102 protein-coding genes and 1 tRNA gene (2 of these 103 cut by a window edge) are annotated in these 115,343 nt (G+C 51.7%); 55 read left to right on the top strand and 48 right to left on the bottom strand.

Annotated features, from left to right (window positions below; all coding sequences use genetic code 11):
• The 10 genes from nirB to FRIGORI9N_RS14815 all read left to right on the top strand — a co-directional run.
• On the top strand, positions 1-77 hold the final stretch of the coding sequence (gene nirB / locus FRIGORI9N_RS14770; RefSeq protein ID WP_159572717.1) for a nitrite reductase large subunit NirB. Its footprint begins 2,380 nt before the window's first position; only the last 77 of its 2,457 coding nucleotides appear in the window; its start codon lies off the left edge, out of view; the stop codon is at positions 75-77.
• Positions 77-448, top strand: coding sequence for a nitrite reductase small subunit NirD (gene nirD, locus FRIGORI9N_RS14775; protein ID WP_159572719.1), 372 nt, complete (start codon positions 77-79; stop codon positions 446-448). Before nirB ends, nirD begins: the two co-directional genes overlap by 1 nt.
• A 14-nt stretch (positions 449-462) precedes the next feature.
• Positions 463-3,300: a nitrate reductase gene (locus tag FRIGORI9N_RS14780; RefSeq protein WP_201301512.1), complete on the top strand. Its 2,838-nt coding sequence runs from the start codon at positions 463-465 to the stop codon at positions 3,298-3,300.
• A 27-nt stretch (positions 3,301-3,327) separates the two neighbouring features.
• Positions 3,328-4,314 carry a DNA-binding protein YbiB gene (gene ybiB / locus FRIGORI9N_RS14785; RefSeq protein WP_159572721.1) on the top strand — a complete coding sequence of 329 codons (987 nt, stop codon included), beginning with the start codon at positions 3,328-3,330 and terminating at the stop codon, positions 4,312-4,314.
• The gene (locus FRIGORI9N_RS14790) at positions 4,301-5,530 is read left to right on the top strand and encodes an NAD(P)/FAD-dependent oxidoreductase (protein WP_159572944.1); all 1,230 of its coding nucleotides are present in this window, start codon (positions 4,301-4,303) and stop codon (positions 5,528-5,530) included. The genes ybiB and FRIGORI9N_RS14790 overlap by 14 nt, the downstream gene beginning before the upstream one ends.
• Before the next feature lie 165 nt (positions 5,531-5,695).
• Positions 5,696-5,908, top strand: coding sequence for a 30S ribosomal protein S21 (rpsU, locus tag FRIGORI9N_RS14795; RefSeq protein WP_105027193.1), 213 nt, complete (start codon positions 5,696-5,698; stop codon positions 5,906-5,908).
• Positions 5,909-5,918: 10 nt separating this feature from the next.
• Positions 5,919-6,365 carry a GatB/YqeY domain-containing protein gene (locus FRIGORI9N_RS14800; protein WP_159572723.1) on the top strand — a complete coding sequence of 149 codons (447 nt, stop codon included), beginning with the start codon at positions 5,919-5,921 and terminating at the stop codon, positions 6,363-6,365.
• Between the two features lie 133 nt (positions 6,366-6,498).
• Positions 6,499-8,367 carry a DNA primase gene (gene dnaG, locus FRIGORI9N_RS14805; RefSeq protein ID WP_159572725.1) on the top strand — a complete coding sequence of 623 codons (1,869 nt, stop codon included), beginning with the start codon at positions 6,499-6,501 and terminating at the stop codon, positions 8,365-8,367.
• 274 nt (positions 8,368-8,641) lie between these two features.
• A complete protein-coding gene (rpoD, locus tag FRIGORI9N_RS14810; RefSeq protein ID WP_236550919.1) occupies positions 8,642-11,071 on the top strand; it encodes an RNA polymerase sigma factor RpoD in 2,430 nt (809 codons plus the stop codon).
• 20 nt (positions 11,072-11,091) lie between these two features.
• Positions 11,092-11,167: transfer RNA gene (locus FRIGORI9N_RS14815), tRNA-Ile, on the top strand.
• A gap of 124 nt (positions 11,168-11,291) precedes the next feature.
• On the opposite strand, the gene corA is transcribed toward FRIGORI9N_RS14815, so the two are convergent.
• Positions 11,292-12,254 (bottom strand): magnesium/cobalt transporter CorA, encoded by a 963-nt coding sequence (corA, locus tag FRIGORI9N_RS14820; protein ID WP_159572729.1) that lies wholly within the window; start codon positions 12,252-12,254, stop codon positions 11,292-11,294.
• 80 nt (positions 12,255-12,334) lie between these two features.
• A complete protein-coding gene (locus FRIGORI9N_RS14825) occupies positions 12,335-12,739 on the bottom strand; it encodes a BLUF domain-containing protein (protein WP_159572731.1) in 405 nt (134 codons plus the stop codon).
• A 346-nt stretch (positions 12,740-13,085) separates the two neighbouring features.
• Here FRIGORI9N_RS14825 and FRIGORI9N_RS14830 point away from each other — a divergent pair, with 346 nt between their 5' ends.
• The 7 genes from FRIGORI9N_RS14830 (at position 13,086) to FRIGORI9N_RS14860 (ending at position 24,501) form a co-directional block, all read left to right on the top strand.
• Positions 13,086-14,051: a YafY family protein gene (locus tag FRIGORI9N_RS14830; RefSeq protein WP_159572733.1), complete on the top strand. Its 966-nt coding sequence runs from the start codon at positions 13,086-13,088 to the stop codon at positions 14,049-14,051.
• Positions 14,052-14,078: 27 nt separating this feature from the next.
• Positions 14,079-15,725, top strand: coding sequence for a nuclease-related domain-containing DEAD/DEAH box helicase (locus tag FRIGORI9N_RS14835; protein WP_159572735.1), 1,647 nt, complete (start codon positions 14,079-14,081; stop codon positions 15,723-15,725).
• A 26-nt stretch (positions 15,726-15,751) separates the two neighbouring features.
• Positions 15,752-16,258, top strand: a complete 507-nt coding sequence (locus tag FRIGORI9N_RS14840) for a hypothetical protein (RefSeq protein WP_159572736.1) — start codon at positions 15,752-15,754, stop codon at positions 16,256-16,258.
• 458 nt (positions 16,259-16,716) lie between these two features.
• Entirely contained in the window at positions 16,717-19,257 is a 2,541-nt protein-coding gene (locus tag FRIGORI9N_RS14845) for a DNA phosphorothioation-associated putative methyltransferase (RefSeq protein ID WP_159572737.1), read from the top strand.
• A 42-nt stretch (positions 19,258-19,299) separates the two neighbouring features.
• Positions 19,300-20,313, top strand: a complete 1,014-nt coding sequence (locus FRIGORI9N_RS14850) for a DUF4007 family protein (protein WP_159572738.1) — start codon at positions 19,300-19,302, stop codon at positions 20,311-20,313.
• 8 nt (positions 20,314-20,321) lie between these two features.
• On the top strand, positions 20,322-23,669 hold the full coding sequence (locus tag FRIGORI9N_RS14855; protein WP_159572739.1) for a hypothetical protein: 3,348 nt from the start codon (positions 20,322-20,324) through the stop codon (positions 23,667-23,669).
• Positions 23,659-24,501, top strand: coding sequence for a phosphoadenosine phosphosulfate reductase family protein (locus FRIGORI9N_RS14860; protein WP_159572740.1), 843 nt, complete (start codon positions 23,659-23,661; stop codon positions 24,499-24,501). The genes FRIGORI9N_RS14855 and FRIGORI9N_RS14860 overlap by 11 nt, the downstream gene beginning before the upstream one ends.
• 97 nt (positions 24,502-24,598) lie before the next feature.
• Here the strand turns inward: FRIGORI9N_RS14860 and FRIGORI9N_RS14865 are convergent, their stop codons facing one another.
• The 5 genes from FRIGORI9N_RS14865 to FRIGORI9N_RS14885 all read right to left on the bottom strand — a co-directional run bounded on the left by FRIGORI9N_RS14865 (position 24,599) and on the right by FRIGORI9N_RS14885 (position 33,127).
• The gene (locus tag FRIGORI9N_RS14865) at positions 24,599-25,630 is read right to left on the bottom strand and encodes a hypothetical protein (protein ID WP_159572742.1); all 1,032 of its coding nucleotides are present in this window, start codon (positions 25,628-25,630) and stop codon (positions 24,599-24,601) included.
• A 53-nt stretch (positions 25,631-25,683) separates the two neighbouring features.
• The gene (locus tag FRIGORI9N_RS14870; protein WP_159572744.1) at positions 25,684-27,492 is read right to left on the bottom strand and encodes an ATP-binding protein; all 1,809 of its coding nucleotides are present in this window, start codon (positions 27,490-27,492) and stop codon (positions 25,684-25,686) included.
• A 2-nt stretch (positions 27,493-27,494) separates the two neighbouring features.
• Positions 27,495-29,147 carry a DEAD/DEAH box helicase gene (locus FRIGORI9N_RS14875; RefSeq protein ID WP_159572746.1) on the bottom strand — a complete coding sequence of 551 codons (1,653 nt, stop codon included), beginning with the start codon at positions 29,145-29,147 and terminating at the stop codon, positions 27,495-27,497.
• 155 nt (positions 29,148-29,302) lie between these two features.
• Positions 29,303-29,665, bottom strand: a complete 363-nt coding sequence (locus FRIGORI9N_RS14880) for a hypothetical protein (protein WP_159572748.1) — start codon at positions 29,663-29,665, stop codon at positions 29,303-29,305.
• Positions 29,666-29,692: 27 nt separating this feature from the next.
• On the bottom strand, positions 29,693-33,127 hold the full coding sequence (locus FRIGORI9N_RS14885; protein ID WP_159572750.1) for a TM0106 family RecB-like putative nuclease: 3,435 nt from the start codon (positions 33,125-33,127) through the stop codon (positions 29,693-29,695).
• A gap of 426 nt (positions 33,128-33,553) precedes the next feature.
• Between FRIGORI9N_RS14885 and FRIGORI9N_RS14890 the strand changes: the two genes are divergently transcribed.
• From FRIGORI9N_RS14890 to FRIGORI9N_RS14910, 5 genes are read left to right on the top strand one after another with little or no spacing between them, the layout of a single operon-like run.
• Positions 33,554-34,063: a spore coat U domain-containing protein gene (locus FRIGORI9N_RS14890; protein ID WP_159572751.1), complete on the top strand. Its 510-nt coding sequence runs from the start codon at positions 33,554-33,556 to the stop codon at positions 34,061-34,063.
• A gap of 10 nt (positions 34,064-34,073) precedes the next feature.
• Positions 34,074-34,499: a hypothetical protein gene (locus tag FRIGORI9N_RS14895; protein ID WP_159572752.1), complete on the top strand. Its 426-nt coding sequence runs from the start codon at positions 34,074-34,076 to the stop codon at positions 34,497-34,499.
• A 12-nt stretch (positions 34,500-34,511) separates the two neighbouring features.
• Positions 34,512-36,482 (top strand): hypothetical protein, encoded by a 1,971-nt coding sequence (locus FRIGORI9N_RS14900; protein ID WP_159572753.1) that lies wholly within the window; start codon positions 34,512-34,514, stop codon positions 36,480-36,482.
• Entirely contained in the window at positions 36,479-36,997 is a 519-nt protein-coding gene (locus tag FRIGORI9N_RS14905) for a spore coat protein U domain-containing protein (RefSeq protein ID WP_159572755.1), read from the top strand. Before FRIGORI9N_RS14900 ends, FRIGORI9N_RS14905 begins: the two co-directional genes overlap by 4 nt.
• Positions 36,998-37,045: 48 nt before the next feature.
• Positions 37,046-37,369, top strand: a complete 324-nt coding sequence (locus FRIGORI9N_RS14910; protein ID WP_159572757.1) for a flagellar biosynthesis anti-sigma factor FlgM — start codon at positions 37,046-37,048, stop codon at positions 37,367-37,369.
• Positions 37,370-37,388: 19 nt separating this feature from the next.
• Here FRIGORI9N_RS14910 and FRIGORI9N_RS14915 read toward each other — a convergent pair whose 3' ends face one another.
• Positions 37,389-38,453, bottom strand: coding sequence for a Fic family protein (locus tag FRIGORI9N_RS14915; protein WP_159572759.1), 1,065 nt, complete (start codon positions 38,451-38,453; stop codon positions 37,389-37,391).
• Positions 38,454-38,854: 401 nt separating this feature from the next.
• Here FRIGORI9N_RS14915 and FRIGORI9N_RS14920 point away from each other — a divergent pair, with 401 nt between their 5' ends.
• From FRIGORI9N_RS14920 to FRIGORI9N_RS14940, 5 genes are all read left to right on the top strand, one after another.
• Positions 38,855-39,967 (top strand): ferredoxin reductase, encoded by a 1,113-nt coding sequence (locus FRIGORI9N_RS14920; RefSeq protein WP_159572761.1) that lies wholly within the window; start codon positions 38,855-38,857, stop codon positions 39,965-39,967.
• Positions 39,968-39,997: 30 nt separating this feature from the next.
• The gene (locus tag FRIGORI9N_RS14925) at positions 39,998-41,089 is read left to right on the top strand and encodes an acyl-CoA desaturase (protein WP_159572763.1); all 1,092 of its coding nucleotides are present in this window, start codon (positions 39,998-40,000) and stop codon (positions 41,087-41,089) included.
• 108 nt (positions 41,090-41,197) lie between these two features.
• Positions 41,198-41,713 carry a porin family protein gene (locus tag FRIGORI9N_RS14930; protein ID WP_159572765.1) on the top strand — a complete coding sequence of 172 codons (516 nt, stop codon included), beginning with the start codon at positions 41,198-41,200 and terminating at the stop codon, positions 41,711-41,713.
• A gap of 183 nt (positions 41,714-41,896) precedes the next feature.
• Positions 41,897-42,856 (top strand): ABC transporter substrate-binding protein, encoded by a 960-nt coding sequence (locus FRIGORI9N_RS14935; RefSeq protein ID WP_159572767.1) that lies wholly within the window; start codon positions 41,897-41,899, stop codon positions 42,854-42,856.
• A gap of 12 nt (positions 42,857-42,868) precedes the next feature.
• Positions 42,869-45,142 (top strand): ATP-binding protein, encoded by a 2,274-nt coding sequence (locus FRIGORI9N_RS14940; protein ID WP_159572769.1) that lies wholly within the window; start codon positions 42,869-42,871, stop codon positions 45,140-45,142.
• A gap of 9 nt (positions 45,143-45,151) precedes the next feature.
• On the opposite strand, the gene FRIGORI9N_RS14945 is transcribed toward FRIGORI9N_RS14940, so the two are convergent.
• Positions 45,152-45,970, bottom strand: coding sequence for a bifunctional 2-polyprenyl-6-hydroxyphenol methylase/3-demethylubiquinol 3-O-methyltransferase UbiG (locus tag FRIGORI9N_RS14945; protein ID WP_159572771.1), 819 nt, complete (start codon positions 45,968-45,970; stop codon positions 45,152-45,154).
• Positions 45,971-46,089: 119 nt separating this feature from the next.
• Between FRIGORI9N_RS14945 and FRIGORI9N_RS14950 the strand changes: the two genes are divergently transcribed.
• Positions 46,090-46,452 carry a phage holin family protein gene (locus FRIGORI9N_RS14950; RefSeq protein ID WP_201301518.1) on the top strand — a complete coding sequence of 121 codons (363 nt, stop codon included), beginning with the start codon at positions 46,090-46,092 and terminating at the stop codon, positions 46,450-46,452.
• 3 nt (positions 46,453-46,455) lie between these two features.
• Here FRIGORI9N_RS14950 and FRIGORI9N_RS14955 read toward each other — a convergent pair whose 3' ends face one another.
• The 4 genes from FRIGORI9N_RS14955 to FRIGORI9N_RS14970 all read right to left on the bottom strand — a co-directional run bounded on the left by FRIGORI9N_RS14955 (position 46,456) and on the right by FRIGORI9N_RS14970 (position 51,818).
• The gene (locus FRIGORI9N_RS14955) at positions 46,456-48,411 is read right to left on the bottom strand and encodes a methyl-accepting chemotaxis protein (RefSeq protein ID WP_159572775.1); all 1,956 of its coding nucleotides are present in this window, start codon (positions 48,409-48,411) and stop codon (positions 46,456-46,458) included.
• A 94-nt stretch (positions 48,412-48,505) separates the two neighbouring features.
• Positions 48,506-49,243: a sulfite exporter TauE/SafE family protein gene (locus FRIGORI9N_RS14960; protein ID WP_159572777.1), complete on the bottom strand. Its 738-nt coding sequence runs from the start codon at positions 49,241-49,243 to the stop codon at positions 48,506-48,508.
• Complete coding sequence (locus FRIGORI9N_RS14965; RefSeq protein ID WP_159572779.1) at positions 49,240-49,626, bottom strand: hypothetical protein; 387 nt, start codon at positions 49,624-49,626, stop codon at positions 49,240-49,242. The genes FRIGORI9N_RS14960 and FRIGORI9N_RS14965 overlap by 4 nt, the downstream gene beginning before the upstream one ends.
• Entirely contained in the window at positions 49,623-51,818 is a 2,196-nt protein-coding gene (locus FRIGORI9N_RS14970) for a membrane dipeptidase (protein ID WP_159572781.1), read from the bottom strand. Before FRIGORI9N_RS14970 ends, FRIGORI9N_RS14965 begins: the two co-directional genes overlap by 4 nt.
• 182 nt (positions 51,819-52,000) lie before the next feature.
• Between FRIGORI9N_RS14970 and FRIGORI9N_RS14975 the strand changes: the two genes are divergently transcribed.
• Positions 52,001-53,047: an HD-GYP domain-containing protein gene (locus tag FRIGORI9N_RS14975; RefSeq protein WP_159572783.1), complete on the top strand. Its 1,047-nt coding sequence runs from the start codon at positions 52,001-52,003 to the stop codon at positions 53,045-53,047.
• 519 nt (positions 53,048-53,566) lie between these two features.
• Here the strand turns inward: FRIGORI9N_RS14975 and FRIGORI9N_RS14980 are convergent.
• From FRIGORI9N_RS14980 to FRIGORI9N_RS14990, 3 genes are read right to left on the bottom strand one after another with little or no spacing between them, the layout of a single operon-like run.
• Positions 53,567-54,553: a quinone oxidoreductase gene (locus tag FRIGORI9N_RS14980; RefSeq protein WP_159572785.1), complete on the bottom strand. Its 987-nt coding sequence runs from the start codon at positions 54,551-54,553 to the stop codon at positions 53,567-53,569.
• Positions 54,550-55,470: a DMT family transporter gene (locus FRIGORI9N_RS14985; RefSeq protein WP_159572787.1), complete on the bottom strand. Its 921-nt coding sequence runs from the start codon at positions 55,468-55,470 to the stop codon at positions 54,550-54,552. Before FRIGORI9N_RS14985 ends, FRIGORI9N_RS14980 begins: the two co-directional genes overlap by 4 nt.
• A gap of 36 nt (positions 55,471-55,506) precedes the next feature.
• Complete coding sequence (locus tag FRIGORI9N_RS14990; RefSeq protein WP_159572789.1) at positions 55,507-56,370, bottom strand: NAD(P)-dependent oxidoreductase; 864 nt, start codon at positions 56,368-56,370, stop codon at positions 55,507-55,509.
• A 131-nt stretch (positions 56,371-56,501) separates the two neighbouring features.
• On the opposite strand from FRIGORI9N_RS14990, the gene FRIGORI9N_RS14995 reads away from it, so the two are divergent.
• Positions 56,502-56,957 carry a YaiI/YqxD family protein gene (locus FRIGORI9N_RS14995; protein ID WP_159572791.1) on the top strand — a complete coding sequence of 152 codons (456 nt, stop codon included), beginning with the start codon at positions 56,502-56,504 and terminating at the stop codon, positions 56,955-56,957.
• Here FRIGORI9N_RS14995 and FRIGORI9N_RS15000 read toward each other — a convergent pair.
• Genes FRIGORI9N_RS15000 through doeB2 form a run of 5 tightly spaced genes read right to left on the bottom strand, consistent with a single transcriptional unit; the run spans position 56,954 to position 62,384 of the window.
• On the bottom strand, positions 56,954-57,271 hold the full coding sequence (locus FRIGORI9N_RS15000; protein WP_159572793.1) for an EthD family reductase: 318 nt from the start codon (positions 57,269-57,271) through the stop codon (positions 56,954-56,956). The genes FRIGORI9N_RS14995 and FRIGORI9N_RS15000 overlap by 4 nt on opposite strands.
• 24 nt (positions 57,272-57,295) lie before the next feature.
• Positions 57,296-58,669: an NAD-dependent succinate-semialdehyde dehydrogenase gene (locus FRIGORI9N_RS15005; protein WP_159572795.1), complete on the bottom strand. Its 1,374-nt coding sequence runs from the start codon at positions 58,667-58,669 to the stop codon at positions 57,296-57,298.
• Positions 58,666-59,922 carry an ectoine hydrolase gene (gene doeA, locus FRIGORI9N_RS15010; protein ID WP_159572797.1) on the bottom strand — a complete coding sequence of 419 codons (1,257 nt, stop codon included), beginning with the start codon at positions 59,920-59,922 and terminating at the stop codon, positions 58,666-58,668. Before doeA ends, FRIGORI9N_RS15005 begins: the two co-directional genes overlap by 4 nt.
• Entirely contained in the window at positions 59,919-61,196 is a 1,278-nt protein-coding gene (locus FRIGORI9N_RS15015) for an aspartate aminotransferase family protein (protein ID WP_236550920.1), read from the bottom strand. Before FRIGORI9N_RS15015 ends, doeA begins: the two co-directional genes overlap by 4 nt.
• Positions 61,197-62,384, bottom strand: coding sequence for a N(2)-acetyl-L-2,4-diaminobutanoate deacetylase DoeB2 (gene doeB2 / locus FRIGORI9N_RS15020; RefSeq protein WP_159572799.1), 1,188 nt, complete (start codon positions 62,382-62,384; stop codon positions 61,197-61,199).
• A gap of 158 nt (positions 62,385-62,542) precedes the next feature.
• Here doeB2 and FRIGORI9N_RS15025 point away from each other — a divergent pair, with 158 nt between their 5' ends.
• From FRIGORI9N_RS15025 to FRIGORI9N_RS15055, 7 genes are all read left to right on the top strand, one after another.
• Positions 62,543-63,256: a glycerophosphodiester phosphodiesterase family protein gene (locus tag FRIGORI9N_RS15025; RefSeq protein WP_159572801.1), complete on the top strand. Its 714-nt coding sequence runs from the start codon at positions 62,543-62,545 to the stop codon at positions 63,254-63,256.
• Between the two features lie 54 nt (positions 63,257-63,310).
• Positions 63,311-65,947, top strand: a complete 2,637-nt coding sequence (gene alaS, locus FRIGORI9N_RS15030; RefSeq protein WP_159572803.1) for an alanine--tRNA ligase — start codon at positions 63,311-63,313, stop codon at positions 65,945-65,947.
• A gap of 22 nt (positions 65,948-65,969) precedes the next feature.
• Positions 65,970-66,482 (top strand): NUDIX domain-containing protein, encoded by a 513-nt coding sequence (locus FRIGORI9N_RS15035; RefSeq protein ID WP_236550921.1) that lies wholly within the window; start codon positions 65,970-65,972, stop codon positions 66,480-66,482.
• 27 nt (positions 66,483-66,509) lie between these two features.
• On the top strand, positions 66,510-66,737 hold the full coding sequence (locus FRIGORI9N_RS15040) for a sulfurtransferase TusA family protein (RefSeq protein ID WP_138518800.1): 228 nt from the start codon (positions 66,510-66,512) through the stop codon (positions 66,735-66,737).
• Positions 66,738-66,752: 15 nt separating this feature from the next.
• Entirely contained in the window at positions 66,753-67,406 is a 654-nt protein-coding gene (locus FRIGORI9N_RS15045) for a PIN domain-containing protein (protein ID WP_159572805.1), read from the top strand.
• A gap of 72 nt (positions 67,407-67,478) precedes the next feature.
• Positions 67,479-67,952 (top strand): BLUF domain-containing protein, encoded by a 474-nt coding sequence (locus FRIGORI9N_RS15050; protein ID WP_159572807.1) that lies wholly within the window; start codon positions 67,479-67,481, stop codon positions 67,950-67,952.
• 104 nt (positions 67,953-68,056) lie between these two features.
• Complete coding sequence (locus tag FRIGORI9N_RS15055) at positions 68,057-68,941, top strand: MBL fold metallo-hydrolase (protein WP_236550931.1); 885 nt, start codon at positions 68,057-68,059, stop codon at positions 68,939-68,941.
• Positions 68,942-69,021: 80 nt separating this feature from the next.
• Here the strand turns inward: FRIGORI9N_RS15055 and FRIGORI9N_RS15060 are convergent, their stop codons facing one another.
• Positions 69,022-71,871 (bottom strand): valine--tRNA ligase, encoded by a 2,850-nt coding sequence (locus tag FRIGORI9N_RS15060; RefSeq protein WP_159572811.1) that lies wholly within the window; start codon positions 71,869-71,871, stop codon positions 69,022-69,024.
• A gap of 261 nt (positions 71,872-72,132) precedes the next feature.
• Between FRIGORI9N_RS15060 and FRIGORI9N_RS15065 the strand changes: the two genes are divergently transcribed.
• Positions 72,133-73,758 (top strand): methyl-accepting chemotaxis protein, encoded by a 1,626-nt coding sequence (locus FRIGORI9N_RS15065; protein ID WP_159572813.1) that lies wholly within the window; start codon positions 72,133-72,135, stop codon positions 73,756-73,758.
• On the opposite strand, the gene FRIGORI9N_RS15070 is transcribed toward FRIGORI9N_RS15065, so the two are convergent.
• From FRIGORI9N_RS15070 to FRIGORI9N_RS15080, 3 genes are read right to left on the bottom strand one after another with little or no spacing between them, the layout of a single operon-like run.
• A complete protein-coding gene (locus tag FRIGORI9N_RS15070; RefSeq protein WP_159572815.1) occupies positions 73,759-73,989 on the bottom strand; it encodes a hypothetical protein in 231 nt (76 codons plus the stop codon).
• Between the two features lie 10 nt (positions 73,990-73,999).
• On the bottom strand, positions 74,000-74,422 hold the full coding sequence (locus FRIGORI9N_RS15075) for a DNA polymerase III subunit chi (protein WP_138518793.1): 423 nt from the start codon (positions 74,420-74,422) through the stop codon (positions 74,000-74,002).
• 10 nt (positions 74,423-74,432) lie between these two features.
• The gene (locus tag FRIGORI9N_RS15080; protein WP_159572817.1) at positions 74,433-76,034 is read right to left on the bottom strand and encodes a leucyl aminopeptidase; all 1,602 of its coding nucleotides are present in this window, start codon (positions 76,032-76,034) and stop codon (positions 74,433-74,435) included.
• A 110-nt stretch (positions 76,035-76,144) separates the two neighbouring features.
• Between FRIGORI9N_RS15080 and lptF the strand changes: the two genes are divergently transcribed.
• From lptF to FRIGORI9N_RS15100, 4 genes are read left to right on the top strand one after another with little or no spacing between them, the layout of a single operon-like run.
• A complete protein-coding gene (gene lptF, locus FRIGORI9N_RS15085) occupies positions 76,145-77,284 on the top strand; it encodes an LPS export ABC transporter permease LptF (RefSeq protein WP_159572819.1) in 1,140 nt (379 codons plus the stop codon).
• Positions 77,281-78,486 (top strand): LPS export ABC transporter permease LptG, encoded by a 1,206-nt coding sequence (lptG, locus tag FRIGORI9N_RS15090; RefSeq protein ID WP_159572821.1) that lies wholly within the window; start codon positions 77,281-77,283, stop codon positions 78,484-78,486. The genes lptF and lptG overlap by 4 nt, the downstream gene beginning before the upstream one ends.
• The gene (locus tag FRIGORI9N_RS15095) at positions 78,483-78,860 is read left to right on the top strand and encodes a sirohydrochlorin chelatase (protein WP_159572823.1); all 378 of its coding nucleotides are present in this window, start codon (positions 78,483-78,485) and stop codon (positions 78,858-78,860) included. The genes lptG and FRIGORI9N_RS15095 overlap by 4 nt, the downstream gene beginning before the upstream one ends.
• A gap of 26 nt (positions 78,861-78,886) precedes the next feature.
• The gene (locus FRIGORI9N_RS15100; protein WP_159572825.1) at positions 78,887-79,147 is read left to right on the top strand and encodes a hypothetical protein; all 261 of its coding nucleotides are present in this window, start codon (positions 78,887-78,889) and stop codon (positions 79,145-79,147) included.
• A gap of 10 nt (positions 79,148-79,157) precedes the next feature.
• Here FRIGORI9N_RS15100 and cobA read toward each other — a convergent pair whose 3' ends face one another.
• The 7 genes from cobA to FRIGORI9N_RS15135 are packed head-to-tail and all read right to left on the bottom strand — an operon-like array spanning position 79,158 to position 86,127.
• Entirely contained in the window at positions 79,158-79,940 is a 783-nt protein-coding gene (cobA, locus tag FRIGORI9N_RS15105; RefSeq protein ID WP_159572827.1) for a uroporphyrinogen-III C-methyltransferase, read from the bottom strand.
• A 56-nt stretch (positions 79,941-79,996) separates the two neighbouring features.
• Positions 79,997-81,346: a sulfate adenylyltransferase subunit 1 gene (locus FRIGORI9N_RS15110; RefSeq protein ID WP_159572829.1), complete on the bottom strand. Its 1,350-nt coding sequence runs from the start codon at positions 81,344-81,346 to the stop codon at positions 79,997-79,999.
• Between the two features lie 15 nt (positions 81,347-81,361).
• Entirely contained in the window at positions 81,362-82,273 is a 912-nt protein-coding gene (cysD, locus tag FRIGORI9N_RS15115) for a sulfate adenylyltransferase subunit CysD (RefSeq protein ID WP_159572831.1), read from the bottom strand.
• A gap of 26 nt (positions 82,274-82,299) precedes the next feature.
• Positions 82,300-83,106 carry a phosphoadenylyl-sulfate reductase gene (locus FRIGORI9N_RS15120; RefSeq protein ID WP_201301513.1) on the bottom strand — a complete coding sequence of 269 codons (807 nt, stop codon included), beginning with the start codon at positions 83,104-83,106 and terminating at the stop codon, positions 82,300-82,302.
• 2 nt (positions 83,107-83,108) lie between these two features.
• Positions 83,109-83,648 carry a DUF934 domain-containing protein gene (locus FRIGORI9N_RS15125; RefSeq protein ID WP_159572833.1) on the bottom strand — a complete coding sequence of 180 codons (540 nt, stop codon included), beginning with the start codon at positions 83,646-83,648 and terminating at the stop codon, positions 83,109-83,111.
• 1 nt (position 83,649) lies between these two features.
• A complete protein-coding gene (locus FRIGORI9N_RS15130) occupies positions 83,650-85,329 on the bottom strand; it encodes a nitrite/sulfite reductase (RefSeq protein ID WP_159572835.1) in 1,680 nt (559 codons plus the stop codon).
• Positions 85,330-86,127, bottom strand: a complete 798-nt coding sequence (locus tag FRIGORI9N_RS15135; protein ID WP_159572837.1) for a sulfite exporter TauE/SafE family protein — start codon at positions 86,125-86,127, stop codon at positions 85,330-85,332.
• A 112-nt stretch (positions 86,128-86,239) separates the two neighbouring features.
• On the opposite strand from FRIGORI9N_RS15135, the gene FRIGORI9N_RS15140 reads away from it, so the two are divergent.
• On the top strand, positions 86,240-87,193 hold the full coding sequence (locus FRIGORI9N_RS15140; RefSeq protein ID WP_159572839.1) for a CysB family HTH-type transcriptional regulator: 954 nt from the start codon (positions 86,240-86,242) through the stop codon (positions 87,191-87,193).
• A 63-nt stretch (positions 87,194-87,256) separates the two neighbouring features.
• Here FRIGORI9N_RS15140 and FRIGORI9N_RS15145 read toward each other — a convergent pair whose 3' ends face one another.
• The 4 genes from FRIGORI9N_RS15145 to FRIGORI9N_RS15160 form a co-directional block, all read right to left on the bottom strand.
• Positions 87,257-88,156 carry an NAD(P)-dependent oxidoreductase gene (locus FRIGORI9N_RS15145; RefSeq protein WP_159572841.1) on the bottom strand — a complete coding sequence of 300 codons (900 nt, stop codon included), beginning with the start codon at positions 88,154-88,156 and terminating at the stop codon, positions 87,257-87,259.
• Between the two features lie 19 nt (positions 88,157-88,175).
• Entirely contained in the window at positions 88,176-88,472 is a 297-nt protein-coding gene (locus tag FRIGORI9N_RS15150) for a hypothetical protein (RefSeq protein WP_159572843.1), read from the bottom strand.
• A 95-nt stretch (positions 88,473-88,567) separates the two neighbouring features.
• Positions 88,568-89,437, bottom strand: coding sequence for an alpha/beta hydrolase (locus FRIGORI9N_RS15155; RefSeq protein WP_138518778.1), 870 nt, complete (start codon positions 89,435-89,437; stop codon positions 88,568-88,570).
• Between the two features lie 149 nt (positions 89,438-89,586).
• Positions 89,587-90,759 (bottom strand): multidrug effflux MFS transporter, encoded by a 1,173-nt coding sequence (locus FRIGORI9N_RS15160; protein ID WP_159572845.1) that lies wholly within the window; start codon positions 90,757-90,759, stop codon positions 89,587-89,589.
• A 162-nt stretch (positions 90,760-90,921) separates the two neighbouring features.
• Between FRIGORI9N_RS15160 and FRIGORI9N_RS15165 the strand changes: the two genes are divergently transcribed.
• The 3 genes from FRIGORI9N_RS15165 to FRIGORI9N_RS15175 are packed head-to-tail and all read left to right on the top strand — an operon-like array spanning position 90,922 to position 93,690.
• Positions 90,922-92,310: a cytochrome ubiquinol oxidase subunit I gene (locus tag FRIGORI9N_RS15165; protein WP_159572846.1), complete on the top strand. Its 1,389-nt coding sequence runs from the start codon at positions 90,922-90,924 to the stop codon at positions 92,308-92,310.
• Positions 92,311-92,327: 17 nt separating this feature from the next.
• Positions 92,328-93,326 (top strand): cytochrome d ubiquinol oxidase subunit II, encoded by a 999-nt coding sequence (locus FRIGORI9N_RS15170; protein ID WP_159572847.1) that lies wholly within the window; start codon positions 92,328-92,330, stop codon positions 93,324-93,326.
• Between the two features lie 25 nt (positions 93,327-93,351).
• Positions 93,352-93,690, top strand: coding sequence for a TIGR01244 family sulfur transferase (locus FRIGORI9N_RS15175; protein WP_159572849.1), 339 nt, complete (start codon positions 93,352-93,354; stop codon positions 93,688-93,690).
• 1 nt (position 93,691) lies between these two features.
• On the opposite strand, the gene FRIGORI9N_RS15180 is transcribed toward FRIGORI9N_RS15175, so the two are convergent.
• Positions 93,692-94,210, bottom strand: a complete 519-nt coding sequence (locus FRIGORI9N_RS15180) for an SRPBCC family protein (RefSeq protein ID WP_159572851.1) — start codon at positions 94,208-94,210, stop codon at positions 93,692-93,694.
• 12 nt (positions 94,211-94,222) lie between these two features.
• Between FRIGORI9N_RS15180 and FRIGORI9N_RS15185 the strand changes: the two genes are divergently transcribed.
• Positions 94,223-94,588, top strand: coding sequence for a RidA family protein (locus FRIGORI9N_RS15185; protein ID WP_236550922.1), 366 nt, complete (start codon positions 94,223-94,225; stop codon positions 94,586-94,588).
• On the opposite strand, the gene FRIGORI9N_RS15190 is transcribed toward FRIGORI9N_RS15185, so the two are convergent.
• Together FRIGORI9N_RS15190 and FRIGORI9N_RS15195 are read right to left on the bottom strand one after the other, a co-directional pair.
• Entirely contained in the window at positions 94,577-96,844 is a 2,268-nt protein-coding gene (locus tag FRIGORI9N_RS15190) for a response regulator (protein ID WP_159572855.1), read from the bottom strand. The genes FRIGORI9N_RS15185 and FRIGORI9N_RS15190 overlap by 12 nt on opposite strands.
• Positions 96,841-97,698, bottom strand: a complete 858-nt coding sequence (locus FRIGORI9N_RS15195) for a phosphate/phosphite/phosphonate ABC transporter substrate-binding protein (protein ID WP_159572857.1) — start codon at positions 97,696-97,698, stop codon at positions 96,841-96,843. The genes FRIGORI9N_RS15190 and FRIGORI9N_RS15195 overlap by 4 nt, the downstream gene beginning before the upstream one ends.
• A gap of 104 nt (positions 97,699-97,802) precedes the next feature.
• On the opposite strand from FRIGORI9N_RS15195, the gene murI reads away from it, so the two are divergent.
• Positions 97,803-98,639, top strand: coding sequence for a glutamate racemase (gene murI, locus FRIGORI9N_RS15200; RefSeq protein WP_159572859.1), 837 nt, complete (start codon positions 97,803-97,805; stop codon positions 98,637-98,639).
• Here the strand turns inward: murI and rsmA are convergent.
• The 4 genes from rsmA to FRIGORI9N_RS15220 are packed head-to-tail and all read right to left on the bottom strand — an operon-like array spanning position 98,636 to position 104,144.
• Positions 98,636-99,415: a 16S rRNA (adenine(1518)-N(6)/adenine(1519)-N(6))-dimethyltransferase RsmA gene (gene rsmA / locus FRIGORI9N_RS15205; protein WP_159572861.1), complete on the bottom strand. Its 780-nt coding sequence runs from the start codon at positions 99,413-99,415 to the stop codon at positions 98,636-98,638. The two genes, murI and rsmA, sit on opposite strands and share 4 nt — an antisense overlap.
• Complete coding sequence (gene pdxA / locus FRIGORI9N_RS15210; RefSeq protein WP_159572863.1) at positions 99,412-100,434, bottom strand: 4-hydroxythreonine-4-phosphate dehydrogenase PdxA; 1,023 nt, start codon at positions 100,432-100,434, stop codon at positions 99,412-99,414. The genes rsmA and pdxA overlap by 4 nt, the downstream gene beginning before the upstream one ends.
• Positions 100,435-100,444: 10 nt before the next feature.
• Entirely contained in the window at positions 100,445-101,815 is a 1,371-nt protein-coding gene (locus tag FRIGORI9N_RS15215; protein ID WP_159572864.1) for a peptidylprolyl isomerase, read from the bottom strand.
• A gap of 31 nt (positions 101,816-101,846) precedes the next feature.
• Complete coding sequence (locus tag FRIGORI9N_RS15220) at positions 101,847-104,144, bottom strand: LPS-assembly protein LptD (RefSeq protein WP_159572865.1); 2,298 nt, start codon at positions 104,142-104,144, stop codon at positions 101,847-101,849.
• Positions 104,145-104,242: 98 nt separating this feature from the next.
• Here FRIGORI9N_RS15220 and FRIGORI9N_RS15225 point away from each other — a divergent pair, with 98 nt between their 5' ends.
• From FRIGORI9N_RS15225 to FRIGORI9N_RS15250, 6 genes are read left to right on the top strand one after another with little or no spacing between them, the layout of a single operon-like run.
• Positions 104,243-105,274, top strand: a complete 1,032-nt coding sequence (locus FRIGORI9N_RS15225) for an aminoglycoside phosphotransferase family protein (RefSeq protein WP_159572866.1) — start codon at positions 104,243-104,245, stop codon at positions 105,272-105,274.
• The gene (murU, locus tag FRIGORI9N_RS15230; RefSeq protein WP_159572867.1) at positions 105,275-105,970 is read left to right on the top strand and encodes an N-acetylmuramate alpha-1-phosphate uridylyltransferase MurU; all 696 of its coding nucleotides are present in this window, start codon (positions 105,275-105,277) and stop codon (positions 105,968-105,970) included.
• Between the two features lies 1 nt (position 105,971).
• The gene (locus tag FRIGORI9N_RS15235; RefSeq protein ID WP_159572868.1) at positions 105,972-107,360 is read left to right on the top strand and encodes an aminopeptidase P N-terminal domain-containing protein; all 1,389 of its coding nucleotides are present in this window, start codon (positions 105,972-105,974) and stop codon (positions 107,358-107,360) included.
• Between the two features lie 18 nt (positions 107,361-107,378).
• The gene (locus tag FRIGORI9N_RS15240; protein WP_159572870.1) at positions 107,379-108,569 is read left to right on the top strand and encodes an FAD-dependent monooxygenase; all 1,191 of its coding nucleotides are present in this window, start codon (positions 107,379-107,381) and stop codon (positions 108,567-108,569) included.
• A gap of 17 nt (positions 108,570-108,586) precedes the next feature.
• Positions 108,587-109,198, top strand: coding sequence for a CoA pyrophosphatase (locus FRIGORI9N_RS15245; RefSeq protein ID WP_159572872.1), 612 nt, complete (start codon positions 108,587-108,589; stop codon positions 109,196-109,198).
• A 4-nt stretch (positions 109,199-109,202) separates the two neighbouring features.
• Positions 109,203-110,198, top strand: a complete 996-nt coding sequence (locus FRIGORI9N_RS15250; RefSeq protein ID WP_159572874.1) for a hypothetical protein — start codon at positions 109,203-109,205, stop codon at positions 110,196-110,198.
• Positions 110,199-110,202: 4 nt separating this feature from the next.
• Here the strand turns inward: FRIGORI9N_RS15250 and rsgA are convergent, their stop codons facing one another.
• The 3 genes from rsgA to FRIGORI9N_RS15265 are packed head-to-tail and all read right to left on the bottom strand — an operon-like array spanning position 110,203 to position 112,821.
• The gene (gene rsgA / locus FRIGORI9N_RS15255) at positions 110,203-111,195 is read right to left on the bottom strand and encodes a ribosome small subunit-dependent GTPase A (RefSeq protein WP_159572876.1); all 993 of its coding nucleotides are present in this window, start codon (positions 111,193-111,195) and stop codon (positions 110,203-110,205) included.
• On the bottom strand, positions 111,188-111,568 hold the full coding sequence (locus FRIGORI9N_RS15260) for a 4a-hydroxytetrahydrobiopterin dehydratase (protein WP_159572878.1): 381 nt from the start codon (positions 111,566-111,568) through the stop codon (positions 111,188-111,190). The genes rsgA and FRIGORI9N_RS15260 overlap by 8 nt, the downstream gene beginning before the upstream one ends.
• Positions 111,565-112,821 (bottom strand): M48 family metallopeptidase, encoded by a 1,257-nt coding sequence (locus tag FRIGORI9N_RS15265; protein ID WP_159572880.1) that lies wholly within the window; start codon positions 112,819-112,821, stop codon positions 111,565-111,567. Before FRIGORI9N_RS15265 ends, FRIGORI9N_RS15260 begins: the two co-directional genes overlap by 4 nt.
• Before the next feature lie 90 nt (positions 112,822-112,911).
• On the opposite strand from FRIGORI9N_RS15265, the gene orn reads away from it, so the two are divergent.
• Complete coding sequence (orn, locus tag FRIGORI9N_RS15270) at positions 112,912-113,544, top strand: oligoribonuclease (RefSeq protein WP_159572882.1); 633 nt, start codon at positions 112,912-112,914, stop codon at positions 113,542-113,544.
• Here orn and FRIGORI9N_RS15275 read toward each other — a convergent pair.
• Positions 113,486-114,904, bottom strand: a complete 1,419-nt coding sequence (locus FRIGORI9N_RS15275) for an MATE family efflux transporter (protein WP_159572884.1) — start codon at positions 114,902-114,904, stop codon at positions 113,486-113,488. The genes orn and FRIGORI9N_RS15275 overlap by 59 nt on opposite strands.
• 9 nt (positions 114,905-114,913) lie before the next feature.
• Positions 114,914-115,343 carry the end of a hypothetical protein gene (locus tag FRIGORI9N_RS15280; RefSeq protein ID WP_159572886.1) on the bottom strand. Its footprint extends 1,361 nt past the window's final position, so only the last 430 of its 1,791 coding nucleotides appear in the window; its start codon lies beyond the right edge, outside the window — the gene reads right to left on this strand; the stop codon is at positions 114,914-114,916.

Here is a 115,343-nt window from a genome sequence, read left to right on the forward strand (position 1 = left end):
ACCCATGGCACAAGCCCAGGGAAGCACAGGTTGATTTGCGTCAGTTCATTCCAATCCAACTGGCGGAGGTGGTCTAATGTCGGCTTCAGAACTGATCGAACGAAAGGAAACTCAAATGGAATGGATCGACATTTGCGCGGTGGAAGACATCCCCGTGTTGGGATCACGCATTGTGCGCCGCCCCACCGGGCAAGACATTGCAGTATTCCGCAACAGCGAAGAACAGGTGTTTGCACTGCTGGATGAATGCCCGCACAAAAAAGGCCCGCTTAGCCAGGGCATCGTGCATGGCACTACTGTTACTTGCCCCTTGCACAACTGGCAAATTGGTTTGGCCGATGGCTGCGCGCGTGAACCCGATGAAGGTTGCACTGCCAAGTTCACAGTACAGGTGGTGGATGGCCGCGTGCACTTGAAAGCCAGTGAAGTGAAGAACCACGGTATTTAAAAGCGATCTCACACATGACCGAACTGCTTGCACCCATCCAGAACACCAAGACAACATGCCCGTACTGCGGCGTGGGTTGTGGTGTCGTGGTGCGCACACAGGCCGGAAAAATCATCGATGTGAAAGGCGATGAAACGCACCCGGCCAATTTGGGCAAGTTGTGCAGCAAAGGCAGCAAGCTGGCTGAAACCGCCACCGTGAACGTGTATGGCCAAGTGCGCGCAAGCCAACCCCTGTTGCGCATTCAGCGTGATCAGCAAGTGGCCCCGGCAAGCTGGGACACTGCACTTGATTTCACCGCGCGTGAATTTGCACGGTTGATTTCAACATACGGGCCGAACAGTGTCGGCTTTTACATCAGCGGGCAATTGCTGACTGAAGACTATTACGTGTTCAACAAACTCGCGAAAGGTTTGATTGGCACCAACAACGTCGACACCAATTCTCGCCTGTGCATGAGCAGCGCGGTGAGCGGTTACAAACGCACCTTGGGTGCAGACGCACCACCTTGCAATTACGATGATTTGGCTTTGGCCGATTGCGTGTTCATTGCCGGCTCCAACATGGCCTATGCACACCCGGTGGCCTATCGCAGGCTTGAAGCCGCGCGCGCTGCCAAGCCTGGCCACAAACTGATTGTTGTGGACCCCCGCGCAACCGACACCGCGCTGATGGCTGATTTGCATTTGAAAATTCAGCCCGGCACCGACGTGATGCTGTTCAACGCCATGCTGCACGTCATGATGCAAAACGGTTGGCTGGACATGGCCTACATCAACAAATACACAGAAGGCTTCGACGCAGTGGCCAAGGGCTTGGTCGATTACACGCCCAAGCTTGCAGCCAGTGTGTGTGGAGTTCCGGAAGGCGACATTGTTACAGCCGCCACCTGGTTCGCCCAAAGCAACAGGACACTCTCCCTGTATTGCCAAGGGTTGAACCAGGCCACCACCGGAACCGACAAAAATACAGCGTTGATTGCCCTGCATTTGGCGACAGGCCAAATTGGCAAAGAAGGTTCAGGCCCGTTTTCGCTCACGGGCCAACCCAATGCCATGGGTGGTCGCGAGGTGGGTGGCTTGTCTACATTGCTGCCAGCGCACCGCGAATTGGATAACCCCGCGCATGTGGCAGAAGTGGCCGCCTTTTGGGGGGTAAAGCAAATTAGTGCAACGCCGGGTGCCAGCGCGGTTGAAATGTTCGATCAGCTGGAGCAGGGCAAAATCAAAGCAGTGTGGGTGGCCTGCACCAACCCGGCGCATTCACTGCCCAATTCGCAAAAAGTGGCCCGCGCCTTGCAAAACGCCGAACTGGTGGTGGTGCAAGATGCCTACTTAACACCCGCCACCGTGCAATACGCCGATGTGTTGTTGCCAGCCACCACCTGGGGTGAAAAGGAAGGCACGGTCACCAACAGCGAACGGCGAATCAGCCGCGTGCGGCCCGCCATGCCTGCTTATGCAGATTCGAAAAACGACTGGCAAATTGTGGTGGAATTTGCAAAGCGCCTTGAAGTTGAATTGCAAAAACTGGGTGTTGAAAGCCCGCGCCTTGCTAACACTTCCAATGCGTTCATGCCTTACAGCAGCACTGAAGAAATTTTCAACGAGCATCGCGAAACCACGCGGGGTCGCGACCTGGACATTACCGGTTTAAGTTATGCGGTGTTGGAAGCCAACGGCCCGCAGCAATGGCCCATGCCGGAAGGGCAGCCCCAAGGCAAAGCCCGCCTGTACGAAGATGGGCTTTACCCCACAGCCACAGGCAAGGCGAAGTTTGTGTTTGCAAATTACGAGCCCGTGGCCGAGGAAGCTGATGCGCGTTTCCCATGGCGCTTGAACACAGGGCGTTTGCGCGACCAGTGGCACGGTGCCAGCCGCACCGGTACCCTGGCCGAATTTTTCTCGCATGAAGCCGAGCCCGTGATTGCCATGCACCCAGCCGATTTCAAGCGACTGAACTTGAAGCCCGATAGTTGGGTGTCGGTTAAATCGCGCCGCGCCACCATCACCTTGCGTGCGAAAGCGGATGAATCGGTTGCCCGCAACCAGGCCGCCTTGCCCATGCACTGGGGCCCTGAATTTTTTGGCGGTAAAGCGGGTGTGGGTGGAGTCAACGCACTCACCATTGAAGCATTCGACCCGTATTCCAAGCAACCTGAACTGAAGCATTCTGCTGTGAACATTCAACAGGTGCACTTGCCCTGGCAGGTGGTTGTGTTTGTTCACAGCGAGCACTGGCTGAGCATTTGGCAACAAGCCCGTGCCTTGTACGCTGAATTTGATGCAGCCTTGTGCGTGCCCGTGGGCCGTGAGCAAACTGGTGTGTTGTTCCGCGCAGCCAGTGCGCAAGCACCTGCGAAAGAAATTATCGATCGCCTTCAAGCCTTGTTTGAATGTGAGGGTGGCGATGTCATGGTGTACTCCGACCCGAAAACCGATGCGCGCCGCCGCATTGGTGTGAACGTACACGCCACGGGCGAAGGGCAAACCGCCACACTCAGCAAAGTATTTTTGGCTGGCAATATTGAATCCGAAGGCTGGTTGCGCAACTACTTCGACCAACAACTCGATGTCATGCCTTTGCGCAGTTTTCTTCTGGCCCCGGCCAGCCAACCGCCAGGTGTGCAAACCGAGGCCGTGCGCATGGTGTGCAACTGCGTGGGGGTGTCCCAGCAAGCGATTGAGGCGGGTATTGCCATTGCCTGCGCCAAGAACCCGAATGCAGGCGAGAATGAATTGCTGTCGGGTTTACAAGGCAGCCTTAAATGCGGCACGCAATGTGGTTCGTGTGTGCCTGAAATTCGTAAACTCATTCGCACACAAGCCAGCCTTGCTACAATGGCGCCTTAGTCTTTACTTAGGCACAGCTTCAGCGTCATGCCCAATCCAGTTCACACTGCCCAATTTTCTTGCGCGCCATTCATCAAAGAAATTGGTCGCGGCAAAGACGGTGCTCGCGGCCTGTCTCGCGAACAGGCCATGGCGCTGTATTCAGCCATTCTGCGTGGCGAGGTGTCAGATTTCGAATTGGGTGCCGTGCTCATTGCCCTGCGCGTGAAGGGCGAAAGCCACGACGAACTCATTGGGTTTCTCGACGCCATTGCAAGCCACTGGCCCGCCGATGAAGACCTGCCACATGTGCAAACACTGAATGCCTTGAACGAGCAGTCTTCTTGCAGCGGCAAACCCGTGGTGGTGATCCCCAGTTACAACGGTGCGCGGCGCAAACCCAACTTCACGCCCTTGCTGGCCGGTTTGCTCGCGCAGCGTGGTTACCCGGTGCTGGTGCATGGTCTAGAGAAAGACTTCACCGGCCGCGTAAGCAGTGCAGAAGTATTTTCGCACCTGAATTGGCAGGCCGTGGACATGCCCAACCCTGCGCCTGTGTACATGCCCATGGCGCAAATTTATCCAAGAATTGAAGCCCTGTTGCAAACCCGCAAATTACTCGGTGTTCGCAGTTGTACCCACACCCTGGTCAAATTAATGGTGCCCAGTGCGTTTGGCAACGCCATGCTGGTAACCAGCTACACCCACCCCGAGTTCTGGAACCTGCAACGCGAAGTGCTGTGCGCCACCGGCCACACGGCATTGGTGTTGCGTGGCCACGAAGGCGAGCCAGTGGCTGCGCCGTATCGCAGCCCGCGTATGGATGGCGTGACCGCCGGAAAAACCTGGCGCATTGCCGAACCCGAGAACCTGTTCACCGAGCAACCTGATCCCCACCCGGATATTGATGCAGAATCCACTGCACGGCTTATCGAGATGTGGTTGAACAATCCTCAGGAAATGCCGCATGGCTTTGCTCGCCAGCTTGATGCAATCGACGCGGTACACCAAGCAGCAAATCATGCAGCAGTTTGATGTCATTGTGATTGGTGCCGGCGCGGCTGGCCTGATGTGTGCCGCACAAGCCGGGCAGGGTGGCCTGAATGTGGCTTTGCTGGATCACAGTGAAAAACTGGCCGAAAAAATTCGAATCAGTGGCGGTGGGCGTTGTAACTTCACCAATGTGAATGTGTCAGAGGACAACTTCATTTCTGAAAACCCCCGTTTTGCGCGCTCAGCCCTTGGCCGCTATACCCCGACCGACTTCATTGCCTTGGTAAAGCGTTACAACATTGCATTTCACGAAAAGCACAAAGGCCAGTTGTTTTGCGATCGCAAAAGCGACGACATCATCGACATGCTGGCTGCCGAATGCAATGCAGGCAAAGTGAAGTGGTTTCGCCCCCACAGCGTGAACGGGGTTGAGCACGATGGCAGTCTCTTCAAACTAAGTACCAGTGTAGGCCAGTTGCAAGCGCGCAATGTGGTGGTCGCCACAGGTGGTTTGCCCGTGCCAAAAATTGGCGCAACCGACTTTGGTTTGAAACTGGCCAAACAGTTTGGCCATGCACTGGTCGATCAGCGGCCCGCACTGGTGCCGCTTACTTTTGACTCTGGCATGTGGGAGCCGTTCGTTGAACTGGCTGGCGTGGCGCTGCCCGTGTTGAGTCGCGGCAGCGACGCCAACGCCCCCTGGTTTGATGAAGACCTGCTGTTTACCCACCGGGGTTTAAGCGGACCGGCTGTGTTGCAGGCCTCCACGTACTGGAACCCGGGCAAACCAATTACCCTGAATTTGTCGGGCAAGGAAACGGATGCAGCCGCACTGCAAACCGGTTTGCTACAGGCCACGCTTGGCGCAAAAGCCAATGCCGACAATTGGTTTGCTGCTCAGGTTGCTCACTGGCCCAAGCGTTTGGTGCAGGCCTGGTTGAACAAACCGGAATTGCAGGCCATTGCCGGGCGCAAGGTGGCTGAGTTGGGCAAAAAACAATTGGGCCCTTTGGCGCAGTTAATTGCCGCCTGGCAATTGGTGCCCAATGGCACTGAAGGTTACAAAAAAGCTGAAGTGATGCGTGGCGGGGTCAGCACTGCCGATTTACAGCCCAAAACACTGGAATCGCGCAAAATTTCGGGCCTGTACTTCATTGGCGAGGTGGTTGATGTAACAGGCTGGTTGGGTGGTTATAACTTTCAGTGGGCCTGGGCCAGCGGCTACACTGCAGCCCATGCAATATTGAGCCAAAAATAGTTGAAAATCCTTGAGAAAATCTTCTTTCACATGGTACTATCTCGGTCTTTGCCAGATTCTTGGCGGTAACTCTTTGCTTCAGCACATTGGGTTTTGCAAAAAATATACGCAAAATCAATGGGTTGGAAACTAAAAAACAACTTACGAATACCCGATTGGAGCCTTATGCCAAACGTTCGCGTTAAAGAAAACGAGCCATTTGAAGTTGCCCTGCGTCGCTTCAAGCGCACCATTGAAAAAACAGGTCTGTTGACTGAACTGCGCTCACGCGAGTTCTATGAAAAGCCAACTGCAGAACGCAAGCGCCTGAAGGCTGCTGCCGTAAAGCGCCATTACAAGCGCCTGCGCAGCCAAATGTTGCCCAAGAAAATGTATTGATTCGTTTGGTATGTCACTGAAAGCGCAAATTCTTGAAGACATCAAGCTGGCCATGAAGGCCCGTGAGCAAGCAAAGCTCACCACGCTTCGAATGCTCTCAGCGGCAATCAAACAAAAAGAGGTCGACGAACGCGTCGAACTCGACGATGCGGCGGTTCTCGCCATCATCGAAAAGCAAATCAAGCAGCGAAACGAAGCCGCCATCCAGTTTGAACAGGGTGGTCGGCCAGAGTCGGCTGAGGCTGAAAAGGCCGAGGCTGCTGTTTTGGCGTTTTACCTTCCCGCACAACTCTCAGAATCCGAAGTTGTGGCAGAAATACAAGCCATTGTTCAAGCGCTAGGCGCTACTGGCCCACAAGACATGGGCAAGGTCATGGGCGCTGTAAAAGGCAAGCTGGCTGGCAAAGCCGACATGAGCAAGGTGTCGGGTTTGGTGAAGGCAGCGCTGTCCAAATAAAATAAGCATTAAAACAATCAAGCGTGCATGCGCGCTTTGGCTGTTCGCTTTTGTTTCCTCCCCTTTGGGTTTGTTATTCTAGAAGTCGAACCTTCGGTTCTGATTATTCTGCGCGTGAATTCACCCAAACTGCATGATTCCTCAAAGCTTTATTGATGATTTGCTGTACCGCCTGGACATCACGGACGTGGTGGGGCGCTATGTGCAATTAAAAGCGGCGGGCGCCAACTTGCAGGGCTTGTGCCCGTTCCACAACGAGAAATCCCCTTCCTTTACAGTAAGCCCGTCCAAGCAGTTTTATCACTGTTTTGGTTGTGGTGCGCATGGCAATGCCGTGGGTTTTGTGATGGAGCATTTGGGCTTGACCTTTCCCGAAGCCGTTGAAAGCCTGGCAGGCAATTTGGGTATCGACGTGCCTCATGAAAAGGGCATGGATGTGCCCGCCGAGGTGCGTTCCGAACGGGAAGAGTTGGTGGAGTTGCTGACGCGCGCCGCCAATTATTACAAGGCACAGCTAAAAAAAGCGCCTGTGGCCATTGATTATCTGAAAAACCGCGGCTTGACCGGGCAGGTGGCCGCCCGTTACGGCATGGGCTATGCGCCCGATGGGTATCAAAACCTGGAAGCGGTGGTAGACAACTACACCAGCAACACCCAACTGGATTTGGCTGGCTTGAGCAAAATCAGTGACAGCAACCGGCGCTACGATGCATTTCGCGGCCGCATCATGTTTCCCATTCGCAATGCCAAAGGCCAGGTGATCGGCTTTGGTGGGCGGGTGTTGGGTGACGAAAAGCCAAAATACCTGAACAGCCCGGAAACGCCTGTGTTTTCCAAGGGGCATGAAGTGTATGGCCTGTTCGAAGCACGCCAGGCCATTCACAAAATGGGATACGCCCTGGTGACCGAGGGCTACATGGACGTGGTGGCCCTGGCGCAATGGGGGTTCGAAAATGCAGTGGCCACGCTGGGTACCGCAGTAACGCCCGACCACGTGCTGAAGTTGTTCAAGCAGACGGATCGGCTTGTGTTTGCATTTGATGGTGACGGGGCTGGGCAAAAAGCAGCCTGGCGTGCCCTGCAAGCTTGCTTGCCACATGTCAGTGAAAACAAGCGGGCAGATTTTATTTTTCTGCCTGCTGAGCACGATCCAGATTCCTTCATTCGAACCGAAGGGCCTGATGGCTTTGAGGCCATGGTGGCGCAAGCCGCGCCTTTGTCTGAATTTTTGACGCGTTACCTGGAGCGCAACTACCCCTTGCAGCAAATTGAGGGTAGCGCCGCAGCCATTTCTTTTCTAAAGCCGCTGATTGTGCAAATGCAGCCAACCGTTTACCGGTCTTCCCTGTTGCGTGCTTTGGCCAATTTGCTGGGTGCCACGCCCATGGAGCTTAGTCGCCACCTGGGTTTGAAAAGCCGCGAAGGCGGGGGTGATTATTTTTCACCGAAAAACAAAGGGCAGTTTCAAGGTGGCCAGCAAAGCGGGCAGCAGGGCAAGTTTTCGGGCAAAAAATTTGGCAAGTTCAAAGATGAACCGCTACAAAACAACTGGGGCCCCCGGCCCACTGCGAAATCGCCATTGTTAAGCCTGGCTGCGCGGGTTATTCGAGCGCCAGAACATGTTGAGTTGTGCAATTCCCTGTTGGAGTTGTACGAACGTGAGCAAAACCCGGCTGCCGAGGTACACAGTTTCGTTCATTTACTTGAAAAAATAAGAAGTGACCCCAACTTGTTGGAAGCGAGACTTCAGCACGCATTTAATGATGAAGTTCATCAAAATTGGGTTAACTCGGTGCTAAAAGAAGCACGTAGTTTGGATGATTCCCTCGATTTTGAAACCGAGTTGCGTTCTGGCGTGTATCAATGTAGCGAGCTTTGGTTTAAAGCCGAACTGGAGCGGTTGACCGCCGAGATGCCGACACAAGGGGAACAACTCCGTTGGTATCACGAGTGCATGCAACGCTTCCAAGAATTAAAACAAAAGCGAGTTAATCAGTTATAATTAAGGGTTACGGTGCAAATTTTGCATCTTTTTGTAGTGCGTTTTTGCGCACTGGGTGGCTGTTATTGAGTTGTTCAGGGAATGAATGTTCAAAATACTCAACATTTTTTCAAAAACACAGGAACAGAAAGCCAAATCCGGCCACAAAACCAAGTCTGCGAAGTCACAAAGCGTGAGTTCACAGCAAACCGATACACACACACAGATTCCTGGTGGCCAAAAGCCGGAGAAGGAATCCTCCACTAAGGCATCCAAACGCAAGGGAGCGTCGTCAATGGCAGGGAAGAAGGTTTCTCCTCAAAAGGCAACTGTAAAAGAAGCGAAAGTAAACACCGTGGTTAAGAAGACAGAATCCAAGAAAACAGCACCTGTTGCTGAAAAGCCTGTGAGCAAGAAAGCCGCTGCGCCTGCACCCGCACCTGTTGTGGCCGAAGAAAAGCCGAAACGCGGCCGCAAACCCAAAGTGGTTGAAGCGGTAGTCGAGCCTGTTGCAAAAGCGGCCAAGCCCGCCAAAGCAGCCGAGCCAGTCGCCGTCGAGGAAGCACAGCCCAAGAAGCGGGGTCGCAAGCCCAAGGTGGTCGAGCAGGCTGCGCCTGTGGCCGCCGAAGCACCCAAGGGGCGTGGTCGCCCGCCCAAAGCGGGCAAGCCCAAGGCAGAAGAAGAGGACGATGACGACATCGATTCCGGTTCCGATGCCTCGCTTGACTCCGACGACGTGCCCGAAGACGACGATTCAGATGCCAAGAAGGCCGATCTGGTGATCATGCCCAAGCGTGGTCGCGGCTCCAAAGCCAAAGACAAAGCGCTGATCAACTCGGCTTACCTGAGTTCGGCCAATGCCACTGTTGAAGAATTGGAGTTGCGCCGCAATCAGCTGAAAACCCTGATCAAGATGGGTAAAGAGCGCGGCTACCTGACCTTTGCAGAAATTAACGACCACTTGCCAGACGATGTAACTGATGGCGAAGTGATTGAAGCCATGGTCAGCACCTTCCACGACATGGGCATTACTGTTTACGAACAGGCCCCTGACGCTGAAGCCTTGTTGATGAACGACAACGCACCTGTGGGCACTTCTGCTGAAGACGCGGAAGAAGAAGCCGAGGCGGCGTTGAGCAACGTGGACTCTGAATTTGGCCGTACCACCGACCCGGTTCGCATGTACATGCGTGAAATGGGTACGGTTGAACTGCTGACCCGCGAAGGCGAAATTGAAATTGCCAAGCGAATTGAAGCAGGTTTGAAAGACATGGTTCAGGCCATTTCGGCTTGCCCTGCCATTGTTGAAGACGTGGTCGGTTTGGGTCAGCGCATTGCTGAAGGCGTGTCGACCGTGGATGAAGTGGTTGATGGAATCATTGATGATTCAATTACCGAAGAAATGGTCGAAGCCGCTGCGCCTGAAGAAACCAACGATGACGACGACAATGAAGACGAAGAAGAGGGCAACGACGGTGGCACCACCTCCGGTATGTCAGCTCGTCAGCTCGAGGAGTTGAAGCGCAATTCATTGGTTGTGTTTGGTGAAATTCAAAAGCAGTTCGCCAAATTGAACAAGGTTCGCGCCGACGGTGGTTACAACACGCCAGCTTATAAAAAGGCCAAGGAAGCGATTGCCGAGCAGTTCATGAAGATTCGCTTCACGGCCAAGCAAGTTGAACGCTTGTGCAGCATTTTGCGTGAGCAAGTCGATGGCGTGCGGAAAATTGAACGTGAAATTTATGACATCGCAGTGAACCGCGTGGGCGTACCCCGCGAGCAGTTCCTCGGCAAGTTCCGTGGTCATGAAGTTGAGGCAGCTTGGGTTGACACCTTCAGTGCATCGAATGCAGCTTGGGCAGAAACCTGGGCGCGAAATGTACCCGCGATCAACGAACTGCAACAAAAGCTGGTTGGAATTCAAGACACAGTGTCGCTGCCCTTGAACGATCTGCGTGCAATCAACAAGCAAATGGTGTCTGGTGAAAACCGCGCCCGTTTGGCCAAGCGCGAAATGATCGAAGCCAACTTGCGTTTGGTAATTTCCATTGCCAAGAAGTACACCAACCGTGGTTTGCAGTTCCTGGATTTGATTCAGGAAGGCAACGTGGGCTTGATGAAAGCGGTGGACAAGTTTGAATACCGCCGTGGCTACAAGTTTTCAACGTACGCCACTTGGTGGATTCGCCAAGCCATTACCCGTTCTATTGCAGACCAGGCACGTACCATTCGTATTCCGGTGCACATGATCGAAACCATCAACAAGATGAATCGTATCAGCCGCCAAATTTTGCAAGAAACCGGCATTGAGCCCGATCCAGCCACGCTGGCCGAGCGCATGGAAATGCCTGAGGAAAAAATTCGCAAGATTTTGAAAATCGCGAAAGAGCCTATTTCGATGGAAACACCGATTGGCGACGACGACGATTCTCACTTGGGCGATTTTATCGAGGACAACCACACCTTGGCCCCGCAAGATGCAGCGCAATACAGCAGCCTGCGTTTTGTGACCAAAGATGTGCTTGATTCCCTCACCCCACGCGAAGCCAAAGTGTTGCGCATGCGTTTTGGTATTGAAATGAGCACCGACCACACGCTGGAAGAAGTGGGCAAGCAGTTTGACGTAACCCGTGAGCGGATTCGTCAAATTGAAGCCAAGGCACTTCGCAAGCTGCGTCACCCCAGCCGTTCAGACAAGCTGAAAAGCTTCCTGGAAGGCGAATAAAAGCTTTTGAAGGGTAAAGTGGGGCTATAGCTCAGCGGTTAGAGCAGAGGACTCATAATCCTTTGGTCCCCGGTTCAAATCCGGGTGGCCCTACCAGTAAAAAAAAGGACTTAGAGGCGGAATGCTTCTAGGTCCTTTTTGTTTTAAGCAAGGTTAATTAAAGACATTCGCAATATTCAGGTATTTGTCGCCACGGCACTGTGTTCTGAAAGCACGCGAACTATTTCATCCAGCCTTTCCGTTTGAAGTAGTAGAACGGAATCAGCACGCTGGTGGCCATCAGGGCCAGCGAGAAGGGATAGCCCCATTTTTGCGCCAGTTCTGGCATGTATTCAAAGTTCATGCCGTAGATGCTGGCGATCAGCGTGGGCGGCAGCATGGCCACTGAGGCCACTGAAAAGATTTTGATGATCTTGTTTTGTTTGATGTTGATGAAGCCCATGACGGCATCCATCAAAAAGTTGATCTTGTCAAAAATGAACGAGGTGTGACCGTCCAGTGATTCGATGTCTCGTTGAATAATTTTGACTTGCGCAACAAGTTCTTTTGGTAACTGTTGCTCGCGAAACAGGTAGGACAACACCAGACGGGTGTCCATCAAATTGCGTCGCACGGTTCCGTTAATTTCTTCCTCTTTGGCGATCAGTTGAATGTATTCCTCGGCTTCTTCATTGCTGCCTTTTTTCTCGGCCAGAACCCGGTCATTGATCAATTTGAGTGATTGATACACGTCCTCCAGCACGTCTGCAGACTGTTCAACGTCGAGCGCGAAGAGTTCAGTCACGATTTGCAACGCGGAAGTCCACGACCGGCGGTCTGCCTTGGATCTCATTCGCATCAAACGAATAATTGGCAGATCTTCTTCATGAATGCTGAACAGGAACTGCTCAGCGATCACAAAGCGAACAGGCTCAGTGGTAATGCGACCGGCAATTTCCACCAGAAAGTCGGCACGAACATTCAGGTAATCAGAGCGGTCAAGAAAAATGCGGGCACTGGTTTCAATGTCAGCGTCGTCTTCGGCCAGTTCAAGCCCAATCTTGAACAGCGCAGCAATCGCCTCGCGCTCCTCATCGGTCGGGCTGACCGCATCAATCCAGATCAAGCCATTGCCCAAGGCGAGTTCTCGCAAAGAGGTTTGCTTGATCAAGCGTCCTTTTTGAGTCGAAAAGATATGCAGCATAAGGGGCGTCCATTAGAGGTTTTGTTTCAGGTGTTTTTAATATTGCCCGACCTCTGGGTTCGAACACTTGGGGTGATACTTTAGGTTTTCACCAACATTGCGTTGAATTCGCGCATGACTTGGTAAAAGGCGTCTGCTGTGACTGACTCCAAACGGTGTGCTCGTAACTTAGCCACGTGCTCAAAGGTAAGCGGTTCAGCCTCGATGACACCCATTGTCCAATTGTCAAACAAGCGCTCTTTCACTGGCGAGATATGAATGATTCGACTGTCAGTGTGTCGCTTGTCATCCAGAATTTTCATGTAGGTTCGAAGTACCTGCTGTTCTGGCCCTTCCAGCACCTGCATGAACATGCCGCCTCCGTGAACAAGCACTCCGGTAATTCCTGCTGTGCTGTTATTTTTTCTGGAAATTAATAGGATTTCATCCAAGGTTTCTTTGGTGAAATCTGGTTTGGCTTGGCTGCAATAAAGAAGACGGATCATGTTGGCTCATCCAAGTAGGGGCATTGAATTCAAAAATTTTATAGTCTTAACCATATTAGTGGTTTAAGTGAATTTTTACCTATAAAGGAAAAGATACAACCGATGTAGTGTTTGTTATTTATTAATGCTTTAATTTTCAGCCGTACGGTTGCCGTCAAGGTAGTGACGAATAAAAAATATTAACTGCAAATCTATTTGCTCGTTAGTGCAGGTACAAGTAGCAGCAAATACAACTGGATCACGGTTTGAGCCAGATAGTTAGTATTTTTAGTATTTGTCAGCTGTTATTCAGCTTAGCGCACCACAATCGTTGTTGAGCAAGAATATCAAGAATAGCCGAGAGCACATGGACCGTACCGAGCGACTTTATAAAATCGACCGCATGCTGAATGAACGCAAGGTGGTTGCTGTTGATGTGTTCCTTAACGAATTGGGAATTTCGCCAGCGACATTCAAGCGTGATCTTGAGTACCTGCGAGACCGTTTGAATGCACCAGTGGTGTGGGACAGGGATGCTGGTGGCTATCGTTTTGCACAGCAAGGTGTGGGCGATGCCTATGAACTTCCAGGCTTGTGGTTCAGCGCAGCTGAAATTCATGCCTTGCTATCAATGCAACAGTTGCTTTCCTCGCTTGGCCCAGGATTATTAACGCCCCATGTAGAACCCTTACTTTCGCGACTAAAAAGCTTGTTGGAACGCGAGGGTTTGTCTGCGGATTCAGTTCAAAGGCGAATTCGAATACAGAAGGTTGCCGCCCGAGCCTACGAGCCAAAACATTTCACGCCGATTGCTACAGCCGTGGTGCAGCGCCGCCGAATAATCATTGATCACCACAACAGAAATCGCGGGGATGTGGTTCGCCGTGAGGTGTCGCCGCAGTGCCTTACGCACTATCGAGAAAATTGGTATTTGGACGCATGGTGTCACCTACGTAATGAGTTACGAAGTTTTGGCTTGGATGCGATTCAGCGCGTCGAGATTAGCGAGTTGGTAACGCACGATATGAATGAAGCTGAAATGCAGGAAATTTTAGATTCTGGTTACGGTGCATTCACCGGTAAAGACATTGAATACGCCGAGTTGGAATTTACCGCACCGCGGGCGCAGTGGGTTAGCAAAGAAACATGGCACCCAAAGCAAGAGTCCACGTTTCTTACAAATGGCGTTTACCGCCTTAAAGTGCCGTTCAGCAACCCGACTGAGCTGGTGATGGATATATTGCGCCATGTTCCATTCGTAAAAGTCGTGTCGCCGCCTTCGGTTCGCGATCGAGTGCGTAAGGCACTTGAAGAAGGGCTAGAGAATTTGTGATGCGCTTATTTGACTGGGTAACCCATCATGGCTGAACTTATTCCCCCTGCAGATTTAGTTGGCCCGGTACCCGCTAAAAAGCGCAATGAATTCAAAACTGCGCAGCTGTTGGCTGAGTACCTTCCTCCTCACTTCAAAGTATTTCACTCGGTGCACTGGGCTACTCAGAATTGCGACAAAACGTTTCTGGGTGAAATCGATTTCATTGTGTTGAGCCCAACTGGCCGCCTTTTGTTAATTGAACAAAAGAATGGTGGCCTGCTTGAAGGCAAGGATGGTGTTAGTAAGTTGTATGGCGCTCAGCAAAAAAGCGTGAATATGCAAATGAACCGAAACTTGGAAAATTTGCAAACCGCTTTTGAAAACCGAAGTGGCCAAAAACTTGATATTGATTTGTTGATGTATTGCCCTGATTACACAATCAAAGACAAATCAATTGTTGGAATCCCAGCAGACCGAGTTGTTGACCAACCACAAGCGGATGTGCTGCCAGAGATTGTGCAGCATGTGCTCACTGAAAGAGCTACCGCCAGACACACATGTGCTGATGCAGTTCTAATTTCCGCCTTTTTAACCAATCAACTGAACGTACGCTATGACATCGGCTTTTTGGGTGGCTTAGCCAAATCAGCTTACATAGAACAGGCTGCTGGCTTGTCGGAATGGGTAGGCCAGATGAGCGGATCGCCGTTTCATTTGTTAATTAATGCCACCGCTGGATCGGGCAAAACACAGTTGGCACTCGACGAGCTGGCTGCCGCAGAGTCTGTTGGTCAAGCCGCGTTGTATGTGTGCTTTAACCGTAACTTGGTGGAAGACATGAAAAAGGCGACAGGGCGGCCAGATACCTGTACAACTTTTCACGAATTGGCACGTGTGCTGTACGAGTCAAATGGTTTCGATTACAAGCCAGGTGCCCCAGGCTTCGAGCAGAGTGCAGAATACTTTGCGGATCATGTTGAGCAGTTTGCACACAGCGTAGACGTTTTGCTGATTGATGAGGCCCAAGACTTTGAGGCTCAGTGGCTGAACACCTTGTTTAAGCTTTGTAAGCCCGGTGGGCGCTTGATTGTTTTGATGGATGAAAACCAAAAACTATATTCAAGAGTGAGCGCAGACTTTGGTGGTTGGATAAAAATTGATCACCAGGTGACTTATCGTTGTCCCCGAATTGTGACTGACCATATCAATGAATTTGGCTTGGCTGCCCAGCCAATTGTTAGCAGAAGTGTGGTGGAGGGGCTGCCGTCAATTCTTGAGGTTTACGAGGCAGGCAATGACGATTCCTTGCTGAAAGCCACTGAAAAAGTACTTTCGCAGTTGTTGGCCGAGGGGCATGTGAAGGACGAAATTGCATTGCTAACAGTGAAAGGCGCGGAATCAAGTGATTTGCTTAAACATGATTTGATAGGGAAGCATTGTCTTAAAAAGATTGTTGGTCGAACAGTGTCCGGGGATTTTGAATATTCGGATGGCGAGGTGTTAGCCGACACAGTATTTCGATTCAAGGGGCGGTCTGCCAATTGCGTGGTGCTCACCGAGCTTGATTTTCAGGAGCTGGATGAAAACCGAAAGCGACGACTTTTTGTGGGGATGAGTAGAGCCAGGCTGCGGTTGGCTTTGGTGATGACACAAGAGGCGGCCGGGCTGTTGTTGGGTGAAAGTAATAATTAAATGAGCAGGCTCATGCTGTGAGCTTCATGGTGTTCAAACTGAGTTCATGTTTGGGGATATTCCTAGACAGCCGCCAACAGAATTGGCTGCATAACCCTCTTTATTTGAGACCCACCATGAAGATATATGTCCCGGCGTTGCTTGTTGTGTTATTTGCCACTGGTTGTGCATCGATCACCAAAGGTACTAGCCAAACCTTGGTTTTTAACTTGGACCCCCAAGAAACACGATGCACTTTGAGTCGTGATGGTGATGGTGAAATTGGATCGATCAATGCCCGAAATAACACCGTGACGGTGGGTAAGGACAAAGACGATATTTTGGTGAAGTGCCAGGCTGAAGGGCATGCCCAAAAGATTACGCGCTTGGTGAGCTCGGCGGATACTGCGGGTGTTGTGGGTGGGGTGTTTATCGATTTGGGTATTACAGACATGGTGACTGGGGCCATGTGGCAGTATCCAAATACGACGACAATTACTTTGGAGAAAGAAGCTGGTTCAGGGGTAAAGGCGGAGACGGCGGCGGTTAAGTAGGTTCGTTGTTCTTTAACCTGGTTTGATTGATAAAGCCTCTCTAGTTGAGAGGCTTTTTGGTTTTAGGTTGAAATTATTTGATTGACGTCTTTTCAGATGGTATTTTTTAGTTCGGCGAGTTTCGCGTGTGAACCTAAGTTTAAAGTAGGGTGTTCTTTCATGATTGTTCATGGTCGGCTTGATAGCGTTCCAGGCAAGATCATTCTGAGTCTTGATGTTAACGGAGATTTCAAGTACGTCCGAGCGACTTTTAGATCTATTTGTGAGGCGGAAAGAATCGTTCAAAGGATCATTTCTAAAGGCTTCTTCGCCAGTGATATAAGGTACTTTGATGGGGTGGCTGATGGACTTCCAATTGGAGTTCGCCCATTTGAATTTTCATTGGAAGACCTAAGGCGCAACCGACGAGTTGATTGCTCGTTTAACTACAGCGGATCAACTAAACCTGGGAATAATAATTGAAGCTGGTCGCCGGTAATATATATGTGCATAAGGATCAACTAGATGGTCTCGATCCCATGGTTAAGGAAGCTGTCAGGGAAGCCTTACAATTGACCCCGATCACTGATTGGTCTGATTTTGATCTTGTAAGGTATACAGATAAGCTGGACGAATTTAGTTTTCTTAGTTACTCGAGTTTTCTGGAAGATGCTTTTCCTAGGTTGCTCAAGTCTCACAAAGTTCAGTTGAGTAAACGGTCGGTTAGTTTTCGGGATTATAGAGACTCTTCAAATCCTCCCATTCTTCATAGAAAAGAACTCTTTTCTGTTTTTGACAGTGAACTCTTGGAAAAGTGGTCAGCACTGACACTTGCCTTGGAGGAAGTTGGCGCCTTCGATGAGCCATTGAAAATTGGTTTTCAGAACCAATGGGTAAAAACACTTCACGCTAAAGGTTTTTATGTAGATGGTCATCACTTGTTGCCGTTAGCAAATCAAGATTCGTTGGTAGATCGGATTACTTTGATAGAGTCCAATGGATCTATGGTACAGCGTCATCTGACGGCGCTTACTCGATATGCCTTGTCTGCTCCAGTTCAGCAGTTGATCCGATGTGGTCTACTGATGAAGGAATCTTCGTTTTTTGATTATGGTTGCGGTCGTGGTGATGATTTGAGAGCTTTGTTAGATAACGGTTATCAAGCTGGTGGCTGGGATCCTCACTTCGCCAATGAGCAGGTTATTTATGAAGCTGATGTGGTCAATCTCGGATTTGTTCTCAATGTAATCGAAGATCCGCTCGAGAGATCTCTAGCTTTAAAAAAAGCACTGAAGTTGGCTCAAAAAGTGTTGTCTGTTGGCGTGATGGTTGCTAACGAAAACAATGTATCCGGTACGCCATACGCTGATGGGGTTCTAACGTCGCGCCAAACTTTTCAAAAGTATTTCTCACAGCAAGAATTTATAGATTATTTGTTCGCTCAAACAGGCTTAATGCCTTTTCCCGTAGCGCCCGGTATTTGTTTGTTATTTAAGGATGAAGATGTAGAGCAGCGATTCCTTCTAGGCAGGCAAACTTCTCGTTCTGTGGTGGCAGAGGGTTTTCATTATCGACGTGAGCAGAGGATTAGGGAGAGGGTCCCAAGACCTAGGGCAGTCAAACAGTCAATATTTGAGGCGAACAGGGAGCTACTCGATGAGTTATGGGAGCAGACTTTGATTCTTGGTAGAGAGCCCATGCCTGAAGAGTTACTTAATCTGTCGCAGTTGATCGATGTCTTTGGTTCATTAAAAAGAGCCTTCAAACTGAACTGGAATAATCAAAACGCTACGGAATTTGAACTTGCTTCAAAGCAACGACTAGAGGATCTAACTGTTTATTTTGCGATGGAGAAGTTCAGGCAGCAAAGGCCATACAAAGATCAGCCCACTCGTTTGAAAACAGATGTTAAATATTTTTTCGGAAGCTTGAGATCAGCCCAGGATGCGGGTTTCTCTCTGCTGAAGTCTGTACCAGATTTGAAATCGTTGTGGGAGGATGCGAAGCGTGGTGCAGAGTGTGGAGTTGGTTTTTTCGATGAGTCGACAGATCAATATTTTATCCCTGCAGATAAACTAAGTTTTCAGCAGCCAATTGTTAGAGCATGTGTTGGCTGTGCGGCTGCTCTTTATGGTGATGCCGCATCATCAAGTTTGATTAAGGTACATATTAGATCGTCGAAAGTCACTTTTCTAACTTACGACGATTTTTACGGCAAGCCAATTCCCCTTTTGGTGCAAAGAGTAAAGATCAATCTAAAAACGTTGCGTATGGATGTATTCACATACGATGGGCCATTTACACCCATTCCCTTGCTAGAAAAATCTAGATTTCTAAGTGAGGGAGACCAGGGTTTTCTCGAGCAGTTCAATTTTGATATACGTCTGCGTGAAGAAGGCTTTTTCGAGCATGAGTTTGATGTGCTTAGTTTTGAAACGATTCAGAAGTTTTTACACGACGCCTGTTTGCAGATATCTGGGTTTGACTTGTTGCTTGTCGATAAGGCACCAGATGTGGGTGCCCCATGTGGTCGCTATTTGATGTTTCGAGATTTTTTTCTATGTGGCGAAACGCAAGCCAAATTTCAGATCTTCAATTTACCTAAACAAGTGGAAACCTATCGTGCGTATTACCTTTTGGCAAAGAATGTGTTGGATCCTTTGATCGATTATTTTGGGCCTATCAAGTTGACATATGGATTTTGTGGGTCAAAGTTACGACCATTAATTAAGAAGCGAGTGTCACATGATCGCGATCAGCACGCGTCGTTTGAAAAGAAGCGTAATGGTGAATTTGTGTGTTCTCGAGGTGGGGCGGCTTGTGATTTTATAGTTGAGCATGAGGATATGTATGAGGTCGCGGAGTGGGTGGCAGGTAATACTCCTGTGGATAGACTTTATTTCCATGGGAGCGATCGCCCGATTCACATCAGCTATAAATTAGTGCCTGATGGTGAGTTCTATCAAGTGGAGGAATCTGATAGCGGGAAGCAATTAACAAAGAAGCTTATTTTTTCATAATCACCTTAGTTTCGGTATCAACACAACTGCTAGATGTGTAAAATGAGATTCAACTTTCGGCTGGCGAAAGTCTCCAGAACACATTTGAAAGATATGGAAATCAAAGAGCTTCCCCGCGTTTTCTCCGGTCATGAGACCTTTCCGTTGCGACAGTCTTGGTTAAGCAAGCTTAATAAGATCGCAGATAACTCAATGATTAATAAGAAATTATTTTCTGAGGATAATCTTGTCGCGACGTTTGGTGTGGGAAAAAATATGGTGGCATCCATGCGCCACTGGGGCCTTGCGTGTGGAATGTTTGTCGAAAAAGATGAGTACTTGTGTTTGACTCCTCACTATGAGCGTCTTTTCAGAAGTGATCTCGTTGATCGTGGACAAGGTCAAAGGACCTATCTGGCTTTAGATCCATTTTTTGAGCGCTACGATTCGGTGTGGTTTGTACACTGGCGGCTTGCGGCTTTTCCTTTGCGGTCGACCACTTGGTTCTGGTTGTTCAACAGAATTTCATCGCCTACCTTTACCAAAGAAGATCTTTTACAGTCGCTGACCACTTTTCTTGAGGCTACTGAGGGGAAAGCATCGGACACAACTTTACTTAGAGATGTAGAGACCTGCCTCCGTAGCTATATTCCCAAACTTGATGCCAAGGGAGGAGTTGAGGATGCAAGTGATTCCTTGTTGGTCGAGCTGGGATTGTTAAGAGAAGACAAGCGTGGATTTTATTCATTCAAAAGGGGGCCAAAGCCAACTTTATCCCCTGCATTTTTCGCGTTTTGTCTTGCTGAATATTGGGAGAAAAAACACCAGGGTAGCAATCAGCTTTCTTTTGAGTTGATTTCCTATGCTGACTCCAGTCCTGGAAAAGTATTCAAGTTAGATGATGAAAGTTTAATGGATTTCATCGATCAAATTGAGAAGATCACAAAGGGCCTTTTCAGTTGGTCAAGCACCGCGGGTGTTAGGCAATTGGTTCGCGACGAGAAGCTCTACCAGTTGCTCAAAGCGAAGGGTGATGAAGATTATTTGCTCGACATGTTTTGTCGAGGCTATGAGTGAGACGAGATATGGGTCAGTTGGCTTTGGAGCGTATGGGTGTGAGTAGCCTTTTCGATGAAGTAAGAATTAATCCCCAATACCAAAGGTCGGTTAACCTTAAGCATGACTTTGGAGTTGCTGATAGTTTCGGCGGCTTTATTTGTCACCAGTCAGCTCAGGTTGTTGTGGAAACCCTAGCCAAACAAATTTCTAGTACCAGCCAACGGGCATTCACGATTACTGGTCCTTACGGGGGCGGTAAATCTACTCTGCTGAATCTTTTGGCGTCCTCTGTTTGCCGTAAGGCTGATGTTCGAGACCTTGCCCGTCGCAAGCTTGATAAGAAATCACTCAAGCTCATTGACCAGGCTTTGCCGTGTGGTTTGAATGGATGGTCTGTTCTTACTTTGGTGGGTAGCCGATCCGATCTTGTGCCAGCTTTGCTTGAGGCTGTTTCTGACGGTCAGGCGCGAGGCTTTTGCTTGCCGCTTAGGCGTGGTCGTACTAAAGATGTTACCGGAATTGAAAAATTTCTCGATTGGCTAAGTCATGAAGCCAGTAGCAATTCATCTGATGGCGTAATGATCGTTATCGATGAAATGGGCAAGTTTTTGGAAGGTGCTGCGCAAGGCGAGGGTGATCTACTCGCATTCCAGACCTTGGCCGAGGCCGTGTCTCGCATGAGCGGTCGTGTTGTGTTGGTAGGTGCATTGCACCAGGCTATATCTGCTTACAGTACTGAGAATCTTGATGAGTGGAGAAAGGTTCAAGGGCGCTTTGCAGACATTCCCTTGGTTACAAAAACTGACGAAGTCGTAGAGATGATTGGTCAGGCAATAAGCCATCAATCTCCAGGTAAGTTTATTGAGCAAGCATGCTTGAAAATTGCGAATCTTTTGCGACTTGAAAAACCAGCGTTGCGTTCGGATTATCCTGATGTTCTGGTTGCGTGTAGTCCGTTTCATCCTATTACAGCCTCGCTGTTGGGGCCGGTTTCGCGTCGTCAATATGGTCAAAATGAAAGAAGTATATTTTCTTTTTTGAGCACACCAGACACCCATTCATTTTCAGACTTCTTACTTAAGCAGCCTCCAGGTTCAGACATCACTTATACACCGGCTAACTTTTGGGATTATTTGAGGGCCAATCTGGATCCAGCTATTTCGGCATCTTCAGACAGTCATCGTTGGGCGACGGCCGTTGATTGTGTTGAACGCGCTGAAGCAAGGGTGAATGAGTTTAGTCTGTCTCTTGTGAAGAACGTTGCGGTTATTGATCTTTTCAAAAAGGTGTCGTCAATCCCACCTACGTTAGATGTGATTGCTACGCTTTATGCAGGTGAACAACAAGCTTCGGTTGTAAAAGGCTTGAATGATCTCTGCGAAAAACGAATTCTTACTTTCCGGCGACATCAAGAGGCTTATGCGGTCTTCGAAGGTAGCGATTTCGATATTGATCTCGCTTTAAAAGAGAGTCGCCGAAAGTTTCAACGACCCGATTTGGACTTGGTGGCAAAGTTTTTTAATACAAGTCCAGTAGTTGCTAAGCGCCATTACTTGGAAAAAGGAACGCTGCGTTGGTTGTCTACACACTTGGTGTTCTTGGATGATCTACAAGATCGTCCAAGAAAATTGAAACCCGAAAGTGGGTTTGGTGAACTTGTGGTCGTGCTTCCATCGAACACTACGGCAAGTACCTCAGCGAATCGTGATCACGTGGAAAAAGCGATCCAGAAAATTGCACACCCGGTGCTTGCATTTACTCCTCAGAATTCAGGCCAGATTAATTCTCTGGCGATGGAGTTGATGGCACTACAGGATGTGCAAACTAGTGCTCAAGAACTGCACGGGGATTCCGTAGCACGTAGAGAGGTTTCCTCTCGAATTTCTGATGTAGCTCAAAAACTTGAATCAGCTTTGCTGCTTGCATTTAATAAAGCAGTGTGGGTCAGTAATAGGGATATGAATCTTGGACGCCTCGCGGAAATGGCGTCAAGCTTAGCAGATCGGGAGTTTCCTTCCACCCCAGTTGTTTTTAATGAATTGGTCAATCGTGATTCTTTGTCTACCAATGCGGTTAAGGCCAGGAAGCTTTTACTCTACGCAATGGAGAAAGCTGCAGCCAGTGAGAACCTGGGGTTCGAGGGCTTTCCTGCTGAGAGAGGGTTGTATGAGTCAATTCTTAAAGGAAAGATACATGTGCAATCCGATGATAAGTGGATTTTCCAGATGCCCAAAGACGACGATTCAGAAGATCCTATGCGTTTGAATCAGCTTTGGCTGGTTCTTAAGGCTGGGCTTGGAACGGGTCAAGAAATTGTCCCTGTCGAAGCAGTTTATGATCGGTGGGCGTTGCCTCCGTATGGAATACGATTGGGGCTTATGCCTATTTTGTTGCATGCCATGCTTATGGCAAATCGGAAAGAAATTGCACTCTATCGCGATGGTGTATTTTGTACGGATTTTAAAGAGGCCTACATCGACGAGTTCCTAGCTAAGCCCAAGCGTTTCGGATTGAGAACGGTTGATGCCGGTGCAGATAAAGCCCTGAAAGAAAAGTTTGCAACACTGACGGAAACGTTAACAGACTGCAGCGAATTGATGATCGCAAGGGAACTGGTGCGCAGAGTTCTAGCACTACCCAAATTGATTTTGCAAACAGATCGTTTGACTACAACGACTCGTTTAATAAGAGATGCGATAAAGAACGCAAACGACCCTCATGAATTAATTAATCAGGAGTTGCCAGAAATCATTGGGGCTAAATCGAATAAAGATTTCAGTGAGACTTTGAATGCTACGTTAGTTGAGCTCGAGGCAGCATTTGGAAATATGCTGTCAAAGCTTGAAGCTTCGATTTTGACTGATCTTGAGGTCAAGGCGAGAAATTTTGAAAGACTCAAGCTTCGTGCTTCAAAGTTACAGGGTCGGACAGGCGACTTCAAGCTTGATTCATTTGTCATGCGCCTGGCCAATTGGGACGGTGATCGCCAAACAGTGGAAGGAATTCTTAGTCTTGCCATCGGGAAACCCTCACACATGTGGAGAGATCTGGATATTGAAAGGGGGCTTTTAGTCATCAAAGAATGGGTAGTCGAGTTCAAAAAGCTTGAGCTTCTTGTATTTTCCGATGGGGGTTCCACGCGACAATTATTCCAGGTTGTCATTGGTTCGGGAGTTAAAGGCACTCCATACGTTGGTGAGATTTCTGTGTTGAACGAAGAAGCTCAGGGTTTGGATGAATTGGCAGACCAAGTGCACGCTGACTTGCTGAAGCGGTTAATCGGCAAAGGAATGAGCGAGGATCGTTTGATTCCGCTTCTCTCTTATCTTGGCAAGAGAGTACTTGAGCAAAAGGAGTCCACAAATGAAGATTAAACATGTACTAGGATTGTCTGGCGGAAAAGACAGCGCTGCTTTAGCAATTTATATGCGAGAGAAGTATCCAGAAATCGACATCGAATACTTCTTTACCGATACGGGCAAAGAGTTACCAGAGGTTTATGACTTTCTTGCCAAACTAGAAGGCTTTTTAGGGAAACAGATTAAGTATTTGTATCAAGATGAGGGCCGTGACTTTGATCACTACCTTGATCTTTACAACTACTTCTTGCCGTCTCCCCAGCAACGCTGGTGCACCATTATGATGAAGCTTAAACCCTTCGAGCGATGGGCAAAATCCTTCGTCAAAGAGGGTTACAAGGTTATTCAGTATGTCGCGATTCGATCCGATGAAGAGTTTCGAACAGGCTACACCCCGAAAGGTACGGATATTGAAACAAAGCTACCGTTCAGGGAAGATGGTGTTGATAAACAGGGCGTGATTGATATTTTGGAAAACTCATCCGTTGGGTATCCAAAATATTACGAATGGCGTTCTCGAAGTGGTTGCACATTTTGTTTCTTTCAACAAAAGATTGAGTGGGTCAATTTGAAAGAACGTCACCCCGATGCTTATGAAGAAGCTAAGTTTTACGAGCGCCAGGCAATCGCAGGGAAGGCTCCGTTTACATGGACCCAGGGAGAGACACTTGATGAGCTTGAGCATCCTGATCGAGTAGCTCAAATTAAGGCGGATTTTGAAAAAAGAAAGGCAAGATCGGAGTCTTCCAGGCAAGAAAATCCGTTGAGGAAGGGTTTGTTGGTTGATTTGGACGAGCTGTACCTAGATGAAGAAGGTAATGGAGCGTGTCTAATTTGTCATAAATAGTTCTTGGGTATAGATTATTAATAATCTATTTTTTCAGTTTATTATTGGTTTAATTCTTGTTGGGGTCGAAGGTTTGACTGCTTTGGTTGAAAATTTGTTATTTAAAAACAGCTATCTCAGTGTGATTTGGTCTTAATATCTTTAATGTACACTCATCTGATGGTTCACAATGTTTGATCCAAGAGAATAGATTGTTGACAAGAAAGCTATAAAAATCACGTTCCATTTTGTTATTCGGCTGCATCAGGGCTTTCAGCTTTTCTTTTACCAACCCAAACCGTGCCCCTTCTCGAGGATATGTTTTAGAGTTAAGAATTAAGTTTTTTAGCCAAATTATTTGGGTTGATCGTTCTAGGGCATAGGCTATGTAATCTAGATTAGAGTTTATATCGAAATCCGTTGGGCATCCTAATAGTTCCATATCATGGCTATATAAATTATCCATTTTGGTTTTTCGAAAATTAGGTTGGCTCCATAAGCATTGGCTAAAAGCTGTCAGAGAGCGATTCTCATATTCTATAGTTTCAGTTTTAGAGGATATGGTTTCATCGATTGATTTTATATTCCATAAATCATTGAAAATTAACTGAGGATCTTCTTTTAATAAATTAATCTCATTAATTCTATCTTTCATGAGATTAAGTAGTTTGAGATCTATTGGTGTGGAAATATTTAGTATATTTTCAATTCTGCTGCTCAATAATTCATCTAGATCTAACAGGCAGTTTTGTTCAACATTGCTGTTGTTGTTTCTTAGTCCAAGACCATTAGATGTCATATTGGAGCTTCCAATAACTACTTTGTGGTCTCCTCGATAAATCTTTCCATGAAACTGTTGATTTATGAAAACGTTAAAATCCTCATCGATCGCGCGTTTGATGACTGCAAGATCGCATGCGCCTGATATTACGTCCGATGGTCTAAAGCGTGCAAGAAGAGTTTTTTTTGGTTTTTTAGAGATGCTTTTGCATAGAAGTCTAAAAACGTCATCAGTGCAGAAGGCTGTCAAAATAGACACCGATTCGTGAGTCTGAGAAAATAAACTATATAGCTCAGATAAGATTGTTTTCTCCGAAATAAATCGTATTTTTTCTACGAGATTCACGAAATCAGTATGATTTTTTTTCAATGTATATTTTCCATTGTAGAAATAATTCTAGGCATATACTTTTTATTTTTTATCTAAGCATCAGTTTTCAAGGCTTTTAGGAATTTCGTAACGTAATCGCCCCATTTGGTATTAAGAATTTCGATGGTTTCTTCATGTCCCAACATTTCATCAATTGCTCTAACGTACGCCATAAGCATCAAATCTAAAGCGTCCGAATATTTGTGCTCTTGGTCTTTTGTAAGAGGCTCGTATAATTGAGTGAAGAAGTCATGTTTTCTATTTATTACAAGAGTAGAAGTCGAGCCGGTTACTCTGGGATCAATAAAAAGACTACCTGGCCATTGATCAAAGCTTTTGTCGATTTTAAGATCAACTTTCGTTTCAGCAAGCATACGAGCTTCGTTAGTTGAAAGTGAGCTGTCGCCTCCAAGTAGTAGTTCAGTCCATTCTGCGAGTTTTTGTTCTTGAGGTTTTGTTTTTCCCTCTTCTGATGCTCTAGTAGGTTTATTTACAGCTTGTAGTTGTTGATTGGCGATTGTTCCTGACTTGTCCAAAGACAGTTCACTGTTTACTGCTTTCTTACCTGCACCGCGCGATGTAATTTCATTCATTAAAGCAGATAAATTTCCTTGAATGATTTTAGATAATTCATACCTAAGATTGAATTTAAGATCATCCTTTCGAAGCTCATCAATTGCAAGTGCTCCGCCAAATGAGTCAGCTTCATTTTTGAGATCAAAAAAGTCTACTCCTCGCACACTTTGTTTGTTATTTGTAACCCCAAATAGCTCGTCAAGGACAGGGGAAAAGCGTACTTCGCATCCCCACCAACGCTGCCGCTCCTCTTGCGGATTAAAATAACCGAAAACACCGAAATCGATTTCTCTTGCAGCTCTCATAAAGGAAATTCCAGTATTTTTTCTATAGTGCTGACCAAGAGCAGAGTTTCCTCCCTTCTTTTGTGTGGTAGATTTTGCGATCGAAAAGCGAATTTCTATTAATGAAGTATTGCCCTCAAAATCATACGGAATGTCTAGGTAAATGACATATTCCTTTTTGAATTCATTCATTCCACCTATTTCTACACCTACCGAGTTTATCGGATCCCAGGCTAAATTAGTAATTTCAGTATTTGCTGTAGGTAAAGTGTTCGGTGCCATTAAATACAATGGATCGTTTGCGTTAAGACTTCGATATCTAGGCTCTGCTTCGCCTTTGATTATTTCTACTAAACGAATATCTCTCCGTCGACCATAGGTGTCGTCAGAGTCGAGAAAGTGTCGATACACTCGACACAGTTGATTTTCCATCCTATTAAATAACGTAGAGGCTTTCGCCATGTCTAATCGATCACATTTAAGCCATAAAATCAGCGTCCCGTGTGATTTGATGCTGCAATCCAGCGCGTTTAGCCGATCTAGTGGCATATCACATTCTTCGACAGGGTTCACTTCTTGTTGAGCATTTGCTTTTATTTCATCGACATCAAGGTAAGTCATAAAACACTTGCTGTCTTGCCAAGAATAAACTTCAACACGTCTACATTGGCTAACGGAAGCATTTGGAAGGCCAATTCCAAATCGACCGATTCCATCCCGTGTGTTTAAACGGGTACCATTACCGAATTGAAGACAGATGGATAAAGTCTGTGGAGACATTCCTGCGCCATCGTCGTACACTGCCATTTCTGTCACTTTAAGATTTTGTCGTATAGAGTTTTTTTGATACTCTTCGAACGTCAAAATACGGATCGTATCTGCTCCTGCTTCTATGGAGTTGTCTATTAACTCCGATATTGCGCTTGCGGTGTCTTTGTAACCGGAATCTCTAAAGGTTTGAATGGCTGTGCTTGCTGGAATGATTGAGCGGTTGGTGTTCATATTTATGTCCAAAGATCATTAAAATAATTGAAGGCCTGAGCTTCCGATGGAAAACCCGCAATATTGTCCTCTAAATCGATTAATATCGCGGTTTCATTGCCCCCTACTTCCTTACCTCGAATTGCTCGGCCTATCATTTGCGAATAAAGTACTACGGATGCCGTGGGTCTAGCGATCACAATTGCATTTGTATTAGGCGAATCGAAACCTGTTGTTAATACTCCAAAATTAACAAGAACATTTATTTCTGAGCGCTTATATGAGTTGATCCACTCCTGCCGATCAATCGTTGAGGTTTGTCCTGTAATACATCTAGATTTAATGCTTTGAAGTCTGAGTAGGTCGGATAGAAAATTGGCGTGCTCAACGGTAAGAGCAAAAACAATTATTTGTTTGCCAAGGTGTATTAGACGGATTATTTCACTCAAAATCAGTGCGTTACGGGTCGCGCTATTCGCTAGCTTCTGTAGGACTGAGCTTGGCAACTCCAGGAATCGACCCACAGTTTCTTGTTCTTTCGGGGTCAATTCTAGTTGCACACCTGTTTTTATTGCTTTTCTCTCGAGACGCGCTAGAAAACCAAGATCCTGCAAATATTCAATAGGACTTTCAATCGGAATTCCGTTTGTGTCTACTAGTCCTAGTTTGCGGTTATTAAAATATCGGGCGAGTTGTCTGCTCTCTGAACCTTCTGCGTCTTCATCAGTATTTCGAGTGCCCCTTCCGGGAGTAGCTGTTAGGCCGATAAGACACGCTCTACCAGAACCTATTAAGTTTTGAAGAACCATTTTATAAGTCGGAGCGATTGCTTTGTGCGCTTCGTCCATGACAACAAGTTCTGCTTTGCTCATTAGGTCTATCGCAAGGGCTTCAGAATCAGCTTTCTCAGAGGAAATCGTCGCAACAACTTTAGGCAACCCCACCACAACAAAAGATCCGTCAAAATCTCCAGGTTTGGGATTGTGTGCTCCCCAGAAACGAACTAATCTAATTGGCTCGTCGCCTCGTTGTGCCCAAAGTTCTCTAAAAGAGTCTATTGCTTGATCACATAGTTCTTCAGAGTGAGCTAGCCACACTATGCAACCCTTCCTATTGGCGATTGTACGCCAGTAGTCAATGACAGCCTCTAAGCAGGTTCTTGTTTTTCCGGCACCTGTCGGCATATGCACCAAAACTCTTTTTTCACCTTTTAGAAGCGTTCTGGTCAAAGTGTCTTTGAGTCTTTTCTGATGTGGAAAAAGTGTCATCGTAGAATTGACAAATTCAATTGATGGAGAAAGCGATTGCACTGGGGGTAGGTAAGTATCATCGAGTCCTAGAACTTCTAGAGTTCTTTGCGTAATTGCATATTTTCTTCCCCAACTACTACTGATCAAATGCTCAGCTTCATCTTTACTAATTATTCGCCCAGAAGTGACCCGGCCATCAAGTATATATCCCTGATCATCAGCATAAAGGCCGGCCCAAACAGCAATTCTGATTTCTCTATTTGCCAGGATTTGACTGCCATGTCTCTCTAACAAAAGACTAATGATGTTTGACGGGGTAATTTTTTGAGAGTAAAGCTCACTTATAGACTCTAATTCCTGTTCTCCGTAGAGCCTACACAATCTAGGTAGCGACAGTCTAAGAAGAAGTGATTCTAGTTTTCTCATTGTGGTGTCTCTTTTGCCATTTATTATTGATAATTTTATTAAGAAAAACTAGTATTTGTCGGTCGTTAGTATTTTCTTGGGAGCATTTGTTTTCAATTCTTAACTCAGACGTCTCGCCGAGAAGTCTTCGTCTTTTTTACTTAGACTTTAGAAAATTAAAGTTTTTTGAGTTCTTCAAGCAATGCATCCAAGTTGGAAGAACTTAGAGCATCCACTGGATAGCCATAGGGTATTGGGGTGACCCCAGTGTGTACGCGTTTCGGGAAAAGATTCATGTTGCTAGAATGGTAATACTTTTCACCGATCGCAAGACCAGACTTGTGAACTGCATCGCTAATGTAATCTCTGCATTCAGGATGAAAGATTAATAAACTAACCCCTCCGCTGGATATTCTATTCACATAAAAAGCTTTCCCAGAATGTGGTAACAACCAAGATGATTTTTTCTTAGTCGCTGTCCTAGCGGGCTTAAAATTGTGGGTCATTAGAAGTTGCTCTACTGTTTCGGAAATACTCACCGATTTACTCCAAAAGGTAAGAAAAATTTAAAATGTGATTTGGTTTTTGTTCACCAAATCAATAAAAGTATTAATCAACCCCAACGTCTCCGGTTTCTCGCTTCCCACCTCCGCTAACCCCGGGCTCATCACCACTACAGCCAAACTCTTCGCTCTGCTAATGGCCACGTTCAATCTGTTCCGGCTGAACAGAAATTCCAGATACCTGGGCATATGGTTTTCATTCGATGTAGTCATCGAAACCAGAACCACTTGGGCTTCTTGACCTTGAAATTTATCTACTGTACCAACACGTGCGCCCTCTGGAAGTACTCGTTTTAGTAGGTTGACTTGAGCGTTGTAAGGTGCAACCACCAAAATCTCGTCGGTATTCATCGGTAGTTCTTCGCCTTTGGAGCCGACAAACGTTTGCCTCATCAACTCAGCATAAAGCCCATTGATGACCTCAGCCTCCTCGATGCACTTCTGCGAATTTCCATCGTGCACAACCGGATAGCAAAACACTCCAGTTGCGGAAAACTGATCCGCCAAGGGACCACTCAGGATCAAACGCTGTTTTTCAGTTTGCGGCGCATTACTCAACCTGCCTTCATAAAAAGTTTTGGATATGTACTCGCATACAATTGGGTGCATCCGAAAGCTTTGATCCAGAAACACGCCAGTGTCTGCGGATATGGTCGCCCTGTGGCCTAGTAGGTATTCAAGTGTGGAAAGTCCACTTTCACCAGGGTGATCACCTTGTATGGGTTGGCCCAATTGCATTTGGTCGCCAAGCAGCACAATGTTGTCGGCGCATTGGCCCATGGCCACAGTGTTGGCGGTGGCCACTTGTCCAGCTTCATCAATAAACAGGTAATCAAAGCAACCCGTTAATTGCCAACTGGAAAACAACCATGCAGTGCCTGCTAGCAAATCCGGTGCGTCCTGTTTGCTCAAGGTCTCGTCTTCAAACAGGTCTTTCTTTTGGCAATTCGACAGGCCATAGCCGTTTACTTCTTGGTCTTCTTTGCTGCGAATTTTGATGCCTTCGTAGTGGTGCCCCATGCCTTCCAAAACCTGTGCAGTGCGTTCAACCAAATTATTGATGGCTTTGTGGCTGTTTGAACTGATTGCTACTTTTTTTCCTCGACGTATCAATTCAGCAATCACATGGCTACCTGTGTAGGTTTTACCCGTGCCGGGTGGGCCTTGAACAAACAAGCAACTTTTGTTCATATTGCTTACCAAGTCGAGGGTTTGTTGTAGTGTGCTTTGCCCGCATTCCTGTTCAGGTTGAACCAGTACGTCGCCTGCTTTTTTGTGAAAGAAGCCTGGTGGTTTTCGCAGCAAGAATTGCCGAACGGCAGATTGCTCCACATCACCATCAATTTCACTTTCAACAAAACGCCACACAGCGTCAGCGATAATTTGTGTGTCAAATGGTGCACCCACTGAAACATGCATGGTTTGCCCGTGTGCGGCATATTTCAAGGGCGTTCGAGCGCAGCTAATCACCAGTTCGCAATTGTCTTCATCAATGCTGTGAATGGTGCCGCTAACCATTTCATCCGGGTCGAGTATTTTGATTCCGTCGCCTGTCTTGCACTTGAACTCTTGTTCTGGAAATTTCCATTTGCTTTGGCGCGGCATTTTCCCATTCACCAACTTGTCTGCAAACTGCAGGTTGGCAATTACCTCCATGTCGTCGAGCAGTTCCTCTGGCTCGGCTTCTAGGCGTTCGAAAATGGCCCACCATGCGGGCTTTGCTGCACGCTTGTGAAAATCGATGAGATGGCAAAGCAGTTGCCTGTATTGCTCCGGCAGCTTGCCAGTGTAGGTGCTGTTGGCCAAGCGACTGGGTAAGTCAGCCAAGTAAGCCTCGTGTTCGGCTTGTTTTGCGGCACGTTGTTCTGCCATTTCAAGCTGCTTTTCCGTAAGCGGCTTGGAATGCAATTCTCTGTTTTTATCAAACCATGTATCGTGCGCTGGGCGCTGTTCCAAAAGCCATTCGCGCAGTTCCCAGGTCGATTTGCAGTCGTCGAAGTTGTAGTCTTCGATGCTTTGTAGCAATGCTGGGTTTTGCTCGTGCCGCCAGCGCTCGTACACAACAATTGAATCAGCTGCATTGGTCACTGCAACAGTGCGGGCTGTGCCATAAAACTTTTCAACTTGTTTGATCGAGTAACTGGGTTTGGAAATTCGCAAACCTTCACGAACCACTTTGTAGAGGTCGACCAGTTTGTGATGGCGCAACAGGTTGTCCACCGAGTCTTCATGCAAACCGTGTACGCTCATCAGCCGTTTCAGCGCTGTTTTTTCGTAATGAGCATAGTGGTAAATATGGGCATTGGGATATTGCGCTAATCGATTGTTCACAAAGTTCATGAAGTCGGAAAATGCTTGTCCTTCTTCGATGCGGTTGTGTGCCCAAAACGCTCTGAATTTGGCTTCACCCAGCTCGAAGTAATACACGCCGAACAAGTACTCAAGGCCCTCGGGGTACATGGGGTCGCCTTCCATGTCGAAGAATAAGTCGCCTTCGTCTGGCGGGGGCATGCGCTCGAATCCTTTGCCTTCTTGCACATCACCAAGGCATTTGACCAACTGTTCGCCTGTTTCCTTTTCATGAACTTGTAATGCGGCTTGCTCTACAAGGCGAATTAGCGTGGGGTCTTGTATGCCTTGTACTTTGGCTTGGTCGCCCACTTGCGCAAGTGCTTTCATGGTGGCTACACCAATCGAGGCCAGCTTTACAATTTGTGTTTTCGTGATGTTGGCTACTTGGCTTAGGTGATCGTCTTGCAGCCGTTGCGCATTGCACCGATCGCGCCAGTGGCACATGTTGCACAAATCACAGGGTTCGGGGTATGTGGCCGGTGTGGGTGCATGTACCTTTAAGCTGCGTTCAAAGTCGGCCATCAGTTTGCTGTAATAAGCAAAATAGTCGTTCACGCGGTAGGTGTCGCGGCGCCCTGTGCCTAATTCAACGTGAATGTATTCTGGCAGCTGCCCGGTAATGTCGCTGAGCAGGTCACTGTAGAAGCACAGTTGCACCAAAAATTTGGTTTTGGTGTGGTGTGAAAGTTTGGTGTCGGCTACTTCGTAAACCCAATGCCCAGTTGGGCTTTGCTTATTGGTACGAAGCAGAAAGTCGGCATGTCCAATATAGGTACCACGGCGTAGGGTGGCTTGAAATACCACGTCTGCGCCGCTGTGAATAGCTTCCCTGGTTAGTCGAATTTTTTCGGCCAAGTCTTCTGCTTGAATGACAACAACATTCAAGCCTTGTTCTTGAAGGGCCTTCAAATGCGCGGCCTCGTGCTCCAAACCTTTGTCCATGATCAGTCTCATGGATTCCGTCTCGGCGGTTTTCTCCATGGGGGTGTCAAGGTGGCAACGATCAAGCCAAGTGCGGTGTTTGCACTCGGCGAAGTAAGTTAGATCTGAAGCGGAAAACAGGATTTCCTGATTGCGTTTTTGCAAGAGGGTCTATCGCCGAGTGAATAGGGTTTGGTGCCACGGCACAAATGTATTAATTCAATATTAATTGTATGTGGCCACTAGCTCACCAAGTGAGCCTTACTCACAGCTTGTAAATAAAGCTAACACACGCTAAAAAATGTTAACAACTGTTTCTCGCTTGTGTTTCAACCCGGCACTGTGATTTTTAGATCGATCTTATGGCCACCGTTCTCAATAGGGCGATTTAAGTCTCAACCAGCGCCGAGTTTGCCGCTGTCAGTCAGGTCAACCCTACCGAACCTTTGTTTCTATTTCCTGTTCTCGTGGGGGGGCTCCATTTGAAGGATATTTTCTTCGATTTTTCTGCTTCGGTGCTCTCAAGTTTTGTGCCGATCAACCGTTAAATATAATGGCGGGTATTAGTTAACATTTTCGGGTGTAATTATCATGAAATTTCGATCGACATTCGCGCAGCTTTTGGCTGTTGCAAGTTTGGGTCTAATCACTGGAAGTGCCATGGCGGCTACAGCCACAGGTAACTTGAACGTAAGTGCTGTTGTTGCGGATTACTGTGAGCTGGGCACTACTTCAGTCAGTTTGAACTTGGGCAGCTATGTGCCCACAGCTCAATCGTCAATGAGTGCAGCCATTCAAGTGCGTTGTACCGTGGGCACTGCAGCCAATGTTGGCTTGGGCTATGGTTCAAATGCCAGTGGTACTAACCGCCGATTAAAGCATGCCACCGACTCCACTGTTTTTCTAAGCTATGAATTGTACAAACCCGATGGCACAACCATTTGGCAGGCCCCAGGCGAAGCCGGTGTGGTGACTTTTACTGGCAATGGCAGTTCGCAAGGTTTCAATGTCACAGGAAAAATTCCTTCGAATCAATGGTCGATTAAAACAGGCAATTACAGCGACACAGTGTTGATCACTGTGACTTTCCCGGAACCCTGATTGTTTAGCCATGAAATCAACACGCACCATTTTGATTGCAAGTGCCCTGTGTTTGTTTAGCACGGGGGCTGTTGCATTTGGTTTGTCGGTAAGTCCGACCGCAATCATGCTGGATAAAAAGAACTTGTTTGGCCATGTGGAGTTGACGAACACTTCGGGGTATTCAAAAACTTTTGCGCTTGAATACGAGAACCCTGATTTGGCGGCTTGTTTCAAGGTGTCACCCAGGCAAATTGTTATCGGACAAGGGCAAACGCAGGTGGTGCGCTTGCAATACACGTGCACAGCCGACAGTCTGCCCGCTGACCCAATGGTTTATTTTGTTGAACAACCGCACGAGCAGCGTTCAGTGGTGCAGAACAGCCAATTGGATTTTCGCTTGCGCTTGGGGTTGAAGGTGAAGTTGCAGGCCAATCCCATTCAGTCCCTTTTCTAGAAGGAATGCGCGGTGCGCCCGGTGATGTTGGCCTTGCGCAATTTTGGCGCATTGTTGTTGCTGTTGCCTTTGGTTGCGCACAGCACCGAATCACCATTGCTTGAAAATGAACTGCTTGAAATGCGGTACGCCGATGGTGTTAGCAAGCCTGTGAATGCGCAATGGGTGCGCGTGGCACAAAAGGCGGAGTGCGGGCAACTCACCCACAGGGTGCGAACGGATACTGGTGAGGAATTGTGCGGCGCCTATTTGCCGGAGCGAATGGAGTTTCGACCCGCTGCGCACGCGAACGGTGCTGAACAGCAGATTGGTAAGGCCGAGTTTGAAGGTTATGCCTTGCCCAGCGATAAAACTGCTTTGCTGGGTTACCAAATTTTGTCGACGCCTGATGGCGTGAGCCTGGCCTATAGCTTGGTGGCCAGCCATGCACCTGGTGTGCAACTGGTAGCCAGCAAGGATGGGTCGGTGGCGCAGGGGCACATGGTGCTGTACGAGCTTGCCACTGAAACGCATGGCCCGAACACCAGCCTGTCGATCAAGCAGTTGCGTGTAGGTCAAATGGTGCTGGATTCTGGCCCCTTGGCCGCTGCACTGGGGCAAGGGTTTGAATGGCGCAAGTCCAATGGGTTGAATCAAAACAATGTGCAGGTATTCAATGGCCGATTGGTCAGTGAAACAGATTTGACCGTTCTGGTGAACAATGAAGCGCGAACCACTGTGGCCGCACGGCCTGGCGAGGTGTCGGTGTTTAATGTGCCGCTGTTTGAGGGCAACAACCAGGTTACCGTTATTTATCGAAACGAGAAAGGTGAATTGGTACAAACCAGCCGCAATGTATTTTTTAGCCAAAACCTGTTGCCCAAGGGCAAGTGGCTGGGTTCTGCGGGTGTTTACCGGGACAATCGGCTTCAGCATTGGGCGGCGCAAGCTCAAATTGAACAGGGTGTTACCGAGCAGCTGACCCTGCAGGGTGGTGTGCGCATGAACATGAACCCAGACAGTGCGGTGACTGTTCGAAACGGCGATGGTGTGCCGATCAAGCCTGAGAAACTTGAAAGTGCTGTTTCCATGCGCAGCTTCATGGCGGGTGGTTTTCTAAGTGCAGGTTTTCAGGGGCGAACTGCGTATGGGCCTGGTATTCAGCGCATGGGTTATGCACGGGGCACTACCTTGTTGTTTGCCGAACGCGCGAATGGGCCCGTTAAACTTGGTTTTAGTTTTGAGCCTTTCCAGGCCTTGCATGGCTTGCGGCTGGGGTATGCAAAGGCCATGCAGGGGTCTGAATATGAATTCACGGTGTCCAAGTCATTTCGAGCCGATCAAATACGCGGTATGTTCATGAGCGTGTACTGCAAGTTCGGTGAAGACTCGGTTGGTGCCGACAGTAATTTTTGTGGGGTCAACGCCAATTTGTCCTTGGGACTTTCTCCCTTTTCCTCCCGGTATGGTCGCCAACCAGTCATGGCAGGTTTGTCGTATTCAAAAACAGATTTGAATGCGCAAGGGGCCACGTTGAACCAGCAAAGCGTGAACGGTTTTATTCAAACCCGAGACAGTTATGCGCTTGTTTCCAAAGGTTTGAGTTTTGTTCGTTCACGCCATGATCTGGATCATTTTTCATTGGAAGGGCAGTACGACAGCAGCGGTAATTTGCTGGCAGGGGTGTCGGGTTTGGTGGGTTTGGACTATGGCAACAAGCCGCGAGTGATGGGTTTTCTACCCAACGATCCGAGCCGACCAGGCGACGCGTTGGTGGCCATGGATGAAATACTTCCTGCCACAGAGCGTGGTTTCACTGCGGTACAAACCCGGATCAACGGCCTGCTGAGCACGGGCGGTTTGAATGCTGGTGCCATTGTGGGTCAAAGCAACCAGATCCTTGTCAATCCGGAATCAGTCAGTATGGATTCTGATTTGCCCTCTTTGCGCCTCAAGATTTCGCCGGCCATTGCCGGAATTTATAAAGTGGGGTCAAAGCCATGAAACCGCTCAAGGTCATGTTGTTGTTGGGGGCATTGTTGTGGGCCAACGCTGCAAGTGCTATTACCGTGATCGGTAGTTGCAACTTCACCCTGACTTCCATGCCAGGTTTGAGTTATTCCGTGGTGGCCCCTGCCCAAACTCAGGCGGCCAATTTGAACATTAATTGTTCTTCCGTATTGACTATTGTTGGGTCATATAACTACACGGTGAGCTATGGTGGCGGTGGAGCGGGCAATGTAGCCAATCGCTCCATGCGGCATGCCAGCGTGCCCAGTTCTGTGTTGGGCTATACTTTGCGCCAAACCAGTGGCGCCAGCTCAACTTTGCTGGGTGACGGCTCCGGCGGCACCAGTATGCAAACAGGGGCCCTGAACTGCCTGCTGGCTTTGCTGGGCAGTTGTTTGTCGGGTACCACACAGGTTAATTTGCCCAGTTGGCTGCATGTGCCCGCAAGGCAGTTCGTTCGCCCGGGGAATTATTCTGACACGGTCATTGTTACCGTGACTTTGAACTAATAATGTGGATCGGTTCCAAGAGGCCGATTGTCTTCCGGAGTGCAGAGTATGTCTGACAAAGTGTCATTTCCCTTGCCGATGATTTCCAACGAAAAACCGCCCATCGCTTTCACCATGCCCGATCCCAAAAAGGCTGATGCTTTGGCGGCATCTCGTCCACCCGAGGTGAAAATAGCAGCGGATCGAGACGGTGCCAGTGTGGTGGTGTCTGTTTCAAGGCCCAGGGGCACCATGTTGTTGGACAGCACCACCCCGTTTGATGCAGACAAGGTGGAAATGATTCGCCGTCAGCTCAGCGAGGGTGGGTTAAAAATAGATGCCAACATTGTGGCCGACCGCATGATCAACGATCAAAAAGCGTTGCTGGGTTGAAGCTGACAAGTTCGAGCCTTTAAACGCGCAGCAAATTCATGAGTGGTTCGAATGAGTAAAGAGCAGGTCTGCGGCCCGATGCTTCCTCAAGTGTATGGATGATTTTATTGTCTAGCAGGGCCCTGGTAAAGCGCGCAGCGGTGGGAACCGGAATGCCGGCATTGCTTGTGAACCTGTTGTTTCTGAAGATTGGATTGGAGAAAACAAAGTCCAGTGCATTCATGCTCCACTTTGAAGACAGGGTGTCGGCAAAAACCTGTTTCATTTCTTCGTAAAGTGTTCTGATGTTTTCTGCAATGGTTAGGTTACGTATTGCTTGAGACTCCACAGCCGAGAGGAAAAACACACACCATTGGGTCCATTCACCCTTCGCTGACACCTGGCGCATGGTGTCGATGTACTCGTCTTTGTGGTCTTCAAAATAGCCGCTGATGTAGAAATGGGGTGCTGAAATAATTCCCGATTTCCACAGCATGAGGGTAATGAGCATGCGCCCGATTCTTCCATTTCCGTCGTTGAATGGGTGCAGTGATTCGAACTCGACATGAGTCAGTGCGGTTTTGATTAAAACCGGATCTTGGTTGTTGTTGATGTAGTCGAACAGTGTGTCGAGCCCAGCGAGGTAATTTTGCTCTGTTTTGAATTCGCCAGGTGATTTGGTGGCACCCCGCCCAAACGAAAGCAAACGCTGGTGAATTCCCTTGATCAAGGATTGCGAAATCGGATAGCCGTCGTTCAGTGCAGATTGCGCCGCTTTAAGCGCCCTTTGGTAAAGGATGGTTTCTATCACTTCAGACCGCACATTGCTTGCATTTTCGCTGTCGTCGGCGTGGTCTGCCTCGTAGCGTAAAATTTCATCCATGGTGCTGATGGTACCTTCCATGCGTGATGAAATCACAGCTTCCTGATTCCTCAGGGGGGCCAACAGTATTTCGCTGTTGTGCATGTTTTTAAGCATTTGATCGTATCGAGCCAATGCACTGGTGGCCTTAAGCAGCGCATCGATCATGTTCCCGTAGTTCAGCGGGCCCGGTGGGAATTGATCGTAGTGATAGTGCACTGCGTTACTTAAATTCAGATTCATGGTTAATTTGTGGGTTGATACTGAATTGCAAGGATAGGTAAATTAGTTTGAGTGTCAAATTTTCAAAGAAATGATACTCAAAATGGTTAGACGTTAATTTAGTTCCATCAAATCACGTTGTCTATCATTTTTATAAGAAAATGATATGCAAATACGCTTGGGTTTTCTATTTTCAAGTCAAAAATACAGCAAAAATTGAAGAAAACTAAAAAATGTTCACTGAATATTGATTTCTTCCATTTTTTAAAAAAATACATAAAATCAATAGCATATAAAAATAATTGGGTGTACAGTTGTACTCTTCTGACACTTTATTCTAGTTTTTTCACCAAAATTTCTTGCGAAAAACAGGCGTTTTTATGTACATTAGTGCACATCTGTTCACTAACGTGGAAAACGCAATGAGAACCAACAGCCAACTGTCCAACAAAGTAGTCCGCGGACTCTCCAAAATTCTGGGTCAGGAATTCGTGACTTTCTGGCTTGAGCAAGCTGGCAGCACCCATTCTGCTGACCGTTGCCTGGCCGAGGTGGTGCGCATTGACCGTGAAACAGCCGATGCAGTCAGCCTGTGGTTGCGCCCCAATGCCTTGTTCAAGGGTTTTGAAGCCGGCCAGCACGTGAACCTGAGCGTCACGATTGATGGTGTGGTGCACACCCGCTCATACAGCTTCAGCAATGCCCCCACTGAAAGCGGCCTGGTGCGCTTAACAATTAAGCAAACCCCAACCGGTTTGGTGTCGCGCTTCGTGGTGAACCAAATGGAAGTGGGTGCAGTGGTTGAACTCGGCGATGTATTCGGTGACATGACTCTTTCACATACGCAGCCGAATCTGGACACCGAGCGCCCCACCATGCTGTTGCTTGCAGCCGGTAGCGGCATTACACCCATGATCAGCCTGATTGAAACACTGGAAGCCCAAGGCTGGCCAGCCGATGTAACGCTGATGAGCTGGGCCCGCAACCCCGAAGACGTGTTGTTCGACGAAATCCTGAAAGCAAAAGCCAACGAACACTTCAAGTATGTGCGTTTGCTGGAAAGCGGTGCCAACCTGGCTGAAGGTGATTTGGCCGGTCGCCCAAGCGCAGAGCAGTTTGCTGCCGTGGCATGCACCCTGGACAACACCGATGTGTATGCCTGCGGCCCCGATGGTTTTATGAGCGCACTGCGCGGCATTCTGGGCGATACGCCCAAGAGTTTCCATGCCGAGTCGTTCACGCCCATGGCGCTCGGCGTGGATGAAAACGCCGAGGTGAAAACATTCACTGTGACCCTGACCAAAAGCAATCGCATTCTTGAAGTGAGCAACAACAAGCCACTGCTGAAAGCGCTGCAAGAGCAGGGCATTAACCCACCGCACGGTTGTGGCATGGGCATTTGCAACACCTGTTCATGCGAAAAGCTGACAGGCACTACGCAAAACATGCAAAACAAATCGGTGTGCGGCACCAACAACACGGCGCTGCGTTTGTGTATCAACGCCGCCCAAGGCCCGGTTTCACTGGACCTGTAAAAGCAAAACTTAAAAATACTGGAGCAAATCATGAGAAAAGCTGACCGCAAATTGAGCCCCGCTGAACTGGAACAGTTCGGTGCTGAAATTGAAGCGATTCGCCAAAAGCATTTGGCGGATGTAGGCGAACGCGATGCCAAGTACATCACCAAGATTGAAAAAGCTGTTCGCTACACTGAAATTGCGGGCCGTGGCATGTTGATGGCTGGCATTTTTCCGCCAGCATTCATTCTGGGTACGTTAACTTTGGGTGTGTCGAAAATTCTGGAAAACATGGAGTTGGGCCACAACGTGATGCATGGTCAATACGACTTCATGAACAACAAGCGTTTGACTGGTCAAACTTACGAGTGGGACACCTGGTGTACCGCCGACAACTGGCGCTACAGCCACAACTACCGCCACCACACTTACACCAACGTGCTGGGCGAAGACCACGACATTGGCTACGGCGTGTTGCGTTTGTTCCCCGAGCAAAAATGGGAGCCACGCTTTTTGGCGAACGTGCCCTTGATGGTGATTTTGGCCACCTTCTTTGAAAACCTGCTGGCTTTGCAAACCCTTGAGCTTGAAAAAGTAATCAACGGCGAGAAAACCCTGAAGGAAACCAAAGACCGCGCCATTCCCACCTTCAAAAAGGCAGGCCGCCAGATTGCGAAAGACTATGTGTTTTTCCCGCTCTTGGCCGGTCCGTTTTTCTTGCCCGTGTTGGCAGGTAACTTTCTTGCCAACATCATTCGCAATTACTGGACCTTTGTGATTATTTTCTGTGGTCACTTTACAGCCGATTCCGAGGTGTTCGACAAGTCGATTATTGAAGGCGAGTCGCAGGCGCACTGGTATCTGCGTCAGTTGAAGGGATCTTCAAACCTGACAGGCGGCAAGTTGTTCCACATCATGTCGGGCAACCTGAGCCACCAGATCGAGCACCACCTGTTCCCCGAGGTGCCTGCGCACCGCTACGCGGAAATGTCGGTTGAAGTGCAGGAAATTTGCAAACGCTATGGCCAGCATTACAACAAGGCCTCCTTGTTCAAGCAGTTCTCCACTGTGGTGGGCCGTGCATTCAAGTACAGCTTGCCAAGCTTGAAGCGCAAGGGCCAGGCACCTTTGGCGGCCTGATTACTGCGTATCACGGGTTTTTGTAACCCGAAGGCTAATTTCCTGCGTTAGACATCGTGCCCCTCCCAAGGGGGGCGCAGTATCTAAAACAACCATAGGAAGTCAGCCATGAAAAAATTAATTTCTGTTGCCGTATTGTCTGCCGCTGCAGCCAGCCCAGCTTTTGCTGAAGGCCCTTACCTGGGTGCCACTTACAACAGCTTGGGTATTACCGACAGCCGAATGGGTGGTGTGGAACTCGATGTGGACACACTTGGCGTGGTGGGTGGCTATGAACTAAGCCCCAACCTGGCTGTTGAGGGTCGTTTGCTCACTGGGGTAGACGAGGAAAATTCTGGTGCGTTCCGCGCCAAAGTAGACTCTTACATTGGTGCCAACTTGCTGGGTAAATTGCCTTTGAACAACCAGTTCTCGCTGTATGGCACATTGGGTTATGGTTTTCTGGACGCCAATATCAGCGGCCCGGGCTTTAACACCAGCGATGACGACGGTGGTCTGAACTACGGCGGCGGTGTGATGTACACCGCAGGCAATGTGAACATTCGCGCAGGCTACGAAATGCTGTACGACAAAGACAACATTGAGGCGGATGGCTTGAACCTGACTGCCACTTTTGCATTCTAAATTCAAGTCAATCAGGGTTACGCAGTAAAAGGCGTAACCCTTTGTTCATCGCCCGCGACACTCCTTGAGTGTTTGATCATTCAATGTCGGGAAGAGATGGCTTTTTGTGTTTCTTCTTGGTAGTTTTCTGATGTAACAATGCCCCTACACTTTTTAGGGGTCCACTGTCATCAGAGAGTTTGAATGATCCGCGCTGCACTTTTTTTTAGCATTTTTTTGTCAACGCTGGTTGCGCAGGCTGCGCCCTTGCGCATCGGTGTGTCTGAAACTGTGCTCTCCTTGCCTTTGTATGTGGCCGAGGAAGAGGGGTTTTTCCAAAAGCATGGTGTCAGCGTCGAGTTCATGAATTGCGTGGGCGGCAATCGCTGTATAAAAAACATGCTGAATGGCCAAACCGACCTTTCCACAGCCACTGAGTTGCCTGTGGTGTTCAGTAGTTTTACTCGCAACGATTTTGCGATCTTGACCAGCTTTGTCAGCGGTTCGAACGACTTGAAAGTGGTGGCGCGCACAGAGGCGAAAATTAATCAGCCTGGCCAACTTCGAAACAAAACACTGGGGTATGTAAAGGGCAGTGCAAGCCAGTATGTGTTGGACTCTGTGCTGGTGTACAACGGTATCGATCCCGACACGGTGAAGTTAAAAGCAATTACTCCGGAAACTGCACTAATGGCACTGGCCAACAAAGAGGTCGATGCGCTGTGCATCTGGGAGCCTTTCGCTTCGCGCATTGAACTGGAGCTGGGCGCCGAGGTGATGTTGGTACCCATTCCCAAGTTGTACACCGCAACATTCAACCTGATTGCCATGCAAGATGTGATCAAAAGCAAACCCAAGGAAATCGAGCGCATTGTTCGGGCCTTAAAGGACAGCACCCAGTTCATACAAATGCATCCCGACAAAGCCAAGGCGCTCGCTGCGAAGCGTTTGAAAATTCCTGTGGTGCTAGTCGATCGAATTTTTGACAACTATCGTTTCCGTTTGAGTTTGAATCGCTCATTACCGCGCACAATGGAAGGGCAGGCCAGGTGGGCAATTCGCGAAGGGCATGTGCCTGGTAACCCTCATCAGCCGAACTTCACCGGGTTTTTCTACCCCGCTTTTTTGAAAACTGTAGACCCTGGCGCAGTGTCGCTTCAGTAAAGGGAAGTCTTAGTGCGCGTTGCCACCAAAATTAACCTCGCTATTCTCAGCACCATTGTTTGCGCGGTGCTGTTGGTGTTGGGTAATCTGTTCATTCTGAGTGAGCATTTCAAAGGTTTGGAGCAATCCCAAAAGGCACAAAATCTTACGCGCCTGTCGTCTAGTTTGCTGGTGTTGACGCAAGAGTATGTGCTGTTCAAATCGCCCTCTGTGGCCGACGCCTGGTTGCGCACTCAGGAAGAACTGGAGCGCTTAATCACGACAACCGTGAGTTCGTCGGTGGCCCCACAAGAGCTTTCGGATATTCAAGTAAGCCTTGCTGAACTTAAACCCATATTCAACGAACTCACCGAAGGCTTTGTGCCTGGCAACAACAATGCGGCATTTTTGGCACGTCGTGAAAGTTTGATTGTTGAGCGCCTGATTGCCGAAACCCAGGTCATTTCAGAGCTGGGTTACCAATGGTCTACACAGGTCAATGACGCACAAGCCAGAAACCTGAAGGGCCTTACCCTGCTGGAATCGGTCGGGCTGGGTAGTTTTGTGGTGGTTATTGCCATGCTGGTGGTGTTAATGCGCACAGGGGTGTTAAACCCATTGGCCAAGCTGAAACGCACAGCCGATGACATTCGCAATGGCGATGAAGATGCGGTGTGCGCGGTCAACACCAACGATGAGTTGGGCGACGTGTCCAAGGCAGTGAACCAGATGGCCCACAATCTGGCCCACAAAAACAGGCGTCTGCGCGAAGCCAACGCCCGGGTGGAAATGGCCAGTCAGGCGAAGACAGAGTTTTTGTCGAACATGAGTCACGAGATTCGAACGCCACTGAACGGTATTGTGGGGCTGACTTATTTGTTGAAGGACACTTCGGCCTCGAGCAATCAAAAGCTGCTTTTGGAGAGCCTGGAGAAAACATCGCGCAACCTGATTGATTTGGTGAGCGATGTGCTGGATATTTCGAAAATTGAAGCGGGCAGCATGGAGCTGGAGTCCAAACAGTTTTCTACGCTTGAGTTTATCGACAAGGTGTCGGGCATCATGACGGGTGCTGCGGCCAACAAGCCCATTGAGTTGATCATCGATCCTTCAAAAGATTTGCCGCGAGAATTGATGGGCGATGAGTTGCGCTTCCGTCAAATTGCGGTGAACCTGGTTGGCAATGCGATCAAGTTTACGCAAGTGGGGCATGTGCATTTGTCGCTGCAGGTGCTCTCCAATCAAGGCAGTGTTTGCCGCCTGCGCATAGAGGTGCGCGACACAGGGGTGGGCATTTCTCCGCAAGGTCAAGCCAATTTGTTCAGGCAGTTTCACCAAGCGGATACCTCGGTTGCTCGGGAGTTCGGTGGCTCGGGGCTCGGTCTGAGTCTGGTTAAAAAGTTGGTGGAATTGATGAATGGCAGCCTGGGTTTCACCAGCGAGCTGGGGCACGGAAGCACCTTCTGGGCAGAGCTTGAGTTTGCGGTGCCTCAGGAGCCTGCAAGCGAGTTGATCAAGGCAGACGATACTTTGTTGTTGGTGTCAGAGAGTGAGTTTCAGACCCAGGCTTTGCTGCATTCTTGTGAATTGATTGGGCGCAAACGGATTACTGTGGGTAACCTTGAAGAGGCGCGCCATTTTATGCACTCTGCGGCAGGGGTAGCCGGGATTGTGATGGATTTCCCAAAGCGGCAAATTGATCGTTTTGCCTGGCTTGAGTTTGTGAAAACGATGGGCTTGATGGGTGTTCCGTGTGCAGTGCTGCTGGGCAGTGACGACACGCGGCGTTTGCTGGACAACGGGATTAGTGAAGCATTCAGTGCCATTTATGTGAAGCCGCTGACACCACTGCAACTTCAAAATGCATTTAAAAACACACCCTCCAGCTTGACCGCTCAAACGAATTCGGTGGCCGCGATACGCACGAAGATGAATTTGTTGATCGTCGATGACAGCGATTTGAATTTGAAAGTGCTTGAAGGTATTTTGGTGCGCAGGCAGGCGAACATTACCAAAGCCAACAATGGGCTGGAGGCATTGTCTTATTTATTGCAATACGGCCATGGTTTTGATGCGGTGGTGATGGATGTGCAAATGCCGTTGATGGATGGCCTTGAGGCCACCCGTGAATTGCGAAAGCAACCGTTTAATGCTGACTTGCCCGTGATTGGACTAACCGGTGAGGTGGGCCCGGAAGATGAAAAGCGCGCATTATCAGCAGGCATGAACGCAGTGCTGCACAAACCGCTTCAGCCCGAAGACCTGATGTATGTACTCAACAAACTGGTGAAGCTGGCTACAAGCTGACAAGCCGCCTTATTTCGCAGCAACAATCCACATATTGTCGCTGGTGGGTTGCCGGTCGGCCAAACCAAACTGAACCACTTTCATGCCTTGCCGCACGATCAGCGCCTCCAGGTTGTCAGGGGTAAAGTAATTCACATGATCGGGCAGGCGAAAACCACACCACTTTTCAGCCCGGATTTTGCGGTTCCAGGAGCCGTAGTTGGGTACTTTAATAATGACCACCCCACCAGGTTGAAGCACTTTGGCCACGCCTTGCAGCAAGCCATTTGGTTCAACTTCGTGTTCAAGAAAAGCACTCATCAGCACACCGGCAAAATGGTTCTCGGGCAGTTTTTGAATGCCGTTGAGCGCGTTGTCGTGCATGATGCTGCCCCCGCGGGGCTCAACCACTTCGCTGGCTGCCTGTGCCAAAGCTTTAGACACTTCGATGCCGTGCGGCTGGTACTTGGCCGGCAAGGTGGCGAGTAACCCGCCAGCGGCGCAGCCTATGTCCAGCACACGCCCGCCGGGAATGTATTTTTCGATCAGCTCGGGCAGTTTGTTGCGCTTGAGTACTTTTTGACGAAAGTGTTTAAAAGCACGGCTCAAACCTTGTTTGACCGGTTCGCGTTCTTCGCGAACCTGCCGCTCTGTTTCCGATGTTTTTTCCCAGGCAAACTCTTCGCTGAGCCGCTCGTAGACCGGCGCGCGTTTCAGATACACAAAATGGCATTTGTTGCACTCAATCATGGGCCATTCGCTGTTGCCGTAACTCAGGGTCGTTGAGTCTTCTGCGCTGTTCTGGCAAAAGGGGCAGCTGCGTGAAACTAGGCGTTGACTGACATCCATTCTGAAATTCTCGTTGTTGCTTAAAGTTGTTGTTGAATCCGGTTTCTTGAAATGTGTTAGCTTGGCAGCCAAGCAAATTGATTGTACATCACTTGTTTTCTGAACTTGGAGGAATGGATTTGAAACTCTTGCTGAGCTGGGTTTTGCACGCGGTGGCACTGATGGGTGTGGCTTACCTGTTGCCTGGTGTGGTTGTTGAGGGGGTTTGGGCTGCATTGTGGGCCGCACTGATTCTTGGTTTGGTCAACACCATTGTGAAACCGGTGTTGTTAATTTTGACCTTGCCTTTGACTGTGCTGACACTGGGGTTGTTTTACTTCATTTTGAATGGATTGATGTTTTACTGGGTCGGCTCCATTCTTGAAGGTTTCCAGGTAAACGGTTTCTGGTGGGCGGTGCTTGCAGCACTGTTGTACTCGCTTTTTGCAACGTTTTTAAGCTCGATCCTGTTTCAGGAAAAAGTCAGAATCGAGCGCATTTAAGAATCAGGCCTGTTGGGCCAGTTTGAATTTGCCCATGACGGTGTCCATTTGATTCGACAGGCTTTGCAGCTCTGTGATCACCAGGTTCACCTCATGGGCTACCCCTTGGCTTTCCTCCGTCATGCGGGCAATGCGCTCCACTTGCTGAGCGATCAGCGTGGAGGCGGCGCTTTGCTCTTTCAACGCCTCAGTAATTTCGGTAACCGCACGTTCTGCATCGCAGGTGTGGTGGTTGATGGACTCCATTTGCTGATCTGCCCCCATCGAAGACTGTTGGCCTGAACTGATCATCTCGGCCCACCCTGTGACCTGGTCAACCGCTGAGCGCGTTTCATTTTGAATGTCCGAGATCAAAGACGAAATGCTTTTTGTCGAGGCGGCTGTTTTCTCAGCCAGCTTGCGTACTTCATCGGCCACTACCGCAAAGCCACGCCCTTGTTCGCCAGCACGTGCTGCTTCAATGGCCGCATTCAGTGCAAGCAAATTGGTTTGATCGGCAATTGCATGAATCACCTGAATAATGCTGGAGATGTTGTCAGACTGATTGCCCAGGTTGTTGATGCTTTGTGCCAGGGTGCCCGAGGCGGTGCCAATTTTTTCCATGGCCTGGCGGGCTTGTTTAACACTTTCCCGACCACTGATTGACGATTGACCTGCCTGATTGGACAGGCCAAGCGCCTGACTGGCGTGGGTATGTACCTGACCAATTGAAACCGTGAGTTCCTCCACCGAGGCGGCCACAGCCGAGGCGGAATCGGTTTGTTCCTGCACACTGCTTTTGACCTGCGAGGAGGCTGTCACCAAAGTAGTGATGGTGTCGGCCATCCGGGTTGAGGCGTCTTTCACCTCGCCCACAAGACTCGTTTGCTTTTGCCGGATATTCTCGAGTGCGGCGCGAATCTTGCTGATTTCGTTGCTGCCATGGCTTTCAATGGATTTGGACAGATCACCCATACCGATGATTTTTGCATGTGCAAGAATTTGGGCAATTTCGGTGTTGGTGTCTTTGAACACCACATACCCCAGCGCGAATGCCAACAACAGCACAGCCAGTGAACCCGCACCCGCCTTAATCAAAGTGCCTTGCATGCCTGAGATCCGGTCAGTCAAATCGGCTTGCAAGGTTTTGTTCAGGCTTTGGCTGAGTTGAAAGCCAGTGTTGACCGCTTCGCCAAGCAATCGAACCGTGTCGGCCTGACCAGTTATGCTGTCGTAGTTCAGGTCTTTGGCAGATTGCTCTTTGGCCCAGCCCGAGATGGTGTCGATGCGCTGATCAATCGTGTCGATCTGTGCGCGTGTCGCGCTGGTGATTGCGCCACCTGCGGCAGCTGATTTTTCGGTGGCTTCGCGAATTTCATCCATGGCCCGGCCCAAGGTGCCAAGCCGGGATTGAACAAAGCTCAAGCTGGCTGCCGGGTCGGTGCCGGGGTTGCGCAAGCGGCCCTGCAACTCGGACAGGTACTCGATGACACGTGGCAGTTGGAATGCCATGGGGCTCATCATGTAGTAGCTGGGTAGGAAAGGGTCTAGCGTCAGTTCGCTTTCATCGGCCAGTTGACGCACCAGGGTGACCATTTGATTGCCCAGTTCTTCCGATTGGGCCTCGCTGGCGTTCTGGTTCAAGGCCTGTGGCAACAGAGTTGCAACCTGATCCAGGTTGCTGGCAGTGATTGGCCAGTTGTCGGGCAATTCTGCTTTTGCAGCTTTGATCGATGCGCTTAGTTCGCCCGCTGCCCCGGATTGGCTTTGCGCACGATCCAGCAGAATTTTTTGCATCAGTGGATTCATCTTTTCCAGAAAAACCGTGCCCTGTAGCTCGTTCTCGGAAGAACTGATCAGTGTGTTGATTTGGGCGTACATTTGCTGAAACAGAAAGCCGAATGCCAGCAACAGTGGCAGCGCGATGATGGCGCATTTTTTGGGCAGGGTCAGCGAGTCAAGAATAGTTTTGAATACCATGGGGCAACCTTCAGGGGCGGTGAATCGTGTTCAGCCTTTAGTGTGAAACACAACGAGCCGCTTGATATCCCTGTTGAATGGGAACCCGAAATGGTTAGGTGCCGCTTGCCAGAAGGGTGCTGATGCCTTGCCACATCAAACGAATTGCCAATGCGGTGAGCAGCCAGTTCAGCATAACGGTGAATTTTTCTTCCGGTACGCGGGCCAGTAACCTAGCCCCCACCAGGTTGCCTGCCAGCGTTGCCATGCCAATGCCCAGTAACAATGGCCAGTACTGCACCAAACTTATATTCAGGCTGGAAAACGCAATGACCTTGATGCCATGTTGAATGACCATGGCCATGCCGTGCGTACCCACAATGACTTGCCGTTCCCAGGCAGACTTCGGAAGTACCGACATCACCAGGGGCCCTGTGGCACCCAACACCAAACTAAGGCCCGTGGTAATTCCCCCAGATACAGCGGCAGGCCAGTTTGCCAGCCGCAACCACGCGCTTTTCCAGGTGGCCAGCACAATGAACGCGCCCAGTATTACCTGGCCCAGCGCAACAGGCATGTACAGTGCAAGCGGAGTGATCAATGCGCCGCCAACGATTGAGCCCAGCAAGAATGGTTTGATGTAAGCCCAGTTGATGAATTTGCGTTGTACCAACACCCGGTTGGTATTGGACATGAGTTGAGCCGCGCCGTGCAAGGGTATGAGCAGGGCGGGGGGCACCAGCTGTGCCATAAGTGCCAACAAAACCACCCCGCCACCAATGCCCATGGCGGCTGTGATGCTGGAGGTGATGAATGCGGCAAGGCTAATCAGCACCACCAGGGCCAGGGTCATGGTGTGACTTCGATGCTGCCGATTGTGGTGCCGGAAAGATCAAGCTCGATGGCGTGGGTGCCCAACGTATTGGCTGCAATGCTGACCAGCGTGGTTTGATTGCCGGGCAGCGCGACCCGAGCATCAAGCCCCTCAACAATCAGTGAGTCCGTTTGGTTGCTGTGCACCAAAAACTGGATGGGCTGCCCCTTGCGAACCGTGGTGTTGAATGTGCCGGTGGTCAGGCTTCCATTCACAATCGAGAGTGACTCAAGTGCCTGTGCGGCGCCACCTTGAGTCGGGTTGCCAGTGGGGGCGTCGGGGGGCAATGATTGTACGTAGAGGTATGCCCCAGCCAGCGTGGCGCTGGCCAGGCCAAGATACACAAGTGCTCGTTTGTTCATGGATTGATTCGAGTTCGCTTTGCCGTTGTTCGTTCCCACATTTGAATATACACCTCGGCAGAATTGTAGAGTGCCTTCAAGGCCTCGTTGCCACCCTCAAGTCTCAATTCTTCAACCCAGTCGGCCTTCAGGCCATAGTGCGCTTGTCCTTCGGTGTTGGCATCGAACGCGCGCTCGCCACTGGTTTGTTTCTCAAACTTCACCGGGCTCACGTTGGTGTTGAATACGCCTGCCCAGTCGGGCCCCTGGAACAGGGTGAAGGGGTAGGTGATTTGTGGTCGGTCTGCAGCCCGTGGGCCCGCTTGGGCACCCAGACCATTGGTGTCAGCACCAAAACCCATGGCGAAATCATGTTGCTGGCTTTTTAGCGGGGCAATCACTTTCAGGTCTTCGGCCCAGCTTTGTGCGTTGCCTTGATAGGGATAAATAATGCCGCCCGCAGCCAGAATTTTTCGGCCCTGTTCGCGGGTAATGCCACCATGCGCGCCGTGCGTGGACACCAGTGGGTACTTGGGCTGCTGGCGGTCTGCCATCTCGATCAAGTCACCCTTGATGCTCAGTTCCATGTGATCCACTTCAATGATGATGCCTTTTTCCATCAATCGCTTGAAGGCGTACTTGCCAAGCTCGGTGAGTCCGCGGCGATTACACTGGCGCTGGTCCTCACCCGTGGGGTAAATGGGGGCCACACCTGGGTTGTTGGCGATCAATGCCTGGGTTACAGGATCGTTGCCCAAGCCCGGGAGAGACGTCATGACTGCGCCGGGCTGACGCAATATGTAGTCGGCGTAGTTGTTTTCACCGCCGGGGCAATCGTAGGTTTGCCAGAAGGCGCCAGTGTCAACAAAATTACCCACGTTCAGCACGGCACCATCAAAAATGCCGTTGCCGCCAAATGCGTTGTCAAATTCATGAATGGGGAACATTTGGCGCACGCCGAGCGCATGCAGGCGGTCGAGTTGTTTGTCGATCTCGGCTTCATCACACAGGTTTTGGCCAAACTTGATTCCACAGTTGAACAGGTGCGAAATTTCAATGCCCAGTACCACGGCCAGCTTGCCGTCGTTGATGACTCGTCGCGCCTCTGCCGGGCTGGTCACAATGCGGAACCACCCTTTGCCGGGGCCGCCTTCCTGCGCATCAATGTAGCTTTCAAGCTGTTTGGCGTATTCAATTTGGGTCACTGCACTTTCCATTTCATTGCAGTTGGCCAAGGGTTTGCCTTTTGTGTTGCGAACCAGGTTGCAAAGCGTTTCGTTTTCAACCAGGTTGGTGACAAAAATACGCAAGCCGGCTTTCCATGCGCGTTCCAGCCACTTGTAATACAAGCCTTCGTGCGTAAGCGCATCGGCTGCAGGCCAGCTGCGGAAAGTAGGCCAACCCTGCGTGTCGTGGCTTGCTTGGGGTGAAAACTTGAACAGGTTGTCGACCAGGTCAAGCCTGCCCATGGGGCCATGGTTTGCCTCGCAACTGCCCAAAGCCTGGGTGACGCCAAACCGGTGATGCGGCGTTCCGTGGTGTGCGCCGCCCAGAAAGGTGGTGGCAGTGATGTGGTTGTGAACGTCGGCAAAACCCTTGACTGCGCGGTTCAGACCCGCACCGGCAAAGGTACGACCTTCGGTATTGGTTGCAATTTCAGGAAACTCGGCACACCCGGTGGCTTTTACAAACTGAAACAGCGTTTCTTCACTGTTGCCGGCATTTTCTACAGTGCCCAGGCCGTTGCTGAATCCGAGCAGGGCCAGTTTCATGGTGTTTCCCGAGTTGGTCAGCGAGAAACCGCCGCGACCCTTTTCATCTTCCTGAACAGCCCATTCGATTGAATCCGAAAACGCCGTGCTGCTGCCCACTGGAGTACCTGCGGAGTTACCGACAGCCTGCATCATGGCGTCGTTGCGGTTGTAAATCATGTACTTGCCCAAGGCCGTGGGCTTGAGGAAGAAGGGGGCTGCGTTCACCGCCGTAGATTCCGTGACACCATAGCTGCCGTCGCTGCTCAGGGCCACAAACTTGTTGTTGGCCAGCGATTGGATTGCGACACACTGGTTTGCAATATTGAATGCAGTGGGCGTTACTTCAACTTCTGTGGGGGTGGTGCGGCTGTCGGTGGTGGTCGCAGCGGTGTCTGACTCGGAACTGCAGGCAGCCAAAGCCGCGCACAGCGCCAATATGCCAAATAGGGCGTGTCTCATGTCTCGTCTTCCCGGGGTCTTTGTGACTCGATTGTTTATACAAATTGATACTGACAATTTGTCATTTCAGATTCAGCAAATGGCACCCCCCATTTAGAGGGGAAAAGGGTTTCAGATTTCTTCAAAGCTTGCCGTTATTCCATTCAAGGAGAATGCGCCGCATTCACAGGGGAAACAGAATCATGTCAGTTGAACAAGCCACCGATAACCAGCAGTTGATCAAGGAACTAGAGCGCCAGCTGGCAGAGGTTCAGGCCAATGCCAATGCCTTGAGCAAAGAAGTCGAAAGCTTGACGGGGGCGAATTCAACCCTGAATCAACAACTGGAATCGCAGCGTGCTGAAACCCATCAAATGCAGTTGATGCTGGAGCAGATTCAGCGCGAGATGCGCATGCAGTACCTGGCCGCCGTGAAGTCTTTTTCCAATCTGATGGAATTGCGTTCCCCCCAACTTGCAGCGCATGGTTTGCGTGTGGCTGAACTGGCCCGATTGATTGCCAAAGAACTTCACGCCAGTGAGTCGGCATTACAAGATATTTACGTGGCAGCGCTGCTGCATGACATTGGTAAATTGGGCTTGAGTGATGAAACCTTGTTCAAACCGGTGGTAGAGCTGAAAGGCGATGCGCGCGTGGCTTTGATGAAACACCCAATGAAGGCCCAGGCAGCATTTCATGGTTTGTCAGAAATGGTGCATGTGTCCGAGATTATCCGACACCACCATGAGCGCTACGATGGTCAGGGTTTTCCAGATGGTTTGGCGGCAGACGGCATTCCACTGGGAGCGCGCATTTTGGCGGTGGCTGAGGATTATGATGAGTTGCAGCAAGGGTGGCTTGCTTCCAAGGCGTTTGATGAATTACAGGCCCAAACGTTTTTGGTGGGCGCTGCTGGCAAGCGCTACGACCCCAAGGTGATCGAGGTGCTGCCCATCGCCTTGGTGAAGTTGAAGGCTGCGGAGAAAGCCAACGAGAAAATTTTGCATGGCGAAGACCTTTACGAAGGCCTGGTGTTGGCGCGTGATTTTGAGGGGCCAGACGGGTTTATGTGGCTGTCCAAAGGGCAGGTGGTGTCCCGCCATTTCATTGGACGGGTTCGGGAGGCGGAACATCAGCATGGTGTGGAACTGAAAATCTATACGGTGAAAACTGCCGGTGCCCGCAATGCGCCTTCCAGTAAAGACGCGCCACTGCAGCCTGCGCAGCAGACAGGGCATGTGGCGCTGTAGTTGACTTTTTCGCTGAACTCGAAGGGTCACCGCTGTTGTGTTTAGCCCACTCGGCATGAGTTATCTGAGCCACATGTCATTGGTGACTTTTGATCTGAACTTGAAGGGTCACCGCTGCCCGAAAACTTGGCATATCGGCTTGTCAGCTTGAGCCTGCACTAAGCCAAGCCCTCCAAAAGTAACGGTCGGGTCTTGGCTTTCGCGCATGGGCGCGATCGTTTGTCTCGGCGCGCCAAGCCGGCAAGTTTTCTGACCGGTCATCGTGCGACCACTTGCAAGTTCAGCTCCGAGTCACCGCTGGCTCAAAAGCCCAATCGGCGGCGGTGTTTCGATCGCCTCGCCTTCAAGAAAACCTGCCCGTTTGAATTCACCCGCCACGGTCGGCCATTGGCCGGCACCGAGACTCGGCCCGCCTTTTTGCCGAGCGAGGTGAGTCAGGGTGAATTTCAAAAAGGGAAATACAGGTTTTCAGGCGAGAGATTGAAACCCAAGCCGATCGGGCGTTTAACTCTCAGCGCGTCAAGGAATCAACACTGTACAACCTGTTGTGCGTCGTCCTTCAAGCTCGGTATGCGCCTTCACCACATCCGCCAGCGCAAACCGCTGGTTGATTTGGATTTTCACCGCACCACTGGCCACCACGCCAAACATTTCAGCGGCACTTTCCAGCATTTCAGCCTTGTCCACTGTGAAAGAGGCAACCGTGGGGCGAGTCAGCACCAGCGAGCCACGCTCGGCCAGCCATTGCAATGGCACCGGGTCAACCTTGCCGCTGGCATTGCCAAAGCTGATCATCATGCCGCGCGGTTTCAGGCAATTCAGGGAATCCATAAACGTGGCTTTGCCCACGCTGTCGTACACCACGGGAACGCCTTTTCCGTCGGTCAGTTCCTTCACGCGATCAACAATATTTTCTTCGCTTGTAATAATCACTTCTGCGCAACCATTGGCCTTGGCCAACTCTGCTTTTTCGCGCGTGGACACGGTACCGATTACACGGACTCCAAGTGATTTTGCCCATTGTGTTGCAATTGTACCCACGCCACCTGCGGCGGCATGAAACAGAATGGTTTCGCCAGCTTGCACTTTGTACACGCGGCGCAGCAGGTATTGGGCGGTGAAGCCTTTCAGCATCATGGCCGCTGCGGTTTCAAAATCAATGCTGTCTGGAATTTTCATCAATGGGTGTGCGGGCATGTTGCGCACGGTGCAATACGAACCCACAGGGCCCGAGCCATAGGCCACGCGGTCGCCCACTTTCAGGTCAGTCACGCCTTCGCCAACCGCGCGCACAATGCCAGCGCCTTCGGTGCCGGGGCAGCACGGCAGGGGTTGTGGGTAAACACCGGTACGCCAATACACTTCGATGTAATTCAGCCCAATTGCCTTGTGTTCAATTTGAACCTCGCCAGCTTTGGGTGGGCCAACCTCGGTGTCCTCCATTTTCAGCACATCGGGTGCGCCAGGGTTGTGAAAACGGACAATTTTTGCGGGTGTTGTACTCATGTTGTTACTCCTTTTTTTGCGACTTTCTTCATGCTCAGTAGCGCCACACCCAAAATTACAAGTGCGGTTCCCACAGCATGCCAAACAGTAAATGGTTCTTTTAATATCCAGGTGCCCAGTGCAAGTGTGGCGATTGGGCCAATCATGCCCAGTTGCGACACACGTGGTGCGCCAATCAAGCTGATGGCGGTCATCACGGCAAACACGGGTACAAATGTACAAAAAACCGCATTGACCAGCGACCAACCCCACACTGGCAGTGGTTGTTCAATGATGATGCTCAGCGGTTGCTGAACATTGATTTGTATCAGTATGGCCGCAGCCGACACCAAAGTGGCCATGGCTGTAACCCGAATTGTGCCTAGGCGTTTTAGCAGCCTTTCACCCACAATCAAATAACTGGCGTAACAAATGGCCGAAACAAACACCAGCACCACGCCAAGCGCCGTGTTGTCGCCCACCAGCACCGTTTCGTGACCGTACACCACAGCCAACCCCACATAGCTGAGCGCCATGCACATGAGTTGCCAGGGTTGCGGCCATTGCTGTTTCACAATGCAGGCGATCAGCAACACGATGGATGGGTAGGTGAACAAAATAAGCCGCTCGAGCCCGGCGGTAATGTATTGCAAGCCCATGAAATCGAACAGGCTGGCCAGGTAGTATCCCAACAAGCCTGCAAGGGTAATCAAACCATAGTCTTTGCCTGTCATTTTCACTGCGTTTTTTTCGCGCAGTATCGTGAAAACGAGTGCGCCCAAAAACAGGGGTAGTGACAACAGCATGCGCATGGCCAGCAGTGTGGATGCGTCAACCGGGTAGGCATAAGCCAGTTTGACGACGATTGCCTTGCCAGAAAAAAAGATGGCGCCCAAAAGCGCCAAACCCACGCCCCAAGCCGTGGGTGATCGTTCCAATAAAGCGCGCGTTCGGCTCAAAGCTAACGCGTGCGTTTACAAACGTTTAATCAGGCTGGAGGTGTCCCAACGCTGACCGCCCATGCCCTGGACTTCAGCATAGAACTGGTCCACCAAGGCTGTCACTGGAAGTTGCGAGCCATTGCGTCGCGCTTCCTCCAACACCAGGCTTAAGTCTTTGCGCATCCAGTCCACTGCGAAACCAAAATCAAATTTGCCCTCCACCATGGTTTTTCCACGGTTGTCCATTTGCCAGCTTTGTGCTGCGCCTTTTCCGATTACTTCCAGCGCTTTGTTTACATCGAGCCCGGCATTCATGCCGAATTTCAAGGCCTCGGACAAACCTTGCAGCAAACCGGCGATACACACTTGATTCACCATTTTGGTGAGCTGCCCACTGCCTGATTCGCCCATTAAAGTGACTGCTTTGGCAAATGCAGCAATTACGTCTTTGGACTGTTCGAAGTCGCCGTGAGTTCCGCCACACATAACAGTAAGTTGACCATTTTCAGCGCCAGCCTGGCCACCAGACACCGGGGCATCGATAAATCCAAAGCCGGCATCTTTGGCCTGGTCGAATAATTCACGGGCAATTTTAGCGCTGGCGGTGGTGTGGTCGATGAACACGGAACCTGGCTTCATGCCGTGGAAGGCACCGTTGATGCCGGTGCAAATTTGGCGCAAGTCATCGTCGTTGCCCACGCAGGCGAATACGAAATCCTGGTTGGCTGCGGCTTTTTCGGGTGTGGTCGCCATTTTTCCGCCGTGCTGTGCCACCCATTTCTCGGCTTTGGCCGAGCTTCGGTTGTACACAGTGACTTCATGACCTGCCTTGGCCAAATGACCTGCCATGGGGTATCCCATTACACCCAGACCCAGAAAAGCTACTTTGAAACCCATATTACCCACCTGAAAAGTTTTAATTCTTGATTGAACTGTATCGGAATAGAACCGGTATTGCGCTTCGGATCATCCCTAGGTTTTGCGATTTGATACGATCGGGGCTTGTTGCATTTTTGCGTGGTTAAACAATGAAAATCTGGGTCGACGCCGATGCTTGCCCTGTTGCGGTGAAGGAAATTATTTTTCGTGCAGCAGATCGAGCTGGGATTGAAACCACCTTGGTGGCCAATCAGTACATTCGCACGCCACCCTCGAAATTCATCAAAATGCTGCAAGTGCCACGAGGGTTCGATGAGGCCGATGACGAGATTGTGCGCCGCGTAGAGGCTGGCAATTTGGTGATCACCAGTGACATACCGCTGGCTGCCCAACTGGTGGACAAAGGTGCGCAGGTGTTAAGCCCGCGTGGTGAAATGTTTACTGCCGAGAACATCAAGGCTTTGCACACCATGCGCGATTTCATGGACACCATGCGCGCAAGCGGGGTGGACACCGGCGGCCCGCCAGCCTACAGCCAAGCAGACCGGAAAACATTCGCGAGTCAGTTTGACCGAATCATCGCGAAGTTTCCCAAAAACATTTAGCCTTTTTCAACGGTCACTTCACTGATCACAATCACCGGGCTTGCATTGGTGTAGTTGGGAATGTCGCCCATGATTTCCTTCGAATGTGGGCCGAATGCGGCCTGGAATGCTTCCACCGAATCAACCAACAAATGGCCCATGGCCACAAAGGCAGGTGCGTCGCCCGCGCCGCCTGCCAACCCTTTGTCCACGGTGTAGTGGTGCAGGGCCTTGCCCATTTTGCTTTTTACCAAGGGCATGTGTGTGGTTTTGTAATACTCGTGGTCAAAGCTGACGCCTTGCGCATTGGGGTACATCACACTGACTTTAATCATTTTAATTTGTCTCCTCGACTGCCTCTATTTGATCCAGACCTGCTTGGCGTTAACAAACTCGCGGATGCCGTGTGGCCCAAGCTCGCGTCCATAGCCCGATTGCTTAATGCCACCACTGGGCAAACGGGGGTCGGTTTTTACAATGCCATTCACTGCAACTTGCCCGGCCTGTAATTCATTGACTGCGCGCATGGCTTTGCTGGTGCTGGCAGTCCATATACTAGATCCCAAACCATAGTTTGTGTTGTTGGCAATCGCCAAGGCTTCGTCTAAATTTTCAACTGCCATTACTGCCATCACCGGGCCGAAGGTTTCTTCTTCAAACGCACACATGCCCGGTTTCACCCCGGCCAGCAAGGTGGGCGGGTAGTGGTAGCCGGGCGCATCGGGCATTTCTCCGCCCAACAAGCACTTCGCGCCTTCCCCGATCGTTTGCTGAACTTGCCGGTGCAGGTTGTCGCGCAGGTCTTTTCGGGCAATCGGTCCAATGTCGGTTGTTGCATCCAGCGGATTACCCATTTTCAGTTTTGCAAGGCGCACTTTCAGCAAAGTGGTAAATTCTTCATACACCTTGGCTTCAATCAAAATACGTTTGGCCGCAATACAACTTTGCCCCGCATTGATAATGCGCGACAACACCACAATATCCGCTGCACGCTCAAGGTCGGCATCGGCCAGCACAATACAGGGGTCCGACCCACCCAATTCAAGCACGGCTGGTTTGAGTTCCGATGCCGCAGTGGCTGCCACTTTTCTGCCCGCTGCACTTGAACCGGTAAAGCTGACAGCCATAATTCGGGAATCACGAATGGCCTGCTCCACATGCTCGGTTCTAACCGGCAAATTCACAACCACACCAGCTGGTGCGCCCGCCTCTTTGAAAATGTCGGCCAGTGCCTGGGCTGTGGCAGGTACGTTGGGGTCGTGTTTCATCACGCAGGTGTTGCCCGCCATCAATGCTGGGGCCAGGTAGCGAAAGGCCAGCCAGGCAGGTGCATTCCACGGCAATATACCCAACAAGGTGCCCAAGGGCTGGTATTTCACATAGCTTTCAGATGCATCGGATGCGATCCATTCATCGGCCAAATGCTTGCCAGCGTGTTCGGCGTAGTATTCGCAACAGGTGGCGGCCTTCTCTACTTCTGGTCCACCCTCTTTAATCGGCTTGCCCATTTCCAGCGCCATTAATTCGGCCAGCTTGCTTTTGTGTTTGCGCAGTTGCGCGGCCACTGCGTGGAGTACCTTTCCACGCTCAGCATGCGACTTCGCCGACCATGCCGGGAAAGCGGCTGCGGCCAGGCTGATTTGCGCTGTGATTTGTTCGCTTTGCAAGGCGGCGTGTTCGGCGATTTTTTCGCCTGTGAACGGGTTGGTTGAAGTAAGCATGGCAGTGGTCATACAGCTTGGTCCTCCTGCGTGTTGGTATCAGTGGCGGCTTTTTTCTTGGTGGGTGTTGAGTTCACTGCACTCAGTGTGTGCAGGTTTTTCTCAGGCTTTACGGTGAAATCCCGATCCAGCGAGAAGAAGGATTCACAGCCGTTTTGGGTGATGATGATGCTGTCGGAAATGCCGCAGGTTTTGTCCCCATCGACACCCCACATCCACGGAATGATGTGGAAGGTCATGCCTTCTTCCAGAATGGATGATTCGCCTTGTTTCAGGCTCATGATGTAGCCTTCATCCCAACTGGGCGGGAAAGCAATGCCGATTGAATAACCTGAGCGGGTAATCAGCCGTGCCCCCACATCGTTGTGGGTGATGATGTTGCGAATCATGTTGTCGGCATCAGAAACTGTCATGCCAGGTTGCACAAATTCATGCACCGCATTCAACGCTTCTTTCATGGTTTCTTGGGCCTTGAACATCGAATCGCTGAGCTCTCCCAGCACCACAGTGCGCATCATGGCGGTGTGGTAGCGTCGATAGCAGCCACCTACCTCAAGAAACACATGCTCGCCGGGTTTTACCACGCGGCCTTCCCAGGTGGCGTGGCCTATCATGGTGCGTGGCCCGCTGGTGACATAGGGCATCACAGAGGGGGGTTCGCCCCCGGCTTTGAACATGGCTGAAGAAATGGCTGCACCAATGTCGTTTTCGGTCACACCCGCAGCGCACGCTTCAAGGCCAGCCTTCATGCCAGCTTCAGTGGCATGTGCGGCTTTGCGCATCAGTTCAATTTCAACGGGTGACTTGCGCAGGCGGCCTTGCTCCACAATTCCGAAACAGTCCAGCAGCTTGCCCTTGTTCAAACGGGTGTGTACGAAATCTTGTTGATACGCCGGGAAAAAGTAGCTGTTGCGCTCGTAGCCAATTCGTTTGTCAATCAGTTTGAATTCGCGCAGTGCATCCAGCAGCATTTGAATCGCATCACCGGTGTCCGGGTAGGGCCGTGATTGTTCCACCCAGGTGCGCGCAAACACATTCGATTCTTCCAGCGCACGCGTGATCATGAAGGGTTCATCTTCAAGCGGCACCACCAGTGCCTGAAAAAACGAGTACCCGGTGGTTTGGTAATCCGTCAGGTACATGATGTTTTCCGGGTCGGTAATGACCACTGCATCCAGCCTGCGCTGCGCAATTCGTGTGCGCAATTCCGAGATGCGGCGCTCGTATTCCTCGAAAGGAAAGGTCATGTCATCGCGTTTTCTCATGCAGCCTCCAGTGCGCGGTTGACCGCTTTGATCAAGGTGTTCAAACCTTCTTCAAGATCTGCATCCGGAATGGTCAACGGCGGAATCAGTTTGATCACCCGCCCGCCAGTGCCGCAGCTGGCAATCATGAGTCCATCTTCAAAACACTGGTTCACAATGGCTTTGGACACTTCTGTACTGCCCACATTCAAGCCCAGAATCATGCCTTTGCCCGTCAACTCAAGCGCAGGGTGGCGGTCTACCAGGCCTTTCATGGCAGCGTGCATCACCTTGGCTTTGCGTTTTACCTCGTTCATCAACGCATTATTCTCGAAGTAAGTCAGCGCTTCCCGCCCGGCGACGAATGACAGGTTTTGCCCCCGGAATGTGCCTGTGTGTTCGCCCGGTGCCCAGTGTTTGTCAATTTCTGGTTTCACCAGGTTCAGCGCCATGGGTGTGCCCCAGCCGCCAACGCCTTTGGCCAGGCACACAATGTCGGGATCAAGACCCAAATCATCGAAGCTGAAGTACGTGCCGGTGCGGCCACAGCCCACTTGAATGTCGTCGATGATCAGTAGGGCTCCCACTTCTTTGGCAAGGGTCTGCAATTGCTGCAACCACTTGGCGCTGGCCACTTTCACACCGCCTTCTGCCTGAATGGTTTCAATCAAGAATGCAGCAGGTGGCGCCACACCGCTGGAGGTGTCGGCATACAGCGCGCGCATGCGCTCAATGCTTTCGTCGCCACAGCCCAAGGTGCAGCCTTTGCACAAAGTTTCACAACCAAAGGCCTGGTGGGTAACGTGTTGAAGTGGCACACCAGCAGCGCCGCGAAAGTAGGCGTTGGCGGTGCAGGCCAGCGAACCCAGTGTCATGCCGTGAAAGCCATGCGAGAACGACACAATTTGTTGGCGGCCAGTAACACGGCGTGCAATTTTCAAAGCCGCCTCAACCGAGTTGGTGCCAGTGGGGCCCATGAACTGCATTTTGTGCGGCATGTTGCGCGGTTTGAGCACCACGTCTTCAAACTTCTCAATGAATGCGCGTTTGGCCACCGTGGCCATGTCCAGGCTGTGGGTTACGCCATTGGATTGAATGTACTCAACCACGGCCTTTTGCATGCGCTCATTGTTGTGACCAAAATTCAGCACGCCGGCACCTGCAAAAAAGTCGATGTATTCCTTGCCGCTTTCGTCGGTCTGGCGGGCATTCAATGCCTTGTCAAACACCACGGGGTAGGTGCGGCTGTAGCCGCGTACATCGCTTTCTCGTCTCTCGAAAGTTTGCATGGTCATTTACATCACTCCTTCTTGTTGTGTTGATTGGGGTGCGCCTACCAACCGCGCATACAGACGGGTGACTGGCTCAATCAGATCATCATTAAAATCGTAGAACGGGCTGTGGCAGGGGTGGGCACGTTGCTCAGGCACGCCAGCCCCGATCAATGCAAACGCGCCCGGTATTTCTTGCAGGTAATAGCTGAAGTCCTCCGAGGCCATGATTGGCACGGGGATCTTCGTGTCGAGTGCATCGTTGCCATTTTGTTTGCACCACGTTTCCCGCAAATAGCTGGCCTGTTTGGCATGGTTCACAGTCGCGTTGTATCTCGGTTGTATCGCTACTTCAGCGCTTACGCCATGGGCCCGCGCAGTGTGCTCGACCACCTCGACAATCAAGGCATTGATCGCGTCACGCGTGGCATTGTCGGGCACGCGAATGCTGCCACCCAGCACAGCCTGCTGCGGAATCACCGTGAATCCACTGGGTGCGTCGAATGAAGTGACGCTGAGCACGGCTGCCTGCTGGGGTGCAAGCCTGCGTGCAACCACCTGTTGCAGTGCCTGCACCATGGCGCTGCCTGCAAGCACAGGGTCTCGGCACAATTCCGGTTGGCTGGCGTGTCCGCCCTGGCCGGTGACAGTTATTTCGAATGTGCCATTTCCACACATCACGATGCCGTCTGGGCACACCATTTTTCCGTACGGGATGGCTGGCCAGTTGTGCCAGCCGTAAATTTCGTCAATGCCTTCCAGTGCGCCATCTTCAATCATGCGCAAGGCACCGTGACCACCTTCCTCGGCGGGTTGAAATATCAGGGTGACAGGCCCTGGCAGCGCGTATTCAACGCTTTTCAGATACCGGGCGGTGGCTACTAGCACCGCGGTGTGCCCGTCATGCCCACAGGCATGCATGCAGCCCATTTGTCGGGAAGCCCAGGTTTTACCGGTTTGCTCATGGATGGGTAGCGCGTCAATGTCGCCGCGCAAGGCAATGTGCGGGCTGCTCGAAGAACTGGCGCCAATATTAAGGCGCGCCAGTGTCCCGGTACCCGCGCAGGGCGTCCATTCAATGTTCATGTCACTTAGCGCTGTGCGAATTTTCTGCGCAGTGCGTGTTTCCTGCCAGCTCAACTCAGGCTCGCTGTGTAGCTCTCGCCTGAAATCGATGGCCTGGCGAATCGTGTTTTGCCAGAACGCGGACATTGCCCTCCCTGTGCTATTGGGTAGCTCTTTACCGTAACATAAGTAGGGACTTTGCTTAAACCGTTGAAGTTCCGGGATTACCCTTTATAAAATGAATTAAATTGCTTTGACCAAGCTGAGTCTAGGTCAAGGCCTTGATACCTTTGGATGTCGATAAAATGGAATTGTGGGCACACCGCGGTAGCGGAAAAGGTGAACTTGAAAACACCTTGAAAGGTTTTGATATTGCACGAAATGCGGGATTCAAAGCTGTTGAATTTGACGTGATGTTGACCGCCGACGGGACCCCCATGATTCACCACGACTGGGTAATGGGTCGATGCGCGCGGTCTGTTGACCCGGCTATGGCCGCCACCGATTCACTGACCCGTTTCAACAGCCTTCGGGCCCGCGACCTTCGGCATTACGCCGTGCAAGGCGAACCCATACCCAGCCTTGCGCAAACCATCGAGTTTTGTTTAACCCATGGCATGCGCGCCAATGTGGAATTGAAAGCCACCCACCCCGCCAATGCAATTGCCCTGGGCAAGGCAGTGCGGGCGGCCATTGAGGCCTTGCCGCTTGAACAACAACAGCACGTTGCCCGGCACTGGGTGTTCTCCAGCTTTTACCACGCCAGCCTGCTGCCTTTGCAGGGGTTCGACATTGCCTTGCTGTACGAACAGCTGCCCGACAATTGGGCGCTGCATGCCGATGCGCTGGCTGCAACTGCCATTCACCTGCACTGGCGCGGGGCTGACCCAACGGCCTTGCGCCGCATACACACCACCGGGCGGGTGGTTCGGGTTTACACCGTGAACGATCCGGAACAGGCGAAAACGCTGCAAGCCTTGGGTGTAAAAGGGCTTTTTACTGATCGAATGACCTTATAATCGAGGGTTAAACCAAAAACCGCACGCCGCTTTATTCAGGAAGGTAGCTCCAACATGAAAGTCGCTGATATCCGCGAAAAGTTTCTTGATTTCTTTGCCAGCAAAGGTCACGCCAAAGTGCCTTCCAGCAGCCTGGTGCCGGGCAACGACCCCACCCTGTTGTTTACCAACAGCGGCATGGTGCAGTTCAAAGACGTATTCACTGGCAAAGACAAGCGCCCCTACACCCGTGCCACGTCCAGCCAGCGCTCTGTTCGCGCAGGCGGCAAGCACAACGACCTGGAAAACGTGGGCTACACCGCGCGCCACCACACCTTCTTTGAAATGCTGGGTAATTTCAGCTTTGGCGATTACTTCAAGGAAAACGCCATTCAGTACGCCTGGGAATTGCTGACCACGGTGTACAAGCTGCCTGCCGAGCGTTTGTACGTGACCGTGTACCAAGAAGACGACGAAGCCTACAACATTTGGAACAAGCAAGTGGGTGTGCCCGCCGAGCGAATTATCCGCATTGGTGACAACAAGGGCGCGCGCTATGCGTCCGACAACTTCTGGCAAATGGCTGACACCGGCCCTTGCGGACCCTGTACTGAAATTTTTTATGACCACGGCCCTGAAGTGTGGGGTGGCCCACCCGGAAGCGCCGAAGAAGACGGTGACCGCTACATCGAAGTGTGGAACCTGGTGTTCATGCAGTTCGATCGCAGCGCCGACGGCGTGCTGCACCCGCTACCCAAGCCCTGTGTAGACACCGGCATGGGCCTGGAACGCATTGCGGCCGTGTTGCAGCATGTGCACAGCAACTATGAAATTGACCTGTTCCAAACCCTGATCAAAGCGGCTGCGCGAGAAGTGACAGCACAAGGCCATGCAGTGGAGTTGACCAACAATTCCCTGCGTGTAATCGCTGACCACATTCGTGCCTGTTCATTCCTGGTGGTCGACGGGGTTATTCCCGGCAACGAGGGCCGTGGCTATGTGTTGCGCCGAATCATTCGCCGCGCCATTCGCCACGGTTACAAGCTGGGTTGCCGCAAGCCATTCTTCAATGCAATGGTGCCCGATCTGGTTTCTGAAATGGGCGAAGCCTATTCCGAACTGGCCAAGGCGGCAGCACAGGTACAAAGCATTTTGAAAGCCGAAGAAGAGCGCTTCTTCGAGACCATTGAAAACGGCATGGCGATTTTGGATTCTGCGTTGGGCGCCTTGCAAAAGGGCGGCATGCTAGACGGTGAAACTGCATTCAAACTGCACGACACCTACGGCTTTCCGCTGGACCTTACCGCCGATGTGTGTCGCGAGCGTGAAATGAGCGTGGACGAAGCTGCGTTTGATACGGCAATGAACAAGCAAAAACAGCAGGCCCGTGCCGCGGGCAAGTTCAAGATGGACGCCGATTTGGCCTACAGCGGTGTGTCCACCGAATTCAAAGGTTATGAGCAGCTTGAAGTGGCCAATGCCCGTATCACCGCAATTTATGTGAATGGCACTTCGGTGAGCAGCATTGCCGCTGGTCAGCAAGGCATCATCGTGCTGGACCAAACACCTTTCTATGCAGAAAGCGGTGGCCAGGTGGGCGATCAGGGTGAAATTTCCAGCGGTTCAGCTTGCCTGAATTTGTTCCGCGTTGCAGATACCCAAAAAATTCAAGCCAGCGTGTTTGGCCACCACGGTGAATTGGTGACCGGCGAACTGAAAGTGGGCGACGCCGTGGGCGCGCAGGTTGATCACTACCAGCGCAACCGCACCATTCGCAACCACAGCGCCACACACCTTATGCACAAAGCCTTGCGCGAGGTATTGGGTGAACACGTTAGCCAGAAAGGCTCGCTGGTGGACGCCGACAAAACCCGCTTTGACTTTGCGCACCACAGCGCCATGACCCCCGAGCAAATTGCGCAGGTAGAGCGCATTGTGAACGAAGAAATTCTGGCCAATGCCCAAACGCAGGCCCGCGTCATGGATATTGAAAGCGCAAAAAGCGCGGGTGCCATGATGTTGTTTGGCGAGAAGTACGGCGACACCGTGCGTGTGCTCGACATTGGTTCCTCGCGCGAATTGTGCGGCGGAACCCACGTGCAGCGCACGGGCGACATTGGCCTGTTCAAAATTACCAGCGAAAGCGGCGTGGCAGCGGGCATTCGCCGCGTGGAAGCCACCACCGGTTTGGGTGCCATGGAATTTGCCCAGAAAGCACAGGCTCAGGTGGATGCCATTGCGCAAAGCCTGCGCGTGCCTGCAACTGAAGCCACCGCAAAAATTGGCCAGATCATGGACCAGGTGAAAAACCTGGAAAAAGAACTGGACCGTTTGAAAAGCAAGCTGGCGGCCAGCCAGGGCGACGACCTGGCCGGGCAGGCCGTGGATGTAGATGGCGTGAAAGTGCTGGCTGCCAAGCTGGAAGGCGCAGATGTCAAACAGCTGCGTGAAGCGGCCGACAAACTGCGCGACAAACTGGGCAATGCTGCATTGGTACTGGCCACTGTGCTGGACGGTAAGGTCAGCTTGATCGCCTCGGTCAGCAAAGACGCCACCGCGAAAGTGAAGGCGGGTGACTTGGTCAACTTTGTGGCCCAGCAGGTGGGCGGCAAAGGCGGTGGGCGCCCCGACATGGCACAAGCAGGTGGAACACAGCCTGAGCACCTGGATGCCGCGCTGGCCAGCGTTGTTGAATGGGTGAAGGGCAAATAAGAGGCAAATAAGAAGCGAATCAATGAGCAAAGCCATTTATCAGTACTGCCCCATGTGCGCCACCAAGCTGCACGAATTGCAGCATTCCGGCCAATCGAGAATGGCCTGTGGTGCGTGTGGTTTTGTGCAGTGGGGCAACCCGGTGCCTGTGGTGGCCGCTTTGGTGGAATACGAAGACAAAGTGCTGTTGGCCCGCAATGTGGCCTGGCCCGCGCATTTTTACGCGCTGATTACCGGCTTTTTGGAACGCGATGAAACACCAGAGCAAGGTGCCATTCGTGAATTGAAGGAGGAAACCAATCTGGACGCCGTGGAAAGCAGCCTGATTGGCGTTTACCCCTTTCCCATGAAAAATGAAGTGATCATTTGTTATCACATCAAGGCGGTGGGGCAAATCAATTTGTCGGAAGAACTGGCCGATTACAAACTGGTCGAGCCTGCAGAGCTGCGCCCTTGGCGCATGGGCACAGGGCTGGCCATGGCAGATTGGTTAAGTGCACGTCAGCTGCCTGTCAACTGGATTGAATTAAAATAAGCGTAGTAAACCAAGGAGTGAAGAGACATGAATTTTGACCGTGAAGTGGATGCAAGCGGCTTGAACTGCCCCCTGCCCATCTTGAGAACCAAAAAAGCCCTGGCAGAAATGCAAAGCGGGCAAGTGCTCAAAGTGACTTCCACCGACCCAGGTTCTGTGCGCGATTTCGCGATGTTCGCCAAGCAAACCGGCAATGAGCTGGTGGAGCAGGCCGACCAGTCAGGCTCATTCATCTTTTACATGAAACGTCGTTAAATTGGTTGGTACCTCGTGAGCGTCCTTCTCGGCAAGCCCGAGGTGCCCAAGCATTGGCTACTGGATGCCAATGTTATTTTCTCGGAATGGACTCGCTGGCTTTTGGTGGCCCTGGCTGAACATCACAACGCGACGCTGTATTGGACCCCCCACATCGAAAGTGAGTGTTACCGAAACCTGGTGCGCCTGGGTCGCTTACACCCGCAAGATGCTGACATTGAGCGCGCAGAATTGCCGGCCCGCTTGAACGCGACATTGTTGCCGCAGGCGCATGAACCGTACCTGGCAGATGTTCGGCAGGTGGACGAAAAAGACCGGCATGTGGCCGCTTCAGCCCTGGCCCTGCGCCACAAAGTTCAGCAACCGGTGGGCCTTCTGACCTGGAACTTGAGAGACTTCCCGAGAAAGCCCTTGTTAAAGCTGGGTTTGGTTCGCCTTTGTCCAGATGAATTGTGCATTGAACTCGTAAAAACCAAGGCAGAAACTCAAGCAATCCTGCTGCATGCCCTGGAGTTGATGCAAAACAGTTTTGGACTTCGTCCACCTCAAAACCCGACAAACTATCAAACAAAAGCCATGCCATTGCCGCAAAACGACAATGAATGGTTTGATTTCCTTGCCCGAAACCGCATGCACAAAACTGCCAGGCGCCTTTCCCGTCCACATTGACTACCCCGTTCTGGTTAGTTAGATTAAGCCACGGGCGTCATATGATTGTCTGACACATATCCTTGGAATTGTATGCTGCGACTAATTTACACGTCTGTTCAGGCGCCTGGTTTTGACCGTCAGGCCTTTGAGCACTTGTGTGATCAAGCCGCCCGAAACAACAGGCGACTGGGTATTGAAGGCCTGCTGCTGTGCAACGGGGTGGAATTTATGCAGTGCCTGGAAGGTCCACGGGAGTCGGTGGCGGCAGTCTATACAAAAATAGTGAAAGACCCCAGACATTCCGATATTCGCTTACTGGTTTCCGAGGTTACGAACGAGTTGATGTTTGAAAAATGGTCCATGGTGGGCCTGGGCACCAAGCCACAATCCGAGTTGAGCGGAGAGTCTATCGCGTATACACTGCTTGATCATCGCCTGTACCGGCCTTGGCGTTCTTTGGGTTTGGGTGCAGCCGATTTGATTTATGAATACGCCAAAGTCAAAGCCGAGCTCGAGAAAGCAGGTGAAATGGGTCTGCTGGGCAAAGTATTTGATGTGTATTAACCCAGAAGCAAACAGGTCGCAGTATGACAATTCGTTCTTTTCTTCACACAATTCCCCTCGCGTTAATGTTCCCCCTTGCAGTTCAGGCCCAAGGCTTGGTTAAAGTGACCCCTTTGGGCGGTCAAGAGGGCGAATTTTGCCGGTTTGACCGCGCCATGATTTTCGAGGACCCCAATGGCACCCGAATTTTGTACGATGCGGGCCGCACCGTTGCCGGTGCCGAAGACCCGCGTTTGGGCAAAATTGATGTGGTGTTGGTCAGCCACATGCACGGTGACCACTTGGGCGATCGGCACAACCCGGCGCCCAACGCCGGCAGTTGCGACAAGCCCGACATTTCAGTCAGTGCCGTGCCCAATTCCAACAGTGTGAACATCGCAGTAAAAACAGGTGCAAAAATTGTGACCGGCAGTGAAATGCCATCCTTCTTTGCCGCGAAGCTGAAACAGGCCGGTGGTGACGAGAAGAACTCGGTGCTGGTTCGTTTCGGTGCCATGCAAACCATCAATGGTGTCGGCATTACCACGGTACCTGCTGCACACAGCAATGGCATTGCCGGCGATTTTGTCGGGCAACGTTTGGGTGAGTTGCTGAAAGAAACCGGCATTACCGCCTACGCAGGGCCACCCACAGGTTATGTGGTGAAATTCAGCAACGGTTTGTCGGTGTACCTGAGCGGCGATACCGGCATTACAGGTGAGCAAAAAGAAGTGGTGGGCGAGTACTACAAACCCCAGTTGGCGGTGATGAACATTGGCGACACCTTTACCACTGGCCCCCGTGAAGCGGCCTATGTGGTGAACAAACTGGTAGAACCCAAGGCCGTGATTGCTTCACATGCCAACGAAGTGGCGACCGAAAACGGCAAGGTAATTGCAGGTACCAAAACCGAGCAATTCATGAAAGCCAGCAAGGTGCCAGTGCATGTGCCTTTGAGTGGAAAAACCATGAGCTTTGATGGCAAAGGAAAGTGCACGGCGGGTTGCTAATCCTACCGTGGTGGTGAATAAAAAAAGAGCACCGATTGGTGCTCTTTTTTTAGCTCAAGAACTTAATCAACTTCGCTTATTTATTTCAACTTACCAAGCTGACTTTCCAGCTTTTCAAGCAAGGCACTGAACTCGGCCAAGCGCGCTTTTTCCTGATCAACCACAGCCGCTGGCGCGCGGTCTACAAAGCTGGCATTGCCCAGTTTGCCGTTGCACTTGGCAATTTCAATTCGAATTTTTTCCGCTTCTTTGCCAATCCGAATTTTCTCCGCTTCCACATCAATTTCAATGTGCAGCATCAGCTTCAGTTCACCCACAATTTGTACGGGTGCCATGGAATCAGCAGGCAGTGAATCAACAACATCCACTTTGCTGAGTTTGGCCAAAGCTGCCAGCACCGGGCCTGTTTTTTCCAGAAAGGCGCGTTGCTCGGCATTGCCCTCGCAACTGGCAATCAGCGGGGCTTTTTCAGCCGGGCTTAAACCCATTTCACCGCGCAGGGCACGAATGGCGTCTACGGTGGTTTTTAGCTGGGCCACATAGGTCTCGGCCTTGTCGTCAATGCGACTGGGCATGCTGACCGGGTAAGCCTGGGTCATCAGGTTGGCGGCCTGCCCTTCTTCGCGACGGCCTGCCACCACACTCACTGTTTGCCACAATTCTTCGGTGATGAACGGAATAATGGGGTGGGCCAAACGCAAAATGGTTTCCAGCACGCGAACCAGCGTGCGGCGCGTGGCCCGCTGCTGTGCAGGTGTGCCGTTGGCAATTTGCACCTTCGCAATTTCCAGGTACCAGTCGCAGTACTCGTCCCACACAAACTGGTAAATGCTTTGCGCAATCAGGTCGAAACGGTAGGTCTCAAACCCTTGTGCCACATCGGCTTCCACACGTTGCAGTGTGCTGGTGATCCAGCGGTCGGCCTGTGAAAAATCAAGGTAACCACCGGGTGTGCAGGCGTCTGCATCGTGATCGCTCAAACCACAATCCTGGCCCTCGGTGTTCATCAATACAAAGCGCGTTGCATTCCACAACTTGTTGCAGAAGTTGCGGTAACCGTCGCAGCGCTTCTGGTCAAAGTTGATGTTGCGGCCCAGTGTGGCCAGGCTGGCGAAGGTAAATCGCAATGCATCTGCACCGTAAGCAGGAATACCCTCGGGGAATTCCTTGCGGGTTTTCTTTTCAATCTTCGGTGCGTCTTGTGGCTTGCTCAAGCCCGTGGTTCGCTTCACCAACAGGGTGTCCAAATCGCAGCCATCAATCAAATCGACTGGGTCAAGTGTGTTGCCCACCGACTTGCTCATCTTCTTGCCCTCGGCATCGCGCACCAAACCATGCACATACACGGTGTGGAAGGGAACCTGGCCAGTGAAGTGCGTGGTCATCATGATCATTCTGGCCACCCAGAAGAAAATGATGTCGAAGCCTGTGACCAACACGGATGAAGGCAGGAAGTGCTTCAGTTCGGGTGTTTCGTCGGGCCAGCCCAAAGTGGAAAAGGGCACCAGTGCGGATGAAAACCAAGTGTCCAGCACGTCGTCGTCACGCTTCAGTGCGCCCGTGTAGCCTGCTGCTGCGGCCTTGCTGCGGGCATCTTCTTCAGTGCGTGCAACGAATACCTGGCCATTGTCGCCATACCATGCCGGAATTTGGTGGCCCCACCACAACTGGCGGGAAATACACCAGTCTTGAATATTGTTCAGCCACTGGTTGTAGGTGTTCACCCACTGCTCGGGTACAAATTTCACCTGGCCCTGTTCCACGACATCGATGGCTTTCTGGGTAATGCTTTTGCCCGTGGTATCACCTTCAGCGGCTTTGGTCATGGCCACAAACCACTGGTCGGTCAGCATGGGTTCAATGACCACGCCAGTGCGGTCGCCCTTGGGCACCATCAGCTTGTGGGGTTTGATTTCACCCAGCAGGCCTTGTTCTTCCAGGTCGGCCACAATTTGTTTGCGGGCCACAAAACGGTCCATGCCCACGTACTTCGCCGGCGCGTTGTCGTTGATGGTGGCATCAAGAGTAAGAATATTGATCAGTTCAAGCTTGTGGCGCTGGCCCACCGCATAGTCGTTGAAGTCGTGCGCGGGGGTTACCTTCACTACGCCAGTGCCAAAGCTGCTGTCCACGTAGTCATCCGCAATAATAGTCAGCTCACGGTCGCACAGCGGAAGCTTTACTTTTTTACCAATCAGGTGCTGGTAACGTTCATCCTCGGGGTGCACCATCACGGCCGAATCGCCCAGCATGGTTTCCGGTCGGGTGGTGGCAACTGTAAGGTGGGTCAGCCCTTTCGCTGGGTCCGCTTCGACCAGCGGGTACTTCAGTTCCCACAGGTGACCTTCGGTTTCAATGCTTTCCACTTCAAGGTCAGAAACAGCGGTTTTCAGCACGGGGTCCCAGTTCACCAAGCGCTTGCCACGGTAAATCAGGCCTTGTTCAAACAGGCGAACAAACACCTCAGTGACTGACTTGGACAAAGCAGGGTCCATGGTGAAGTACTCGCGCTGCCAATCAACACTGGCGCCCATGCGGCGCATTTGTTCGGTAATTTTGCTGCCGCTTTCGTTTTTCCATTCCCAAATTTTTTCAACAAACTTTTCGCGGCCCAAATCATGGCGCGTGATGTTTTTCGCCGCCAATTGGCGCTCAACCACAATTTGCGTGGCAATGCCTGCGTGGTCAGTACCGGGTTGCCACAGGGTGTTGTGGCCGCGCATGCGGTAGTAGCGGGTCAGGCCATCCATGATTGTTTGGTTGAATGCATGGCCCATGTGCAGGGTGCCCGTCACATTCGGTGGTGGCAACTGAATGCAAAAGTCGGGTTTGCCTTCCACTGTGCTGGCCTTGGCGTGGCCTTGGCGCTCCCATTCGGGGCCCCAGTGGGATTCAATGGCATTCGGGTCGAAACTTTTGGCAAGGGTCATGGCAGTGGTACTTGAAAATGGACAACGTCAACAATGGCTTAGCGCGACATTATAGCGTTTGCGGGTGCACTCCCGGCTTTGAGTTGTTTGGTCTGGGGCAGGAAAGTCCCTTTATTCCTCAAATTCACGATGCAGTGATTGTTGCAAAATGCAAACTAATCCGACTGGGTGGCAGCAATGCGTCCGCCCTGATCGAGTGAGGCATTTTCAAGAAAGCAGGGTTAAGTTGTCATTCAATGACAGTTCAAAGAGGGGTTTCTCATGTTGAGTTCCATCAGTGCAAAGTTCAGTGCCAGTTTGGTCACGGTGATCTTGCTGGGCGTGGTGGTAGGTGGTTTGGGTGTGTTGAACAGCAAACGCATCATGGACGCGAATGCCAAAAACGAATTCACGCACGAAGTGATCGAAAATGTGCTGATTGTTCGTGAAAACCTGGTGAATATCGAAACCGGTGAGCGTGGTTTTCTGCTGCGTGGGGATGAATCCTATCTCGTTCCCTTCAACGAGGGGAAAGATCAGGTACGAAAGCATTTGGACAAGGTTTCCGAATTAACAGCCCACAATCCAGTGGTAACCGAGGAGTTGCGCCTGTTTAACGCACACTACCGCACCTGGCTGAATTCCGTGGTTGATCCCTTGATTGACGCCAAGCGTTTGGTCATCGAGGGCAATATGGCCCCGGAAGATTTCAATGCCATGGTGGATGCAACACCGGGTAAACCGCTGATGGACAAAATGCGTGAAGTGTTGGCGAAAGTGGAGGCTGAAGAATTCAAACTGCTGAAGCAGCGCCAGGAGGTCAGCCAAGGCGTGTACCAGCAGTCAATTGTGATCACCGTCGCAATCACCCTGTTTGCATTGCTCACAGGTTTGGTTTTGAACTTCATGATCTCCCGCATGTTCAAGCGCAAGCTTGGCACCGCCACAATCCACATCAATGCCTTGGCCGAGGGCAAGCTGAACAGCAACATCAAGGTAGAGGGCAAAGACGAGGTTGATGGACTGTTGCTTGCACTGGGCAAGGCGCAAACCAACCTGCGCGGTTTGATTGAGGGTATTCGTGGTTCCACTGCATCACTGAATGAAAGTGCAAGTGCGGTGCGTACTTCATCCGATGAAATGAATAACGCAGCCTCTGAGCAGGCTGATGCCACATCGTCGATGGCTGCTGCCGTGGAGCAATTGACCGTGTCGATCAGTCAAATCACCGAGAACTCCAACGACGCCTCTCACACCGCCCTGCAAGCCAAGCAGTCTGCAGACCAGGGCAGTGTAACGCTCGGCTTGGTGGTAGACGGCATTCGAAATATTGCAAGTTCAGTGCAGGGCAGTGCGGCCACAGTGCGTTCGCTTGAGCAACAGTCCAATGAAATTTCGGAAATCATTTCAACCATTACCGACATTGCGGACCGCACCAACCTGTTGGCCTTGAATGCCGCCATTGAGGCGGCCCGGGCGGGCGAAAGTGGTCGTGGTTTTGCAGTGGTGGCCGATGAAGTTCGCAAGCTGGCTGAGCAAACCAAGGGCTCTTCCGAGCGCATTTCAACCATGGTGTTTCAAATCCAGAGTATTACCCAGCAGGCATCCAAATCCATGGAAGACTCGGTGGGCATGGTGAAGCAGGGTATTGAACAGGCCGATTCCGTGTCGGGAACCATTGACCAGATCAAGGCCAATGCCGACCGCGTGAACGAGGCGATTCAAGCCATTACTGTGTCAATGAAAGAACAAAGCAATGTGAGTGTTGAAATTAGCCGCAACGTGGAGCGTGTGGCGCAAATGACCGAGGAAAACACCGCGGCCATTGCACAGAACAAACACGTGGCCGGTCAGATTACCGATTTGGCGGGCAGCTTGACCCAATCTGTGCAGGTGTTTAAAACCTGATTATTTTTTCAGCGCGTCCAGCACGATTTTTTCAAACTCTTGCATCAACTGGGGTTTGATTCGAAGCAGGGCGCGCTCAAACAACTCGGGTAGCTGTGCCCGCAAAATTTCAATTTGCGGGTCACTTAGATTTCCACCCAGGCGGCTGCCGGTGGATTGTTCAATCTCCCGCAAACCCGATTCAATCACCTCGGTCAGCAGTGGTGGGCCACCATCAAAATGTTCACTCATGTTGTAGTCCTTAACCGTTTGCGCGGTCGAAGGTGTTCAGCGGGTAACCGCGTTCTTTGTAAAACTTGTAACGCTGCCGTGCCAGGGCTTTGTTGTCTTCATCGGTGCCCACAATTTCGACCAGGCGTTCAAACCGGGCAAAAAAGGGTGGCCATTGCTCATCAAGATTGATCAGCAGGTCGTAATGGACAATGTCGTCTGCCTTGTCAGTGAGCACAATGGGCGTGTCTGCCACACCGGGGTGACCCGAAACAACATGGGGCAGAAAGTCTTCCTCGGAAAACGTCCACAGCAGTTTGTCCAGGTTTTCAAGCACCTCGGGGCGGGTGCTGTAGCACACAATTTTCAGGCCGCTGCCGTACGCCTTCCGGATCAACCGGCAGGTGTACAGCAGGTGGTCTGAAACATTCAAGTGAAAGTCGATTCGTGTCAATTCAAAACCCTCAGGCCTTCGCACGCTTCATGACAAACTCGGCCAACATGGGCACAGGGCGACCACTTGCACCTTTGGCCTTGCCGGAATGCCAAGCGGTACCGGCAATGTCCAGGTGGGCCCAGCTGTAAGCCTTGGTGTACTTTTGCAGGAAGCAGGCGGCTGTGACGCTGCCAGCGGGCGGGCCGCCAATGTTGGCCATGTCGGCAAAGTTGCTTTTCAACTGTTCGTGGTATTCCTCGTCCAGTGGCATGCGCCATGCAGTGTCCAGCGCGTTTTGGCCCGCATTGAACAGTTCATTGGCCAGGTCATCATCGGGGCTGAACAAACCGGTGTTCACATGGCCCAGTGCAACAATGCAAGCGCCGGTCAGTGTGGCCACATCGACCACCGCGGCCGGGTTGAAGCGCTCTACATAGGTCAGGGCATCGCACAGAATCAGGCGGCCTTCAGCATCGGTGTTCAAAATTTCAATGGTTTGTCCGCTCATGGACACCACCACGTCGCCCGGTTTGCTGGCATTGCCGGCCGGCATGTTTTCAGCAGTGGGTACCACCACAATCAGGTTCAGGGCCAGCTTCATTTCGGCGGCTGCCTTCATGGTGCCCAGCACGCTGGCCGCGCCACACATGTCGTATTTCATTTCGTCCATGCCTGCGCCAGGCTTCAGTGAAATACCACCCGTGTCGAAAGTAATGCCTTTGCCAACCAATACCACCGGGGCTTCTTTGGAGTCTTTTGCACCGTTGTACTTCAGCACAATCAGCTTTGGGGGTTCGCTGGATGCCTTACCCACAGACAACAAACTGAACATGCCCAGTGCTTCCATTTTTTTGTGGTCCAGCACTTCCACACCCAGTTTGTATTGTTTGGCCAAGGCTTTTGCAGTTTCGGCCAGGTAATTGGGGGTGCAAATATTGCCAGGCAAATTACCCAGGTCTTTGGTCAACTGCATGCCGTTGCCAATGGCATGGCCAATGGCAGCACCTTTTTCTACTGCTGCCAGAGTCGATTTTGTGCAGGCCAACTCAAACGCGGGCGGGGCAGCGGCATCATCGTCCTGCTTTTTGCAGGCTGAAAAACTGTAAAAGCTTTCAGTGATGGTGCGCGCACACAGGGCTGCGGTCTCTTTGTCGGTACTTTTCTTGGGTACTTCCTGATTCAGTGCAAAAAATACTTTGGCAGGTTTCAGGCCTTTGACCGCATCACAGGCCAAGCCAGTGGCTTTGCGCAATGATTTGATGCTTAATTTGTCGGCTTCATCCAGCCCGACCAGCACATACACCGGGGCGCCTGCCTTGGCGGTATTGAACACCACGCGGCAGCTGCCTGAATTGCCCAGGTTTTTGTCAGCCTTGCACGCGTTGGCCACCAAGCCTTCGGTGTCAATGTCGGCTCGTTTGGCGGCGGCGCTTAATTCGCCATTCTTGTACACAGCTACCACAGCCACATCGCAGCCTTTTGCAGGTACGGGGCCGCCCGCAGTCACTTTGGCCACCGCACCGGTGCCGGCCTTGAAGCTGAACATCGGCGGCGGCGTGGGTGCTGCTTTTTTGGCTGCGCGGGGGGAGCTGGGCTTCTTGGCTTTGGGTGTGGCGGGTGTTGCTGTCATGGTGTTCCTTCTTGCGATTAATGCTCGACCATTCAAAACGAATGCATGCGACAATCTACCATTATTAACAAGCTGGGTTAGCGAGTCAAAGCGCAGCCCACCTGCATTGCATGCTGTTTCGATCCACTTTTCGAAAAGACTTCGCACAAACAGCGGGTGCCACCTTTGTGGCCCTGTTTACCATCATTGTGACCACGGTGCTGGTTCGAACCCTGGGCCAGGCTGCAGGGGGCAAAGTCGACAACGCCGAAGTCTTTACACTCATTTTGTTGGGCGGGCTTCAATACCTGCCCGCCGCCTTGGTAATCACCGTGTTCATTGCCGTCATGGGTGTGGTGTCTCGCGCCTTCAAGGAACAGGAAATGACAGCCTGGTTTGCCTCGGGCGTCTCTCTTTTTTCGCTGGTGCGGCCCGTGTTGCGCTTTGCAGTGCCTCTTACCGTGCTGGCCATGGTGTGTTCGGTGTGGCTTACCCCTTGGGCCAAGGCTGAGCTCGATGCTGCCAAAGACCGTTTTGCCAAACGCAGCGATGTGAGCAAAGTCAGTGCCGGGCAGTTCAGGGAGTCAGGCGAGGGCAATCGCGTGTTTTTCGTGGAGCGTCAATCCGAGGTCACCAAACAGGTTGAAAACGTGTTTGTGGTGGACTCCAAAGGCGACACCCGCACCGTGGTTTCGGCAGCCCGTGGCAGCGTGGAAGTGGACGTGAATGGCCAGCCTTATCTGGTGCTCAGTGGTGGACGCCGAGCCACGCTGGACAGCACCGGTGAACGTTTTGCCAGCACTGAGTTCGAGACGTATGGTTTGGCAATCGACAACACATTGGGTGCAGCTCCCAGTTTTCAATTGCAACACCGCCGCGTCGACTTGCTGATCGCCGATTTTTCACCGGCCGCGCAAGGCGAGTTGTTGTGGCGAGTCAGCTTGCCATTGTCTGCCCTGGCGCTCGGTTTGCTGGCCATTCCACTGGCATTTGTCAATCCACGGGGTGGCAATTCACTGAATCAGCTCTTTGCCTTGTTGATTTACCTCACCTACAGCAATATCGTGTCGGTCACTCAAAGCATGGTCTCCAAGGAAACGCTCGATTTCTGGGTGGCTTTGGTGCTGCCACACGCCATTGTCTTACTCCTGTTTTATCTTCTGATGATGAAGCGCAACCGCCCCGCAGGCGCCCCATTGTTTCAATGGCGCAGGCCGGTTCGTTCTCTTGATTTGCAAGACGTGGTGGCCGGGCAGGAGATCAAACGATGAAAAAGCCCTTCACCGTCCCCCATTCCTTGCTGGTTTACTTTCGAAGCGAGCTCTACAAAGCGATCACTTTTGTGATGGTTGCCTTTGTTGGTTTGTTCGCCTTTTTTGATCTGATTGCCGAGGTGGATCGTTTGAGTTTGCCCGGCACCAGTTGGTTTTATTATTTCGTCGCGGTGTTGTTGGGTTTGCCTGCCCGGGTGTATGAAATTGCGCCCATTGCCGCGCTGATCGGCTCGATTTACGCCTTGGTGCAGCTGGCCGCCAGCAGTGAATTGACAGCCATGCGCGCTGCAGGTTTAAGTACCACCAGCATGCTGAAAATGTTGGTTCGCATTGCAGCCGGTGTGGTGGTGATCACCGTGCTGTTCGGCGAGGCGGTGGCGCCATTGGCCGAGCGGGCGGCGGTGCCCATGCGGGCCAAGGCTTTGGGCTATGAAGTGGATCGCGATTTTCGAAGCGGGTACTGGTTGCGCGACACCTACAGCGCGCCCAATGCAGAGGCACGCGTGCGTTTTGTGAACTTCGACTCGTTCAACAAAGACGGCGAATTGCTTAAACTGGAATATTACGAACTGGACCCGGAGTCCCGAATTCGGGCCTGGGTACGCGCTGAAAGTGCCATGTTCGATCCCAAGTCGGGTGACTGGGAGCTTCGCAATGTGCTGTTTCAGCGGTATTTCGATGAGGCGGTGAACAACCCGAATGCCGCCAAAGCGGGCTTGACCATTCAGGCCAGCGAATTTGAATCTCTTGAAACAATGCGCTGGACCTCGAATTTGTCGCCTGAATTATTAACAGGTTTGTTTGTTCGCCCCGACCGCATGAGTGCATGGCAGCTGTACAACTACTCCAATTTTTTAAGCAGCAACTTGCAGGCCACCGACAACATTGATTTGGCCTTTGCCAAAAAAATCATGTACCCATTTGCCATTTTGATCATGATGATGATCTCGCTGCCGTTTGCTTATTTGCATTTCAGGTCGGGCAGTGTGAGTGTGAAAGTGTTCGCAGGCATCATGATAGGTGTAGGTTTCCATTTGGTGAATAACCTGTTTTCCCACCTCAGCATGGTGGCCAGCTTCCCGCCGTTCGTCAGTGCGGCTTTGCCCAGTTTGCTGGGCTTTGTGGTGGGCATGGGCGCATTGTGGTGGGTGTCGCAACCTGCGCCTTGGCGCACTTTGAATGTATTGAGGAATCGATGAGCAGTACCGGGAAAAAAGCAGTTGTGTTGTTTGGTCATGGCGCGCGCGACCCACAGTGGGCCGAGCCCATGAAACGCTTGCAAAGCATGTTGACTACCCAACTGCCCAATGTGCAAGTTGAACTGGCATTTCTCGAATTGATGGCACCCAGCCTGCCCGACACGGTGGACTGCATGGCGCAGGGCGGTGTGGAGCATATTCAGGTGGTACCCATTTTCTTTGGAAAGGGCGGGCACTTGAAAAACGATTTCCCGGTGATCATGGCAGAAATGAAAGCCAAACACCCGGGTTTGAACATTGAGGCCACAACAGCTGTGGGTCAGTGGGATGCAGTGTGGCAAGCAATTGCCAATGAAATTGTTCAGCAGGTTTAATCAATAAAACAAACAGGAGACTTTCCATGAAAAAATGGTTGCTGTTGGCTGCGCTGTGTTTTTCAGTTCCCGCTTACGCTCAATCCACCGAGGCAGCTTGTCAGGCCAAAGCGGTTAGCAAAGAAGGCAAGCCATTGAATGGTGCAGCAAAAAATTCGTTTATGAAAAAATGCATGGCTGACAACAAAGCCAGTTGTGCGGAACGCGCAGTGGGCAAAGACGGCAAAAAGCTGGCCGGCGCTGCCAAAAATTCGTTCATGAAGAAGTGCGAGGCTGCCGCGGGTTAAAACGGCTCAGTCAAGCGGCTTTGATCGACCCAGCCAGAGCAATATCGGCTGGGTTTTTATTGGCCTGTTGAAGCGCTGCACATGCTTTGGCCAAGGCTTGGCCAATCAAGATAAGGCAAGGCCCATCGGTGAGCTGTTCAGCGGAAAACGAAGGCAACTTGCCCAAATTCAGTGGCGTGAATTTTTCAGCAGGAAGCGAAACGCTTTCGCATAAAATCACGGGAGTGTTGGGGTTGCGGCCCTTGTCGAGCAAGGCTGCGGCCCATGGGCCAGCCTGACGCAAGCCCATGTACACGGCCACCGTGTCGTTTTCAGTGCCGGTGAACAATTCCGTGCTGGGCACTTCGTTGGCGCCCACAGAAGGGGTGGTCAGTGTCAGGCTGCGAGCAACGCCACGCAGTGTCAGCGAAGCTTGCAAGCTGCTGGCAGCAGCCAAAGCCGCAGTGACTCCTGGCACCACTTCCACTGTATGCCCTGCAGCTTTCAAAGCTGTAATTTCTTCATCGGCGCGGCCAAACACCATGGGGTCACCGCCCTTCAGGCGAACAACCAATGTGTATTTTTCAGCCGCTTCCACAAGTTGTTTGTTGATGAAGTGCTGGGCTGTGGATTTCTTGCCGCAGCGTTTTCCAACCGCGACAAGATTTGCATCGGGACGGGACTCGGCAAGAAGAGAGGGACTGACCAGCGCATCGTAAAACACACAGTCTGCCTGCATCAACAGCTTCAGGCCACGAACGGTGATTAAATCCTCCGCTCCAGGTCCTGCTCCAATCAATACAACGCGTCCCATCTTTAAAAGTCCCTATTTAAGAACAAGCAACCAACAACCGGGTGAAGGGTCGTTGCTTAGTTCTTTGCAACGATCATGCCAGCAGCCACAGTTTGGTTCGTGGCGCTGTCAATCAAGATAAAACTGCCTGTTGCACGGCATTCGGTGTACAAATCCGCCACGATGGGCTGCGCCAGCACCAATTCAATCTGCGCGATGTCATTCATTTGCACCGTTTTGGTGCTTTCGCCATGCAGCAGGGTGTGAATATCAAGCACCAAATTCACCGCCTTGATCTTGGCTTGGGTTTGGCGTGTGGTTTGCTTGATCCAGTACTTGCGCGCAGGGTTCAATGGTTCATTGTCCAACCAGCAAATGTCGGCCGTCAATGATTTCACCGGGGTGTGGTTCACGGTGTCGCCACTGCTGACAATTTGATCGCCGCGGGAAACATCCACATCGCGGTCCAGCACCAGTGTTACACACTGGCCCAGGTGCGCTTCGGGCAAATCATCGTTCAACAGCACGATGCGCGATACCACAGCGCTTTGGCCTGAAGGGTGTACCACCACGGTGTCGCCCACTTTCACGCTGCCGCCTTCAACGCGACCCATGTAGCCACGGAAATCCTCGGCTTTGTGACCATCGTGGCGTGCCACCAATTGCACCGGGAAACGGAAACCCACTTTGTGGGCGGCCTCTGCGCGGTCGGCACGGCTTGGAATGTTTTCCAGAATGGGCAGCAAGGGCTGGCCAGTGTACCAAGGGGTTTTTGGACTGACGGTAACCACATTGTCGCCTGTAAGGGCTGAAATGGGCAGCACCAGTGCTTCGGCAACGCCCACGGTAACAGCCAGTTCACGCACAGCTTTTTCGGTGGCAATGAATTTTGCCTGGTCGAAATCAACCAGGTCCATTTTGTTCACGGCGAATAGAATCGCTGGAATGCCCAGTTTGCCGGCAATTGCACTGTGGCGTTTGGTTTGGGCCAGCAGTGTGGCTTTCAGGCCTTCCGCACCTTCTTCGAAGGCAACGCGGGTAATGTCGACCAGCACAATGGCCACGTCGGCAGTGGATGCGCCAGTGACCATGTTGCGTGTGTACTGCTCGTGACCTGGTGTGTCGGCCACAATAAACTTGCGTGCAGGTGTGGCGAAATAGCGGTAAGCCACGTCGATGGTAATGCCTTGCTCGCGCTCCGCTTCCAGACCGTCGGTCAGCAGGGAAAAGTCGATTGCATCACCTGCGGTGCGCTTGTTTTTTGCCTTGGAAATGGCGGCCAGCTGGTCAGCAAAAATTCCTTTGCTGTCAAACAACAGGCGACCAATCAAGGTTGATTTTCCGTCGTCGACAGAGCCAGCGGTGATGAAGCGCAGCACACCGTGGTCTTGGGTGCTCAGTTTCAGGGCTTCGTTAATTGCGTTCATGGTATTCATCTCGATTTAGAAATAGCCTTCTTTCTTGCGGCGCTCCATGGAGGCCTCGGAAGTTTGATCGTCCATGCGGGTTGCGCCGCGCTCTGTGATGTCAGTGACCGCAGTCTCGGTGATGATTTCAGCCGGTGTTGCCGCGCTGCTTGCCACTGGGCAGGTGCAGGTAATATCGCCCACCGTGCGGAAGCGCACCGTGCGGGTTGTGACTGTTTCGCCTGCCTTGGGCTGTGTCATGTCAGTAATGGGAACCAGCAGGCCGTTGCGCTCGATCACCTCACGTTCGTGGGCGTAGTAAATATTGGGCAGTTCCAGCTTTTCGCGCTCAATGTATTGCCACACATCGAGTTCAGTCCAGTTGGAAATCGGGAACACGCGCATGTGCTCGCCGGGGTGCACACGTGTGTTGTACAGGTCCCAAAGCTCGGGGCGCTGGTTTTTCGGATCCCATTGGCCAAAGCCATCGCGGAAGGAAAAAATACGTTCTTTCGCGCGGGCTTTTTCTTCATCCCGACGGGCGCCACCCATTAGTGCATCGAAACCGAATTCTTCCTGGGTTTCAAGCAAGGTGACACTTTGAAACGAGTTGCGTGAAGCCTCGGGGTGGGGCAGGCGAATGGTGCCCTTTTTGATTGATCCTTCCAGGGAACGCACAATCAGTTCTTCGCCCAATTGCTTGGCTTTCCAGTCGCGAAATTCAATCACTTCCGGGAAGTTGTGCTCAGTGTCAATGTGCACCAAGGGAAATGGAAACTTGCCTGGGCGAAATGCTTTTTCCGCAAGGCGCAGCATCACGATGGAATCTTTGCCACCCGAGAACAGCATGGCTGGGCGTGCGCATTCGGCGGCCACTTCGCGCATGATGTAGATGGCTTCTGCTTCGAGCCAATCCAGGTGGGACATGGTGTGTACTTGCGTGCTCATGATTTCTCTCGTTGTATTAATTCAGCTTATTTTTTCAAATTGGCATTGTGCAAACCGCATTCTTTGCTGGTGGGGTCTTCCCACCACCAGCGGCCTGCGCGAATGTCTTCACCAATCGTGATTGCGCGGGTACAAGGCTCGCAGCCAATTGAAGGAAAACCTTCAAAGTGCAGTTTGTTCACGGGCACATCGTACTGGCGAACATAGGTCCATACATCCGCCTCGCTCCAGTCGGCCAGGGGGTTGAATTTCTCAATGCCACGGTCAACATCGAATTCGCGTGTGGGCAATTCAGCACGTGTGGCTGCCTGGGCCTGACGTTGCCCGGTGACCCATGCCTTGGCGTCTTTCAGCGCACGAGCCAGGGGTTCTACCTTGCGAATTCCGCAGCATTCTTTGCGCAGCGCAGTGCTTTCATAAAATGCATCGCGGCCTTTGGTGTTCACATAGGTTTCGACCGCGGCGGCCTGTGGTTCAAACCACGCTACGGTTTGCCCGTATTTGGCTTGCAGGGCAGGGGCCACGTCCAGCGTTTGTTGATGCAAACGGCCAGTGTTCAGGCTGAACACACGAATGTTCAGTTTCAGGCGGGCAATTACATCGAACAAAACATTGTCTTCAGCAGCCAAACTGCTGGCCAGCGCGATTGAATCGAATTCGCTGGCGGCTTGGGTCAACAATGTTTCCAGCGCTTGAACTTTCGCGGCAATGTCAGTGGCGGGTTGGTGCGGGCCACGAAACACGGCGATCGCCTGCTCTTGCACAGCGTTGTTTTCCGTTGCTGCTTCAACACTGTGAAAGCGCGACTGTGCCGAAGTATTCACTGCATTCATGCTTATGCTCCTGCGGCTGCAGCCCTGCGGTTGAACACGGGCAATGAGCCATCGGCACTGGTTTGGTAAGGAATGGTGAAATCAGCAAATGCATTCAATGCGTCTTCAAGCGACTTGCCTTCCTTGATGTCGAATTGCGTGAAACCGCAACGTGCCAGGTAGAAGAATTGATCGCGCCACACGTCACCGAATGCACGAATTTCGCCTGTGAAGCTGTAGCGCGTGCGCAGCAACACCGCGCCTGAATAGCCTTGGCCGTACTTGAACACCGGGAAATTGAACGCAATCAGCTTGAGTACGTTCACATCGCCTTGCAACTGCTCGGGGTTGTCGTCCGGGTTCAGGTACACACCCAACTCACCGGCTTGTGCGCGTGCAGAAAGTTCGGCTTTGTTGGCTTCCCAAACAGACAGGTGCACCAGTACTTTGCCGTCAGCGGGAACAGCCACGGGTGCTTCATCAGTACCTTGTTCAATCACCACAAATTCATCGGCAACAATTTCAGCTTCGCCGTTCAGTGGTTTAACAATAATGTTTGCCATTTTATGCAGCCTCCTTGTTGGCATACACGTGCTCTTTGAATGGGTCTGCGCCAATGCGGTCGAGCGTGTCGATGAACAGTTCGTCTTCATGACGCTCGCGCACATACACTTCCAGCAACTTCACCACCACGCCAGGTACGTCTTTCTCATAGAAGGACTTTCCAATCACCTTGCCGATCGAGGCATTGTTGCCCTGGCGGCCACCCAAGGTAACCTGGTACCACTCTTCGCCGTTTTTATCGACACCCAAAATGCCAATGTTGCCAATGTGGTGGTGGCCACATGAATTGATACAACCCGAAATGTTCAGGCTAAGGTCGCCCAGGTCAAACTGGTAATCCAGATTGTCCACAGCTTCCTGAATGCCCAAGGCAATTGGAATGGATTTGGCATTGGCCAGTGAACAGAAATCGCCGCCGGGGCAGGCGATGATGTCGCTCACCAAACCAATGTTGGGCATGGCCAGGTTGCGTTCCTTCAAGGTGCTCCACAGTTCGAACAGGTCTTGCTCGGCCACGTCGGACAATACAAAGTTTTGCTCGTGAGTCACACGCAGTTCACCGAAAGAATATTGCTCAGCCAAATCGGCGATCAGGTGCATTTCATCGGTGTTGGCATCGCCTGGGGCAATACCGGGGCGCTTCAGCGAAATGCTGATGGCCACGTAACCAGGCTGGCGATGTTCGCGTGCATTGCGGATTAGCCAGCGATCAAAGCCCACATGCTTGGCGCGCAAGCCACGGTTTTGCTCGGCAATGGTTGCCACTTGTTCGGCACTGAATTGCTCGTAAGCAGGTGCAGTGAAGAAAGAGGAAACGCGGTCAAATTCTTTCTGGGGAATAACGGACACACCGCCTTTGATGTGTTGCCACTCTTCTTCAACCTGCTTGGCAAATTCTTCCGGACCAATGGCACGCACCAGAATTTTGATGCGGGCTTTGTACAGGTTGTCCCGGCGACCATAGCGGTTGTATACGCGCATTACCGCTTCAATGTAGGTCAGCAGTTCTTGCCAGGGCAGATCATTTTTAATCACGGAACCAATGACGGGTGTGCGGCCCAAACCGCCACCAGCCAGCACTTGTGCAAGCACTTCACCGGCAGCATTGCGGGTCAGGTTGACACCGATGTCATGCACTTGCACGGCTGCGCGATCCACGGCCGCGCCATTCACCGCAATTTTGAACTTGCGCGGCAGGTGCGCAAATTCTGGGTGGAAGGTGCTCCACTGGCGAATCAGTTCGCAGAATGGGCGTGGGTCCACAAATTCGTCTTTCGCAATGCCAGCGAACGGGTCGCTGGTGGTGTTGCGAATACAGTTGCCGCTGGTCTGAATGGCGTGCATTTCAACTTCGGCCAATTCAGCCAGAATGTCAGGAATGCTCTCCAGTGCGGGCCAGTTGTACTGAATGTTCTGGCGCGTGGTGAAGTGCGCATAGTTGCGGTCGTACTTGGCCGAAATGTCTGCAAGCCGGTGCAATTGTTTTGCACCCAGCAAGCCGTAGGGAATGGCCACGCGCAGCATGGGCGCATGGCGCTGAATGTACAGGCCATTTTGCAGGCGCAATGGTCGGAACTCTTCGTCCGTCAATTCGCCCTTGAGAAAGCGCTCGGTTTGATTGCGAAACTGAGCCACGCGTTCGCGTACAAGGGCGTGGTCATAGTCGTCGTATTTGTACATTTACATCACCAGTTTTGCGGCCACGGCGGTGAGGGTCGTGGCCAATACCCCGCGCAAGAACCTTTCAGGCACTGCGCGACTTAAATAACTACCCACTGTAATGCCAGGGATCGAACCCAGCAGCAGTGCGCCCAACAAACCAAAATCAACTGTGCCCAGGCTAAAGTGACCAAACGCTGCAACAGTGGTGAGCGGCACTGCATAGGCAATGTCGGTGCCTGCGATTTCAGAGGCTTTCAGGTGTGGATACAACATGATTAACACCATGGCGCCGATCGCACCTGCGCCAATAGACGACACAGTGACCAACATACCGATGATTGCAAATGCGACCACGGTAGCGATGGTACGCGTTTTGTCTTCCAATTGCGCTTGCGGGTGGTTTTGTAGCCAATGAACAATCTTGGTTTTGAAAATAAGAACGCCCACAGTCAACATGACGCAGATGGAAATGGACCAGCGGATGAATACATCAATGGGGCTGCCTTTGCCAGCATTCTGAATATCGAGGCCATGCAGTACGGCAATCGTAATCAGCGAAGCGGGCACGCTACCCAAACACGCCAAGCCAACAATTTTCCAGTTCACGGTGTTGCGCATGCGGTGAACCAACGTACCTGCGCCCTTGGTAATGGCTGCAAATGCCAGGTCAGTGCCCACTGCGGTCGTGGCAGGCACACCAAACATCACCGTGAGCAGGGGGGTCATGAGCGACCCACCACCCACGCCAGTGAGGCCGACCAAAAGGCCGACCGCAAGGCCAGAAGCGACGTAGACTAAATCGATGTCAAAAGGCACGTGAAAGCTCGATGAAAATGGTTTTTTGGGACTTGCAGTGTAGGCGCTTCGCCTTATAATTCAAACGACAATATTTCCATTTATATATTCCCTTGTGGAATAAAGGATTTTTATGAACTTGCACCAACTCCGGTTTGTTCGGGAAGCGGTTCGCCACGACTTCAGCCTGACTGAGGCGGCCAAGGCTTTGTTTACCTCTCAGCCTGGTGTTTCGAAGGCAATTATCGAGTTCGAGGATGAGTTGGGCTTTCAGATTTTCAAGCGCCATGGCAAGCGAATCAAAGGCTTAACCCCGCCCGGTGAATTGGTTTATCAAGCTTGCGAGCGGGTGTTGGCCGAGTTGGAGAACATCAAACGCGTGGGCGAAGAATTTGCAGCGCGTGAAAGCGGGCAACTAACCGTGGCGGTCACCCACACACAAGCCAGATATGTGTTGCCGCAGGCGGTGGCGGTTTTTCGCAAAAAATTTCCGAAGGTGAGGCTGATTTTGCTACAGGGAACGCCCGAGCAATTGGCCCAATGGGTGCGCAATGATCAAGCGGATTTGGCAGTGGCCACCGAGGCCTTGGCCGACGAACCCGACTTGGTGACTTTTCCCTGTTATGACTGGGGTCACATTGCGGTTGCGCCCACTGATTCGCCTTTGTTAACGCCGTTTGTTAAAGGCGGGCGACAAATTGCTTTGGCCGATTTCGATCAAATGCCGGTGATTACCTACGAAACGCACTTTGCTGGCCGCAAGAAAATTGATGCGGCCTTTCAAAAGGCGGGCGTTAGCATCGATTTGGTGTTGGAAGCCATTGATGCCGATGTGATTAAAACCTATGTGGGTTTGGGCTTGGGCGTGGGCATTATTGCCGAGGTGGCTTTTGATGCGTTGAAAGACAAAGGTTTGATGGCCGTGCCGGTTGACCACCTGTTCGGCCGCAACACCACGCGCATTGCTTTGCGGCAGGGCGTGTTTATGCGCACGTTGATGTACGAATTCATTGCGGTGTTTGCGCCCATGTTGACCCCGAAGCTGATTGACCGCGTGTTGGGCGGTGGGCAGGCCTACGACATTTGATGCGGCGTGGTTCGGCTATGCGGTATGGTTGATTTGCTCGGGTGCGCCTGTGCAGCTTGGCCATCAGCCCCGCATGTGTTTGCGTACTACCTCGAAAATCCGCGACGTGTCCTGGCTCTTCGGTCCCTCGGCCACCAGTTCATCCAGCAACTCTGCTGTTTTAAACAACAGCGGCAAATGCAAACCTTGCCGCTTCGCAGCATCCGCCACCATGCGCACGTCTTTCGCATGCAGGTGCGCTTCAATTGAAACCGGGTCAGTGAAGCCATTTACCATGTGCGGCCCAGCCCAGTCCAATACCCGGCTTGCGGGCAAGCCCGCTTGCAGCAATTCAAGCACCACGCTTAATTCAGCGCCTTGTTCCAGTGCGTAATTCATGGCTTCGGCAATGCCCACCAACTGAATACACAGCACCATTTGATTGGCGGCTTTAATCGCTTGCCCAGCGCCCGAGGACCCCACATGGCGAATGGTTTTTCCCAAGTGCTTCAGCATGGGCTCGATCTGTTGGAATGCAGCCCAATCACCACCTGCCATCATGCTCAGTGTTGCAGCGCGTGCGCCAGTGGCTCCGCCAGACACTGGGCAGTCGATGTAGTCGATTTGTTTTGCCTTGAGCGTGCGCGCAATTTCCGCAACAGCGGCAGCGTCAATCGTGCTGAAATCCACAACAATGGTGCCCGGTTGAGCGCATTGGGCAATGCCGCCCTCGCGAAACAGCAGCGATTGAACATCGGCGGTGTTGGTCACGTTCAATGCGATCAAACGGGTGTTCGCGCACAATGCGTCAATGCTGGGTTGCGGTTTGACAGGAAGGTCGGCAAGCGCCTGAAAAGTGGATGCATTTCGCGCCCACGCAAGCACGTTGTAACCTGCGTTGCAAAGGTGGCCCGCCATGGCGGAACCCATGTTGCCAAGGCCAATAAAGCCGATGGTGTTTTGTGTCGGTGATGATGAATTCATCACCGGATTATAGTCAGCTTCAGTGGGTCTGAATGCTCGGGTTTTCAGCAATGTGCAGGTCAGTTAAGCGACAGTATTGAAGCTCGCCCGTTTGCAGTTGAACCAGCACAGGGTGGCTTGTCGAGATCCAGCGGCCGAACTCGGCAATGTTGTAGGCAATAACTGTGGCCGGTGCCATGTTCAACAACACTTCAGCCCCTACCTTGAACAACTTTGCTGTTTGGCGAAGCGTGCGTTTGCGCATCAGGGTTTGACCATCGGGGTAACGCGGGCCGAATGAATTGGCGGCGTTGGAGTAGGCGATCGTGAGGGGCATGTTTGCCTCCAGGCTGGTGTGTACAGTCTATTTATACGGCACCAGCCTGAAAAGCAGTTTACCGAACATGGGGGGATAACCCGTTCAGTTTTTATTTAGTGTGATGGCAGCAACAACTGGTTTTGAATCAGCATGAACAGCTCACTGTTGGGGTCGGCAATGCTGTCGCAAATACTGAAATGGTCTGCATTCACCTGCAAGGGTGGATTCAGGCCCCAGTGCGATGCCAAATAAGCACTTTGCTCTTTGAACGCATCGGATTCCTTGGTGCCAAATGCCAGGTGCACCGGAATGGTGGGCTTGGGCATCAGTGCCGGGCTTACCATGCGGGTACGTTTCTGGTTCAGTTTCAGGTCTTTCTGAATGAAAGGCGTGTGCACCAGTGGGCTGAGGTCGTAAATGCCTGAAATGGCAATGACAGACTTCACCACATCTTGTGGCAGGTCAGAGGCCCACAGTGGCCAAAAGGCCAACGCACTCATCACACCCAAATGACCGCCCGCGGAATGACCGCACACCACAATTTGATTGGCATCGAAACCGAAACGGTCTGCCTGGCGGTAAAGCCATTCAATACCACGCAGGGTTTGGCGCACGCTGTCTTCAATGGTGACGCGTGGAATAAGACCGTAATTGAGCAAGGCTACCGAGTAGCCACGTGCCACATAGGGCTTGGCCAGAAAAGTGAAGTCGTATTTGTCCAGCGAACGCCAGTAGCCGCCGTGAATAAAAATCAACAGAGGCTTGCCGGGTTTGCCCGGAATGACGTCCACGGTTTCTGCTTCCGATTCGCCGAAATACTGATTCCAGAACCCGTCCAGATCAAAACGCGCGTAGCGGGACTGTTCAGCCCAGCGAGCAAAGGTTTTGGGGTGATCGGGCAGGTAAGAGCGGACGTTGTATTGGCTCTCGAGCCAAGCCACGTCGGGCTGGTTCTCGCCACTTTGGGCTTTTGTGTCGGCCATATGGCAGTGCAAAAATGATTATTTGGGTTGTTGGACTGAATAAATTCGTGACACAACATACCGTAAAGGGACCCAAAAGTCCAATTTTCATGCCAATTTCGCAGTTGTTTAAACACAAAGGCAATAATTTTGTGCTTACAATGAAAAGTTCAGCGTTTCAATTGTTGGCTTGCCCAGTATGCAAGCGCAGCAAAGGCCAGCACTGTGACAGCCATGGGCAGTGCGGTGCCATCATAGACCACAGAAACTGCCCAACTGGCCAATCCCCCCAAACCAAATTGCGCACAACCATACAGGGCCGAGGCCGCTCCTGCATTTTTCGGGTGCCTGCCAAGCAACTGTGCGGTGGTGTTTGGGGCAACAAACCCCAGCGAACCCACACACAACAGAAAGCCTGCCACCATCAGACCCAGGTTCCAACTGGCCTGGCCTGCATTCCAGGCACTGGCTAGCACCAGGGTTGCGCCCAATAAACCCAGTAGCGAGCCGGTTTTAATCAGGGGTGTGGTGCCGGTTCGTTTCACCATTCGGGTTGAGGCGTAGCCAAAAGCAACCAATGTCAGAATGTTGGAGCCAAACAGGAGTGCATAAGTTTTCTCGTTCAAGCCAAAAAATTCGATGTACACAAAGGGCGTGCCTGTGATGTACGCAAACATGGCCGCGAAGTGCGCACCACCGGCCACAATAAGCAATCTTGCATCCGGGTATTTCCAGACTGTCCAGTAACCCCGGAAGGCATGGCTTAGCGAGGTTTGCGTTCGGACTTTGCTTAATGTTTCTGGCAGCAGGGCATAGGCGGCCAGGGTACATGCGGCGCCAAACAGGGCAAGCGCAAGAAATTCATATCGCCATGAGCCCAGCTCCAGAATGTAGGCACCCAACAGTGGCGCAACCATGGGTGCCAGCGAGGTCACCATGGCGATCATGGCCATGACACGCGCTGAATCGGTTTCGCCGAACAAATCACGAATAACTGCACGTGAAATGACCGCTGCGGCGCCGCCACCAAAGGCCTGAACCAGGCGGAACACCAGCAGCTGTTCAATGCTTTGGGCCCACATGCAGGCCACGCTGGCCAACACAAACACCGTGGTGCCCGCAAAAATCATTCGCCTGCGACCAAACCGGTCGGAAAGTGGTCCGTAAAACAGCATGCCCAGGGCAAACCCAGCCAGAAATACGGTGACTGTTTGTTGAACTCGCCCTGCGGGGGCTTGAAGCTCTTCGCCAATTGCAGCAAGGCTGGGCAAATACAGGTCAATTGCCAAAGGGGCGAACGCCGCCAGCGCAGCCAGCAAAAAGAACATGGGGCGGTTGATCACTGTGGGCTTCCAAAATTGGGCGATTCGGCATTGTACGCGTTGTGCGGTACTTCATTGAGCAAACTAATTTGACAGACAGCACGCACCTAATTAAGGTCATGAGAGTGCGATAAGTAGTAGTGCACTTGCCGTTCGAATTCAGTTGCTTTCTTGGGGTGCAGCATGGAATTTACGTCGCTAGATCTTGCCCGAATCCAGTTCGCGGCCAACATTACCTTTCATATTTTGTTTCCCACAATCACCATCGGCCTTGGCTGGGTGATGTTTTATTTGCGTTGGCAGCACGTGCGTACGGGCAAGACCGAGTGGGAACAGGCCCATTACTTCTGGACCAAGATATTTGCACTGACTTTTGCCATGGGTGTGGTGTCGGGCATCACCATGAGTTTTCAGTTTGGCACCAACTGGCCTGGATTCATGGAGAAGACAGGGAATATTTCGGGCCCCTTGCTGGGCTATGAGGTGCTCACCGCCTTTTTTCTGGAAGCCACATTTTTAGGTGTGATGCTATTTGGCAAGCAAAGGGTGTCGCCCAAGGTTCACCTGCTTGCCACGTTTCTGGTGGCCTTTGGCACCACGCTGTCGGCTTTCTGGATTCTTGTACTGAACAGCTGGATGCAGACCCCGCAGGGGTTCGAGATCATTGATGGTCAAATGCATGCGACCAATTGGCTGGAAATTATCTGGAATCCATCCTTCCCGTACCGATTCACCCACATGTTGTTGGCCAGTGGGCTGACTGTTTTCTTTGTGATTGCAGGTGGCAGTGCGCTTCAAATTTTGCGCAAACGTGAAAAGCCATTCACCCGGCACATGCTGAAACTGGGTGTTTATGGTGCTGCCGCACTGATTCCGATTCAGATTTTTGTGGGTGATTTGCATGGTTTGAATACCCTGAAGCATCAACCGGCGAAGGTGGCTGCCATGGAAGGTGTTTGGGAAACCGAGAAGGGTGCACCGCTGCTGTTGTTTGCCATTCCCGATAGCGAGAAACGCACCAATCACTTTGAAATTGGCATTCCCAAAATGGCCAGTTTTATTTTGACGCACGACTTCAACGGCGAAATCAAAGGGCTGAATGATTTCCTCAATACCCATCCGCCGGTCGGTCCTGTGTTCTTTTCATTCCGGGTTATGGTGGGCATGGGCGTGTTGATGTTGCTGGTTTCCTGGGCCTCGGTGTGGGCCTTCCGGAAAACAGGCCCAGTACTTGAGAATAAAACGCACCGGCTTATTCTTACTGCCCTGATGTTCATGATGTTCTCGGGTTGGGTGGCCACCGTGGCGGGTTGGTGGGTGACTGAAATTGGTCGCCAACCTTATGTGGTTTATGGGGTGCTGGGCACGGCCGATGTGGTGGCCCAACATCCGCCCCAGTTGCTGGCATTCACAGTGTTGCTGTACATGGCCATGTACATTGGTCTGATCATCTCGTATGTGTGGGTGTTGCGTTACATGTTGCTGGGTGGCATTGGTTCATCAAAAAAAGTGAATTGGGGTGGGGTGCCGCCTGCCACCAAGCCAGCCGATCAACTTCGTCGTGAACAATGAAAAAGAGGAACTGAGCCATGACTTTCAATGAGTTCTTGCCGCTGCTGTTCATGGGCGTGATGGGTTTGTCACTGTTGATTTACGTTGTGCTTGATGGCTACGACCTGGGTGTGGGTCTGCTGCTGCCACATGCCACCGACGCTGAAAAAGACACCATGATCAACTCAATTGGTCCGTTTTGGGATGCCAATGAAACCTGGCTGGTTCTGGGCGTAGGCGTATTGCTGGTGGCGTTTCCAAAGGCGCACGGTGTGGTGTTGACCGCCTTGTATTTGCCAGTGACATTCATGCTGTTGGGCTTGGTGTTGCGCGGTGTGGCCTTTGACTTCCGCGTGAAGGTGGAGGTTGCCTACAAGCCTTTGTGGAATCGTATTTTTTTCATCGGCTCACTGGTCACTTCGGTTTCGCAGGGCTGGATGCTGGGCAGTTATATCACTGGTTTCTCGAACCACTGGTCGCAGTTGGTATTCAATTTGGGCGTGGCGATTACCTTGCCTTTTGCCTACACCCTGTTGGCCAGCGGCTGGTTGATCATGAAAACCGAAGGAGATTTGATTGAAAAATCTCGCCGGTGGGGACGCATCAGTTTTTGGCCCATGTTGGCTTCAATCGCTTTTATTTCGGCCATGACCCCTTTGGTGGTGCCTGAAATTTTTGACAAGTGGTTCAGCTTCCCCAACATTGTGGCGCTGGCACCCATTCCAATCGCATCGGTGTTGTGCCTGTGGGGCATTCACCATGTGTTGAGCAGCCAGCGCCTGATGGACGCGGGTTATGGCTGGATGGTGTTTGCACTCACCGCAGCCGTGATGACATTGGCTTTCATGGGCTTGGCTTACAGCCAGTATCCCTATGTGGTGTTGAATCAGTTGACCGTGTGGGAGGCCGCTTCGTCGCCCGAGGCATTGAAGATTATTCTGGTGGGTGTGGTGATCACTTTGCCAACCATCCTCGGGTACACTGCGTTTTCTTACAAAGTGTTCTGGGGCAAGGCCAAAGAACTGTCGTATCAGTAACAACACACCGAAGGAATTTGTTGAAATGAGCATCAGGCAACTGAGCAATGAAGTCGCAGTGTGCGGCCAAATTAGTCCCGACGATTTGGAGGCGATTGCAGAACTGGGCTTTAAAACCATTGTGAACAATCGGCCCGATCACGAAGTGGGTGCGCAACTTGCCCATGCTGTGATTGAAGCCAAGGCAAAAAGTCTGGGTTTGGCAATTCATTACTTGCCGATGGAAGTAGGTCAGCCACCGTCGGAAATATTGCTTGAAGATTTCAAGCGTATTCTGGATGCAGCAGAAAAGCCGGTGCTGGCGTATTGCCGCAGTGGTAACCGGTCTGGTCAAATTTATATGGGTGCCTGTGCACTGAAGTAATTCAGTGATCCTTGCGGTTGTCGGGGGTGTGCGCGGGCATGGCCATGGCCAGCTCGCGGATCATGCGCACGGTGTCGATGTCGGCCGCGCGGTAAGCCTGTTTACGAATTTCATCCACATCGTGTGCTGACACCTCGGGACCACCCGGCGTGGCCGCTGCATCGCTGACCTGGTATTGAAACCGCAACCACAACTCGCCCAGTTCAGGTTCTTCAATTGAAATTGTAAGCGTGCTGTCGCCACAGAATTGATTCGCTACAATGCGGGTTTCGGTGCGGTCTTCTTCGATCAGATCAATGGTGTCTTCGATTTGGAAAGGGCCATAATTCAGCACGCGCGCCAGCGTGGTGACATTGCCTTCCTGTTTGGTTTGAATCACTTGCGCATCTTCAAGACCCAAGACAAAGCGGGTTGGTTTCCAGGCCCGTGCAACCAAACCGAACCAGAGTTGTTGCCGCGTTAACCAGTCAATACCGGGCAAGCTCGGGTCGTTGATCTGCACCAAATGTTCAAATTTCATGAAGGGGGTCCTGTGATACACCGACAAGGTACTACAAAACGTTACTCCGATTCCACAAGCTTTAACGGGGTGGTTTATTTGGTTGAGGTGCCTTCTACCGAGGAGGGCGACATTCAGGCCCAAACCCGGGATCTGCTTAGCAGCCTTGAGCGGACGATGGTTGCCGCGCGAACCGACAAAAGTCACCTGTTGCTGGTGCAAGTGTTCCTGACCAATATGGACCGCGATTATGATGGGTTCAATGCAGTGTGGGACGCTTGGTTGCCCGAAGGGACTGCGCCTTCACGCGCTTGTGTTGAGGTGAAAGGCCTTGCCAAACCCGGCTGGAAGGTAGAGCTGGTGGTTACGGCCGCAGTCAGGAACGATTTACTGGCTTAACAGGCGAAGGCGTTGTTGAAGCACACGAAGGTTTTTCTTCAGGTGCTCCAGGGCGTCTGCAGTAGGTCGCTGGTGTAGCATCAGCTGGTTTTCCATTTGCTGAATAAAGTCGGCGAAACTCAGTTCTCCAACAAGCTTGCAATGGCCTTTCAGGGTATGCAGCGCGCGCTTGGCTTCCGACAAATTGCCGGCCAGAATCTCATTTTCAATATCGTCGGCAAGCTGGGGAATTTCAGCCGCAATCATATTGATGGTGGTTTTCAGCAGTTCTTTGTCATGGTCAAAGTTTTGCATGGGAATTGGCGACACATGAAATTTCAGGCGTACAAGCACGGCCTCAATGTCGCTGCGTTTGAATGGCTTTGAAATGTACTCGCGCATGCCAGCTGACATGCATGCTTCACGGGTGTCTGCAATTGCATCAGCTGTCAGGCCAACAATCGGCAAGTTTTTATGTTGGGGTTTGGCCAAAATGGCTTGGCATGCTTGCAGCCCGCCCATATTGGGCATGTGCATGTCCATGAATATCAGGTCGAATGGTTCTTCGTCCACTGCTTGCACCGCGGCAAGGCCATCATCGGCAAACCGGTATGAAATTCCGAGTTGGGTCAGCACATGCGAAATGAATGTCTGGTTGACCATATTGTCTTCAGCCACCAGGACACGAAGACCGGTAGATACATGACCAAATTCATTTGTCGTGTCGTGTGGGAGGTCGTTGTGCATGTTGACAGCCAGAGTTTCAGTTCCAGTGATTGTATTTATTTCAACAATCGGTAACTCGAGTGTAAAGCTGAATTCACTTCCAATGCCTTCTTCAGACCAAAGAAGAATACGACTATCCATCAATTCCAGCAAACGCTGGGTAATGGTCAATCCAAGACCAGTACCACCATACTTGCGTGCGGTGCCGGGCTCCGCTTGTGAAAACGCCTTGAAGATCTCACTACGGGCCGATTCCGAGATTCCCAAGCCGGTGTCGCGTATCGCGAAATCGATTTTACATGTGGCGGGCTTTGTTTTGCTTGGCGTAGTCTTTGCGCTGAGGGTGATGCTGACCCGGCCTGCCATCGTAAACTTCAGTGCATTGCTTAACAAATTGTTCAGCACTTGCATAATGCGCGGGCAGTCACCATTGAGCAGGTCAGGAATGGCGGGGTCAATATCCAACACGATTTCAACGCCCGGTTTTGCATAGGCGCTAGAGACCATTTTGACGATGGCTTGCACATGGGCGCGTAACTCGAAAGGTTGCGGATCCATGTCCAGCCGGTTCGCATCAATTTTCGAGAAATCGAGAATGTCGTTGACAACGCGCAGCAAATGCTCAGCGCTGAGTTGAATCAACTCCAGATTACGGCGTGGTTTTTCAGCCAGTGCGCTATTGCCCAGCGTGATTTCGGTCAATCCCAGAATTCCGTTCAGCGGTGTTCTGATTTCGTGGCTCATGTTGGCCACAAACTGGGATTTCAAATCATTCGATTTGTCCGCCTTCAGTTTTGCTGCCTCCAGAGCCTGGTTCTTTTTGTCGAGCGTGACAGAGGCCCAGTTCAGGGTCGCATGCAGCATGGCCAGTTCGCGAGAGGTTGGGGATGTGGCATGTTCGATGCTCTGTCCTTTAACCATGCGCTGTGCAAAATCGGTGAGCGAATGCAGTTCAACAATGGTTTTACGTATGAACAACCACAAAGCCAATGTTGCAGGAAATATAAGTATGACCGCCAGCAATACATTGCGCTCGATCAGTTCGGATTCTCGTATTTGCAGGGGAGACAAATCAAATTCGAGCACCACATACCCAATCACCCGTCCAGATTCTATGGGTTCAATAACGGTTAAATACCGGTCACTTTTAAATAATTGGGTTTGCAGGCCCTTGTTGGGTATGTGAAGTTTCTCGTTTGTGTACAAGGCGGTTAGCTTGTGCGTGCTGTTGTCTCGCAAAACCTGCGCCAATACTTGCCCGTTCGCTGCAACCACCGTGGCGGAATACAGGTCCTGGAATCCGTCCGCCTTCAATAAAAGTGTTTCAATGATTGCAAAGTCTTTTTCAAGCAAATGACTGTTGCTGGACACTGCAATATTAAATGCCAGGGCAGTGGCTTGCTGCTTGAACACGTCTTGCAGTTCGTCATGCTGGGTCCGTGTATTGAACCAGGTAAAAGCCAGCGCCAGAATCAACACCAAACCAATGCCAAGCACCAAAAGTTTGGTGCCCAGGCTTGGATGGGTTATGGATTGAAAAGACGGTTTCAATTGGAAAGAAATGCCTCTAGGCCCAGTTTTTCAAGTGGTTTGTAATCTTTCGAATAATCGGCGCGCACGGGATTGGGCATTTGAATGTTGGCACCCACCTGTTTGTTGGCTTTGATGTAGGCCAAAACACCGGCAGCAATGGCCTCTTGAGTTGCAGCTGGCACGCGTGGGTGTGCGGCAATCGGATGAGGTGGTACCGGTGGGGTTTCGTAGATCACTTTGACTCTACTTTGTAGTTCGGCGGATTCCGATGCCAGCGTTGCATTCACCATGCCACCGGCCACGCCTTCTCCACGAACCACACCACGGATCACGTTGGGGTGGGTTTTCACGTATTTGGTCACAAAGTCCAACCCCTTTTCGCGTTTCAACAATGCGCGCATGTACAGCGACGCACCAAATGCGTTGGGCGAGGGAAACAGCAGTGTTTTGCCGTTCAGGTCATTTAATGATTGAACTTCATCGGTTGATGAACCGGTCTCAGCGACAAGAATGCCGGTCAAGGGCTTACTGTCACGAATCAGTGGTGTGTAGTCTTGTGCTTTTTTAGCCATCACCATGTGATAAGGGTTGCAGTAGATGAGGTCGGCCCGCCCAGCTTGGAACTGCGCTTCGAATTCGTTAATGTCTTTGCTGAAAACAAGCTCGATGGGTGGAAGTCCCTCTTTTTTCAGACCTTCCAGTAATTGGCTCCAGGTGGAATGAATTTCCGTGACCGGGAATTGCGGAACAACCAAAAGTTGCAGTGTGGAATTCTTGTCTGCCGCGTGAGCCGGCAGCCCAAAAGCCAGCGTAAACAATGTGACAATACAGGGCAATATTGCGCGGGCAGGTTTGGCAGTCAAAGCAAGCATGATGTGTAAATGTTAAATTATTTGCAGGTTACATTTTAATATTTGTTGGTTGAATCAAATCATGAAAACAAGCATTGATTTACCCCGTATTTCAAAGGTGCTGAATGGCGAATGGCGTGTTGCTTGAGCCCCTATCCCCTGTGGGTGTGTTCGATTCAGGGGTAGGCGGTTTGTCTGTATTACAGGCCATGTTGAGCCATTTGCCAGGCGAATGTTTTGAGTTTGTTGCCGATGAGCGTTACTTGCCCTACGGTGACAAGCCGCAACATGAAATTACCGATCGGGTGCTCACCCTGTCTAACTGGATTCGCAATCAGGGGTGCAAAGCCATGGTGATGGCATGCAATACCGCGACAGCTGCGGGTGCCAACCAGGCCAGGGCTGCCCACGCCAACTGGCCAATTGTTGGAATTGAACCGGCTGTAAAACCCGCCAGTATGATGACCAAAACCGGGGTGGTTGGAATATTGGCTACCACCAACACGGTGGCCAGTGAGCGGTTTAAAACGCTGGTTGAACGGTTCGACCCTTTGGCCAAAGTGATTGCGCACCCATGTCCGGGTTTGGTTGAGCTGATCGAGCAGTCGCCCATGCCTGAGAATGCCATTGAGGCCTTGTTAAAGCCTGTGCTTGCTGAGTTAACTCGAAAGCAGGCTGACGTGATCGTGCTGGGCTGTACTCATTATCCCTTCGTGGCGCACTTGATTTCCAAATTGGCTGGGCCGGGCGTGGCTGTGATAGAGACAGGCTTACCCGTGGCCAAGCAACTCAAGGCGCGGCTGGAGTCCGAAAACCTGGTGAATATGCGTCAGGAAAGTATCCCTGCAATTGAGCGTGTAAAATTTTACACAACGGGTCAGCCTGACGCATTCAAGAAAAAGCTGGTGAACTTGTTGGGTAGTGAATGGCGCGAGGCCAAGGTACATCAACTACTGGTTTAATTGTTGGCCTGACTGGCCAGCATTTGCGCCACCTGCACAAATTGCGCGGGTGCAATTTCTTCGGCGCGTGCCGTTAGTGCAATACCCGCCGTTGCAGCCATGTGATCTGGCACCACATTGGCCCAGGTATTGCGCAACATTTTTCGACGCTGCGAAAACGCTGTGCTGACCACACGGCTAAAAATTTCACCGGGAATTTGTGCACGCACATGGATTGGTTTTGGCACCATCCGAACAATTGCTGACATGACACGCGGCGGTGGGTCGAAGCACTCGGGCGGAACGTCAAACAAGTGGTCCATGTCGTAGTAGGCCTGCAACATCACTGACAGCCTGCCATAGTCGCTGGTTTTCGGTGTGGCCACCATGCGGTCAATGACTTCTTTTTGCAGCATGAAATGCTGATCGATGACTCGATCTGCGACCTCGAGCAAGGCAAACAAGATAGGCGAGGAAATGTTGTATGGCAGATTGCCCACCACGCGAAATGGGGCAGGGAGTTGTCCGAAATCAAACTTCAACACATCCACTTCATGAACCGTGAGTTTGTCTTTCCAGGCCCCTGTGCGAAGCTTCTCAGCCAAATCCCGGTCTATTTCGATCACTTGCAGGTGATTGACCGCCTTAAGTAGCCAAAATGTCAGCGCACCCAAACCAGGGCCAATTTCAACCAGGGTATCGTCTTGGCGTGGTCGCATTTCGCCAATGAGGTTCGACAACACGCTTTGATCGGTTAAAAAGTGTTGGCCAAATCGTTTTTTTGCTTGGTGTTTCATTGCGCTTTCCCGCGGCAAAGGTCCATGTGGTGCGCGCATTCTATCGCTTCATTCAGGCTGCCGGCGTCCATGTTGCGGGTACCGGCCAAGTCAAGTGCAGTGCCATGGTCAACCGAGGTGCGAATAATGGGTAAACCCAACGAAACATTCACCCCCTGACCAAAACTGGCATGTTTAAGCACGGGCAAACCTTGGTCGTGGAACATGGCCAGCACAGCGTCGCTGTTTTGAAGGTATTTGGGTTGAAACAAGGTGTCAGCAGGGAAAGGTCCTTGAACATCGTGGCCCATTGCCTGCATCGCCTGAATGACTGGTGAAATGGTCTCGATTTCCTCTTGGCCCAAGTCGCCCGATTCGCCGGCATGTGGATTCAGGCCGGTCACCAGAATTCGCGGTTTTGCCAAATTCCAGTACAGGCCCAAATCTTTCAGCATGATTTCAAGCGTGTTGGTCAATGATTCACGGGTAATCGCCGCAGGTACTTTGGCCAGCGGAATGTGGGTGGTGGCCAAAGCAACTTTCATTTGCCCACCCATCAACATCATCACCACCTCTGCCTGGCCACAGCGCTCGGCAAGGTATTCTGTGTGACCCATAAAACCGGGCCAGAAGGGACTAATTGCTGATTTTTGAATGGGGGCGGTGACCATGGCCGCAGCGGTGCCGTTCTGGCAAGCGTCACAGGCCATATTGAGAAGACCCAGCACATAGGGTGCATTGGCCGGGTTGGGCTTACCGGTGGTGCAGGGCGCTGAAAGGGGGTAGTCCAGCAGATAGTAGCCGTGCGGTTCAGTATCGCTGGCGGCAATGTCCCTCAGTGTATTTATTCGTTGCCATTTGGGTTCAATGCCGGCGTTGCTGGCTCTTGTTGTAAGCAGGTCAGCATCGCCAAGAATTACCAGTGGCCGGTTTAGCCGCTTGGCCTGACTTGTTTCTGCCAGCAAGGCACACAGTTCAGGCCCGATCCCGGCGGGCTCGCCGCTGGTAACAAGGATCGGGAGATTAAAGGCCTCGTTCATGCCTTTTGCATCAAAGGCGAACTTCGATGTAAGTCGAGTCTCGCAATTGGCGCAGCCATTCCTGATAACTTTCCTCCGACTTGCTGGCTCGAATGGCCTGGCGCGCTGCCTGTCGCTGGCGTTCCTCAGAGGCCGCCTGTTGGCGTCGCTCCACCACCTGAATGATGTGGAAGCCAAAACGACTCTGGAACACGGGGCTAACACCACCAATACTGAGCTGGTTCATTTCCCGCTCAAATTCCGGCACGGTGTCGCCTGGGTACAACCAGCCCAAATCACCACCCTTGGCAGCGGAACCATCTTGTGAATAACGCTTGGCCAAGGTTTCAAATGTTGCGGCTCCGCCTTGCAATTGCTCCAGCGCAAAGCTCAGTCTGCGTTTGGCCTCTGCCTCAGTAATGTCGGGGCCAGGGCGAATCAGAATGTGTCGTGCACGTGTTTGTGTCACAGGCGTGCTGTCCAGGGCGGCACCACTTTCACGCCGTTCAAGCATTTTTAAAACATGAAAGCCGTTGGGGCTGCGGATGGTTTGCACCGCATTTGGCTGCCCTTTGGACAGGAATTCAGTAAACAGCGTGGGTACGGCATCAAAACCAGACCAACCCATTTGCCCGGTGCCGTCAATTGCAAGCTCGGGGTTGGCTTGCACAATGGATTCCACGGTTTTTCCGTCTTTCAGTGCTTTCTCAACGGCTTCAACTTTGGCTCGGGCCTGGGTTAGCGTTGCGCCACTGGCGTCGCTGGGGGCTTTGACCAGCAGTTGTACCCAATTGACTTCAGGTTGATTGCCCACCACGCCACCTTTCGATCGGGCGACCAGATAGTTTTGAATCTCTGCATCGGAGATCTGAATTCTGGCTTCCACTTCGCGTTCGCGCAGGCGGCTCAATGTAATCTCGCTGCGCACCTCTTCGCGGAAGCGGGCTGGTGAAACACCTTCTTCTTGAAGACGTGCCAGAAAGTCCTCAAGCGACAAACCATTTTGCTCGGCCACGCGGGCCATGGCTGCTTCAATTTGGGCTTCTTCAATTCGAATGCCGACTTCTTCTGCTTTCTGTAGCTGGGCCCTGTCCATCACCATGCGATCAAGCACCTGCTTGCGCAATTCGATGCGGTCTGGCAAAGGTGCGCCACGGCGGCTCATCTGCCTTTCAATTAAAGCCACTTGTCGGTTCAATTCGCTGCGGGTAATGATGTCGGTGTTCACCACTGCGACAATGCCGTCGATCGCTGCTGCGCCCGAACCATTGCTCGCGCCCAATTCCGAGCTGAGCTTTCCTGAGGGGAGGTTGGTTGTGGGCGTTTTCAGGCCTTGCGCTTGCGCATGGGTCAGGGCCGCCAAGGCGGAAATCGCGAATAACCAGTGTTGAATGTGCTTCATATTCATAGCTTATTGGGTGCTTGGTGGGTGCTCATTGGGTAATTTGTGAGGAAGAGAAAGGCGTGTACCCAGGTACCTTTCTAGACAACAGGTCGGCGGGGTTGGACCCCAGGCGACCCAATCCATTGAGCTCAAGTTGAACAAAGAGCGAGGTCGTTTCAAGCAAAGGTGCCGTGGCAAATCGTTGCGCAATAACGCGCACCGCCCAGCAACCTTCACCGTATTCCAGGCCGGCAACACCCTCGATCAGGCGGTTGTCCAACATGGAATAGTTTAAACGACCCACGCCGCTCCAGCGGTCAGAGATAGGCCATTGACCAGAAATGTCGAATTGATCAATTTGGGCGCGAGTGTATCGATACCCAAAATTGAGCTGTTTGCCCAGGGAGGGCGCATAGCTGACCGTGATGTTGCCGCGTTCATGACGACCACTTTCCGCATTGAGCTGTGTGGTGGCATCCAGAAATACGGACTGGCTGATTCGGCCACGGGCGTTGGCAAAAAAGTCGGAATCGCTGGTGGTCGGGGCTTCAAAGCCCTGCAGGATCACGCGTGGCGTACTCAGGTTTAATCGCTGCCCGCCAGTTACGCTGAATAACTCTTCGCTGGTGGCTTCGTCGTAAAAACGACTGGTTACAGCCAGCGTCAGCTGGTTGGCATCCCCAACGCGATCGAGACCGGAATACCTGTTCTCGGCAAAAATCCGGGTCAGGCTTTGATCGGTCACCGAGGTGTCGAAAATTGGTTGATCAGACTGGTCTTTAAATGGCGTGTACAGGTAAAAAATTCGGGGTTCCAGTGTTTGGTTTACGTTGCGACCAAAAAAGCTTGTTTTGCGGTCGAAGTAAACGGTGCTGTCCAGCGACACAGTTGGAATGACACTGCCCGGTGCTGCAGGCGATCCGGGAGTTTGCCCTTGTAAATCGTAATTGGTGGTCTGAACTGAAACAGCGGGCGTAAACGAGAACTCAGATCGCTGAATCGGCATGAACACCCGGGCTCGGGTAACGCCCCGAGAGCCTTCAACCCGCGCGGGTGCTGAGGATGGGCGCGCAAAGTCGGTGTATTGCCCACTGATCGACACAAATGCATTGGCCTCGCCAATGCGGGTTGGGCTTAGCTCAAGCGTGGCTTCGGGCAGGCGGTCGTAGGGTTCGGCGATGACATCGTTGAACAATTGCAGTGTTTGGTGTGCCACTGTGCGTACATTGGCATTCCAGTTTTTCTGGCGGTACGAGAGGTAGCCTTCTTGCACCAACACACGTTGCGAGGCCACGGCCTGGGTGCGGGAAAAGTCTACGAAGTAGTTGTCGTCCGACACCTCATTGAAATTGACCCCTGCATAGAAGGGTCCCTTCTCGTATCTGTGCAGCAAGGACAAAGCCGTGCGGTCTGTGCCGGTTTTCTCGTCGTCGGGCAAATAATCGTATTTCAGCTCGCCCTCGTTGTTGGGCGTCAAGTAGCGTGTTTGCGTACCCAGCTGGTAGCCTCGGCCCGAGATGACTTTCGGGTACAGGGTCATGTCCTTGTCTGGCGCAATATTCAGGTAATACGGCACTGTTACTTCAAGCCCGCTATTAGACACTGTGCCAAACGAGGGTGGAAGAAAACCACTTTTTCGACGATCAGTCGTTGGGAACGAGAAGTAGGGGGCACCTAAAATGGGCACGCCCTGAAACACTACTTTCGCGCCGCGCGCACGGCCCACTTCAGAGGCTTGGTCAATTTCAAGCGAGTCTGCGGTAATGTACCAGTCACCTTGATCAGCCGCACCCGGGTTCGGTACGTCGCACACGGTGTAATTGGGATTCTCAAGAGTCAGGGTGGAAATGCCGTCATACTGCATTTTGTCAGCACGGCCCTTGCCGTTGATTTCCTTCAGCTCGAAGGTGGGCTGTGTCATTTGGCTTTCGCCTGTGCCCAGTTTCACAGAGCCCTCAGGGGCCTTGAGAATCATTCCTTCCTGCTCAATGATCAAGTTGCCTTTGGCGGTGGCACGGTCAGTGATCGGGGAATAATTGATTGAATCGCTGAACAGTTTGAGCTTGTTGCGTCGAACTTCAACGTTGCCTTCAAGAAAGGTTTCTTCGGCACTGTTGCCGTAAAGCCGGTCGGCGGAAATGTAAGTGGCTTCGTCCTCGGGTATCGGATTACGCACCCCCAATAGGCCACCGTCAATTTTTAGGCGTGTGGGGGCTTCGGCTTTTTGTGGCTCCGCACTGGTGGTTTGCGCAAGCGCGGGTGCACCCAGACAGAACAATGCAATGGCAATGGCTGTGGGGCGGGTGGGCACTGAGTGCACTTGCAGTAATTTTTTGCTTTTCTTCAAGCTGGGTATGTACTCAAATAGGTGACGGATCGATCAAGCGCCATAGGATCCTACTATTATAGGCAACTAACTACAAATTAAAGAGATTGGACGGTTTGATGAGCGCCTTGCGTCAAGAAATGTTGAAAAAATGGCTGACAGGCCTGGATGGTTTCGAATTTGACCTTGAAACCTTGCAGACGGCGTCCAGCGACGCCAGTTTTCGCCGCTACTTTCGGGTAAGCGAGGCGAATAACGCGCGAACTTTGATTGTGATGGACGCACCTCCCGACAAAGAGGATGTTCGCCCGTTTGTTCATGTGGCCGGGCTGTTGCGCAGCGGAGGTTCAAACGCACCTGAAGTACTGGCGCAAAATCCGGAAGACGGTTTTTTACTGCTTCAAGACTTTGGCAACACCACCATGCTGCAAGGCTTGGTGGCCCGGGCCGGGCAGCACGACACCTTTTACATGCAAGCCATTCGCGATTTGGTTCATTTGCAGGCGAACACGGCCACCACTGGCTTGCCAGCCTACGGTGCTGACAAATTGTTGCAGGAAATGAATTTGTTTGATGATTGGTATGTGGGCAAGCACTACAGCGCCGAATTGACCGATCAGGAGCGCAACTGGCTGGACAGCATCAAGGGCATGCTGATTCAAAGTGCACTGGCCGAACCGCAAGTTTTCGTGCACCGGGACTACCACAGTCGCAACTTGATGTTGACCAGTGAAGCTGGCGCGGCACCCAAGTTTGGCATTCTTGATTTTCAGGACGCAGTAAAAGGCCCGCTAAGCTACGACCTCGTCAGTATTTTGCGCGATGCCTACATTGAATGGCCTGAGGAACAAACCCTGGACTGGACCGTGCGTTACTGGGAGGCAGCACGCAAGGCAGGCTTGCCCATTTGCGAAGATCCCGGCGAGTTTTACCGTCAATTCGATTTCATGGGCTTGCAGCGCCATTTGAAAATTCTGGGCATTTTTGCACGTCTGAATTATCGCGACGGCAAGGCTCAATACCTCAATGACCTGCCCATGGTGTTGCGCTACGTGCGCTTGGTGGCTGGGCGTTACATTGCCTTCAAGCCGCTGTTGCTGTTGCTGGACCGCCTGGAGAACAAGGCTGTGAAAGTGGGGTACACGTTTTAAATGAAGGCCATGATTTTGGCGGCAGGGCGCGGTGAGCGCATGCGCCCCCTGACCGACCACTGTCCCAAACCCCTGTTGCCTGCGGGTGGTAAACCCCTGCTGCAGTGGCACCTCGAGGCCCTGGCGGCGGTGGGGATCACCGAGATCGTGATCAATCACGCGCATTTGGGCCAACAGATCGAAGCGCACTTCAACGATGGCTCAAGCCTTGGGTTAAAGCTGCGGTATTCACCGGAAAGCACTGCGCTTGAAACTGCCGGGGGTATTCGCAAGGCTTTGCCGGCGCTGGGTGACAAGCCGTTTTTGGTGATGAATGGCGACGTGGCCTGTGAATGGCCTGTCGCCACGGCTTTGCAAATTGCAAAGGAATGGCAGCCAGAACAGTTGGCCCACCTGGTGATGGTGCCCAATCCACCCCACAACCTGACAGGTGATTTCGCCTTGCAGGGCAGGGCTGTGAAGCAAGCCGAGCCTGGCGAGGCTGCATTCACTTTTTCAGGCATTGGTGTGTATCACCCGGACTTGTTCAAGCCAGTCCAAGAGGGCGAGGTTGCAAAACTTGCTCCCCTGTTGCGCCAAGCCATGGCAGCAGGCAAAGTACAAGGTGAGTTATTCAGCGGTTTCTGGATGGACATTGGTACTCCTGAACGGCTTGAGGAACTCAACCAACGATTGAATTCAGTAAGGAAGCATTAGCATGAGCAGGTACCCCACCCACAATCCCCTGATTTACGCCAAGCGCCGCGAGCAATTGGCTCGCCGATTGAAGAAGATGGGCGGAGGCGTGGCCTTGGTGCAATCGGGTATGGAAGTGATGCGCAACCGCGATGCCGATTATGCGTTTCGCTCGGACAGTTATTTTTACTATCTCACCGGCTTTCCCGAGCCCGAGGCCTGTTTGGCCCTGGTGGTAACGCCCACTGGCAATTCACGTGCAGTGCTGTTTTGCCGTGATAAAAACGAAGAGCGAGAGATTTGGGAAGGTTTTCGTTTTGGCCCGAAGGCCGCGCAGTCTGCCTTCGGCATGCACGAGGCCCACAGCATTGAAGACCTTGAAGAGCACCTGATCGAGACGCTGGCCAACCAGCCCGCCGTGTTTTTGCGTTTGGGTGAAGACGAAAGCCTGGAAGCCGCGGTGGCTGATGTGCTGAAAACCTTGCGAGGCAAAGCACGCATGGGGATTTCAGCGCCGCATGCTGTGCTTGATCTCAGCCATTCGCTCGATGAAATGCGTTTGATCAAAGACAAAACTGAAATCGACATCATGCGCCGCGCTGCGCATATTTCCGCGCATGCCCACATTGCCGCCATGCAGGTGTGCCAGCCGGGCAAGTTTGAATTTGAGGTGGAAGCCGAGTTGCTTTACGAATTCCGTAAAAACGGTTCTGAAGCACCGGCCTATGGCTCAATTGTCGCCTCGGGCGCAAACGCATGCGTACTGCATTACCGGGCCAACGACGCCAAAATGCGTGATGGCGATTTGTTGTTGATCGATGCAGGTTGCGAGCTCGATTGTTATGCATCCGACATCACCCGCACCTTTCCGGTCAACGGGCAGTTCAACAAGGCCCAGCAAGCCGTGTATGAAGTGGTGCTGAATGCACAGTACGCCGCCATTGAAGCCACCAAGCCCGGTGCCCGTTTTAACGATCCGCACGATGCAGCGGTGAAAGTGTTGGCCCAAGGTTTAATCGATTTGAAACTGCTGAAAATGGGTATCAATGAGGCGCTTGAAAGCGGCGCTTACAAGCGTTTTTACATGCACCGCACCAGCCATTGGCTGGGTATGGATGTGCATGACTGTGGCAGTTACCGAGACCCTTCGGCCAAGCCTGAAGATGGCGTGGCTCCACACACCAGCCGGAAACTGGAAGCGGGCATGGTGCTCACCATTGAGCCGGGTCTGTACATTCGCCCAGGCAAGGGTGTGCCCAAACAGTTTGAAAATATCGGCATTCGCATTGAAGACGATGCCTTGGTGACCCAGAAAGGATGCGATGTCTACACGGCAGACGCCCCGAAGACCGTTGCGGAAATTCATGCCACCATGAAATCGCACAAGAAAAGCGGCAACAAGGCGGCCTAAGCAAACAATGAGAAAAAAATGACTTCGCACACCGATTTTGATGTGGCCATTGTAGGCGCAGGCCCGGTTGGGCTGGCCTTTGCAGGTTGGCTGGCCAACACCTGGGGTGAACATGCCAACCGGATCGCAATTTTTGATGCCAAGCCTTTGGAGGCCTCCGCACAAGATCCCCGAATTCTCGCCTTGTCAGACGCAACCCGCCTGCGCTTGGCAAGCCTGGGTTTTCCGGCCGATGCCACGCCTATTCATCACATTCACGTCTCTGAACAATCTCGCTTTGGTCAGGTTCGCATGAAGGCCGATGAACTTGGCCTGCGGGCACTGGGGTGGACAGTGCGTTATGGCGAACTGGTGAATTGTTTGTCTGCATCGCTTGAACGGCGCGGCGTGAAAATTTTCCGGCCTGCCAATGTGAAGTACGCGCACCGCAGCGCAGTCGATTCACTTGAAGTGCTTGAGCTTGAAGATGGCACCGAGTACACCGTTAATTTGCGCGTGGATGCTGAAGGTGGTTTGTATGGTGAATCAGGCGAGCGCGATCAGGTGGTGGATTACGACCAGTGGGCATTGGTCAGCGAGGTCTCTCTTACTGTAGAGCCCGGTTTGCTGGATGGCCTGAATACGCTGGCCTTTGAGCGTTTTACTTCCGAAGGACCATTGGCCTTGTTGCCGATCTCGACGAACCAGCACAAGTATTCGCTGGTGTGGTGTGCACCTTTGGCTCAAGTTCAAAAGCGCCTGGCCTGCAGCGACACCGAGTTTGCTGCTGAGCTTCGACAACAGTTTGGCAGGCGTGTCTCTATTGAGCACATCGGACCCAGAAAAAGCTTTCCTTTGGGTATGAACTGGCGCGACAAATTGGTCCAAGGCCGACGCGTCGCGATTGGCAATGCCGCTCAAATTTTGCACCCGGTCGCAGGGCAGGGCTTGAACCTTGGTTTGCGTGATGCCGTGCAACTTTGCCGCTGCATTGATCCCTCAACTGTTGCACAAGAACATCGATTGAGTGCGGCGCTCGACGAATTTGAGAAGTCGAGGATGGCTGATCGGCAGGTGGTGGTTAAAATGACAGACTGGATGGTGAAAGGTTTTTCCAATCACAATCCCTTGCTGGGCGCAGGCCGACAAATGGCCTTGAACGTGATGGAATTCACGCCGCCCCTTCGAAAGCAGTTTGCTGAATTAATGCTGTTCGGCCTGGCTGTCTAATCTGGAGCGTTTTACCCATGTGGTCTGCCGAGTTGTTGCGTGCCCGCTTTGCCATGTCCGATTTGCCTTGGCAGCCGGAGCCGCTTGAAGAACGGTTTTTTAAAGATCGTGAACCTGCCGATGCAGCGGTACTGGTGCCCCTGGTGCAGCGGGAAGACGATCTGTATGTGTTGCTGACAATGCGCACAGCGCATTTGAATGACCACGCCGGGCAAATCAGTTTTCCGGGTGGTCGCTGCGAGCCAGAAGACGGCACGCCCATTGAAACAGCGCTGCGTGAAACAGTCGAGGAAACAGGCCTGGCCCGGAGCTTCATTGAAGTGCTTGGAATTATGCCTGTGTATCAAACAGCCACCAATTTCATGGTGACTCCCGTTGTGGCGCTGGTTCAACCTGGCTTTACCCTGGCACCCGATGAGTTCGAGGTGGAAGAGGTTTTTGAAGTGCCACTTTCATTTTTAATGAATGTTGAAAACCACCAGCAACGCAGCTTGCAAACACCGGTGGGTGAACGCACTTTTTACGCCATGCCGTACAACTCACCAGTGAATGGAAAAAACTATTTCATTTGGGGCGCCACGGCCGCCATGCTGCGCAACCTGTACCATTTTCTGCACGCGAAGGCTTAACACTTTGTCTTATCTGGCCCTGCTCATTGCTGTGGTGTGTGAAACCTTCCTGCCCGATGGTTTGTTCACCCGTGCACGCGACTGGGTTGATCGTTTCAATCAAGAACTCGAGATTAACCTTGAAGCCTTGGGTGCTCCAGGCTATGCGCATTTGCAGTGGTTGGTGCCCATGCTTCTTTGGGTGCTGGGCGTGTACTTTTTGTACCAGGTGCTCTGGACAATTTCCCCGCTCGCGGCGGGCACCCTGAGCGTATTTTTGTTGCTGTACGGTTTGCGTTTTCGGCATTTTGCCGTTGTGTTTACCAATGCACAACTGTTTTTGAATCAGGGCGATTTTTTCCGTGCCCGTGAATTGCTGTTGACCTGGATGAAAGAATACGATGGCACTGAGCCGGTTATTCATCGTCCGGGTGAGCTGGTGTTTCACGCCATTTACCACGGCACCGAGCGCGCCTTGCGTCAGTATTTCAGTCTGTTTTTCTGGTTTTTGGTATTGCCTGGTCCCATGGGTTTGGTGGTGTATTCAATGGCGCACTGGAGTGTGATTCGAGAGCGCGATGTTTGGTTGGCTCAGGCCTTTGCTCACGAGCGACCCACCATGCAAGAAGCCTGGGAGAGCAATAAATTCAAGGCTTTGATTAGTCCCAGGTTTGTTTTATTTGCCATGGAATGGCTTCCCGCGCGCTTGTTGGCCTTAACCGTGGGTTTGGTGGCTCAGCTTGACGATGCTGCACTGGCTTGGCGAGCTGCGAAAAACCACAGTCGTTTTTCAAATAGGGCACCGCTGACCGCAGTGTTTTTTACGGCGGTGGGATTGGTGGGTGGGCATGCATTCGACCCCGCTTCAAAAGCAGCGTCAGAAGGGCAGGTGCTGAGTGAGGAAACCCAGGTTCAGTCACTGCAGCAGTTTCGTCAGCTGATATTCAAGTGCGCCGTGGTGTGGTTAATGGTGACCTTGGCGTTTGCAGTTCTTGGCTGGTTGCCCAGCAGCGTGCTGTAAGGTTTCAATAATTGTGACTGGCTTCTTCCAGTTCCGCTTTCAGCATTTGGTATAGCTCATACCGTGCGGGGCTTAAAGTGCCGTCTTCCAGCCCGTTTTTCACGGCACAATCGGGTTCGCGTTTGTGTTGGCAATTCGCAAAGCGGCATTTGTTGCCTTCCTCACGAATATCGCTGAACGCATTCAACAAGTCCGACTCGCTCAGGTGGTGCAATCCAAATGCCTGAAATCCTGGCGAATCAATCAACTCCAGGGCCTGTTCACCGAAATGCATTTGGGTGTGGGTGGTGGTGTGCTTGCCTGCATTCAAGGCCATTGAAATTTCGTTGGTTGCAGCCAATGCGTTCGGTATCAACAAGTTGATCAATGTTGATTTACCCATGCCCGACTGCCCCAAAATCAGCGTGCGTTTTCCTTCCAGTAAGGGCTGCAATAGCGCCTCAGTTTCGGCAGGCCGTTCGGTGACGCTGATGTAGTGGGTTGGTACTTCACCCAAAGTGATTTCAAACAACTCCTGGTCAACTGCATTCAGCGTTTCAGTGTCGCCTTCCAGAATGTCCACTTTGTTGAACAAAATGGTGAGTGGCACGTCTGCATGTTTGCAGGCCGTCAGCGTACGGCCCAATAACTCGGGCGAGTAGGGCGGGCTAATGGCCAGCATCAACAGCACACCGTCCAGGTTGGCTGCAAACATTTTGCTCTTCAGGGCGTCCGATCGGTAAACCAGGTTTTTGCGGGGTTGAATGTCTTCAACCCAGGCTTGCATGTCGCCACTGGGCAAAATAATAATTTCATCACCCACGGCCACCTCTCGCCGCTTTCCCTTGCCATATACCTGCCAAATGGTGCCGCTTTCATCGCGCGCCAGAAAATGGCGTCCGTAGCTGGCCACCACCAAGGCATTCAGCAAATCGGGATTGCCTGAATTTTTTCCGTGATTACCGGTTTGTTTGCCCTTGTAGGTGGGGCGCACCTTGTTGAGAGATGAATTAGCCAACGTGTTTCAGCGCATCATCAAGTTTGGCAGCACAGGCCCAATCATTGTCGGTAATTCCGTTTGCGCTGTGGGTGCTCCACTGCACTTTAACGCGGTTGTAGCTGAAGGTCACTTCGGGGTGGTGATCTTCATCGTCGGCTAAATGGGTAATCGCATGCACTGCCAGCTTCACACCTTCGAAATTGGCAAATGCATATTGTCGCCACAGTGTGCGGGCCAACTCACCCTTCGCATCAAACTCAACCGACCAGTATTCAAACTCATCCAGTTGTGCCTCAATCTCGTCAGCATTCCACGCGTGGCCCTCGCCCAAATGTTGGCAGCGCACATGCAGCCAGTCTTCCGGTGAGCGAACCGGCTTGGGCGCGCTCATTGGGCAACCTGCAAACTGTTCAAACGGCTAATTCGAATGGAAGCCGGCGGGTGGCTGTCGTAAAACGCCGAATGAAGTGGATCCGGTGTTAGCGTAGACGCATTGTCTTGATACAGCTTCACCAAGGCACTCACCAAGTGCTGGGGTGCGCTTTGTTGGGCTGCATAGGCATCCGCCTCAAATTCATGTTTGCGGCTAAGCCAGGACATCACTGGGCGAATCGGGAAAGTAAAGTAGGGTAATACCATCATGAACAACACCAAGGCCATGGCTTGCGCGCCATTGGCCAAATCGGGATTCACGCCCAATTCAGAATAAAACCACGGTGTATTGGCCAGCACGCCAAGTACATAGAACATGACAAGGCTGCCAATGCCTGAAAAAGCCAAGTGCTTCACGATGTGTTTTTTCTTGAAGTGGCCAAGTTCATGCGCCAACACGGCTTCAATTTGATCGTCGTTCAGGCGTGAAAGCAGGGTGTCGAAAAACACGATTCGTTTGGCTTTGCCCATGCCGCTGAAGTAGGCATTGCCGTGGCTGGAGCGTTTGCTGCCGTCCATCACAAACAGGCCGTTTGAATCAAATCCGCAACGCTGCAGCAGGTCAATGATCCGCTGGCGCGTTGCGCCGTCCTCAAGTGGCGTGAACTTGTTGAAAATGGGGGCGATCACGGTGGGGAACAGCCACATCAACAGCAGGCTGAAACCAAACCACAAAGCCCAGGCGTAAACCCACCACTGCTGGCCAGCTTCGCGCATCAGGTAGAGCACAGCGAGCACCAGCGGACCGCCGATCAGTGCGCCCACCAACAGGCCTTTGAGCCAGTCGCCAATGAACAAGCCCTTTTTCATGCGGTTAAAGCCAAAACGTTCTTCAAGCACAAACTGTTTGTAATACGACAGGGGCAAGTCGAGTACGCTGCCAATCAAACCCACTACGGCAATCAGCAACAAACCCGCCAAAATACCCTCTGCGGTGGTGCTCGTGAAACTTTGAATCCATTCCAGACCGCCCAACAAGGTGAAGCCCATCAAAATGGTGGCCTCAATCAGCACGTTGACCATGCCCAAGCGGGTTTTGGCAACAGAGTAGTCCGCAGCCTTTTGGTGGTCTTGCAAGCTGATCTGTTCACTGAATTCGGCTGGCACTTGCGCGCGGTTCATGGCGATGTGCCTCACCTGGCGACTGGCCAGGTACAGGCGAAGTGCCACACTTAAAACCACAGTCAGAACAAAGACTTCAGTAAAAACCATTTCTTGCTACCACCCTTGATTAATTTGCGCTTCAATGCCTGTGAGACAATACCGTTCTCTTAAGATTCAAACTCAAAGCTCAAGCAAATTATGTCACAAGCCACGCCAAGTTCCACCCCCGTTGAAACCAAGATTCCCCGCGACGACAATCGACTGGTGTGGGTTGATATGGAAATGACCGGGCTAGACCCGTTTAACGACAAAATCATAGAAGTCGCGGTGGTGGTGACCGACAGTGAATTGAATGTGTTGGAAGAGGGGCCTGTGCTGGCCATTCACCAAGCCGATGAAATCCTGGCGGGTATGGATGCCTGGAACACAAGTACCCACGGCAAGAGCGGCCTGACTGCGCGCGTGAAAGAATCCACTATCGATGAAGCCCAGGCCGAGGAATTGTTGATTGAGTTTTTGGCCAAGTACATTGGCCCAAATAAAAGCCCCATGTGCGGCAACAGCATTTGCCAGGATCGTCGCTTCATGGCCAAGTACATGCCCAAGCTTGAAGCGTATTTTCACTATCGAAATCTGGATGTCAGCACGCTGAAAGAATTGTGCAAGCGCTGGAACCCCACAACAGCCCGAAAATTTGTGAAAAAGACCAAACACACTGCCTTGGCCGATATTCACGAATCAATTGATGAACTTCGCTTTTACCGGGAACATTTTATTGTGGCGCCAGAGTCGAAGGCGGACACGGCAACTCCGGCAACGCCTGCGGCCTGATATCAAGGGCATTGCGCTGGCGCATCACATGGGCCAGTAACAGTGCCAAGCAGAGACTTGCCAGCAACAAGCCCTCGGCGCTGGCAATCCAGAAACCCTGCGACTTTAAGGGGTTTTGTTGCCAAACGCCCAGCCACATTCCTCCGCCAATGCCCACAAACCACAGACTGATCAGGTAAATCAACATGGGGCGAGCCGATACCCGGTAGGCACGCAGGGAGAATGAGCAGAGCGTTTGAGCAGCATCAATGAAGTGGTAGGCAATCACCCACGGCATCAAGCCCAGTGCAACTTCAATGGTTTTTGTGTCTTTGGTGTAAAACGAAATCAATTCCCGATCGAATACATACAAACCCAGGCACACAAAGGTTGCGACCAGCATGGCTGTCTCAATGCCTCGCTTCACGATGACACCGGCGTACCGGTTATGCCCCGCGCCAATTTGCTGCGAGGCCAGAACCGTGGTGGCATTGCCCAAGGACAAACACACCATGTAAGCCATTGCCGCCATATTGGACACAATTTGATGGCCGCCCAATTGATAAACATCAAAGCGTGACACCAGCAGTGCAATCACCGTGAATGAGCTGACCTCAATCAGATAAGAACTACCAATTGGCAAGCCAAGCCGAAGAATCTGCCCAAGTCGATGCCAGTCAGGCTTCAAGCTTCGAATGGATTTGAATTCTCTGTAATGCTTGTCGAACAGCCAAATGAAGGCTGAAATACCAAGCACCAGCCACATGGTTGCCGCTGTGGCCCAGCCAAATCCGGCTGCACCCATGGCCGGTAGGCCCCACCCACCCTGCATGAACCAAATGTTCAGAGGGATTTTCAGCAACAGCATGAGCACTTGCAGTGCCACCACAATTTGTGGGCGTGAAATAGACTGGTTCAGCGCATAAAACACGCGAAACACCAAGGCTGCGGGCAAGCCCCAGGCAATGCCAAGCAGGTAGCCACGGGTGTCCTTGGCAATGTCTAAGGGCGTGTTGGTGAGCTGGAATATTGGATCAGGATTGAGCAACACGGCCATGCCAATGCTGCTCATGGTGAGTGCAAGCCACACACCTTGCACAGCGTCCTCTCCAACTTTGCGGTAGTCTCCTGCGCCGAAGTGAGCAGAACAGATGGGAGTCAGGCCAATAATGACGCCCATCAAACCCACATAAAGGCTGATGTAAATAGACGACCCCACTGCCATGGCCGCCAGCACGTCGGGTCCAGCTTGCCCGGCCATCAGGGTGTCGACAAGACCATTGCCCATCACGGCCAGTTGCCCCAGTAAAATGGGCAAGGCCTGGTTCAGCAGTGCTCTGCGTGGCCGGTTTTGGGCGAATAAAACAACATGACTGGCCATGCCAAACCTTTAACGACCGTTGCTTGTTGCCTGGTGGGTTCGCGCGTAAAGGAAGAAGAACTCGTGACGGTCCGAGTTTCGGTTGCCGGTCCAGATCAACTCCCACTGCTCTGATGCCTTGGACTCAAAATCCACTTTGATCTTCAGGCTTTGGCGGGTGTCGTCTTGTACAAGCAAGTACTCGCATTCCGCAGCTTCCTTGAATTGCCCCTTGCGAATGAAATCGACGTTGGCATGGTACTGAAGTGTGGCTCGCTGCGCATAGCCCAGATTGTAGTCACCCACACACTCCCTGCCAGCGGCTGCCTGGTGGTTCTCTACGGCGTAGGTGATTTCCTCGCCCAGCACCTTGAAGCTTTTTGCATAGTCAATTCTGGGGATCCAGAGCGTCATCATGAGCAGCCACAGCAAAATAACGCCACCAGTGGTCAATACCATG

The organism is Limnobacter sp. 130, assembly GCF_902506325.1.
Lineage (GTDB): Bacteria > Pseudomonadota > Gammaproteobacteria > Burkholderiales > Burkholderiaceae_B > Limnobacter.

Excerpts from the sequence above, each read along its gene's own strand:
- nirD (WP_159572719.1), top strand. The coding sequence starts at position 77 with ATGTCGGCTTCAGAACTGATCGAACGAAAGGAAACTCAAATGGAATGG.
- FRIGORI9N_RS14780 (WP_201301512.1), top strand. The coding sequence starts at position 463 with ATGACCGAACTGCTTGCACCCATCCAGAACACCAAGACAACATGCCCG.
- ybiB (WP_159572721.1), top strand. The coding sequence starts at position 3,328 with ATGCCCAATCCAGTTCACACTGCCCAATTTTCTTGCGCGCCATTCATC.
- FRIGORI9N_RS14790 (WP_159572944.1), top strand. The coding sequence starts at position 4,301 with ATGCAGCAGTTTGATGTCATTGTGATTGGTGCCGGCGCGGCTGGCCTG.
- rpsU (WP_105027193.1), top strand. The coding sequence starts at position 5,696 with ATGCCAAACGTTCGCGTTAAAGAAAACGAGCCATTTGAAGTTGCCCTG.
- FRIGORI9N_RS14800 (WP_159572723.1), top strand. The coding sequence starts at position 5,919 with ATGTCACTGAAAGCGCAAATTCTTGAAGACATCAAGCTGGCCATGAAG.
- dnaG (WP_159572725.1), top strand. The coding sequence starts at position 6,499 with ATGATTCCTCAAAGCTTTATTGATGATTTGCTGTACCGCCTGGACATC.
- rpoD (WP_236550919.1), top strand. The coding sequence starts at position 8,642 with ATGGCAGGGAAGAAGGTTTCTCCTCAAAAGGCAACTGTAAAAGAAGCG.
- corA (WP_159572729.1), bottom strand. The coding sequence starts at position 12,254 with ATGCTGCATATCTTTTCGACTCAAAAAGGACGCTTGATCAAGCAAACC.
- FRIGORI9N_RS14825 (WP_159572731.1), bottom strand. The coding sequence starts at position 12,739 with ATGATCCGTCTTCTTTATTGCAGCCAAGCCAAACCAGATTTCACCAAA.
- FRIGORI9N_RS14830 (WP_159572733.1), top strand. The coding sequence starts at position 13,086 with ATGGACCGTACCGAGCGACTTTATAAAATCGACCGCATGCTGAATGAA.
- FRIGORI9N_RS14835 (WP_159572735.1), top strand. The coding sequence starts at position 14,079 with ATGGCTGAACTTATTCCCCCTGCAGATTTAGTTGGCCCGGTACCCGCT.
- FRIGORI9N_RS14840 (WP_159572736.1), top strand. The coding sequence starts at position 15,752 with ATGGTGTTCAAACTGAGTTCATGTTTGGGGATATTCCTAGACAGCCGC.
- FRIGORI9N_RS14850 (WP_159572738.1), top strand. The coding sequence starts at position 19,300 with ATGAGATTCAACTTTCGGCTGGCGAAAGTCTCCAGAACACATTTGAAA.
- FRIGORI9N_RS14855 (WP_159572739.1), top strand. The coding sequence starts at position 20,322 with ATGGGTCAGTTGGCTTTGGAGCGTATGGGTGTGAGTAGCCTTTTCGAT.
- FRIGORI9N_RS14860 (WP_159572740.1), top strand. The coding sequence starts at position 23,659 with ATGAAGATTAAACATGTACTAGGATTGTCTGGCGGAAAAGACAGCGCT.
- FRIGORI9N_RS14870 (WP_159572744.1), bottom strand. The coding sequence starts at position 27,492 with ATGAACACCAACCGCTCAATCATTCCAGCAAGCACAGCCATTCAAACC.
- FRIGORI9N_RS14875 (WP_159572746.1), bottom strand. The coding sequence starts at position 29,147 with ATGAGAAAACTAGAATCACTTCTTCTTAGACTGTCGCTACCTAGATTG.
- FRIGORI9N_RS14890 (WP_159572751.1), top strand. The coding sequence starts at position 33,554 with ATGAAATTTCGATCGACATTCGCGCAGCTTTTGGCTGTTGCAAGTTTG.
- FRIGORI9N_RS14895 (WP_159572752.1), top strand. The coding sequence starts at position 34,074 with ATGAAATCAACACGCACCATTTTGATTGCAAGTGCCCTGTGTTTGTTT.
- FRIGORI9N_RS14905 (WP_159572755.1), top strand. The coding sequence starts at position 36,479 with ATGAAACCGCTCAAGGTCATGTTGTTGTTGGGGGCATTGTTGTGGGCC.
- FRIGORI9N_RS14910 (WP_159572757.1), top strand. The coding sequence starts at position 37,046 with ATGTCTGACAAAGTGTCATTTCCCTTGCCGATGATTTCCAACGAAAAA.
- FRIGORI9N_RS14915 (WP_159572759.1), bottom strand. The coding sequence starts at position 38,453 with ATGAATCTGAATTTAAGTAACGCAGTGCACTATCACTACGATCAATTC.
- FRIGORI9N_RS14920 (WP_159572761.1), top strand. The coding sequence starts at position 38,855 with ATGAGAACCAACAGCCAACTGTCCAACAAAGTAGTCCGCGGACTCTCC.
- FRIGORI9N_RS14925 (WP_159572763.1), top strand. The coding sequence starts at position 39,998 with ATGAGAAAAGCTGACCGCAAATTGAGCCCCGCTGAACTGGAACAGTTC.
- FRIGORI9N_RS14930 (WP_159572765.1), top strand. The coding sequence starts at position 41,198 with ATGAAAAAATTAATTTCTGTTGCCGTATTGTCTGCCGCTGCAGCCAGC.
- FRIGORI9N_RS14935 (WP_159572767.1), top strand. The coding sequence starts at position 41,897 with ATGATCCGCGCTGCACTTTTTTTTAGCATTTTTTTGTCAACGCTGGTT.
- FRIGORI9N_RS14945 (WP_159572771.1), bottom strand. The coding sequence starts at position 45,970 with ATGGATGTCAGTCAACGCCTAGTTTCACGCAGCTGCCCCTTTTGCCAG.
- FRIGORI9N_RS14955 (WP_159572775.1), bottom strand. The coding sequence starts at position 48,411 with ATGGTATTCAAAACTATTCTTGACTCGCTGACCCTGCCCAAAAAATGC.
- FRIGORI9N_RS14960 (WP_159572777.1), bottom strand. The coding sequence starts at position 49,243 with ATGACCCTGGCCCTGGTGGTGCTGATTAGCCTTGCCGCATTCATCACC.
- FRIGORI9N_RS14965 (WP_159572779.1), bottom strand. The coding sequence starts at position 49,626 with ATGAACAAACGAGCACTTGTGTATCTTGGCCTGGCCAGCGCCACGCTG.
- FRIGORI9N_RS14970 (WP_159572781.1), bottom strand. The coding sequence starts at position 51,818 with ATGAGACACGCCCTATTTGGCATATTGGCGCTGTGCGCGGCTTTGGCT.
- FRIGORI9N_RS14975 (WP_159572783.1), top strand. The coding sequence starts at position 52,001 with ATGTCAGTTGAACAAGCCACCGATAACCAGCAGTTGATCAAGGAACTA.
- FRIGORI9N_RS14980 (WP_159572785.1), bottom strand. The coding sequence starts at position 54,553 with ATGAGTACAACACCCGCAAAAATTGTCCGTTTTCACAACCCTGGCGCA.
- FRIGORI9N_RS14990 (WP_159572789.1), bottom strand. The coding sequence starts at position 56,370 with ATGGGTTTCAAAGTAGCTTTTCTGGGTCTGGGTGTAATGGGATACCCC.
- FRIGORI9N_RS14995 (WP_159572791.1), top strand. The coding sequence starts at position 56,502 with ATGAAAATCTGGGTCGACGCCGATGCTTGCCCTGTTGCGGTGAAGGAA.
- FRIGORI9N_RS15000 (WP_159572793.1), bottom strand. The coding sequence starts at position 57,271 with ATGATTAAAGTCAGTGTGATGTACCCCAATGCGCAAGGCGTCAGCTTT.
- FRIGORI9N_RS15005 (WP_159572795.1), bottom strand. The coding sequence starts at position 58,669 with ATGACCACTGCCATGCTTACTTCAACCAACCCGTTCACAGGCGAAAAA.
- doeA (WP_159572797.1), bottom strand. The coding sequence starts at position 59,922 with ATGAGAAAACGCGATGACATGACCTTTCCTTTCGAGGAATACGAGCGC.
- FRIGORI9N_RS15015 (WP_236550920.1), bottom strand. The coding sequence starts at position 61,196 with ATGACCATGCAAACTTTCGAGAGACGAGAAAGCGATGTACGCGGCTAC.
- doeB2 (WP_159572799.1), bottom strand. The coding sequence starts at position 62,384 with ATGTCCGCGTTCTGGCAAAACACGATTCGCCAGGCCATCGATTTCAGG.
- FRIGORI9N_RS15025 (WP_159572801.1), top strand. The coding sequence starts at position 62,543 with ATGGAATTGTGGGCACACCGCGGTAGCGGAAAAGGTGAACTTGAAAAC.
- alaS (WP_159572803.1), top strand. The coding sequence starts at position 63,311 with ATGAAAGTCGCTGATATCCGCGAAAAGTTTCTTGATTTCTTTGCCAGC.
- FRIGORI9N_RS15035 (WP_236550921.1), top strand. The coding sequence starts at position 65,970 with ATGAGCAAAGCCATTTATCAGTACTGCCCCATGTGCGCCACCAAGCTG.
- FRIGORI9N_RS15040 (WP_138518800.1), top strand. The coding sequence starts at position 66,510 with ATGAATTTTGACCGTGAAGTGGATGCAAGCGGCTTGAACTGCCCCCTG.
- FRIGORI9N_RS15050 (WP_159572807.1), top strand. The coding sequence starts at position 67,479 with ATGCTGCGACTAATTTACACGTCTGTTCAGGCGCCTGGTTTTGACCGT.
- FRIGORI9N_RS15060 (WP_159572811.1), bottom strand. The coding sequence starts at position 71,871 with ATGACCCTTGCCAAAAGTTTCGACCCGAATGCCATTGAATCCCACTGG.
- FRIGORI9N_RS15065 (WP_159572813.1), top strand. The coding sequence starts at position 72,133 with ATGTTGAGTTCCATCAGTGCAAAGTTCAGTGCCAGTTTGGTCACGGTG.
- FRIGORI9N_RS15070 (WP_159572815.1), bottom strand. The coding sequence starts at position 73,989 with ATGAGTGAACATTTTGATGGTGGCCCACCACTGCTGACCGAGGTGATT.
- FRIGORI9N_RS15080 (WP_159572817.1), bottom strand. The coding sequence starts at position 76,034 with ATGACAGCAACACCCGCCACACCCAAAGCCAAGAAGCCCAGCTCCCCC.
- lptF (WP_159572819.1), top strand. The coding sequence starts at position 76,145 with ATGCTGTTTCGATCCACTTTTCGAAAAGACTTCGCACAAACAGCGGGT.
- lptG (WP_159572821.1), top strand. The coding sequence starts at position 77,281 with ATGAAAAAGCCCTTCACCGTCCCCCATTCCTTGCTGGTTTACTTTCGA.
- FRIGORI9N_RS15095 (WP_159572823.1), top strand. The coding sequence starts at position 78,483 with ATGAGCAGTACCGGGAAAAAAGCAGTTGTGTTGTTTGGTCATGGCGCG.
- FRIGORI9N_RS15100 (WP_159572825.1), top strand. The coding sequence starts at position 78,887 with ATGAAAAAATGGTTGCTGTTGGCTGCGCTGTGTTTTTCAGTTCCCGCT.
- cobA (WP_159572827.1), bottom strand. The coding sequence starts at position 79,940 with ATGGGACGCGTTGTATTGATTGGAGCAGGACCTGGAGCGGAGGATTTA.
- FRIGORI9N_RS15110 (WP_159572829.1), bottom strand. The coding sequence starts at position 81,346 with ATGAACGCAATTAACGAAGCCCTGAAACTGAGCACCCAAGACCACGGT.
- cysD (WP_159572831.1), bottom strand. The coding sequence starts at position 82,273 with ATGAGCACGCAAGTACACACCATGTCCCACCTGGATTGGCTCGAAGCA.
- FRIGORI9N_RS15120 (WP_201301513.1), bottom strand. The coding sequence starts at position 83,106 with ATGAATGCAGTGAATACTTCGGCACAGTCGCGCTTTCACAGTGTTGAA.
- FRIGORI9N_RS15125 (WP_159572833.1), bottom strand. The coding sequence starts at position 83,648 with ATGGCAAACATTATTGTTAAACCACTGAACGGCGAAGCTGAAATTGTT.
- FRIGORI9N_RS15130 (WP_159572835.1), bottom strand. The coding sequence starts at position 85,329 with ATGTACAAATACGACGACTATGACCACGCCCTTGTACGCGAACGCGTG.
- FRIGORI9N_RS15140 (WP_159572839.1), top strand. The coding sequence starts at position 86,240 with ATGAACTTGCACCAACTCCGGTTTGTTCGGGAAGCGGTTCGCCACGAC.
- FRIGORI9N_RS15145 (WP_159572841.1), bottom strand. The coding sequence starts at position 88,156 with ATGAATTCATCATCACCGACACAAAACACCATCGGCTTTATTGGCCTT.
- FRIGORI9N_RS15150 (WP_159572843.1), bottom strand. The coding sequence starts at position 88,472 with ATGCCCCTCACGATCGCCTACTCCAACGCCGCCAATTCATTCGGCCCG.
- FRIGORI9N_RS15155 (WP_138518778.1), bottom strand. The coding sequence starts at position 89,437 with ATGGCCGACACAAAAGCCCAAAGTGGCGAGAACCAGCCCGACGTGGCT.
- FRIGORI9N_RS15165 (WP_159572846.1), top strand. The coding sequence starts at position 90,922 with ATGGAATTTACGTCGCTAGATCTTGCCCGAATCCAGTTCGCGGCCAAC.
- FRIGORI9N_RS15170 (WP_159572847.1), top strand. The coding sequence starts at position 92,328 with ATGACTTTCAATGAGTTCTTGCCGCTGCTGTTCATGGGCGTGATGGGT.
- FRIGORI9N_RS15175 (WP_159572849.1), top strand. The coding sequence starts at position 93,352 with ATGAGCATCAGGCAACTGAGCAATGAAGTCGCAGTGTGCGGCCAAATT.
- FRIGORI9N_RS15180 (WP_159572851.1), bottom strand. The coding sequence starts at position 94,210 with ATGAAATTTGAACATTTGGTGCAGATCAACGACCCGAGCTTGCCCGGT.
- FRIGORI9N_RS15195 (WP_159572857.1), bottom strand. The coding sequence starts at position 97,698 with ATGCTTGCTTTGACTGCCAAACCTGCCCGCGCAATATTGCCCTGTATT.
- murI (WP_159572859.1), top strand. The coding sequence starts at position 97,803 with ATGGCGAATGGCGTGTTGCTTGAGCCCCTATCCCCTGTGGGTGTGTTC.
- rsmA (WP_159572861.1), bottom strand. The coding sequence starts at position 99,415 with ATGAAACACCAAGCAAAAAAACGATTTGGCCAACACTTTTTAACCGAT.
- pdxA (WP_159572863.1), bottom strand. The coding sequence starts at position 100,434 with ATGAACGAGGCCTTTAATCTCCCGATCCTTGTTACCAGCGGCGAGCCC.
- FRIGORI9N_RS15215 (WP_159572864.1), bottom strand. The coding sequence starts at position 101,815 with ATGAAGCACATTCAACACTGGTTATTCGCGATTTCCGCCTTGGCGGCC.
- FRIGORI9N_RS15225 (WP_159572866.1), top strand. The coding sequence starts at position 104,243 with ATGAGCGCCTTGCGTCAAGAAATGTTGAAAAAATGGCTGACAGGCCTG.
- murU (WP_159572867.1), top strand. The coding sequence starts at position 105,275 with ATGAAGGCCATGATTTTGGCGGCAGGGCGCGGTGAGCGCATGCGCCCC.
- FRIGORI9N_RS15235 (WP_159572868.1), top strand. The coding sequence starts at position 105,972 with ATGAGCAGGTACCCCACCCACAATCCCCTGATTTACGCCAAGCGCCGC.
- FRIGORI9N_RS15240 (WP_159572870.1), top strand. The coding sequence starts at position 107,379 with ATGACTTCGCACACCGATTTTGATGTGGCCATTGTAGGCGCAGGCCCG.
- FRIGORI9N_RS15245 (WP_159572872.1), top strand. The coding sequence starts at position 108,587 with ATGTGGTCTGCCGAGTTGTTGCGTGCCCGCTTTGCCATGTCCGATTTG.
- FRIGORI9N_RS15260 (WP_159572878.1), bottom strand. The coding sequence starts at position 111,568 with ATGAGCGCGCCCAAGCCGGTTCGCTCACCGGAAGACTGGCTGCATGTG.
- FRIGORI9N_RS15265 (WP_159572880.1), bottom strand. The coding sequence starts at position 112,821 with ATGGTTTTTACTGAAGTCTTTGTTCTGACTGTGGTTTTAAGTGTGGCA.
- orn (WP_159572882.1), top strand. The coding sequence starts at position 112,912 with ATGTCACAAGCCACGCCAAGTTCCACCCCCGTTGAAACCAAGATTCCC.
- FRIGORI9N_RS15275 (WP_159572884.1), bottom strand. The coding sequence starts at position 114,904 with ATGGCCAGTCATGTTGTTTTATTCGCCCAAAACCGGCCACGCAGAGCA.